This is a genomic window from Cryobacterium sp. N19 (genome assembly GCF_002929595.1).
Lineage (GTDB): Bacteria > Actinomycetota > Actinomycetes > Actinomycetales > Microbacteriaceae > Cryobacterium > Cryobacterium flavum.
On sequence record NZ_PJJR01000049.1, the window covers coordinates 1 to 114,180 of the forward strand.

Genomic DNA, 114,180 nt, shown 5'->3' on the forward strand with positions numbered 1-114,180 from the left:
CCCGTGGCCACCGCCACCCCCGTGGCCACCGCCACCCCCGTGGCCACCGCCACCCCCGTGGCCACCCAGCAAGCACGGGTCGCGCCCGGGGTGACCGGTGAGATCGCCGCCCTGACCGATCTCAGCTTTCAACTGCAAGACACCGACTCCCAGACCGCGGTGACCTACACGACGGCCACGACCTTTACCTCGACGCTCGCCGCGACCCTGGCCGACGTCACCGTGGGCCAGTGCGTGAACGTCTCCAGCGCGGCAGCGGCCGACGGAACGGATGCCGCAACCGTCGCGACCACCGTGTCCATCACCGATGTCGTCGGTGGCGCATGCGACTCGGGGTTCGGCGGAATGGGCGGCGGAGCGGCTGGCGGCGGAATGGACGGCGGCACACCGCCGACCGACATGCCCGCCGGCGCCGACGGAACCGCCTCGACCGGAATGCTGACCGATATGCCCACCGACCTGCCAGCGGATGGCGGCGGCTTCGGCTCCCGCACAAACGGCTCGGTCACGGCGACCGAGATCACGGTCGACTCGACCGACGCTGACAGCGTCGTAACGAGCGAATCGATGACGGTTGCCAGCGCGACCAGCTACACGAAGACATCCGCATCTGATTCGTCGGCCGTCGCGGTGGGACTCTGCGCGACCGCTCAGGGCGAAGCTGACGACAGCGGATCGTTCGCTGCCACCGCTGTGGCCCTCTCGGTGGCCAGCGATGAAGGCTGCGTGAGCGCCATGGCTGGCCCCGGTCGCCGCATGGGAGACGCGGCAAATGAGTAAGGCCGGAGGGGAGGAAGTCGCATCCGCTCCGGACGACGCCGTGCTGGCGCCGGCCGCCGGGCCATCGGCCAAGAACCTGCGGGCGACCAGGCAAAAGCGCCGACGCTTGCTGGCCGTGGGAACGGTCGCCGCGCTGCTCGTCGCCTCGGGCGGCGGCGTGGCCTATGCCATGACCCGCTCGCCGGAAGGTGATTTCGGAATTCTCAACGTGTCGACGTCATCCACGCCGTCGTACACGGTACAGATCGCGCTCGAGGGCGCCGACCCGAACCTTCTAAACGGCGCATCGGCCGCAGTCACCGTTGAGGTGGCGAGCCTCAACGAGGTGCTCGCGGTGCCGACCTCGGCCGTGCACGTGGCCGACTCGTCCTACACGGTCGACCTGCTGAAAGACGGCGTATCGACGAGCACGGTGGTGAAGGTCGGTGCCGTCGGCTCCGAGTTGACCGAGATCGCGTCGGGCGTCAACGCCGGAGACGAGGTGATTCTGGCGGATCTAAACGCGGCAATTGCCAGCACCGATACCCAAACCGACAGCGGGCTCAGCGGCCTCGGCGGCGACACGTCGACCGTGACGCGCACCCCGCCGATCGGCCTGGGTGGACCGCCGGCGGGGTAGCGGATGCGCCTCACTGCGGAAGTCGGCACTCGCTGATTTCTCGGTGAGGCGTTTCGTCTTGTAGTGTTAACCCCGCGTCTCCGGTCAAGTGATTACACCTGGTCGGGAGCGCCTGGCGAGTTACCCAAGCGGCCAAAGGGATCTGACTGTAAATCAGACGGCGTAGCCTTCGTGAGTTCGAACCTCGCACTCGCCACCAGCACCAGAGCAGTTCACCACTGCAAACAGGCAGGCCTTCGGGTCTGCCTGTTTTGGTTGAGGCGCGGCCTGTAGCGTGAGGGCATGACGCATCCTGCCCCGACCGAGCTGCTCGACCTCGCGCGCACCATCGCTCTCACCGCCGGCGCGCTGGCCCATCGTCGCCGCGTCGAGGGCGTCGAGATCGCCGTCTCGAAGTCGTCGCCCGAAGACATTGTCACCGCGGCCGACCGTGAGGTCGAGCTGCTCATTCAAGGCCTACTCGCCGACGCCCGCCCAAACGACGGGTTCTACGGTGAGGAATCCGACGCGACCGGCGGTACCAGCGGACTCACCTGGGTCGTCGATCCCATCGACGGCACCGTCAACTACCTTTACGCTGTTCCGTTCTACGCCGTCAGCATCGCCGTCGTGCAGGGCGAGCCCGACCCGGCCAGCTGGAACGCCCTCGCCGGCGCGGTCGTCAACCCCGCGCTCGGCGAAGTGTTCACAGCGTCCGCCGGCTCCGGCGCCTGGCTGGGCGATGCGCGCCTGCACGTCAACCATGACGTACCACTGTCGCTCGCGCTGGCCGGCACCGGATTCGGCTACGACGCCAGCCGGCGGGTCTGGCAGGCGAAGGTCGTGGGCGGTCTGATCGGCCAGGTGCGGGACATCCGTCGTATTGGTTCGGCCGCACTCGACCTGTGTTCCGTCGCCTGCGGGCGGCTCGACCTCTATTTTGAACGCGGACTCAACCCGTGGGATCACGCCGCCGGCGCCCTGATCGCCCGCGAGGCGGGGGCCAAAGTTGGCGCTCTGCAAGCGGATGCCGAGGGTCACGACCTGCTCATCGCAGCCGCCCCTGACCTCTACGATCAGTTCGAACCCGTGCTCGCCGGACTCTTCGAACGCTTCCCGTTTGGCGCAAAAGCCCGGTGACATTACGCCCCCCTACCCCCGTTTGGGTGTGATTGGTCACTTTCCTCTGGTATTCTCAGGGTTGCGCGCTACCCTTAATCAATTCGTTATATTTGCATGGCGTCATGTGGCGTTATCCAGAACGAGCACGAGATCCCGTCCGCTACGCCGAAAGCTGCACTTTGTCACGTCACACTCCATCCATGGACACCTCCGTGTCCGGCGAGAGTGACGGCACCGTTTTTCCCCCGGCAGAACCGGCTGCTCTGACACGTCGCGAACTGCGTGAGCGCGAGCGAGTGGCCTTCTCTCGAGTCGCGGAATCGACTGCTGCACCGGTCGACGAAGGTGTCGAAGACGTCGTTCGTCTCAGCCCCGCCGCCGACCTGATCGTCGCCGCCGACCTCGGTGAACCCGACATTGAACCGGCGGTCGTGACCGAAACGGACCGGATCGTCGCGGCAGTGCCGGTCGCCGACGCCGAGCCCACCGACTACGAGAAGCTGCTGGCTCCCGGCGTCACCCAGTCGATTCCGACGGTGATTCCCGCCGCCGGCGACCTGCCGCGCCGCCGCCAGCGTATCGAGCAGAAGCCCGGCGAGACGTTTGCTCCCGCGCGCGACTTCGTTCCCGCTGGCGCGCTGCCGCGCCGCACCCCCCGCGCGCGGCCGCTGGGCAGCACCATGCGCAAGCGTGCGGCCAAGGGCGCATCCATTCTTGCCATGTCTTTCGTGGCGTTGATGGCCGTGGCCACCTCGATTCCGGCTGAGGCACTGCTCTCGTCGCAGGACGTACAGGCATCCGTTTTGGAAGCCCAGCGCGTTCTGCCGGCTGATGAGGGGCAGAGCATGGACATGGCCGGTGGTGACACCGTCACCGTCGAGCGCGATGGCTACGAGTCGAGCACCATCGCCGAAGTTGCTGCCGCCAGCGGTATCCGCATGGAAGACACCTTCACCAACAACCCGAATGGCACCATCCAGTGGCCCTTCGCCGTGGGCGTGCACATCGGTGACCAGATCGGCTATCGCAACTGCGCCGGCTGCTCAGTGAACCACGGCGGACAGGACTTCAACCCCGGTCTCGGCGCCCCGATCCAGACCATTGCCGACGGTGTGGTGAGCTACGCCGAAGACGGCGAAGCCAGCCTCGGCGTGCACATGATGATCGACCACATGATCAACGGCGAGCTTGTGACGAGCGTGTACGCGCACATGATTCACGGCTCGATGCTCTTCAAGGAGGGCGATGTGGTCAAGGTCGGTCAGGTCATCGGCAAGACCGGCAGCACCGGCATGTCGACCGGCCCGCACCTGCACTTCGAGATTCGCCAGGGCGGAATCACCGGCACCAAGGTCGACCCTCTCGCCTGGCTCTACGCCAACACGAACTAGCCCAACCGCGGCAGCTCCGCCCCGCGGTCCCGAACGCCGGGCCAGCATAACTCTTGCAATTTGTTGTGCCCGAGAGCTGAAGGCCCGAAAAGACGCGGAGTTTCTCTGTTCGCCCGCGAATTGCAGGAGTCGTGCCGACACGGCAGGCCGCACCCGGCCGAACCGTGGCGTAGAGGGACTATTCGGGCTGCGTGCGGCCGCGCATGAATGAATCGAGCAGGCCCTTCGGCAGCGGAAACGGCGGCAGGCCGTCGAAGCTGAACAGGTCTGCGTCGCCGGCATCGACGGACTCGAGCGCCACAACCTGGTCGTGCAGCAGCTCCATCTTCACGTCGAGGCGATTGGCGGCATCCGCTGCCTGCCGGAGATCTTCGACGAGGGTATCGGGCACGGTACCGTTGTACTTGTAGAAGATCTTGTGCTCGAGGCTCGCCCAAAAGTCCATGGCAATCGTGCGAATCTGAATCTCCACGGTGACCGGCTGCACGCGATCTGACATGAACACCGGAATCGCCACGATGAGGTGCAGGCTCTGGTAGCCGTTGGCCTTCGGCTCCTGAATGTAGTCCTTCTCCAGCAGCACCGTCACGTCCCGCTGCCCGGCCAGAAGGTCGCGGATGCGATAGGTGTCAGAGATGAAGCTGCACGTGATGCGAATGCCCGCGATGTCCTGAATGTTGTCGCGAATACCGTCGAGCTCGAGCGGATACCCCTTGCGGATCGCCTTCTTGAGAATGCCCTCCGGCGACTTCAGCCTTGAACTGACATGCTCGATCGGACTGTAGTCGTGGATCGAGCTGAACTCCTCCTTCAGAATGTTGATCTTCGTCAGCATCTCGTCGCTCGCAAACTTATACGACATCATGAACCGGGTCAGCTCGAGCTTCAGCTCTCGCATGGCCGCGATCGACGCCAGCGAGTTGCTGCCGGCATCGCTCGAACGGTCGACGGCGTCGGTCATGCCTCTACTGAGCGCAACCAGGCCGTCGCATCGCCCGGCAGGGTGCGGCCGACCAGCTCTTCACTCGAAAGCAGCACGTCACCGGCGGGAAGCTGAACGGATGCCGCGCCGGTGTTGGCTACGACCGTCACGTCGCCGTTGCGGTACGCCGCGACCTCCGGCCCGAAGCCGTCGATCCACTCCACGGTTCCGGAGGCGAGGGAGTGCTCCCGGCGCAGGGTCAGCGCGTGCTTGTACAGCTCGAGGGTGGATCCGGCGACGCCGTCTTGCTGGTCGCGAGCCAGGCCGGCCCACTCGGCTGGCTGCGGCAGCCAGCTCTTCGCGCCGGTGCTGAAGCCGAACGATTCGCTGGCGGCTTCCCACGGAATCGGCACGCGGCATCCGTCTCGTCCGTAACGCTCGCCGTTGGTGCGAAACCAGGTGGGGTCTTCGCGGGCGTGGTCGGGCAGGTCGACGGCCTCGGGCAGACCGAGTTCCTCGCCCTGATACAGGTAACTCGAGCCCGGCAGCGACAACATTAAAGCGGATGCCGCCCGCGCGCGTCGAAGCCCCAGCGCCGTGTCGGGCAGGCCCACCGTTTTCGGGCCGATGCCATGCCCCTGCAGGTTCTCGCCGGTGAGGGCGAGCCGGGAGGCGTGGCGCACGACGTCGTGGTTGGAGAGCACCCAGGTGCTCGGAGCTCCCACGTTACCGAAGGCTTCGAGTGACTCGTCGATGACGCTCTTGAGCTGCGCGGCGTTCCACGGGGTTTCAAGATAGGCGAAGTTGAAGGCCTGGTGCATCTCGTCTGGCCGAACCCACTTGGCCATCTGGCTGAGCGGGTCTACCCAGGCTTCGGCCGCGAGAACCCGGTCGCCCGGGTAGGCAGCGAGCACTTTGTGCCAGTCACGATAGATCTCGTGCACGCCATCCTGCGCCCAGTACGGCGCGGTCAGCGGCGTCTCGGCGGTGATGCCGGGTTCCAAAGCGGATGCCGGCGCCCCGCCCATGCTGCCGCCCTCGGCGGGAGGCGTGTAATCGGGGAGGCCGGGAGCCTTGATCATGCCGTGCGCAACATCCACTCGAAAGCCGTCGACGCCGCGGTCGAGCCAGAAGCGCAGCACGGCGCGGAACTGTTCGCGCACCCACTCGCTGTCCCAGTCGAAGTCGGGCTGGCTGCTGTCGAACAAGTGCAGGTACCACTGGCCGGGGGTGCCATCTGAATCGGTCGTTCGGGTCCAGGCCAGGCCGCCGAAGACGGACTCCCAGTTGTTCGGGGGTAGCTCCCCGTTCTCGCCCTTTCCGTCACGGAAGGTGTAGCGGGCGCGTTCGTCGCTGCCGGGGCCAGCGGCGAGGGCGGCCTGAAACCAACCGTGAGCGCTGGATGAGTGGTTGGGCACGATGTCGACGATGACGCGGATGCCGAGATCGTGCGCGGTGCGTTGCAGTACCTCGAAGTCGTCGAGGGTGCCGAACAGAGGGTCGACGTCGCAATAGTCAGAGACGTCGTAGCCGGCGTCGCGTTGCGGAGAGGTATAGAAAGGAGAAAGCCAGATGGCATCGATGCCGAGGTCTTTCAGTTGCGGCAGTCGTGCGCTAATGCCGGCGAGGTCACCCATTCCGTCACCGTTCGCGTCGGCGAACGATCGCGGGTAGATCTGATAGATAACGGCTGTGCGCCACCATTCGGTGCCATGGGTCAGTTCGGTGCCAGTCATCCTAAAATGCTACGGCATCGCTGCTGGACGCCTGTAGCGTGGTGGAAGTGGTCTGGACCTCGCCGTCGGGGTGATAAAGTTTCTAGGTTGCCAAAAACGCGGCAGTGCTACTGTCTTTTGGTTGCTCTGCCCCCTTAGCTCATTGGTAGAGCACTTCCTTGGTAAGGAAGAGGTAGTGGGTCCGATTCCCACAGGGGGCTCAGGCTTGGAAGCGAACAGCCGACAAGTCGCGGCGGGGTAGCTCAGTTGGTTAGAGCACACGGCTCATAATCGTGGTGTCGCGGGTTCAATTCCCGCTCCCGCTACAAAAACCCCGGATTTCTGCGGAAGTCCGGGGTATTTTTTCGTCGATTTTGGGCCTTGCCACCATCAACCCCGCAGATTAAATTAGCGGGTACATTCGATTTGATCGTTTCAACGGTCCAATGGCCAGCGTATTTCTGGTCTCGCCAGACGCCCGATTGAGGCGGAAAATTCGTTCTCGACACGGTGGCCGATGTTCATTCGACGACCCCGCATAAACTCCGCAGAATCAACCTGTCGGCAGCAAAGAATTGATGGTTTAGGAAGATCGACGGTCATCCTGCTGGATCTCGCTGGATCGCTACCCACCCGCGGGGCAGACCTTCGCGTGTTCAATCTGGGCTGAGAATCATGGTCTTTACGACGATGGCCGCGTTGACCGAGACGGAATTGGCCTTCAAACGCGAACGCATCGTGGAAAGTGGGGGCAAACGCCGCGCTGCCGGGATGGATCTTGGCGGGCGACGCCGACGTTACACCGAAGACCAAGTCCTGAATTCACGGCGCTTGGTCAACGCCAGCGAATCCGCGACCCAGGTCGCGTCTGAGCGTGTCGCGCCACTCTGTATCGGAGGAGCTCCGGGCTCGGCAAATGAGTAGGCCGGCCACGTTTCGTGCCTGTGCTGGTGGTGCGAGCTATTCGGATTTTGAGGCGAGGCCTAGTCGGCTGCACACGTCTGGGCCGCCGGGGATGACGGCCGCGGCGCCGTTTTTCATGACGCACTCGGTTAAAGGGCTGGGGACGGGGTGGGAGAAGGTGCGATCTTCGTATCCGGGGCCGGGGGTGTTCCGTTGGGGGAGCTGGCATCGAGTGCGTGCTGGGCCCACAAATCGGAACAGAATGCGACGGCGTCCGTGATGGGAGCCGATCCTCCATCTGTGCCATCGGTTGTGCCGATCAAGGACGAGCCGGTCGTGCCGGGGAAGGCTCCGCGCCAGTCCAACTCAGCCCGGGCAAAGCAGGCGACTGAGTAATCATCGGTCACTGATTGGGTGGCGAAAAACGTGCCTGCTGAGACGCCGACCACGAGGAAGGCGGCCGGGACGATGGTCCAGGCGCGTTGAGCCGCACGGAATCGACGATTCTGAGTGGTGCCGATCTCTGCGACGTCGACGAGCATCGCGCGCAGGGAGGCGCTGCGTGCTTCATCGAAAACAGGGAGGTTTTCATCGTTCGTATTCATTGCGTCTCTCCTGAGGGCACGGTCAAGGAATCGATGGCGAGGGTGTGGCCGAGGCGTTGTTTGGCGCGCATCAGACGTGCCCGGACGGCGCCGGGTGCGATGCCGAGAATCTCGCCGACGTCGGGCGCTGAGAGCTCTTCGAGCACACAGAGCGAGAGGATCTCTTGATCGCGGTGATTCAATCCGTGGAAGGCATCCTGGACGGTTCGGCGAACTGGAGCCGCGGCGAGTTCGTCAAGAACGTGGGTGCTGTGGTCGGGGGCTGGGTCCGGTCGGGGAATCTTGTTGAGCATCCGCTGGTAGCGCACGGCGGAGCGAAGTCGGTTCCGAGCGACGTTGGTAGCTGTGGCCAGCAGCCAGGCGATGATGGAGCCATTGACGAGACGAACACGTGCCTGTCGTCGCCAGGCTTCGAGGAAGACCATCGCGGTGACGTCTTCGGCTTCAAAGTGGGACCGGACCAGTCTGAGGCTGTAGCGGAAGACGCGGTCGCGGTGCCGGTCGAAGAGCGCCCCGAATGATTGACCGTTGCCCGAACGCACCTGCAACCAGAGGTCTGCGTCGCTGATGTGTGCGTCAAAAGCGGTCATACCTAATAATGTCCGGCCGGCGTCAGAGTGTTATACGCTGCGGTCTGTCTGCCGAGGTTGCAGGAGAGCCCGGGCGTGGGATTACCCTCACTGAAACATTGCGATTGACTCCACATCTCAAGTCGCCCGCCGCTGATCGGCCGGACACGGATAACCCAATGCTCCTATCCCCATGCGCGAACTCACCAATCCACGGTCGATGGCTGCGCGCATGTCCGTGCCAGGTCGCAGACTCACCTCACGGTGCTGGGTACTCCGCGCGCGGCGATAGGTCGATTCCCGATAAGGGTTCCCCTTGTGAAGGGCCCGACCAGGACGAGGCTTGGCACGTCGCATGACCGTCAGACGACACACTGGGTGGTGTGTCAGGGATAACCCACCGCCATGAATTCCTTGCTCGATTCGCTGCTGCCAAAGGTTGGAGCGCCCGCAGCGCGAGCACTCCATGCCGCCGGCGGCAGGCATTGTCGGTGCAGGAGCCTAGCGCCGAGGCTGCCAGCAGATCCGTTCCTCGTATTGCATGCGTGCGGCGATGACGCTATCATAGGAGATGAGTTCAATACCCATCGGGATTGAATCTATCGAGGCTTTGGACGCTGAGCCCGCGTATGCGAATCAGCGTCCTTTTCTTTGCCCGCGGAGGAGTCGAAGACATTCAGCTTCGTCCCATTTCGGCCCGTTCCTGATCTTCTCAATGCTGTTGTCTGCGACGTAGCAAGTGACAAAGCTGCCCCGAATGGCTCCTGCCGCCGTCAAACCGAGGCGAATAACCACGACGAAATCGTCAAGGGCTACGCAAACGCAACGGGCATGGTCGTGCCGCCCGCCAGTCTTATCCCATCCGGCGAAACGATCGCTTTCGCCATCCGACAGTGCCTCGGCGATAAAGGGCATGCGACAGGCCCTAGACATTGAGAAATTATCTTTCGTGCCATCCCGCCGCGAGCTCTCATAGAATGCATGATCAAAAGTTCGCCTGTCAAAGAACACGCTCGTCGGACCCGCAGCGGTCGTGAAAGTTGTCGGCCTGCGGCAGAACTCCGCGTAGTAGTGATCCCTGTATTCCTGAGCACCAGAAAAGATTAGTGCTCTTGGGATCACCTTCACTGCGAATCCCCTTGGAGAGAAATCTTGAATATATTAAATTTCCGCTCCGTTTGCCAAGTCGGAGCGATGGGCCGACCGAGACCGGACTCCAAATGCGCAATTAGGGACCGTTTCGCTTCTGATCCACGATTGCTTTCGTTAAACACGGCCTGTGCCATTCCGAGTAGGAGATCACACGTTTGAATCATCACTGACTCCGTGGATTGTACGGCCTGAACGTGTTCAACTCTGCTTGCAGGGTGGCCATTTTGTAAAACACGACCGAGTGTCTGCAATCGTGTCCTGTCTCGATTCACTTTATCGTCGCAGAAAATCCTGTAACTCAGACCGTCATCGATCCAATGGGTGAGCATCTGATAGTAAAACTTGTAGAACCCCAGTTCGCTATCTGAATTGTGAAACCGGCGCATATCAAGTCTGACTGTGTCGATGACGATGCATCGAAATCTCATGCCGGGCGAGGTGAGGAAGAGATCAACTAAGGCCCGGTAGAAATCAATCTTGGCGGGAGAGACCTTGGTCCATTTAATTTCACCCCACACTCCGTATTCCTCTCGGAGGGCGCCGATCGCTGTCTTGAAGGCATCACGCTGGGCTCCCAAAATCCACAAAGAGCCTATCAACGTGTTTGCTGCCGGGGGGAATTCGCTCACAAAAAGCTCTGGTCTGCTCTCATCGCAGTAGATCTCTATAGGCATGGATTCCAATTCACTGGTGCTCACGAAAGACAGAGTGGCGAACTACTACGAGCCGACGGTGTCAATACAACCTATCGTGCACGGCGACGGCGGCTCGCGACTCTGTCCGTTGGAGAGAAATGCACCAGCTTCCGGGAAGCACTCTTCCCTCAAAGACTGCGCGTCAGATAGTGGAAAAGCACCCAGCCAACTTTGCAAATCGATTTTCTCTGCGCGGTTTTGCCGATCGCAAATTAACGTTCGGTCGCGTGCAGTTTGCCAAAAAGTTGTCGCAGATTGCGAACGCGGCGTATTAATTAGACGCGTGGCCGAGGTATGTCGCGGGCGGTGGGCTGAGTAGTGGCTCGGGTGATGCTTGAATGAGTGAGATCACTGCGGAACGATCGCCCACCCAGTTCGCAATTGCCGGGCTGAGGTCGGCGAATAGAGCATCCACGTTCGTCAGCTGCCGCATGAGACCGGTGGTCCTGCTGAATACGGGTTCCCAGTGAGCGAGACGGTTTCTGAAGCTATTGAGCTTTTCCATCCGATCGTGGATGGATCCACGGGTCGCGCCCGGAAAGAGCGGGCTGAGGATGGGAGTCCAGATCGTCGCTTCTCTCTCGGATTGAGTGAGCGCAGTCCAGAAGCCGAAAGTGAGATTCGCGACTGTGTGACCGTGTGTGGAACGGGTCGCCTTAGCGCGAGCTGCATTGAGAGTCTTTTTCGTGTAGCTGTTGCTCTCTGCTTGTTTGATTCTGGTCTTTCGGATCCCTGTTTCTCGTGACTAGATGGGGTCACTTGCAGAAGACCAGTCCGGGCTGGCGACGTTCAGGTTCCGGTCGTAGGAGTTGCGAATGAGCACTTCGAGGTGCCCGAGGTCTTGGAGACACGCCGCTGTTACCTTGGCGTTCCAGTCGTAAAGGCGGAGTGCTCGCTGCAGATCGCGACCCGTTTTGGAAAGGTAGATTTCCAGACGGCCGGAAGACAGCCACAGTTCGGCCTCGTGGGCAGTCAGCTCGACACTCGGCATCCTTAGAGAGTATCGAATTGCGCGGCCAAGAGTGGCAATTGCAATGCGGACGTGAGACCATGAGGGTACTACCGGTGGATCTCAGTCCTCTGGCCCTAACGGGTTAGGCACCATTCGGCTTAAGAATCACACTACGGCCCGTCACCGACGGGCCGTAGTGCGTTAACGATCACGCAGGCGGGGCCGGTGTCGGCAAGGCCACCTGATCGTCGTGGCTCACCGCGCGTATCTTGGCTGTGGGAGCCTTCTGACGACACAACGCTTCAATCTTTCTGCAGAGATGAAAATCGCCCCCTTGAGGCGACGTTCAGAGGGAGGCGATGTCTTCTTTTAAGGTACAGCGTGCGCCCAGCCTTACCAGTAGCTGGGTGGGGACTTGCAGAAGCGCTACGGCGTTGAATCGACGACCGTGGTCATGACCGAGGTCCAGCCGATGACAGAGTTTGCCGGCACGTTAGCGTCGGCCGTGACCTGCACCTGGCGCTCGCCAATCAGAAGTCCCGTAGCTGGGTCGATGATGAGGTCCTGTCTGAAGTCACGCGTCGGGTCCTGCCGGCCGATGGCTACGCCAACCTGCCCGTTGAGCGTGGCGACGCGTTCGACGACTGTGACATAGGGAATCTTCGCGATGGCCCGGTAGAGCGCCGCGCGCAATTCGGCCGGGGCCAGCCCGGAGCGAAGTACATCGGAGATCCTGGATAATGCGTCCTCCTCGGGTGAGTTCGACCCACCAGATGAGGTCGCATAGAAATAGGACAGCAGAGCGGCGGGGTCGCGGGGCATGGCCGCAAGGTCCTCAGTGGTCCAGGGTGAACCATCGAAATTGCCGCTTGCGGCTCGGGCAATCTCCGTACGCTCGTCGGGGCTGAGCTGCGCCCAGCTGTTGAGGGCGTACTCCCTGGCCTTCTCACTGAAGAAGGTGTCGGGCTTGAGGGCGGTGCGCTCCCACACCCACTGGCCCGATCTATCCGCCGGTATATACAGGATGCTCGCGGAGGGGCTCAGAAAGACTGAACGGCTCGCTAGATTCTTGGGATCGTCGTTGGGCCCGACGGCGTAGGTAACGAAGACGGCCTTCGTGCTGATCTGGAGGAATTGACCGGGTGCGACTACGGGGTCCGAGGTCTGAATCGTCGCGACCGCCGTTTGCTCAAGCAAGTTGGAGGCTTCGGCGGATGCGCCCTCGTTTGGTCCCCATCCGAAGGCATTTCCCAGAATCGCCATGGCGACAAGGGCTGCCGCAGCCAGGGATAGGGCGGAGACGCGGCGGCTTCGGGCGGATCGTTTATGCCCCTCCAACGCATTGTGCCGCAGTGCTCGAGGCGCACGGACGAGTTGCTCCGGTGCTTGTGCCCCGAGAAATTGGCGCGGGGCGGCTGCGTGTGCGAGAGTCGGCACCGATTCACCCATTCTGCTCACGACGTCGTCCCGCATCCGCTTGATTTGGGTTTCCGATGGACCGATTGTCGTGTTCATGACAGCGCTTCTTTCTGTGCGGAGAGTTTGTTTCGGAGAGTGATGCGGACTCGAGCGAGCCTGTTTCGAACGGCGCCATGAGACGTGCCCAGCGCGCGTGCCGCCTGCTCATAGCTCAGACCTTCGTCAATGCAGAGGTAGTAGAGGGTTTGGTCCGTCTCGGTGAGTTGGCCGACGGCGTGGTCGATCGCGTCCAACAGCATCCGGTTCTGGACTTCGTCGTGGACCGAACGGTGCTGGGGGTCAGGGAAATTCGAGAGATCACTATCGGTGCGGTGATGATCGTCGCGAGCGCGGCTGCGGATGCGATTGTTTCCGAGGTTGCGGGCGGTCACGAGAAGCCACGGCAAGACGGACTGGTCCACGGGCCTGATGGCATGCCGTTTGCTCCAGGCAATGACGAAAGTGTCCTGAGTTATGTCTTCCGCGTCCGTGATCGACCTGACCATTTTGAGCGCGAACCAGTACACCGCCCGGACGTGGGCGGTGTACAGCGCGACAAACGCCTCGCGATCGCCGCCCTGAGCCTGGGAGAGATTCGCCAGATCCGTAACGACGCTGCTACTGACGTTGGCTGGGGACGGCATCGAAATGAGCAGGTCCGCTGGTTCAGATTTCGAGGTCATATTGAGGAGTGTCCTGAGCGGTGAAATCGTCTCGCCCTTCGCCCTGGGCGTTCGAGGATGTCGTCGACGATGGCGAGCTGCCGACGCCTGCGGCTTGGGGATCGTTGTCTGCAACGACAACGCCCCATTGTCCCGGATTCGGCCAGAGCATAGTCGCATGTTATCTGTCAGTGTTATCTGTCAGGACGGAGAAGCGCTTGCCCACATTCTGCACACACTTCAAAAAATTCGAGGTGATTATTGAAGCGTCACGGTGACCGAAAACCGTTGAATTTACGGGCATCTTGACCTGCCGCCCGGCTATGACTGTGCGGTACTTTGGGTTCAAATCCCACCGGTACGTTCCTTTGGTGCGTGGGACCATCGATGGGTCTGTTTATTGGACTTATGGCTCATAATCATGTGCCTTGCGCTTGACTTTCGTCGCCGCGAATTCGAGTGATCGAAGGCGGCGACGGAACTTCGACTGTGGGTCATCAGCAGTGACAGCGATGGATGGCAGAGCGTTCATTTCCGAAACCCCGCAGAAACCCCGCATTTACCCCGCAGATTGAAATTCGACCGGGGTTGCGAGTGTGATCACTTATCCACTGTTTTACTGGGAACAATGACTGTACGAGACCTCCGTGACCCCGCTGAGGCTGGTTCACGATAATCGTGGTGTCGCGGGTTCAATTCCCGCTCCCGCTACACGGTATTCACTAAATTCGCCCGGGACTTCTGCGGAAGTCCGGGGCGAATTTCGTTATTTTCCACCGATTGCCCCCGCCGACCCGGGGGAATGACCTGAACGCTGGATTCGGCCAAGCGGATGCCGCCAGCGACGCACTCGAGCGGATGCCGCATGCTGGCCGCGCTAGGGTTCACGAATGGGGAATCGTCTGTCGTCGCTGGGTGCGGCATCCGTTCGGGCGTCGAGAGCGTGACGTCACTCGACCTGGCTGTCGATTCTGTGGACAAAATAATCGAGGGCCCCCACGGCTCGATACCGGTGCGCTGGTACTCGCCGCCCGTCGGCACTGCATCAGTCGAATCTGCAACGATCGTGTGGATTCACGGTGGAGGATTTTTCAAGGGCAGCCTCGACCAGCCGGAGTCGGATGACGTTGCGCGAACACTGGCCGCAGCGGGATTCACCGTCGTCACCGTTGCCTACCGGCTCGCGAGGATCTCGACGTGGCGTCGGTCTGCGAGCGGGCTTGTGTGGGCCCCGGGCCTCCACTATCCCGTGCCGGTCGACGATGTCGTGGCCGCGGTGCGGGAGGTGCAGCGCGATTCACCCAACGGAGTCATTCTGGGCGGTGCCAGCGCCGGTGCCTGTCTGTCGGCTGCTGCAGTGCTCCGGCTGGCGGACGGCGGTGCTGATGCTCTCGTCGGCGCGTTCTTCGCGTACGGCTTCTTTCACGCGGCGCTGCCGAAAAGATCGCGCCAATTGCGCGGCCGCCTCCGCGGTCGGCGTCGCTTCGGGCACGCGCCGATGCTGCTGAACCTGATGAATCTCCACTACGCCGGCACGAGAACCGCGCTGGCACAACCACACGCATTTGCCGGCGGCCATCCGCTCCAGGGTTTTCCGCCGACGCTCATGGTCGACGCCGATCGCGACTCCATGCGTTCCTCCGGTGATCAGTTCGCCCAGGAGCTGTCAGCGGCCGGGGTGGCGCTGGATTACAACGTGCTGCCCGGCACCTTTCACGCGTTTCTCAACCGTCCGTATGAGTTGAGTTTTAGCGACGGTATGCGCCTGATCATCGACTGGGCTGTGCAGGCGGGGTTGAGTCGTCGGGCAGGTTGAGTTGGGCGGTGAGCGCCTGGCGGAGCTTGTCCGCCCGCGTGGGTGGAACGTAGTTGCAGGCGTCTCCCGGGCAGAGTTCTGGCTTCTTCGTCGCGAAGATTCGGTAGAGGGAGCAGCCGACACAGATTCCGAAGGCTGTCTCGAGAAATAGGATGCTGAGGCAAATGCCGCAGAGCATGAGCGTAACGGTGCCGCTGACGCCGAAAAAGCCCATCACCATGCAGGAGGTGAAGGCCATGCCTAGCCCGAGCTGCCAGGCGAGTTTCTTCTGGTCGGCACCGACCCATTCCGGGCGCTGTCGGCGCACCACCAGCCCGCCCAGGAGCAGACTCGGTGTGTAACGTGCGCTGACGAATAGCCGCAGCATCATGTCCACCAGGAAGAGAAACGCGAACGCCCGCAGCGGTGCAAAGTTGCCGGTCAGGGCGTCCCGAAACGTCCTCCTAAGGAAGCTGCGCGGGCGGCTCGACGGCCGCACCCCGGGGCGTTTGGTCCTGTGATGATCGAAGCTCGACGACTGCACAAACTCGCGGACCGAATTCTGCGCGAGTGAATCGTTCGTCGATCGGGCAATGATTGTCAGCGCACGCAAGAGCGATGCCGCTCACAGGACTGACTCTTCGCGCGCTCAGCGCTGCGGCGCCCCTGGCGCGAAATCGCCGGTTCGCCGGCTCCAGGCTCGGGAATTGTTCGTGCCCCCGGAGTTAATGGACGCGTACATCGACACGAGCGTGCGAGTCTCTAGAGCGACACTGCTGGCTGCTGTCGGAGACAATATGCGATGACCGGCGAGCATAATGTCGGCATGACCAAACACTGGACCCCGCTCGCTTTCGTCTACCTGGCGCTGAGCCTCGCCGGGCTCGCCGGAACCTGGAGCTACAACGTGATCGCGATAATTCAGCTGCGCGACTTCGTCGGCGACTGGGTGAACAGTGGGCCGGCGGTGTCGTCACTCACGGTCGACCTGCTCATCGCCGCGGTGGCTGGCAGCATCCTGATCATCGTTGAGGCGCGACGCCTCGGCATGAAGCGGGGCTGGCTCTACGTCGTTCTCTCGGGTCTAACGGCCTTCGCCTTCACCTTTCCGCTGTTCCTCGCGATGCGCGAGCGCACCCTGGCGGCGGCGCGTACGCCAGCGGCGCGACCGCCCTTGACCTGACCGCTCAAGCCCTGGCCGGTACAGCGCGCAGCCCGATTCTTGCTTAACGACACGGCAAGTGATTGACTTACCGACATGGAATCTGAAAGTGCAACCACGGCGGTGGCGGCGTCGGCGCGCGCCGCGCTCGCCGGCATCGCGACGGACCGGCGGCGGCTCGGACGATGGCTCAAATCGCAGACCTGGTGGACCGCTCCGGCGCAGGCCCTTGCCATCGCAGCCCTGATCGCGTCGCCGGCTGCGGGTGTCGCCTTCGGAATGATGATGGTGTCGGCCGGTGCTTGCCTCACACTTTTCGGCATTGATCATCTCGTGCGTAAGCAGATGCGCCTGGTGAAGATTCCCGGCCCGGCCGGCCCACTGAGCCTGATGATTCTCATTGTGCTGAGCGTCGTCATGCTCGGAGCATTCGTGCTCTCGATCGTGTTCGAGGTCACTGACCAGCGCGCCTGGATTGTCCTGACCACTGCGGTCGTCTTCGTCGTAGCCCTCGTCAGCTCAGCACTCTATGACCTCGCGAACGCCCGGGAACTGCTCCGTGGCTGCTGACCCCCGATTCGACGACGCAATCCACGCGCCAACCCGTCTGCGGTTGTGCGCGCTTCTTCGGGCGACCGGCGCCGCGGAATTCACCACCATCGCCGCCACATTGGAACTGACCGAGGCGACGCTCTCGAAGACCATCCGCAACCTGATCGAGCTCGACTACGTAGTGACCGTGAAACAAGCCTCGCCAGCACGAGCGGATGCCCGCCGCACCACCAGCGTGGCCCTCACCCGGCGCGGCAGCGCGGCCATCGACGGCCATCTGGCGGCGCTCCGCGAGCTGTCGGCCGAAGCCCCGACTAGCATGACATTATTATGACTAACCGCCGTGGTATCACCATGGTGATATGGAACTCGGACAGTACGTCAACGACCTGCAGCACCAGCTAGCGGATGCCGCCGACAACGGCAGCGCAGACACGCGCGCTGCGACCGAGCGACTTGCTGCCGGGCTCGATGCGGCAACGCGGCTCGTGCTGCTCGACGTGCTGTCGGCGGCGGCCGCCGAGATCACCCGTGACCTCGCCCCCGGACCGGTCGACCTGCGGCTGCGCGGGCGCGAGATCGAATTCGTGGTGACCCAGTCGAGTATCGAGGTAGACGGCGACGAGCGACCCGCGGCATCCGTCGATCTTGACGACACGAGCACCTCGCGCACGACGCTGCGCCTGCCCGACGCCCTCAAAGCGCGGGTGGACGACGCGGCCGCCGCCGACGGACTGTCGGTCAACACTTGGCTGGTGCGTGCGGTCGCCGCCGCCGTGCAACCCCGGCAACGCCGCTCCGCGCAGCGCACGCTGCGCGCCGGCGACAATTTCGCGAGCTGGGCGCGCTAAGGCGCCCACCCGCAGCAACAGCCGGCCCCGCGAACCCGCAGGGCCACACCGACACGCCTCCAGAAAGGCAGCTTCAGCATGCCCACCTACGACACACCGACCCCGATCGACCTGGCCATCAACCTGCCCGTCGGCGCTATCGAGATCTTCGCGAGCGACCACGGTCAGATCCGGGTCGGAACGGTCTCCGGCCACGCCGTACTCAAGGCGTCCCACGGCAGCGTGCAGATCGACGAGGTCGGCGGTGACCTCGACGCGAAACTGTCCTACGGCGATCTGGAAATCACGCGAGCGCAGGCATCCGTTTCGGCCAAAACCGCGTACGGAAGCATCCAGCTCCGCGAGGTTTCACGCGGTTCCGTGCAGGTCGAGAGCGGATTCGGCCAGGTCACCATCGGCGTCAAGCCGGGCGTGCCGGCCTGGCTCGACCTGTCGTCCAAAGACGGTCACGTGCGCAATGAGCTCGACGACGTCGACCTCGCAGTGAGCGCGGGCACCGTGACCGCCCTGCTCGGCCCGAACGGCGCCGGCAAGACGACGGCCGTGCACATCCTCAGCACGCTGCTGCGGCCAGACGGTGGCATGGCGTTCGTGAACGGATGCGACGTTGTGCGCGACCAGGACGGCGTGCGCGCCGTGATTGGCCGCACCGGCCAGTTTTCGGCGGTCGACAAGCTCCTGAACGGCGAGGAAAACCTCTTGTTGATGGCGCGCCTTCGCCACCTCGGAGCGAAGCAGTCGAAGACCCGAGTGGCCGAACTGCTCGAGCAATTCGACCTCGTCGACGCCGCCCGCAAGCCGCACCCTCGTTCTGGTCGTCGGCGTGGCCATCGGCTTTCGCCCCACCGCGACACCGCTCGAGTGGATGGCCGTCGCCGGCGTGATCGCGCTCGTCGCCTACGCGATCAGCTGGCTGGGCGTGGCCATGGGCATCCAGGCGAAGAGCGTCGAGACGGCGAGCAATATGCCCCTCGTTCTCACCGTGCTGCCGCTCTTCGGCAGCGGCTTCGTGCCGACCGACTCGATGCCGGTGTGGCTGCAGTGGTTCGCGCAGTACCAGCCCTTCACTCCGTTCATCGAGACAATTCGCGGGCTGCTGCTCGGCACCCCACTCGGCTGGAACCCCGTGTTCGCCATCGGGTGGTGCGTCGTGATCGTGGCCGCCAGTTACGGCTGGTCACGGGCGCTCTACGAGCGCAAATCGGTGCACTAGATCCGTGTTATCAGGGCAGGCGGTTGCGGCCGCCCGCCCCCTTGTGTACTGACGGCCGGCGCGCGTATAGGCTGGAGTCTTGACACGGGGTGCCGCACATACTGTGCGTGCTGAGATCAATACCCGTTGAACCTGTCTAGTTAGTACTAGCGAAGGAATGTCACGGATGATCGATCGTACCCGGCTTGCCCTGCGGCAGATTCCCCGAGTCCTCAGTATCGCGGGTACCGATCCGACCGGCGGTGCCGGCATCCAGGCCGACCTCAAGAGCATCGCGGCCAACGGCGGCTACGGAATGGCTGTGGTGAGTGCGCTGGTGGCGCAGAATACGCGCGGCGTGCGTTCGGTTCACATCCCGCCGATCGATTTTCTGCGCGAGCAATTGAACGCCGTGAGTGACGATGTAACCATCGACGCCGTGAAGATCGGCATGCTTGCGCAGCTCGATGTGATCACCGAGGTGCGCGACTGGCTCTTCCGGTGCCGTCCGCCGCTGGTCGTACTCGACCCGGTGATGGTGGCAACGAGCGGCGACCGCCTGCTCGACCCGGCAGCCGAGCAGGCGCTGCGCGACCTGATTTGCCACGTTGACCTGGTCACGCCCAACGTTCCCGAGCTGGCCGTTCTGCTCGCTGAGCCGCCGGCCGCCAACTGGGCGGAGGCCCTCGCGCAGGGCAAACGATTGTCGGACAGCACGGGTGCTACCGTACTGGTCAAGGGCGGCCATCTCAACGAAACGAGCTGCCCAGATGCCCTAGTCAACACCCACGGGCTGCTTGCCCAGTGCGTGGTCGAGGTCGCCCTGCCGCGCATCCGCACCACAAACACCCACGGCACCGGATGCTCACTCTCCTCGGCGATGGCCACGGTGCAGGCCAGAACCGGTAACTGGGCGAAGTCCCTGGCCGAAGTGAAAGACTGGCTCCACGACGCCCTGGCCCACGCCGACGAGCTCGAGGTCGGGCAGGGAAACGGGCCGATCCACCACTTTCATCGACTTTTCGACCGTGCGAATTCTGCCCTGATTGCGGGCATGAGATGAACGGGGCGACGACGTGGGCGCGACTAGCCGAGCGGCGGGAGGCTGGCGAGAAGCCGCTCGGCGGCATCCGTCGGGTCATCGGCGTCGGTGATCGCGCGCACCACGACCACCCGGGTGGCGCCGGCTTCGACCACCTGGTCGATGGTACCGAGGTCGATCCCGCCGATCGCAAACCACGGGCGAAGGCTGCCAGCGGATGCGCTCTGCTCGGCCGCATAGCGCAGCAGACCGGTTCCGACCGCTGCCCGACCGGGTTTGGTGGGCGTGGCCCAGACCGGGCCGACGCAAAAATAATCCAGACTGTCAGCGACGAGAGCGGCATCCACTTGTCCGGTGGTATGGGTCGACAAGCCGATGCGGGCCGCGTCGCCGAGCAGCGTACGGGCGGCGGGCAGCGGCAGGTCCGTCTGGCCGACATGAAAAACCGGCGCTCCAGCGAGAACGGCGATATCCGCGCGGTCGTTGACCGCCCAGAGCCGGGCGTGTCGGTCGGCGACCGAACGCAGAATCTCAAGATAGTCGAGCTCCTCGGCGGCATCGATGGTCTTGTCCCGCAGTTGGATGATGTCGACCCCGCCGGCGAACGCGGCCGTCACGAAGTCGGCGAAATCGCCGCGCTCCGTACGGGCATCGGTGCAGAGATACAGCCGGGCGGTGATCGGGTCCATGCGACCAACCCTAAAGGGCTTCAGCCCGGCCTCGGTGCAGACCATGAGTGAGCGGCGCGCACAGCGTACGGTCGACGTAGCCGTCATCGGCGGCGGCGTGATCGGGCTCGGCATCGCCTGGGCTGTAGCGCAGTCCGGCCGCACGGTGGCCGTCATTGACCCGGATCCGGCCGGTGGTGCCACTTTTGCTGCGGCCGGAATGCTCGCCGCGGTCAGCGAACTGCACTACCAGGAGGAGGCGTTGCTCGAGCTCATGCTTGCCTCCTCGAACCTGTATCCCGGCTTCATCGACTCGCTCGCGCCCGACAGCTACCTGACCGGTTACCAGCGTACGAGAACCCTGAATGTGGGCGCAGACGCGGCCGACCGGCAGGCGCTCGCCGACCTGCGCGGCGTGCAGGTAGTCAACGGACTGGGCGTCGAGGCCATCACCGTTCGCGCAGCGCGGGTGCTCGAACCGTTGCTCAGCCCCCAGATTTCTGGCGCCTTTGTGGTGGAGCAAGACCATCAGGTCGACCCGCGCCGGCTCACCGAGTGCATCCAATTGGAGCTCGCGCGCCACGGCCAGGACGCCGTCATACGCGTGCAGGCCAGCGGGTTGCTGCACGAGAATTCAGCGGATGCCTCCTCCCGCGTCACCGGCGTCACCCTTTTCGACGGCTCAACGGTCACAGCCACTGAGGTGGTCGTGGCCAACGGGCTCGGAGCCGCAGCACTGGGCGGGCTGCCCGAACACCTCAACCTGCCGCTTCGCCCGGTCTACGGGGACATCCTTCGGCTGCGGGTGCCCGAGCACCTGCAACCCCTGCTCACCTGCACCGTTCGCGGACTGGTGCACGGTGTGCCGGTGTATCTGGTTCCGCGCACCGACGGAACGCTCGTGATCGGAGCCACCCAGCGCGAAGACGGCTCGGGCGTGGTGTCAGCCGGCGGCGTCTATCAGCTGCTGCGAGACGCCCAGGTGCTGCTGCCCGCGGTCAGTGAACTCGAACTGATCGAAACGACCGCCCGCGCCAGGCCCGGAACCCCCGACAACGCGCCGCTCCTCGGTCGCGTCGGGGGCGCTGACGGTGACATTTCCGGCCTCATTGTCGCCACCGGATTCTTCCGCCACGGCGTACTGCTCACCCCGGTCGCCGCCGAGCGCTGTCTCCAGCTCATCGAGGGAATTGCCGACGATCGGTGGCGGGCCTTTCGACCGGACCGATTTTCGAGCCGCGCTCCCGCATCCGTTTCACTGAAAGGAGGCCACTCGTGACCGTAACCATCGCCGTGAACGGCCAGCGACGATCTGTTCAACCGGGCAGCACCGTGACCGACCTCGTGGCCGAGATCACCGGCCGGGCCATCGCGACCGACGGCCATGCAGTCGACGGAAGCCGCGTCGGGGTGGCCGTGGCCCGCAACGCCGCGGTCGTTTCGCGCAGCCTCTGGTGGTCGACCGCGGTGACAGCGGGCGATGAGATCGAAATCGTGACCGCGGTGCAGGGAGGATGACCGTGCCGACGACCCCGGACAGCCTCGTCATTGACGGCGTTGAGCTGACCTCACGCCTGATCATGGGCACCGGGGGAGCCCCGAGCGTCGATGGTCTCGGGGCTGCACTGCGTTCCTCCGGAACCGAACTGACCACCGTCGCGATGCGGCGCCACAGTGTGGCCGCCACCGGTTCGCTGTTCGAGCTGCTGATGGAGAATTCCATCCGCGTGCTGCCCAACACGGCCGGCTGTTTCACCGCTCGCGAGGCCGTGCTCACCGCCGAGCTGGCGCGGGAGGCGCTTGCGACCGACTGGATCAAGCTCGAGGTCATCGCCGACGAGCAGACCCTGCTGCCCGATGCGGTCGAGCTGGTCGAGGCCACCGAACAGCTCGTCGCGCGGGGCTTCACGGTGTTCGCCTACACGAATGACGACCCCGTGCTCGCGCTGCGGCTCGAACACCTGGGCGCTGCGGCCGTGATGCCGCTCGGGGCGCCGATCGGCACAGGCCTCGGCATTCTCAACCCGCACAATATCGAGCTGATCGTGGCCCGCGCCGGCGTTCCCGTGGTGCTGGACGCCGGAATCGGCACCGCCTCTGACGCGGCCCTCGCGATGGAGCTGGGCTGCGATGCCGTGCTGCTGGCCACCGCGGTGACGCGCGCGCAGAACCCAGTTCTCATGGCTGACGCCTTCCGGCACGCTGTGATCGCTGGCCGTCGTGCCTCCTTGGCCGGCCGCATCCCGCGGCGTGAGCTGGCCCTGGCGTCGTCACCGATGGCCGGGCGGCCCGACCTGTGAAGCGGATGCTCGCACCACTCGTCGAACCCGGCGCGGCCCTCACGGCGGCCGAGCGCGAGCGGTACTCGCGCCACATTCTGCTGCCCGAAATTGGCCCGCTCAACCAACGCAGGCTGAAGAATGCGCGCGTGCTCGTGATCGGCGCCGGCGGTCTCGGCTCGCCGGTGCTGCTCTACCTCGCGGCCGCCGGGGTCGGCACGCTCGGCATCGTCGACCACGACACGGTGGATCTCAGCAACCTGCAACGCCAGATCATCCACGGCACTTCGGCACTCGGCCGCTCGAAACTGGCGTCCGCCGCCGCGGCCGTCGCCGAGCTGAATCCGCTCGTCACCGTGCACCAACACGATGTCTGGCTGTCGGCGGCGAACGCCCTCGACCTGTTCGCCCAGTACGACCTGATCATTGACGGCGCCGACACCTTCGCCACCCGCTACCTGGTGAGTGATGCCGCCGCGCTGCTCGACAAACCGTGTGTCTGGGGGTCCATTCTGCGCTTCGACGGGCAGATCAGCGTGTTCTGGAACACGCACGGCCCGACCTACCGCGACCTGTATCCGGAAGCCCCGCCGGCCGGCTCGGTGCCGAGCTGCAGCGAGGGCGGCGTATTCGGAATGCTGTGCGGAATCATCGGCGCCACGATGGTCGCCGAAGCGGTGAAACTGATCACCGGGGTGGGCCGCACGCTGCTCGGCCGGGTCGTGCTCTTCAACGCCCTCGACGCGACCTGGCGCGAAATCAGCATCGCACGCGACCTGGCCACGCCACCGGTCACCGAGCTGATCGACTATGACCTGTTCTGCGGAACATCCACCACGGATGCGATTTCGGTGCAGCAACTAGCCACCCTGCTCGCTGCCCGGGCGCGCAGCGAGCTCGACTTCGACCTCATCGATGTTCGGGAACCGGCGGAATACGACATCGTGCACATCGAGGGGGCGCTGCTGATTCCGCACGGCGGCATCCTCTCGGAGGAGGCCGTTCTCGACCGCGACCGCGACATCGTGCTGCACTGCAAGGCCGGGCCGCGTTCTGCTGCTGTCCTGGCCGAGCTACAGCGCCGCGGCTATGAGAATGTGCGCCAGGTCGAGGGTGGCATTCTGGCCTGGGTGAGGGAGATCGAGCCCGCGCTGCCGACCTACTGAGCGAGCCGGGCCTCGCGGCACGTGTTTGAGAACGTGGCACTGGTTTGAACCGGGGCCGTCTTCTCAAACACGTGCCACGAGCGTCAGCCGCCGATCAGTGCGTAGCGATGCGCCCACGGGCGCACCTGTTCGACGGCGGCGCCGACGCGAAAGACCGTGCCGTCATCAAACGGATGCCCGACGATCTGCACCCCGGTGGGGATGCCGCAGTCGGCCAGGCCGCTCGGCACCGCGAGCACCGGGCACCGGTTCGCGATATTGAACGGCACCGTCATGTGGCCCTGCCAGTAGTGTTCAAGGCGCTCGCCGCCGGCCGTGATGCCGTCAAGATAATGACCCTCGGCCGTGAGCGCGGCGACGGCCGAGGTCGGGCAGATCAGGGCGTCGAACCCGGTCATCGCCGCGGCTAGTTCGCCCTGCATGCGGGTTTCAGCGGAGAGACCGTCAAGAAAGCGGGTATCGGCGGCCGCAGCCCGGGCATCCGTCATGAACTGCACCGTGTAGGCGGCGAGGGCTCTCTCGGCGCCACGGGTCTCGTCCTCCATCGCTGGGCCCAGAATATGGCCGAAGTGAGTGAAGGACACTCGGTGAATTTCGGCCGTGGTCCAGGGCAGTTCGACCTCGTCGACGATCGCGCCGGCGCTCTGCAAGGCCGCAGCCACGGCGCGGGTGTTGGCCTCTACGTCGGGATCGACCAGGTAGTCGCCGAGGCGAATGCATAGGGCGATGCGCAGGCCCGCGACCGCGGGCCACATCCTCGGCAGCGGCGCAGCGGCGGCGAGCGAGGCATGGTCACCTGGGTGCTGGCCGGCCATCACGTTGGCGAGCAGGGCGGCATCCGCTACCGTGCGGGCCATCGGCCCGTCGCCGCGATAGTGGTCGGCCGACAGCGGCGCGACGCCCGGAATGCGACCGTAGGGTGCTTTGAACCCGACGGTGCCGGTGAAGGCCGCTGGCAGCCGGGTCGATCCGGCGATGTCCGAGGCGGTGGCGAGCGGCGCAAACCCCGCCGCAAGGGCGACGCCGGATCCGCCCGAGGAGCCGCCGGGAGAGAGATCGTGGTTGAACGGATTGCGCGTGACCCCCCAGAGCGGGGAGTGCGTCACCGTGGCGCAGCAGAATTCAGGCGTCGTGGTGCGCGCATGCACGATGCCGCCGGCCGAGCGTATGCGGCTGATCACCGGATGATCCGCGCTCGCAACCACGTCACGCTGGGCGACGAGCCCGTTGCTCAGCACGTGCCCGGCGAGGGAATGCTTCTCCTTCGCCGCGACCGGCAGCCCGAGCAGCGGGGCGAGCTGACCGCCGGACCGGTACTGCCGCTCGGCGTCGCGGGCCGCGATTCGGGCCTCATCGGTCAGCTGTTCGGTGAGCGCGTTGACGCGCGGGTTGACCGCGTCGATACGCTGCAGCACGGCCTCGAGCAGCTCCACCGGTGACAAGTCGCGCGACCGGAACAGGCCGAGCGCCTCGGTTGCGCCCAGATAGGCCAGGTCGGTCATGCTGGTGGTGGTAGCGCTCGACTGGGTGGGAGCGGGTTCGGTGCGGCTGATCACGCCCGGCCCGACTACGCCCGGGCCGTAGAGGCCAGTGCGGGAGCCTCGGCCGGATCGACCAAAGCCCCGTCGACCAGCGCCCCGCTGACCAGAGCCGTGGTCACCTCGGTGAGCAGCGCGAGCCCGAAGACCATGTCGGCATCCGTGGTGAATTCGCGTTCGCAGTGCGAGACACCGTCGACGCTCGGAATGAACAGCATGATCGAGGGCACAATGGTGTTCATCGCGACCGAGTCGTGGCCGGCCATGGTCTGGATTCGGCGGGTGGACAGCCCGGCGCGCGCGGCGGCCGCTTCGGCCAGCTGGAGGCCTCCTTCAGGAAAATACCTGATCGGACGAACATCGAAGTCGGTCACGTTGATCTTGATCTCGTGCTCGATCGCGAGCGCCGCGATCTTCTCGAGCAGGGTGGCGCGGGCCGCCTGCACGATCTGTGGGTCGCCGCTCCGCAGGTCGGCGACCAGGCGTACCCGGCGGGCGACCACGATGGGGGAGTTGGGTTCGAGGGTTAGCTGCCCGACGGACGACACGATGGCCTCGTCGGCGAAGTCGCTGGTGACCTCGCGCACCAAGAGGATGATCTTGGCGGCGGCCACGAGGGCGTCGTGCCGGTCGGCCATGGCGGTCGCCCCGGTGTGGGACTGCTCTCCGAGCACCTCGATGTCGAGTTTCTGGGTGTACCAGCTGCGGTCGACGACGCCGATCGCGATCTGCTCGCGCTCGAGGATGCGACCCTGCTCGATGTGGATCTCGGCGTAGCTCACCGTGACCGGGCGCGGGTCGGTGCCGAGATAGCCGATTTCGGCCAGGGCGGCGCGGGCGGTCACGCCGGCCAGGTCGGTCACGTCCAGCATCTGCTCCTGGTCGAACAGGCCGACAAAGACGCTGCTGCCCATGACGCTCGGAGCGAAACGGCCGCCCTCTTCGTTGAACCAGTTCACGACGGCGAGGTTGAACGGCGGCACGGTACCGCTCGCCTGCACCAGCTCGTCGACGTTGCGGGCCGCGTGCAATGCGGCGAGCACGCCGTAAGCGCCATCGAAGCGCCCGCCGAGCGGCTGGCTGTCGAGGTGTGAACCGACGAGCACGTAGGGGGCGCCTGGCGTCCACTCGATCAGCCCGAACATGTTGCCGATACCGTCGACGCGCAGGGTGTAGCCGGCGTCGGTCACCCAATTCGCGAACCAGGCGCGGCTCTGCGCGTCTTCGGCGGTGGCCGCCTGACGGTCGACGCCGTTGCGGGGCGTGGCCCCGATGGTGGCAACGTGGTGAAAGTCGGTGAGAAAGTCAGCAGATGACATATGGACTCCTTTTATTGGGCGAGTAATGCGTGAACGGATGCTGCAAACGCTCAGCCCAGACGCCCCCGCGTCTCGGGCACCTTGGTGAGGGTCACAAGCAGGAGCACGATCGCGGCCGCGCCGGCCATGTAGAAGCCCGGGGCGAACGAAACGCCCGAGCTGGCGACGAGGGCGGTGCCGACGAGCGGCGCGGTGCCGCCGAAGATGGCGTAGCCGAGGTTGTAGCTCACGGCAGCGCTCGTGAAGCGGGTTCTGGTCGTGAAGATCTCGACGAAGAAGGTGTAGCAGCCGCCGCCGTAGATGCACAGGGGGATCACGAACAGCATCTGGCCGAGCAGAGCGAGCGGCAGGCTGCCGCTCGTGACGAGCATGAAGCTCGGGATGGCCAGCACCGCGATCGCGGCCGACCCGGCGATGAGCATCGGCTTACGCCCGACCTTGTCGCCAATGCGCCCGCCCATTGGCAGCAGCACGGCGTACAGGGCGAGGGCGGCCGCGTTGGCCAGCAGGGACTGTTCGCGGCTGAGGTTTCCGGTGGTCTGTACGTATGCCACGAAGTAGGCCGAGAGAAAGTAGAAACCCATCGCGGTCAGGCCCATTACGAAGATGACCTGCACCATGCGCAACTTGTTCTCTCGGAAGGTCTCCTTGACCGGGCTGAACTCCTTGGTCTTTGTTGCCTGGGCGTCGGTGAACGACTTGCTCTCGCTGGTCTTGCTGCGAATCCAGACGCCGAACAGGGCCAGGGGCAGGGCGATCAGGAACGGCAGGCGCCAACCCCAGGCGGTGAACGAGTCGTCGGACATGCTCTGGCTGAGGATGAGGATCATCGTGCCGGCGAACACCGACGGCAGCGCGGTCGCCGCGATGGTGATGTTCAGCCAGAGACCGCGGCGGCCGATCGGGGCGTGTTCGAACACGAAGGAGGGGGCGCCGACCGATTCGCCGCCGGCCGAGAAACCCTGCACGAGGCGCAGGAGCAGCAGAAGCGCGGGGGCCCAGAAGCCGATCTGGTGAAAAGTGGGGAGCAACCCCATGCAGGCGGTCGCGGTGCCGATGGCGAGCAGGGTGATGGCGAGCACCTTGCGCCGCCCGATCTTGTCGCCGAGGGAGCCGAAGAACAAGCCGCCGAGCGGGCGCACGACAAACGCGACACCGAAGGTGGCGAAGGTGGCCAGCAGGGCGAGGATCGGGTTCGTGCTCGGAAAGAACAGCTGGGAGAAGATCACGGCCGTCAATCCGTACAGGGTGAAGTCGTAGAACTCGATGAATTGGCCGATGCTGCCGCCGAGTAGGACGCGTTTCTGCAGGCCTGTCAACTTCTTCGGGGGAGCGGTCTCGGCTGGCGGACTGATCGGGGCGGTGGCTGCGGTCGTGGTCACGACACCCACCGTACGATCGCGATGATTCCGGCGCTCGCCGCTGCGTTTCTGGCCGGTGAACTCTTGGCGAGCCGTGTGTCGGTCATATTGCGGCGCATCCGTTGGTCTGTAACCGGGACGACACGTGAATTATCTGCTCGAACACTGATCCTTCTTGATCACTGCAGCCGGGATCCCGGTCAAAGACGAGCGCTGCCGGGAGTGCGCGGCCGATTCTGGTCAAGCTTGCGCGCTGCGAAACACCCGTGTCCAATTGATTCTCATGGCCGAGCGCATCGATTTTGGTGATGGGTCAGGGGTGCGCCGCCCCATACAAGCGTCGGCAGGTATCTTCGAAGGCCAGCGCTCGGCGGGTCGGCAGCGCGGTGCTCAGCCGCACGAGCATGACCTCGCTCGGCGGAAATTCGTCAACCAGGCGCAGGGGGACGACCCGACCGCCAGAATACGGCACGTCGTTGTAGACCCGCTGGTTGAGCAGGGCATAGCCGTGGCCCTGGGCCACGAACGACCGCACAGTTTCATAGCCGGCGAACCGGTGGCGCACGTTGGGTGCCACCCCGGCCAGGGCGAACAGACTCTCGTAGTACTCCCGGCTGTGCGGCAGGTCGAGCAGTATGAGCGGCTCTCCGGCAAGGTCGCGCAGGGCAACCTCCTGGCCGGGGATATTCGCGGCCCAGTGGCCCGCGGGAACAATAACGTGCGGAGGAACACGTTCGAGCACCTGGCTGGAAAACCCGGCGCCGAGTCCGTGCCCGTACATCAATGCGAGGTCGCATCGCCCCTCGCGGAGCGCCGTCTGCAGCGAGGCGAGGTCGGCCTCCAGAAAAGTCACGTCGACGCCGGGATGGGTGGCCTCGAACGCCTTGAGAATGGCCGGCAGCCGAAACGAAGCCAGCGGTGAGAACACCCCGACGGTCAGCTCGCCGATGAGCGTTTCGGCCGTTCCGTAGGCCGATTCAAACAGGGAATCGGCGTGGTCGAGGAACCCCTTCAGGTCGAGCGCGAACTTGCGCCCGGTCGGGGTGAGCCTGAGCCCCATCGATGGGTTGCGCAGGAACAGTTGGGCGCCGAGGGTGCGCTCCAGCTGCGCCATCGCCGTAGAGACGGCGGACTGGCTCACCAGTAATCGGGCGGCGGCCTGGGTCATGCTCTGCAGCTCGGCCACGACGGCGAAGTACCGCAACTGGGTGAGGGTGAAGTGTCGCATCGGGCTCCAGACAGGGCGGCAGCCGGGAGCGAAAGCATCCAGCCCCGAGCGTGCGGATTGCTCAATGGTAACGACGAGAGTAATCGGGTGGCTGCTTTTGGTCGTGGTGGGACCACGCGACACGAAGCGGATGCCGCCCGCGGGATCTGCTTGCGGCCCCGTGAGGGGGGTAGTATCTGGGCACTCGGGATTTTCCCGCGCGTGAATGAAAGGTTGGACCATGAATCCGCTGCTCATCATTGTGGCCATTATTGCGGTCGTGCTGCTCATTACTGGCGGCTTGGTGGAGTCGCTTCAGTTTCTACTCTGGGTCGGTATTGTGCTCGCCGTCATTGCCGTCATCATGTTCCTCATGCGATCGATGTCGGGGCGCAAGAGCGTCTAACCCGGCATAACCGCTGACGGCCGGCAGCAGGAGACTGGACTCCTGCTGGCGGCCGTTGCTGTGCCCATACCTGCTGTGCGGGCACCGCTTGGTCGGGGCCGCGCGTGCCGTGAGCTGGGCCTAGCCTAGAGTGCACCGACCGAGCTCATCGTTCGCGCCTTTCGCAGAGATTGGACCCCATGCCTGAACAGAACGCTCCAACCCGCGTCGTTGTCGTCGGCGATGCTCTGATCGACGTGCTGCGTGATTCGGAGGCGAGCCGGGAATTCGCCGGCGGAGCCGCCCTCAACGTCGCGGTCGGACTGGCGGTGCTCGGCCTGCCGACGACCCTGATCGCGATGGTCGGCGACGATGCTGACGGCGCGGTGATTCGCGAATTTCTCGAGAAATACGGCGTGCAGCTGATCGCAACCACCGGCCCGCTCGGGTCGTCGCGGGCCGTGTCCGACCGCACCGACGGCGAGCCGCGCTATTTCTTCAACCCGGCAGCGAAGGCACGCCGCATCGAGTTCGGTGCGGCGGAGCGCGCGGCCCTCGAGAGCGCCGAGCTGGTCGTCGTGAGCTGCTTTCCGTTCGACGACACCGCGCAGACCGAGGCATTCGCGGCCTGCGTGAGTGACCCGGAACGACGCCTCTTCATCGACCCCAATCCGCGGGCCGGCATGCTGCACGACGGCCCCCGATTCGTGCGCAACTTCGAGGCACTCGCCGCGCGCAGCCTGCTCGTGAAGGTCGGCGACGAAGACGCTGACCTTCTCTACGACAGCACGCTCGAGCAGCTGCGACTGCGACTCGTTGCGAGCGGCGCACACACGGTGCTGGCAACAGCCGGGCGCCTCGGCGCCTCGGTGTCCTTCGCCGATAAAGGCCAGATCAGCGTGCCCATCGCCATGCTCGATGGCCCGGTCATCGACACGATGGGTGCCGGGGATGCGACGCTGGCAGCATCCGTTTGCACGATCGTTCACGACGGTGTACCGCAGGATGCCGCCAGCTGGCAGTCGCTGCTGGCCGACGCCATGCTGACCGCAGCGGCGACCTGTCGGCACGAGGGAGCGCTGCTCCGGCGGCCGTAGGCAGGTCGGTCGGCTTGCTTAGGCCTCGGCGTCCGTTGCACGCGCGTTCGTTTCGGGCGCTGTTGTTTCAGACGCGATGGTCTCGGGAACCGCGTCGGTGAACTTGAGCCGGGTGCGAATTGCATCGCGCGCTTGCTGGGCGGCTCGGCGCACCTCCTTGTCGGGGTCGCGCAGGCGCACCTCGATCGTGGCGATGTTGGCGGTGGATCCCTGGTCGGCGAGGGCGTGCAGGGCCGCCGCGCGCACCCGGGGGTGCTCATCGGTAGTGAGGCGCACGAGCTTGGGGACGACCTGCAGGCCGCGCAGCAGCACGACCTTGGCGCACATTTCGCGCACCCGCCAAGCCTGGTTGTTCAGCCCGACGACGATGTACGGTGCAGCCGACTCTCCCCACACGTGCAGCAGCGCGCGAGCGCCCCACAGCTCGGGCCAGTACAGGGCTGGGGCGCCCTCGAGGATGCCGAGGGCGTGGCGCCCGCCGGCGTAGAGCAGAAAGTCCTTTCCGGCATTCTTGGCGCGCAACAGTGCCACGGAATTGTCGATGACGACGGACTCGCCGTAGTGCGCGACGGCGGCGCGGATGCGTTCCTCGGTCGGAAGGTCGATCGGAAGGTCGGGGTGCGGAGTCAATTTGTTTTGCATAGCCCTCTAACGCTACCTCCCCGGCGCCCTTTCCCACCCGCGAAACGGGGTAACAGTGTGCAATAGACGTGGCCGTAATTTGCGGAGGCTCGCGGTAGCCAGAAGACTGGAGCCGTTACGGTGAATGGGTACCGCGCCTCGACCGGGCCGGGCGCCCACTGCACCTGTCAGCTGAGGTCTAGTTCGAAGCCGGAGGCGCGCTCGTAGATGCCGTAGTTGCCGATGTCGGTGAAACCGAGGCTGCGGTACAGGGCGAGCGCTTCGGGCTGGGCGTAGCCGGTTTCCAGGCGCATCCGCTCGTAGCCGAGGGTTCGGGCGAGGGATTCGAGCTCGCGCAGAATCGTTTTCGCGTGACCCTGGCGGCGGTAGTTCGGGTTGGTCCACATGCGCTTGACCTCGGCGGTCGTGTCGTTGAACTGGCGCAGGCCACCGCCGGCCACGGTCACGTCGCCGTCGACGAGCACGAGAAAGCCGCCGCTGGGCGGATCGAACTCGGCCCCGTCGACGTCGTGCACGGAATCGCCGTCGCCGTAGCGCGTTTCGTATTCGCGGTGCAGGTCAAGCAGAAGAGGGGCTACCTCGGGGTCACCGAGGCGCACGGATACACAATTCACGGTTAATAGTGTGCGCCCTGTTGCCGGGTGCTCGTGACCGCGCTTAGTAGACTCGACGGGTGTCAGTGAACCCAGAGTTGCAGGGGCGGGTCTTTCCGCCGGTCGCACCGTATCTTGTCGGCCGTGAAAAGGTGCGCGAATTTTCCCGCGCCGTGTTCGCGACCAGCCCGATCAACCACGATCCCGAGGCGGCCCGCGCGGCCGGCCACACCGACGTCGTCGCTCCGCCCACGTTCGCCGTGGTCGTGCAGGAGGCCATCCTGGCCCAACTTCTGGCCGAACCCGATGGCGGAATCGACTTCACCCGCGTCGTGCACGGCGACCAGCGCTTCAGCTATACCCGCCCGATTGTCGCCGGTGACGAACTCACGGCGACCCTCGCGGTGACGAGCATCAAGAGCCTCGGCGGCCACTCCATGGTCACCGCCGAGTCCACCATTGTGGATGCGAGCGGCGCACACGTCGTGACCGCGGTCTCCACCCTCGTCGTCAGGGGAGACGAATGATCCCCGCCGCACCTATCAGATCAGTGACCGATCTCACGGTCGGCGACGTCGTCGCCGAGGCGAGTTTCGCCCTGACGCGCGATTCCCTCGTGCACTACGCCGGAGCATCCGGTGATTTCAATCCCATTCACTATCGCGACGATATCGCGCAGTCGGTGGGGCTGTCCGGCGTGCTCGCCCACGGCATGCTCACCATGGGCCTGGCCGTGCAACCCGTCGTCGACTGGGCCGGCGACCCCGCCCGGGTCATCGATTACCAGGTGCGATTCACCCGCCCGGTCTTCGTTGACGCAACGGATGGCGCAACCGTCACCGTCGTCGCCAAGGTCGGCGCGCTCGATCTCGAAGCCGGCGTGGCCCGCATCGACCTGACCGTGACGTTCAACGGCTCGACCGTTCTCGGCAAGGCGCAGGCACGCGTCAACCTGGCCTGAACCATGATCGAACCCGTTGCCCTGAGCACACTCACCACCTTTCGGGTCGGCGGACCCCCCGCCGCCCTGGTGGCGCCGGTCACCGAGCAGGACCTCATCACTGAGACGCTCGTGGTCTGGGGCCTGGACGAAAACTGGCTCCTGCTTGGTGGCGGCTCCAACACCGTCGTCGCTGATGAGGGCTTCGACGGCATCGTGATTAGCGTGGTGACCCGCGGCATCGAGGTACTCGCCGCTGCACCTGAGAGCAGCAAAGCGGATGCCGCGGATGCGGCCGTCTCTGACGCCGGCGCCGACGTTGGCGCCCGGGTACGGCTGCGCGTACAGGCCGGCGAACCCTGGGACGACCTCGTGGCATACGCCGTCGATCACGGCTGGGCCGGCATCGAGGCGCTCTCGGGCATTCCCGGATCGTGCGGCGCCGCCCCGGTGCAGAACATTGGCGCCTACGGTCAGGAGCTCTCCGACAGCCTGATCGCGATCGACTTTCTCTCTTACGAGACCGGTGAGGTCGATCGGCTCGAACGCGCAGACCTGGCGCTGGGCTACCGCACCTCGGCGCTCAAGCAGGGCCTGCGCGGCGTGGTGCTCGCAATCGAACTGGAGCTGCACGATACCGCAGCCGAGGCATCCGTTTTGGGGAGCACCCTCGGCCAGCCCCTGAAGTATGCCCAACTCGCCGGAGCGCTCGGCGTGCAGCTCGGTGACCGGGTGCCGCTGTCGATCGTGCGCGCCACCGTTCTCGGCCTGCGGGCCGGCAAGGGCATGGTGCTCGATCCCGACGACCCCGACACCTACAGCGCGGGGTCTTTCTTCACCAACCCGATCGTCACCGAGACCTTTGCGCGCTCACTGCCGACGGATGCGCCGCGCTGGCAGCTCGAGGCGGAGCCGGCCGACCGAGTTATTCCACTCGAGGAATATATGGGCGTCGGACCCATTCCCGGCGAGGAACCCGTGCGCCTGGTCAAGCTCAGTGCGGCCTGGCTGATCGAGCATTCCGGGGTCGGTCGGGGTTTTCGTCTGCCGGGATCGAAGGCAGCGGTGTCGAGCAAGCACACCCTCGCCTTGACGAACACCGGCGGGGCCACCGCCGAGGAAGTTGCCGAACTGGCCCGGTACGTGCTCGGCCGGGTGCAGGCCGAGTTTGGCGTGAACCTGCAGCCCGAGCCGGTGCTCGTGGGGCTGACGCTCTAATCGACAGGCGTGTTGGTCAGTCTGCGCGGCGAGCGGCGGCGGCGATGCCGGCCACGACCAGGCCGAGCCCGACCGCGATCACACCGCCGAGCAGCCAGAGCGTGGGATCCGGCGGTGCCGGAAGCAGCGTGAAGACCACCATGTAGGTGGCGAAGGCCAGGAGCAGGATGCCCCAGAGAATCGTGCCGAAGCGGGGGCGCAGCCGGGGTGTGGCAGTGGCAGCGGTCGGCAGGTCGGTGTTTGGGGCGAAGAAGTCGTTCTCCCGCGGGGCACGGCTCGATTCCGGGTAGGGGATAGTCGGGTTGTCCGACAGGGTCGCGCCGGTCGTCGCGGTACCGGATTCGGCCGAGTAATCGGCGCCGGATTCGCCCCCAACCAGCGGAGTTGCAGAGAAATCTTCGGTGGGGGTGTTGGCCCCGGTGTGATCAGCGTTGGGGCTCGTGGGCGAAAGCGGAGTAGTCATGATGAGGTCCTAGTTGTTGGAGGAATCGAGCGTGACGACGCCAGCGAGGGTCCAGATGCGCACGAGCGGCCCATCACTGCGGCTGTTCGCATTGAACGTGCGCGCATCGACGGCGAACACGCCCGTGTGCTCGCCGTTTTCAGCGGCCACAGCGCGGCCGGAATATTCCACGCCGCCGACCAGGGCGTGCGATTCGACGCGCACCGGGGCATCCGCTGGCAGTTGAATGTCGGTGGCGCCGGCGAGCAGCCAGACGTCGATGACGGCGTCCTCGTCGAGACCGGGGTTGTCGAAATCGCTCAGGTCGAGGGTGGACTGCCCCACGATCATGGCGTAGCTCGTGTCGGGGTTCGCCATGGCCGAATTGGCGCTGAGCACCCAGACGGTGTTGCCGACGGCGGAGAACTGCGTGCCCTGCGGAAACACGCCGAGCACGACTAGGGTCGCCGCCGCCAGAAAGGCGAAACCGCCCATGGCGCCGTCGGTGCGACCGCGAATGCCGGCGATCACGATGCCGAGGGCCAACACTCCGAGTGCAAAGGCGAGGCCGAGAATCACTGCGTCCTGCGACCAGACGCCGCTCGAATTCACCCAGGCAGTCACGGCGCCGATGGCCAAAGCCAGGCCGAGCACAATGGCGCTGTAGCCGGCACCGGGACGGCGGGCGCGCACCCGGGCGCGGTGGGCTTGCTGGCGGGCGCGGTTCTGTTCCTGCCACGCTCGATTCTGTTCCGAGCGGATGCTCCTGGCCGAATCGGCCGCGTACGGATTGGTCGGGGCATAGGGGGTGGCCGTGGCTGTGCTCGTGGCCGCGAAAGCCAGGCTCGGGGCGGCTGTGTCGGTGGCGGTCGCCACTGACATGCTCGTCGGGGCGGAATCCGGCGCCGGGGCCGGAGCATCCGTTTGGGCGTGCACGACCGCGTCGGGGGCGGAATCCGGTCGCGGGTCGTAGACGCTGCCCGGACCGAACGGGCCCGTTGGTCCAGTGGGGCCGGCCGGGGGAGCGAACGGCCCGGAACCGGGCCTCGAATCGGGAGACCTCTTGCTGCGGCGCACCAGATACACGATCAGCCAGACGATACCGGCCGTGATGGCCAGCCCCCACCCGAACGAGAAGATGCCGGAGAGCCAGTCGGGGAGGGCCCAGAAACCGGCCGGGCCGTTCCACCAGAAACCGCGGAACAGGGGCACGACGGTGAACAGGAGCAGCGCTCCGATGGCGATCATGGCCGGTTGGAACCGCCCGCGAATGGCGTCTTCAGCATAGATGCGGCCGGCGCCGCGGGGCATCAGCGCCCAGCCGACGGCGTAGGCGAAGACGACGGGGCCGCCGAGGATGGCGATCACAACGGCAATGCCGCGCACAATCAGGGGGTCGAGCCCGGTGCGGGCGGCAATGCCGCCGCAGACTCCGGCGATCCAGCGGTCGCCGTCACGGTGTAGTCCGCTGCCGCGAATCCAGTCGAAGAAGCGGGTGATTTGGTCAGGGCGAGGTGTTTGCGCCCTCGGTGTGTCGGTCATGATCCGAGTCTGACAGCGCGCTGAGACCGCTGCCATGGGGGATGACCCTGATTGAACCCTGATTGATTCCTGCCGGGTTCCGCCCTGTCGGTGGGGCGTGCTTGGATAAACACGTGAGAACCGAACGGATGACCCGGCCCCGGCTCCGCCTCGTCGGCGGAGTGTGTGCGGGTTTCGCCGAGCACACCGGGGTCCCCCTCTCCACGGTGCGCTTGGTCACGGTGCTGCTCAGCTTCTGCGGAGGCTTCGGCGCCTTGCTCTATGCCTGGCTGTGGGTGACAGTTCCTTCTGGAGCGGCCGCAGTCGACCCGCTGCCCAAGTCGAGCCTCGCCCGGTCGCCGGTCGTGTCCCCCGCTTCCGCTGAGCCGGTTCAGGCCGCTGCGGCACTACCGGGTTCCGACGCCACAAACGGCCGGAGCGGGTTCGCCCGAGCGGATGGCGACTCCGCCCGTGCCGCGCCCGTCACCGAGATTCTGCTCGGCCTGGCCCTGCTGGCTGCCGGTAGCGCCCTCGTAGCGAGCCGCCTTGGCGCCGACATTCCGCTCGCCGTGGTGGTGCCCGCCATTGTCGTACTCGCCGGAACCGCGCTCGCCTGGCGCCAGTTCGCCGACATTCGCAGCGGTGCGGCACAGCAATCCTCGGCGTTGCTCGTGCGCATTCTGGGGGCGCTGGTGTTGGTCGCGGTCGGGATTCTGTTGTTTTTCGTGACCGGCACGAACCCGAACGCATGGACGGTTATTCTGGCGGCGGCATCCGTTCTGCTCGGCGTTGCGGTGGTGACCGCGCCGTGGCTGCTGCGCCTGTGGAGTGACCTCGCCGACGAGCGTGCCGCGCGCGCCCGTGAAGCGGAACGGGCCGACATCGCCGCGCACCTGCATGATTCGGTGTTGCAGACCCTCGCCCTCATTCAGCAGAAGGCCGGGCCGCACAGCGACGCCGCGCGGCTGGCCCGCGCGCAGGAGCACGAACTGCGCGAGTGGCTCTTCACCGGGAGTCGCGCCGCGGGCGCCGAACCGGCGACCGATCTGGCCGCCGCGCTGCGTCGCATCGCCGGGGAGATCGAAGCCGACTTTGCGGTGCACTTCGAGGTGGTGACGGTCGGGGCGGGTGTCGGCGTGCGCTCGGCCGCCAGCACCGATTCCAGCAGCATGGATGCCCCGGAATCACTCGTCGCCGCCGCCCGCGAGGCCATGCTCAACGCGGCTCGGCATGCCGGCGGCGCGGTGTCGGTCTACCTCGAGACGGGGGCTCGCGGCATCGAACTGAGCGTCACCGACCGGGGCCCGGGCTTTCGGCTCGACCAGATCCCCGAAGACCGCCTCGGCGTGCGCGAATCCATTCTCGGGCGCATGCGTCGGGCGGGCGGAACCGCCGCCGTGCGGCCAGGGCCCGGCGGCGCCGGCACCGAGATCCTGCTCACCCTGCCGGCGGCGACCGCGCCCGTCACCGATGAACACCACACCGAAACGAGCGTGCGATGACCGACCAGAATCCGAGCGACCGGGCGGCCACCGAACCGAGCGCGGCATCCGCTGGCCTGCGGGTTCTCATCGTCGACGACCACTCTATTTTTCGGTCGGGACTGCGCGCCGAACTCGAGGCCGACATCACCGTGCTGGGCGAGGCGGCGACAGTTGACGAGGCGATCGCGCGGGTGATCGACCTGCAGCCGCGGGTCGTGCTGCTCGATGTGCATCTGCCCGGGGGTCACGGTGGGGGCGGCGCCGAGGTCATTCGGGAGGCGGCGCCGCGCGCACCGAACACACTGTTCCTGGCGCTCAGCGTCTCCGACGCCGCCGACGACGTCGTGAGCGTCATTCGGGCCGGCGCCCGCGGCTACATCACCAAGAGCGCCTCCGGGGCTGAAGTCTCCGAGGCGGCACGTCGGGTCTCCGAGGGGGACGCCGTGTTCTCGCCCCGCCTGGCCGGATTCGTGCTCGACGCATTCGGCGCCGTCGCCGGGGAGACGGCCGAGACGACCGAGGAACTCGACCGGCTCTCCGCCCGCGAGACCGAGGTGATGCGCCTCATTGCTCGCGGCTATAGCTACAAGGAGGTCGCCAGTACCCTGTTCATCGCGGCCAAGACCGTCGAAACGCACGTCTCGGCCGTGCTGCGTAAACTTCAGCTGTCGAGTCGGCACGAGCTGACCGCCTGGGCGCTCGAGCGCAAGCTGCTTTAGCCCCCGGGCCTCAGGCCAGGCTCACGCGTCGCGTCGAATCCAACGAAACGTCACCCGGCTCAGCACGAGCCCCAGCACCAGCCAGACGCCGAGGGCGCCGGCCACCCAGGGCAAATCCCAGGTGCCGCTCTGCTCGGCAGCAGCGAAGCTTTCCGGAAGAAAGACAGAACGCATGCCCTGCGCCATCCATTTGAGCGGAAAAATGCTCGCCAGGTTCTGCATCCACTCGGGCAGCGTCGTGAACTGCAGGTAGACGCCCGAGATGAACTGCAGCACGAGCACCACGGGAGCCACAACAGCCGTGGCGCTGCGCCCCGACCGAGGCACCGCCGACAGCGCGATGCCGAGAAACGCGCTCGTGATCACGCCGAACACAAACACCCAGGCGAAGGTTGCCCACTTCTCCGGTTCGCTCGGCAGCGCGATATCGAGCACCAGTCGCGCCACGAGAAGCAGGAGGCCGGCCTGAAGAATTGCGGTGACGAACACCTGTCCAATCTTGCCGAGGAAATAGCTCAGCGGGGACAGCGGGGTGCCGCCCAGGCGTTTGAGGGTGCCGTCGCTTTTCTCGCCGGCGATATCAACGGCGAGGTTCTGCACACCGGAGAGAAGCATGCCGGCGGCGAGCATTCCGGGCAGGTAGTAGGCGCCCACGTTGACGCCGCCGGTACCGTCGGGATTGGCACCGATATTTCCGGAGGAGCTGAACGCGGCGGTGAAAATGCCAAGCATGATGAAGGGGAAAAAGAACGTGAACAACAGGGTGTCGGGGGAGCGAAAGTACAGGCGTGTTTCATAGCCTATGCGGGACAGGCCGAGCGCGAGCGTGCTCGGAGCTGTGTGCTGCGGGCGGGTGCCTATCATCGTGGCGCTCATGCTCGCACGTCCTTGTCGGTGAGCCGGCTTGGATCGGGCCGAGCCTCAGGGGCGGACATGGCAGCTTCGTTCCCGGCGGCCGTCGCTTCGTGACCGCGCACGAGGGACAGGTACACGTCTTCGAGGCTTGGTCGGATCACCTCAAGACCTTCGAGTTCGGCGCCCTTGCCGCTGGCGACCAGGTCCGCCACGACCTGCGCCGGGCGGCTCGTGCGCTCCTCGTGCACCAATCCGTTGCCGTCACGCCAGCGCACGACCGGAACGCGAGCATCCGCTCCGCCGATTGTGTCGAGCGGGCCGATGTCGATGAGCCGGCCACCGACGATGATTCCGGCACGGTCGCCGAGTTGCGCGGCCTCGTCGAGGTAGTGGGTCGTCAGCAGGATGGTGGTGCCTTCCGCCTTGAGTCCTCGAATCAGGTTCCAAAACTGATGCCGGGCCTCGGGGTCGAAGCCTGTGGTCGGTTCGTCGAGAAACAGCAGCTCGGGGCGTCCGATAATGCCGAGGGCGACATCCACTCGGCGGCGCTGCCCGCCGGAAAGCTTGCTGATGCGGGTTTTCGCCTTCTCGCGCAGACCCGCCGCGTCGATGACCTCGTCGACGTCGCGGGGATGGGGATAGAACCCGGCGAAGTGGCGCAGCTGCTCGGTCACGGTCGCATTGCCGCTCTCGTTGCTGGTCTGCAGCACAATGCCGATGCGGGCCTTCCAATCCAGGCCGCCGCGGTGCGGATCAACGCCCAGCACTCTCACCTCGCCGCCGGTGCGGTCGCGGTAGCCCTCGAGAATCTCGATGGTCGTGCTCTTGCCGGCACCGTTCGGGCCGAGCAGGGCGAAGGTCTCCCCGGCCTCGATCGAGAAGCTCACGCCGCGCACGGCCTCGACACTGCCATACGATTTCTGCAGGTCGCGCACCTGCACGACCGGGGGTGTGGCTGTCATGGATTCATGATCCCACTTCCGCGCCCCCCGTACCTCCTCCGATGGTTGTCTCCCTCATCCATCAGTCGACGGATGCCGTACTAAGCGAACAGGCGCTGCAGGCGCTGCACACCCTCGAGCAGGGAATCGTCGCCGAGGGCATACGACAGGCGCAGGAATCCGCTAGGACCAAAGGCCTCGCCGGGAACGGCGGCCACCTCGGCCTGGTCGAGAATGAGGTCGGCCAGTTCGAGTGAGGTCGTCGGGGTGACGCCGCCCCACGAACGACCCAGCAGCCCGGTCACATCGGGGTAGACGTAGAAGGCTCCCTGCGGGGTGGGGGTCACGACGCCGGGGATCTTGTTCAACTCGGCGACGATGAGCTTGCGGCGGCGATCGAAGGCTACCCGCATGGCCTCGGCGGCGTCCTGCGGGCCGTTGAGCGCGGCGATTCCGGCGCGCTGCGAGATGTTTGACACGTTCGAGGAAAGGTGCGACTGCAGGTTCGCCGCCGCCTTGATGGCGTCGGCGGGGCCGACCATCCAGCCGAGGCGCCAGCCGGTCATGGCGTAGGTCTTGGCGACACCGTTCACCAGGATCGTGCGGTCGGCCAGCGCTGGAACGGCCTCGACGATGGAGACTGCTCGCACGCCGTCGTAGGTGAGGTTCTGGTAGATCTCGTCGGAGATGACCCAGAGGCCATTGTCTTCGGCCCACTGGCCGATGGCCCGCGTCTGCTCAGGCGAGTAGACCGCCCCGGTGGGGTTCGAGGGTGAGACGAAGAGCAGCACCTTGCTGCGCGGGGTGCGCGCGGCTTCGAGCTGCTCGACCGTCACGAGGTAGCCCTGGTCGCTGCCGGCGAAGACATCGACCTGCACGCCACCGGCCAGCCGGATCGCCTCGGGGTAGGTGGTCCAGTACGGGGTCGGCACGATGACCTCGTCGCCCGGATCGAGCAGGGTGGCGAACGCCTGGTAGACGGCCTGCTTGCCGCCGTTCGTGACGACGACCTGGCTGGGCGAAACCACGAGTCCACTGTCGCGCAGTGTCTTGGCGGCAATCGCATCGCGCAGCTCGGGAAGACCCGCTGCCGGGGTATAGCGGTAGTTCTTCGGATCGCGCACGGCGGCCAAGGCCGCTTCCACGATGTGTTCTGGTGTCTGGAAGTCGGGTTCCCCGGCGGCGAAGCTGATCACCGGCCGCCCGGCCGCCTGCAGGGCCTTGGCTTTTCCGTCGACCTTGAGGGTCGCCGACTCCGCGATAGAGCCGATCCGAGTAGAAATTCGCTTGAGTTCATGAGCCACAGCTTGAGCTTAGCCAGTGCACCCGCGAGTGAACCAGCGCTGCACTCGTCGGGCCGGCGCGCGGGCCGATTTAGAGGGCCTTTGGGGCGCAATTGCGTAGATAGCCAGGCTGCTGATCGCCCGGCGCGAGATCTCAAGCGGCGAGATCTCTCGCCAGGCTAGCTAGAGTGAGAAAATGCTCACCCGCCTGATTCATATCTCCCGTCCGGTGCTCTGGGTGAACACAATCGGCACCACCGTCATCGCCATGTGGCTGATGGGAGACCTGTGGCGCTGGGATGTGTTTCCTCTACTCCTCTGGGTGACCCTGCCCTTCAACCTGCTGATCTACGGTGTGAACGACATCTTCGACCAGGCAACGGATGCCCAGAACACCCGAAAGGGTGGTCTTGAGGGGGCACGCATCCTTGGCTCCGAAGTGCGCCCCATCGTTATCGGGGTACTGCTGACCAACGTGCCCTTCGTGGCTTACTTCCTGCTCACGCTGCCGCCAGCCGCGCTTGCCTGGATTATGGCCTATGCCCTCATCTTCGTCTTCTACTCCGCGCCGCCGTTGCGCTTCAAGGCCCGGCGGTACGTGGATTCGCTCAGTAACGCTGCCTATGCCTTCCCGCTGGTGTTCGTGCCGCTTGCGGTCGGTGAGCGGCCGATCTGGTCGGCGGCGATCGGGCTGATGGCCTGGAGTGTCGCCAAACACACCTATGACGCGGTCCAGGATATCGATGAGGATCGCGCGGCGCGTATTCGCACCACTGCGGTCCATCTCGGCGCGCGCGGCGCAACGGTGTGGAGCGCCATCTGGTGGGCCCTGTCCACCGTAGGTTTCGCCCTTATTAGCTGGCCGGTAGCGCTGGTCAACCTGCTCATCGCCGGCTGGCTCGTGATGTCGTTGGGGCGCGACCCGATACCCGCGACGGCCCGCCGGCTCTATCGGTACTCGATCGTGTTCCCTTACGTCGCCGGTTCCGTCGCCGGCGCCCAGGTCGTGGCCGCCATTCTGTTAGGAACATACCCATGAAGCGATCCGGCACGGCAACGACTCCCCTGCGCATCGTCGTGCTCGGCGCCGGCATCGGCGGGCTGACCGCCGCCGCGCTGCTGGCCCGCGCCGGGCATGCGGTGACCGTGCTGGAGGGATCCGACTGGATCGGGGGCAAGAGCAGGCGCCTCGAGATCGACGGGCAGCGGGTGGATACCGGGCCCGCGCTAGTCACTTTCCCGCCGGTCTGGGAAGAATTACTCGCTCGTTACGACGCCCTCGGTGCCCGCCGGCCCGCTCCCGCCGAGGCTGCGGCGGTCGCCGCGCTGACCCTGAAGAGACTGCCCGAAGTCGGTCGGTATTTCTTTGCGGGGGACAGCGTCACCCTGCCGGTTCCGCAGGGGCATCCGTGGCATGCGGCCTGGACCCGGTTCGAACGTGAACACGGTGGGCTGGGCCCCGAAGTCACGAGCATGCTCACAACCGACCCAGCCAGCCCAGCTTCGCTGCCGGCCGTGCGCCGGGTCTTCCGTCTCTACGGCAGACGGCTGACCACACGGGGCTTTCTCGATGGCTTGACCTGGATGCCCGACGGCCTGCGGGAAATCATCGCCATACACACCCTCAACGCGGGTGTCTCGCCCCGACGGACCCTCGCGCTGTATGCGAGCATGCCAGCAATTATGGCCACGGACGGCGTATGGGTGCCCGAGGGAGGCGTGAACGAGTTGCCGATGGCGCTCTACCGGCTCGCCGTGCACGCCGGCGCGAATCTGCACCTGGGTGAGCCCGTCAAATCAGTCAAACAGGGGAGTGTGACCACCACGTCGGCGACCTACCAAGCTGATGTGATCGTGAGCGGTCTCGACAGCGGCGTTCTCGACGAGCTCCTGGGCGCACCGCGCGCACGGCAGCGGCCACTGTCCTGCTCCGGAGTGGCCATCTACGCGTCCCTGGATACGCCGTTGCCCCGTGGAACGGCTACACACTCGGTGATACTGCCCGACGACCCGGCCGCCCTCCACCGCAGTCTGGACACGGTCGTTGCGCCGGACCAGACCATGGCATTCCTGAACTACTACCGGCCACACGAAATCTATCCCAACGATCGAGCGACGGTGGCCGTTCTCCTCACGGCGCCTGCCGATGGCCGACACTACGATCTCGACACTCCCTGGGTCGCCCACGAGATCGACCGGGTCAGCGCGGCCGTGGGATTGAGCCGGCCCATCACCGAGCTGTTCCGCGATCATGTCGTGCTCGACCCGCACTACTTCGCAGGCTGGGGCTCCGCGGGAGGTGCGCTGTACGGCGCGACCAACCCACTCTGGCAGAGCGGCCCGTTCCACCGGCCGGGCTACACCAGCCTGGCGCGCCCGTGGCTGTGGCGGGTGGGCGCGTCGGTACACCCCGGCGGCGGGATCCCGGCCGTGCTCGGAGGAGCCATGACCGCGATGCAGAAGCTGATCGGGCGACTGGACGGTCGCTGACCAGTCGACGGTCGCAATCCCGTCCGCCGCGATAGTGTGGCAAGCTGGCACTGGAACAGGGATCGCGCTTCTGCGCGAACTCGTCTCAGCTTTACAGTGGCCGGTCCGTGATCTAGACTGGTACAGGTAGTTGAATTCTGCCATGCTTTTTTGCGCCTTTTTCCGAGTGTTCACGCTCGGTCGAAAGTGGCTTCTGCGTGGCGGGTTTGCTTCCATAGGGTGGTGGCTCAATTGGTAGAGCAGCGGTCTCCAAAACCGCAGGTTGCAGGTTCGAGTCCTGTCCGCCCTGCACATCGGTAGAAGTCTGCCGACCATGAGAGGTGTAACAGGTGGCCCGAAAAGTTGTCGACGAACCTAGTGAGGAAGTCGTCGCGAACGCACGAATTGCCCGCGAGTCCAATCGCGGTCCTTTCGCTCGGTTGTCCCTGTTCATCAAGCAGGTTTTCGCGGAACTGCGCAAGGTCGTCACGCCGACTCGTAAAGAGCTGCTGAGCTACACCGGCGTCGTGCTGGTCTTCGTGATCATCATGATGGGCATCGTCTCGGCCATGGACTGGGTCTTCGGCCTCGCGGTTCTCTATGTGTTCGGCACGCCGGGCTAATCCGCAGCGAAGGCATCCGCTCCGGCGGAACGCCCACACCACCGGCACGCAACGTGCCCAGACAACTTGCACACGTACAAAAATTAGGGATTGAGATTTAGTGACTGAGACGAAGCACGACGATGTCGACTGGGCCACTGCCGCCGAGCAGTCCTCCGAGGAAGACGAGGCGCAGGAAGGCAACACCCTCGCCGCCGACGAGACTTCCGCAGAGGCGGCCGAGCAGGTCGCTCTGCACGTCATCGACGAGAACGACGACGTGGAGGTCAACCTCGACGCTGCACTCGACGCCCTCGCCGAGTCATCCGATCCCGAAGCCGACGCCATCGTCGACGACGCACTCGACATCGATTCGGCGCAAGAAGCCGACGCGTCCGTCGAAGCCGTCGAAGACGAAGACGAGGTCGTCACCGCCGAAACTGCAGGCGAGACCGAGCCTTCCGATGAAGAGGTCGACCCGTACGACGCGTTCCGCAAGGAACTGCGTTTTCTGCCAGGCAAGTGGTACGTCATTCACTCCTACGCCGGTTTCGAGCGTCGGGTGAAGTCGAACATTGAGAACCGCAAGCAGTCCATGGCGATGGAAGACTTCATCTACCAGTGCGAAGTTCCGATGGAAGATGTCGTCGAGATCAAAAACGGCCAGCGCAAGATGGTCACCCGCGTGCGCATCCCCGGATACGTGCTCGTTCGTATGGACCTCGACGAGGACAGCTGGTCGGTTGTTCGCCACACCCCGGGCGTCACCGGCTTCGTTGGCAACGCCCACAACCCCACCCCGCTGCGTTTCGAAGAAGCCTTCGGCATGCTCAAGGGACTCGTCGAGATCGTCGAAGCCCCGACCAAGGCTGGCGGTGCCCCCGGAAAGTCGGCGCAGCGCGTCATCGCTGCCGAGGTCGACTACGAGATCGGCGAGACCATCACGATCAAGGAAGGCTCGTTCGCGGGCCTGCCCGGTTCGATCAGCGAGATCAAGCCGGAGAGCGGCAAGCTCATCGTGCTCGTCTCGCTCTTCGAGCGTGAGACTCCGGTTGAGCTCAGCTTCGATCAGGTCACCAAGCTCTAACCAGCACAGCGGATGCCCGACCAAGGCAATCCACGCTGGTTCCCCCAAACCACCGGGGCCCATCCGGGCCACCGGGAGAGCAGCCCCCGGGCTGCTCGCACATCAATACGAAGGACAACACAATGGCACCGAAGAAGAAGGTTACAGGTCTGATCAAACTTCAGATCAAGGCCGGCGCAGCCAACCCCGCACCGCCCATCGGGCCGGCACTGGGTCAGCACGGCGTTAACATCATGGAATTCTGCAAGGCCTACAACGCAGCGACCGAAGCCCAGCGCGGCAACGTCATCCCCGTTGAGATCACCGTCTACGACGACCGTTCGTTCACGTTCATCCTGAAGACCCCGCCCGCAGCGGAGCTCATCAAGAAGGCCGCCGGCGTCGCCAAGGGCAGCGGAACCCCGCACACCGTCAAGGTCGCCAACCTCACCCAGGCTCAGGTCCGCGAGATCGCCGAAGCGAAGATGGTTGACCTCAACGCCAACGACATCGACGCCGCCGCGAAGATCATCGCCGGAACCGCCCGCTCTATGGGCATCACGGTCAGCGCCTAAGCACCCCCCGCATCGGCGCCCCACGGCGCCGGAAGCACCCTCAGCATTTAGTGGAAGAGCCTGCCAGGTTCGCACCACACTCTGAAGTACATACAGGAGATTCAACATGGCAACCAAGTCAAAGGCGTACCGCGCCTCCGCCGCCAAAATCGGCGAAGACAACGTCTTCACCCCGGCCGAGGCCGTAGCCCTCGCCAAGGAGACCGGCTCCGCGAAGTTCAACTCCACGGTTGAGGTCGCTCTCCGCCTCGGAGTCGACCCCCGCAAGGCCGACCAGATGGTTCGTGGAACCGTCATCCTCCCGCACGGCACCGGCCGCACCGCCCGCGTCATCGTCTTCGCAACCGGCCCCGCCGCCGAAGCCGCTATCGCAGCCGGCGCCGACGAGGTCGGTGGCGACGAGCTCATCGAGAAGGTAGCCGCTGGTTACACCTCCTTCGACTCCGCCGTCTCGACCCCCGAGCTCATGGGTAAGGTCGGCCGTCTCGGTAAGGTGCTCGGCCCGCGTGGCCTCATGCCCAACCCGAAGACCGGAACCGTGACGCCCGACGTCGCCAAGGCCGTGTCCGACATCAAGGGCGGAAAGATCGAATTCCGCGTCGACAAGCACTCTAACGTGCACTTCGTCGTCGGCAAGGCGTCCTTCTCGGCCGATCAGCTGAACGAGAACATCTCCGCTGCGCTCGAGGAGATCAACCGCCTCAAGCCGAGCTCGTCCAAGGGCCGCTACATCACGAAGGGTGTCGTCTCGACTACGTTCGGTCCTGGCATCCAGCTCGACGTCAACAGCATCTAAGCAACAGCTTCACCAAGCAAGGCCCGTCCTCGGACGGGCCCTGCTTGCATTAAGCGGATGCCCGCGCCTGCGCCGAGTCCCTGTGGATGGGTGCATCGGGCGCACGCATCCGCTGGGTGATCACCAGCTCGGGCGGGGTCTAGTGGTCGGGGTGCGCCCGCAGGAGCGTTGCGACTTCAATGGCGTCTCCCTCTGGTGCCAGCGATTTGCGGTCGGGCCGAGCCACCAGCAGGTAGATGAGGCCGCTCCCCATGACGACAAACAGACCGATGAGCACGATGTAGTCGCTGAAGAACTCACCGCTTGCGCCCGGCACCGCGAGCAGCACCATGGCAAAGATGCCGTAGGCGAGGGCGAGCACGTTGACCACGAAACCGGCCCGGCCCAGGCTGAACGGACCGGCCGGCTTCCAGCCCTTGATGCGCTGGCGCAACGCAGCGAGCACCACGGATTGGAATGCCACGTAGATGCCGATGACGGCGAACGAGGTGAACTGGGTCAGGACCTGGTCGCTGCCAACGTAGATGATCAGGCACAGCACCACCGGAATCGAGCACGCCACAATCAACGCATTGGTCGGCACCGCGGTGCGCGGCGACACTTTGGCCAGCCATTTCGCCGCACGCCTCAAAACCGTAGAAGAGGAATAGTCCGGTCAGTGCCGCGCCGAGAAATACCGTGGCGTAACTGCCGTTGCCCTGCACGCCCATGGAGTCGAAGAACACGCTGAATTCCTGGTGGCGCTGAAAGATGAGCAGATACAGCCCCACGGCGACGACGCCGATGAGTTCAGCAGCGAGCCCGATCCGGGCCACGCGGGCCAGTGTCTTCGTGCCGGAAAAGTTCAGGCCGAATGCCGCGACCAGGAAAGCGATCGAGAGGCCGAGGGTGACTTCCTTGGTCGCCGGGGCATTGATCAGGCTGGCCAGAAACCCGGTGCCGAATTCGGCGACGGCCGTGATGGTCACGAGCATCGCCCAGATGTAGACCCAGGCCGCCATCCAGGCGTAGCGCTTGCCCCAGAGGCGTCGCGTCCAGGGGTAGATACCGCCCGCGATCGGATACTTCGAGACGACCTCGCCGAACACCAGCGCCACGAGCAGCTGCCCGGTGCCCACGATGAAGAGCCAGAACAGCGAAGGCGGGCCACCCGTGCTCATGGCCAGCGCGAACAGCGAGTAGACACCCACGAGCGGTGACAGGTAGGTGAATCCGAGCGCAAAATTCGCCCACAACGACATGGACCGGTGGAACGAATCGTCGTACCCGAGCACCTTCAGGTGGTCGACGTCGCCGATGCCCTTCTTGAGGAAGCCTCGACGGACATGATGCCCTTTCAATCCAGCCGAAACGCCCCCCACCCGGCGGTACACGTCAATGTGTGAGCCTTAACATAACGGATGCCTGCCCCCAAAGCTATAGAACCGGATGATTGATTTTCGGCAGGCAGGCAGGCAGGCAGGCAGGCAGGCAGGCGGGCGTGCGTCGCGGCGGCAGCCGGTCACTTGCCCCTCAGCTCAAACCTTGAACTCGTCACCCCGCAAGCAACCCGCCGCCGCTTGTCCCGGTCGGGTTCGGTTCGACCCGACGATGCGTGCATCCGCGGAGCGGCTGGAGCTGGGGCTGGGTCAGCCGATGCGGATCATCTTCTTGTTGACGAACTCGTCAGCGCCGAAACGGCCCAGTTCGCGCCCCGAGCCGCTCCTCTTGACGCCACCGAAGGGCAGCTCGGCACCGTCGGCACCGACCAAATTGATGAACACCATGCCAGCCTCAATGCCGTCGGCCACGCGCAGTGCCTGCTCCGGGTCGGTGGTGAAGACGTAGGACCCCAGGCCGAACGGGGTGTTGTTGGCCAGTGCGACTGCGGCGGCCTCGTCGGGAACGCTGAAGATCTGTGCGACCGGGCCGAAGAACTCTTCGTGGAAGGCATCGGAGCCGGGCGATACGTCGGTGAGCACGGTTCCGGCGTAGAAGTTGCCCTCAGAGGTTCCGCCCGTGACGAGGGTGGCACCCTGAGCCACAGCGCGCGCAACCTGCTCGGTGAGAGTTTCGGTGGCCTTTTTCGAGGAAAGTGGCCCGAGTCCGGTGCCGTCCTTGGTCGGGTCGCCCAGCTCGACGGCATTGATTGCCGCCGTGAACTTATCCAAGAAAGGCTGGTACAGCTCCTCGATGACGATAAAGCGCTTGGCCGCGTTGCAGGCCTGGCCGTTGTTGTCGAGGCGAGCAGCCACGGCGGCGCCGACGGTCTCATCGAGGTCGTCGGTGGATAGCAGGATGAACGGGTCTGAGCCGCCGAGCTCGAGCACGACCTTCTTCAAGTTGCGTCCGGCGATCTCCGCAATCGCCGCTCCGGCGCGCTCCGAGCCGGTGAGCGAGACACCCTGCACGCGCTTGTCGGCGATGACCGTGGATATCTGATCATGGGAAGCGTAGAGGTTCGTGTAGGCCCCCACCGGAAAACCGGCGTCGAGCATGATCTGCGCGATCGCGGCGGCCGATTCGGGGCACTGCTCGGCGTGCTTGAGCAGGATGGTGTTGCCGATGATTAGGTTTGGTCCGGCAAAACGGGCAACCTGGTAGTACGGGAAGTTCCACGGCATGATGCCGAGAAGCACGCCAAGCGAGCTGCGGCGGATGAGCGCGGAGCCCTCGCCGGCGAGCAGGCTTATGGTCTCGTCCTTCAGAAGCTCCACCGCGTTGTCGGCGTAGTAGGCGTAGATGTCGGCGCTGAAGTCGACCTCACCGAGGGCCTGCTCCACGGGCTTACCCATTTCGCGCACGATGATGTCGGCAAGCTCCTGGCGGCGTTCGACGTGCAGTTCGGCCACGCGGCGCACGAGGGCCGCGCGCTCTTCGACGCTGATGGAGCGCGACCAGGTGTGGGCGTCGTCTGCCGTGGTGATGGCGGCGGTGAGGTCGGCATCCGAGATTGTGTCGTAGGTCTTGACTGTCTCCCCGGTGGCCGGGTTGATGACTGCGTAGCTGGTCATAGGCTTTATCCTTCACTGGTCGGGCACCTCAAAAACCGGCGCCGATACAAACTCTGGTTTGTCAAAGATATAGCAACGGATGATTAAAAACGAGGCAGCCGGTCCGGACCAACGAGAACTCGAAACGGCAGGCCGGAGCAGGCCACAGAGCCACCGGAATGCGAGGCGAGCTGACCGACCTGTACGGTCGGGTCCGTGGAGATCACCACTCGGTCAACAGCGTTGACGAGGGCGAGTGGCCGGTCGGCCGCGAGAAACAGCGGAAGCACAATGCTCTCGAGACGGCGCACGGAGATGTCCGCTCCGACCACGCCGAGCATCGGGGTGCCTTCGCCGATGCGCACCGGCATGGTCAGGGTGAAAATGTACTCGCAGGTGCAGAGGCGGTCGACGTAGGGCCCGGTGACGTGGGTCTGGTTGGTGGACTGCGGCACCTGGTACCACTCCAGCGTGCGAAAATCGCGCACGTAGTCGGTGTATGCGCGGGTGGCGAGGTCGAGACGGGTGGCCGCGCTGCTGCTGCCGAGCAGCGGGTTGCCGGCCTGCGGGCCCAGCCACCAGGCAAAGTGGATGTCCCGGCCGTGCACGTAGCCGGGCGCGGCAATGAATCCGGCGCCGACGAAGAGCGGGCTGGCACCGGTGAGGGCCGGAATCACGAGCCCCTCCACGTGGGCATCGAGGTCTGTCGGCCGCACCGAGGTTTCGCCGCCAGCGAGTTCGTTTCGCCACCCATCTAGCTCGGCGAAGGCGTCCGCGAACGAGGCAGTCACCGCGGCGGCGCAATCGGAGATCGTCACTTCCGGCAGCTGAGAAATCTCAGGCATCCCAGGCTCCGCCTCGTTCGACTCTGGCTTTCGCGTTCAACAGCCATTCGGCCAGGCTCCGCACCTGCTCGGTCGCGAACTGCCGGGCGGCGGCTGCGTCGTTGGCGCGCACGGCGCCGGCAATGGCCTGGTTGCTCGCAAGCAGCGACCGGCGGGCGCGGGCATCCGTCATGCCTAGAAGCAGCAGAGGGCCGAACTCGGCCTGCAGCCGGATCAGCTCCCGCACCAGTCGGGCGGACTGGCTGAGCACGGCCAACTCCAGGTAGAACCCGCCGGCGTTGGTGCGAGCCCCGGCGACCGTTGCGAAGTCAGCGCCGCGCAGCCACAGATCGAGGCGGTCGGAGTCGGGTTCTGAGGCGCGCAGCGAAGCCCGTTGGGCGCACCCCTCGACAATCGTCGCGAAATGGACGGCCATGTCAGAGAGGTCGACCTGCGCCAGACCGTGGAGCCGGGCCTGCACGAGCGTGCTGTGCGGGGCATCCGCTTTCATCACGAAACTGCCGCCGCCGCGACCGCGCCGAGTCTCGACCAGGCCGGCATCGCGCAGCACCGCAAGGCCCTCACGCACCGTGATCAGGGCCACGCCGAAGCGGCGCGCCAGATCCGATTCGCTCGGCAGGCGTTCATCGGGGGCAAGAACGCCGAGAATGATGGCGTCGGTGAGGCGAATGGTTACCTGCTCGGTGCGGCCGGCGTCGACGAGCTGAGCGAAAATTGCTTCGCGTGCGCCTGGCCGGTTGTGTGCCTCCATGCGCCTAATCTACAAGCCCCGGCTCCCCAGCGACTCATTTTCGGCCGCGTAGATTAGCTCGCGGGTGTACGGATGCTTAGGGGAACCCAACAGGTCGGCGACCGACGCGTATTCGACGATCGCACCGGTGCGAACCACAGCAACACGATTGCAGATCAGTGCCGCGACGCGTACCGAGCGCGTCACGAAGATCATGGTCAGTTTGCGTTCGCGCTGCAATCTGCTCAGCAGCTCAAGAATGTCGGAACTGTCCGACGCGTTCAGGGTGTCGGTCGGGTCGTCGGCCACGAGCAGATTCGGGCTGCCGGCCAACGCATTGGCGATATGCACGCGCTGCGCCAAGGTCGCCGACACGTCGCGCGGGTACGCGGTGAAGGTGTGTTCCGGATTCTCCACGCCGGCCTGGCCCAGCAGATCCAGTGACCGTTCGTAGGCGGCCGGTTTCGACAGGCCGCCGCCGGAACGCAGCGGTGTGGCCAGCTGGGTTCCCACGGTCAGGTTCGGGTCGAGGCCGTCGAGTGGGCTCCGCGGCAGGTAGGCCACCTGGGCGTCGTGCAGCCGGGAGAACGATCGTGGCGGCAGCCCGACCAGTTCGACACCGTTGAACAGTATCGACCCGGATCGGATGGTCGCCGGCGCCGGAAGTACGCCAGCGATGCACTGGGCGACCTCGAGAGCACCGGAAGACGCATCGCCGACCAGCCCGACGACCTCGCCGCAGGTGATGGAGAGCGAGATGCCCTGCACCACACGCGGTGCGTCGGAGTGCGCCGCCGCCGCGACCTGAAGCCCGCGCACATCGAGCAGTGCCGCGGAGCGAAACCAGTGTGACGGCATGGGCGCGGTCGTTTCAGCCGGCGACGGAGTAACGACCTGATCGTGCAGCTCGTTCATGGGCGGTGCCGCCGAGGGAAGTCCCGCCCGCACGGCACGATTGAGACGACGTATCACACTGCGAGCGTCACACATCGTCGGCTCGCATTTCAGTAGGTCGAGACGAGCGGCGACGCGTGGGACAAGCCCAACCGATAATCTCTGGTGCGTGGTACCGCAAAAAGCCACTTGCTCCAGCATTTTCACGTCATAACAATGTTAGCTAAGAGTATTGCCTACAACGTTCCGGTTTGTTTGTTTCAGAGCGGATGCGCATCCATCCCTCCCCCGCGCCCGCCCCTCAGCGCTAGCGCGGCGAGTGGGCTTCGAGAAACTCGTACACCTCGGTCTGGTCGACGCCGGGAAAGGTTCCGGTGGGCAGGGCGGCGAGCAGGCTCGTCGGGGTTCGTGCGGCAGGCCAGGACTGCCCGGCCCAGCGCCCGGCGAGGTTGTCGGGAGCCCGGCGGCAGCAGGACTCATCGGGGCACTTGGAGACGGCGCGGTTTGCCGTCTCGCGGCCGCGGAACCACTTCACGTGTGCGAACGGCACCCCAACGCTCACCGAGTACTCGCCTTCCTTGGCCTTTTCAATGCGGGAGGTGCACCAGAAGCTGCCGGCCGGCATGTCCGTGTACTGGTACCAGGCGCTGAAGCGGTCTTCGACGTCGAACACGGTGCGGGCAGTCCAGCTGCGGCAGACCGTGGTGCCCTCGACCGCACCGAGGGCGTCGCTCGGAAAGCGAACATTGTCATTTTCGTAGGCTTTGATAATCGTGCCGGACTCGTGCACCTTCATGAAGTGCACCGGAATGTCCAGGCGGGCGGTAGCGAGGTTGGTGAATCGGTGCGCGGCCGTCTCATAGGAGACCGCGAAGGCGTCCCGCAGATCTTCCATCGAGATGCGCCGCAGGGTCTTCGCCTCGGTCAGCATGCGCACTGCATCTCGCTCCGGCAGCAGGATCGCCGCGGTGAGATAGTTGGTTTCCACCCGCTGGCGCAGAAATTCGGCATAATTTTTCGGCTCTTCGTGCGCGCACAGATGGCTCGCGAAGGCCTGCACGATCGGCGAGCGGGAATCCCGCGAGGCCGAACGCTCGGTCGGCAGATAGATACGTCCGTTGCGCTTGTCGGTGACCGACCGGGTGGAGTGCGGCAGGTCATTCACATAGTGCAGCGAAAACCCCAGGTGGGTGGCCATGTCGGCGACGAGCTGCTGAGACACCGGGCCACCGGAGTGCCCGACCGCGGTGAGCAACTCGAGGGCCTGTGCTTCGAGTTCGGGAAAGTAGTTGTCCTGCTGGCGCATGATCTGGCGCAGCGCGGAGTTGGCCCGACGGGCTTCCTCCGGAGTCGCTGCTCGCTCCCGGTTGAGCCGGTCGATTTCATTGTGCAGGCTGAGGATGGTCTGCAGGGTGTCGTCGCTCTGGCCTTTGCTCACCCGGATGCGGGGGAGTCCGAGGGCCTGGAACACCGGCCCGCGCTGGGCACGTTCCACCGAGATTTCCAGGGCGGCACGCTCCGAGGGGGCATCCGTTCGCATCAGCTCTTCGACAGTAGTGCCGAGCGCCAGGGCGATCGTGCGCAGCATGGAGAGGCGTGGCTCGCGTTTGCCGTTCTCCATCATCGACACCTGGGAGGGCGCGCGGTCGATCGCGGCGGCGAGGGCATCGAGCGTCATGCGGCGGTTGGTGCGCAGTTCCCGGATACGGCGGCCGAGGGTGAGCGCGTCAAGCTCCGGCTCATCGAGGCTGAGCGAGGACAGCGCGGCGAGGGCTTCTGCGGGGACCATGGCCTTAGTGTCGCAGATCACAAAAGTTTCCACAATTAGAAAAACAGGGTTTCTTCTGTGCATGGATTGTGGTTTGGCCGTGCCTAGACCCGGCAGAGTGGAGGCACAGGCAAGCACCAACTTTCGAATTGCGACCGCTCACCCCTCGCGCTCACCGATTCGACCGAAGCAGAACCGCTCCACCATCCTCCGCCTGAGATCGGGCGAACCGCGCAGCTGCGGCTCGCCCCCTGTCGGTATCACCTACTTTCGCAAGGAGCCAGACCATGAATACCCCCAACCCGACCCTCGATCAGACGGTCAACTCCGAGACGGTGAAAACGACCACCGGCACCTTCGCCACCATTCGCCCGCACCTCGAGGTCACCGGCCCGCTCGGCGATCGGTATGACGAGATCCTCACCCCAGAGGCCCTCGAATTTCTCGCCGAACTGCACGAGCGTTTCGCCGGCACCCGGCACGACCTGCTGGCGGCCCGGCTGCAGACCCGAGTGGATGCCGCCAACGGTCGCGACCCCAAGTTTCTAAGCGTTACCGAGAGCATCCGTCTCGATCCAACCTGGAGCGTTGCGGGAGCCGGACCCGGCCTCGAAGACCGCCGTGTGGAGATCACGGGCCCGACCGACCGCAAGATGGCCATCAACGCGCTCAACTCCAGCGCCAAGGTCTGGCTTGCCGACCAGGAAGACGCCACGAGCCCGACCTGGACCAACGTGATCGAGGGCCAGCTGACCCTGTTCGACCAGGTGCGCGGCCAGCTCAGCTTCACGAGCCCCGAGGGCAAGAAGTACGAGATCACGAACGAGTCGACGCCGACCATCGTGATGCGTCCGCGCGGCTGGCACCTCGTTGAAAAGCACATCACCTTCATCGACCGTGCCAACCGCCGCATGAAGTCCTCTGGCAGCCTCATCGACTTCGGCTTGTACTTCTTTCACAACGCGAAGAAGCTCATTGAGAACGGTACCGGCCCGTATTTCTACCTGGCCAAGCTCGAAAGCCACAAGGAAGCGCGCTTGTGGAACGACATCTTCACCTACGCCGAAGAGCGCCTGGGCATCGACTACGGCACCATTCGCGCCACGGTACTGATCGAGACCATCCAGGCCGGCTTCGAGATGGAAGAAATCCTCTACGAACTGCGCGACCACTGCGCCGGCCTCAACGCCGGACGCTGGGACTACATCTTCAGCATCATCAAGACGTTCCGTGCCCGCGGCAGCCGCTTCGTCTTTCCCGACCGCAAGCAGATCACCATGACGGTGCCGTTCATGCGCGCATACACCGAACTGCTCGTCGCCACCTGCCACCGTCGTGGCGCCTTCGCCATCGGCGGCATGAGCGCCTTCATTCCGAACCGTCGCGACCCGGCCGTCACCGAGCAGGCTCTCTCCCAGGTCGCCGCGGACAAGAAGCGTGAAGCCACCGACGGGTTCGACGGTTCCTGGGTTGCGCACCCCGACCTGATCCCGACCGCTCAGGCCGAATTCGACAAGGTGCTCGGGGACCGCCCGAACCAGCTCGAGCGCACCCGCCCCGCGGTGAACGTGACGGCCGCCCAGCTTCTCGACGTTGCTTCGGTCGGCGGCCAGATCACCGAGGCCGGCGTGCGCGGCAACGTGCTCATAGCGCTCCGCTACATCGAGTCCTGGCTGCGCGGCGTGGGAGCAGCGGCGATCGACAACCTGATGGAAGACGCCGCGACCGCGGAAATCTCCCGCTCGCAGCTCTGGCAGTGGATTCACGAGAACTCGGTCACCGCCGAGGGCCGCCGGATCGACTCCGACTGGGTTGAAGAGGTGCTGGACGAGGTCGTGGACGGCCTCGAGCGCACCCCCACCGACCGCTTCGATGACGCCCTCACAGTGCTGCGCACCTCGGCACTCGAGCCGGAGTTCCCGACCTTCCTCACGGTTGGTGCCTACGCTCGATTCTTCTAGCTAGTTTTCGCAGCTAGCGCTGCGAGTTCGCGAAAGCGGGCAAATGGTTGTCTGGCCCCGGCATCATCACAGGGGCAGCAACTGTTTGCCCGCTTTTTCGTTATTCGTGTTCTGCCGCCGTTCCATCCCCCAGATTAAGGGGACAGCAGTGCCCAATGAAGGGCATACGGGAGTTAATGTCATCTCTACTGTTTTGAATATAGATAATGAAAGAATTTCATTATCTCACTTCGGAACTGACAATTTGAGATGAGACTGACGTGAAACTTTAAACTGCAAGAAAATGATCATCGGGGCCGGAGGCGTTGCCGTTGCATTGACGATGGCCCTCGCCGCCTTGGGACCGACCGGCGCGTACTTCAGCGACACGGCACAGGGCGCAGTGAGCGGAACGATCGGCTCGATCAAGATCGCTGGCGCTGGCCCTGACGGAACCGGCACCGATTCTCTCAACCGGGCCTTCTCGAACCTGCTGCCGGGAACGACCCAGACCGTCTCGTCCCGCTACGTCAACACGGGTCTGAACGCTCAGGACGTCTGGGTTGTGTTCAACAATAAGGACGCCCTGCACGCTTTGAACGACCTCGGCACCTACGGCGAGTTCCATGTGGCTGCCAACGGCACGGCTCTTTTCGACTCCGCGAATCTCAGCGATGATCAGGACGCCACTGCGCACCTGAGCTGCGGGACCCTCGCGCCGACCGGATGCTGGCCCGTTCCGAAGATGATCAAGCTGGCATCGAACCTGGCACCGACAGCTGTCGGGTCGGTCTCGTTCAGCTTCGGTTATGCGGCAAAGATGTCCGGCCAGTCGGAGCTTGGCGGCGGAGTCTGGAACTCCTACCCGGTGAAGACTGTTCAGGCCCCGAACCCGGTCATCGTTGGTAACGGTCTCCCCTACCAAATTGTAGCCACACAGGTCGGCCAGACGCCGGGCCTGTAGAGCCCGATGAAATGGCTCGGACGTCGCTGCTGGTGAGCGACGTCCGAGCAATTCCCCAATTTTTTCCGAGCCGGGAGGCGCACCGTGAAGAGATTCAAAGGCATCGTCGTTCTGCTACTCATTCTGGCGTCCGTGCTCACCCCGATCGCCATCATGGCGACGGGTGTCCTGCCCTACGGGGCTTACGTCGTGCGTACGGGGTCGATGTTCCCCGCTATCCCGCCGGCGAGCGTCGTGATCGTTGAGACTGACCAATACGAGGTCGGGCAAGTCATCACTTTTCGGCGTGCCGGCGATCGCGCCACCCACCGCCTCATGGCCTTCAATGACGATGCAACGCTAACGACCAAGGGTGACGCGAACGACACGAGCGATCCGTTCACGGTGCCACGCGCGGATGTTATTGGCGGCGTGACCGCCTTCGTGCTCAACCTTGGCTATCTCGTTGTGTACTTGCAAAACCCGCTCGCCGTAGGCTCCCTCATCATGTGCGTACTGAGCATCTGGTACGCCGGGTCGTCTGAAGCCGGGCCCGGTGCGAGGTCGACGAAGGAGTCAGCGGGAAAGACCCGAATCTCCGTTCGCGCTGCCTAGCCTGCCGGTTGCGCCTTGACCCGTTCGTAGGCGGCCAGGGCGGCGCGACGCGTCTCGCCGAGGTCGACGAGCGGCGCCGGATAGGCATCCGTGCCGTATTCGGGAACGTTCTGCCGAATGTATTGCTGGTGCGGGTCGAACTTGGCTGCCTGCAGGTCGGGATTGAAAATACGAAAATACGGTGCCGCATCCGCTCCGGAACCGGCCACCCATTGCCAGCCGAACGGGTTGCTCGCCGCGTCGGCGTCCACCAGGGTGTCCCAAAACCAGCGCTCGCCCTCACGCCAATCGACCAACATATTCTTGATCAGGAATGATGCCGTCACCATGCGTACCCGATTGTGCATGCTTCCGGTGCGCCACAGTTCACGCATGCCGGCGTCGACCAGGGCAAAGCCAGTGCGACCCTGCTGCCAGGCCGCCAGGGCATCCCGATCGAGTGGCGGCCACGGAAAAGCGTCGAAGGCGGGGCGCAGGTTCGCGGTCGCGATATCTGGCGCATGATAAAGCACGTGGTACGCGAACTCCCGCCAGCCGACCTCGGTCAGAAAACGGGTCGCGCTGGCCGACTCGCTACCGCTGAGCCCGCGCCGGGCATTGTTTGTCGCCGCCCACACCTGGTGGGGGCTGATCTCGCCCCAGCGCAGGTGCGGAGACAGGCGCGATGTCGCGTTCTGAGCCGGTTCGTCGCGTTCGGTGGCGTAGAGGGCGAGTGACTCGGCCAGAAAGGTGTTGAGCAGGGCGTGAGCGGATGCTTCGCCCGGCGTCCACGCGGCGCGCAGCCCACCCGCCCAATCGGGGCTCGACGGTTCGAGTCCCCAGTCGTCGAGGTCGTCGGAGACGAGGGCTGCCGTGGTGGGGTCGCCCGCCCAGCCGGGAATAGCGGAGGGTGCGGGATAGGGCACGCGGGGCGGCGCACCCGCGGTGCAGGCCCGCCAGAACGGGGTGAAGACGGAGTAGGAGCCGCCCTGCCCGGTCTGAATCGTCCAGGGTTCGAACAGAAGCGAACCGGCGAAACTATGGGCGTCGATTCCGCGCTCACGCAGGTCGCTCTTGATCGCGGTGTCGATCGTGCGTTCGGCGAGGCCGTAGCGGCGGTTCCAGAACACGGCGGAGGCATCCGTCTCGTGCACCAGACGGGCGATGATCGGGCCGGCCGCACCGCGGCGCAGAATCAACCGGCCACCGAGGGCGGCGATGGAGCCGGCGAGGGATCGCAGACTCTGGTGCAGCCACCAACGGGCCGCGCCGCCGAGCGGGCGGACTCCGTCGGATTGCTCGTCGAGCAGGTAAAGGGCCACAATCGGCTGCCCCTGCTTGATCGCCGCGTGCAGGGCTGGATGGTCGGCAACCCGCAGATCGTCGCGAAACCACACTATGACGGGCCCGACGTGGTCGGCTATCTGATCTGAAGTCATGCGGTCTCCTCGTGAAACTCCAGTCTGGACCATGCGACGGGCCAGACCAATTCGGAGGTAGAACGGTCTGTCCCGTCTGATCGACAATGAACTCGTCTCCCCGCCCGTCTGTCGCTTTTTCGTTGCTTTCCTCCTGATTGATCACGAAATACTCTGATTTGTCTGTTGATTTCAACTAATTCAGTACCGAATGGACTTTTATCCTAAACCCCATTCTGGGGGTTACCGACGGACAGACAAATCTGTCTGTCCTACATAGTGTGGTTACCACTCGCCCCTGAGTCGATCTTCCGAAAGGTCTCCACTATGAACAAGCTTCTCGTTAGCGCTATCGCCGGTGCCGCCGGACTGACCCTGCTGCTCGGCGGCGCGGGAACGTTCGCGCTCTGGAATTCGAGTACATCGATTGCCGGCGGAACGATCACCGCCGGCGCCCTGACAGTGGTCGACAATGCCGCCGCCGGTGTTTGGAAGAGCGGTGCCACCGAAATCATCCTGAGCACGTACAAGATCGTGCCCGGTGACGTCCTCACCTACACGAAGAAGGTTGACATCACGGCGACCGGCGACAACATGGTCGCGACTCTGGCCGTTGCTTCAGCGAGCATCACCGCCACGAGCGCAACCAGCACACCTGATGGGAAGCTCGCGGGCTACATCACGAAGAGCGCCCAGGTGTCGATCAGTGGCGTAGGCATCAGCGGTGCCGGCCCGACCTACACGATCACACCGACCGGGACCGGTGTTATCTCTCGCGCTGCCGTGGTCACCGTCATCCTGACGTTCCCCAAGAGCAGCAGTGCAGGAGCCGAGAACGACGCCATGCTTGGCTCGGTCAACCTCGGCGCCCTCGCCGTAACCCTGACGCAGACCACCTAGTCTTCACCACCTCCTGCACTGTCCCTGGCGTGCCCATCACCCGACGATGGGCACCCCGGGCGGTGCGATTCTCCCTCCAGCTCCTCCGTTCGACCAGAAAGCGCGGTGATCACATGAAAACAACCCGTGGCCGCCACACCGCTTCGCCTGCCGAGCGTCGTCGCCACCGTGCCGTGCCGACCCTGCGGCTACGCGCGCGGGCCTTGGTCTTGGCCGCAGCATCCACTCTTCTGGCAGTCGTGCTGGCCACGACCGCTGCCAGCGGCACCTACGCCCTCCTGAACTCGAGTGCCGCCACCTCCTCGGCCACGATAGCGTCGGGAACGGCCACGATGACGGTCTCGGCCCTCGCCCTTCCCGCCGTGCCCCTGTACCCGGGACTGGTTATTGCCGCCCCGGTCACCGTCACGAACACCGGTGACGTGCCACTGGCCGTGACCCGCTCCTCGCTCCTCGCGCCGGCTGTTACTTCGACCCTGTCCGATTCGCTCACCATCGGTCTCGCCGTCGTCGACAGCTCGGCTGCGTGCACGAGCGCGGTCATCCCCAGCACCAGCGGAACATTTGCCAGTGCGCCGTCGACGGCGGTGGGCCTGACGCTCGCGAAGGCCCAGTCCCGAACAGTCTGCGTGCTGATCGCGCTGCCCGCGGGCGCCCCGAGTGTGAGCCAGTCGTCGTCTGCTGCCAACTTTTCCGTCGTTCTCACCGGAGTGCAGGCCTAAACCATGACCCGTTCACGCCGCCAGGCTGTCGCTCGACCTCGCCGGCAGCGCCACACCGCCGCCCTGCTCGGCACCGTGCTCTTTCTCGTGCTCGCAGCCTCCGGCGCCGCCCATGCCGCCTGGACCACCGCGGCATCCCCAGCCACCGGATCCGTGACTTCGGGCAAGGTCAGCATCACACAATCCGGCTACGACCAGCTGAAATTCGATTACACGACGGGCAGCTCCACCACGACCAAGCCCATCACGCTCACCAGCGGATCCGTGCCGTCAACGTACACATTGACGTTCAGCGCCGTGTCGTCGCCCGCGGCGCTCGCCGGAGCTGTCACCGTCACGACGTGGCCGGTCGCCGCCGCCGCCAATTGCACCGCGAGCACGACCCTGCCCGGAAACCAGACCGTCTTTACCTGGGCGAGCGCAACGCCGATGACCGGGTCTTTGGCCGCGAATGGGTTCGTCGTGCTCTGCGTACGCACTGCGATGTCGTCCACGTCGATGTCGACCTACGCCGGAGGCCAGGTCGCGGTTCGACTCGATCCGAGCGCCGCCGTCGGTACCAACTGGAACGCCCAGGCCGAGTCGGTAACCGTGATACAGACTATTCCCGATGTCTCCCGGCCGACCTCACCGACTAATCTGACCGCCACATCGACAACGGATGCCGCCGCCACACTCACCTGGACGGCCGCCAGCGACAACGTCGGTGTCGCCATCTACCGCCTCTATCGCGACGGGGAGCGGGTCGGGCCGGACATCACCGGCAGAACCTACACCGATACCGGACTCAATGTTGGCACGACCTACGTCTACACGGTCGACGCTGTCGACGCGGCCGGCAACTTCTCGACCATGTCATCGGCCGTCACTGCGACCACCAGCCAGTCACCGTCGTCGACCAGCTGGTACCGAGTCAAGAGTGGGGGCCTGTGCGTCACGGGTTCCACCAACGCGAACGGACCCGTGACAGTGCAGGTATGCAACGAGTCGCTGACCACTCAGCTCTGGCAATATGACTTGGTCAACCAGAGCGACTACCTCATCAACTCGCAGGCAGCGGCCGGGCTGGCTTGGCAGCGCACCACCACGGCAGCTGTGGTGATGGCGACACGCAACACGCGTGACTCCAGCCAGCAGTGGGGCGGCACACTGTCGGGAAACGGTTTGTACCAGTTCGTCATGCAAGTGAACAAGAACAAAACGGAATGCATCACGGTGCCTAGTTACACAGCCGGAACCGCGCTGCAGACGCAAGGCTGCAGCGCCGGCAGCGCCCAGCAGTTCACATTGACGGCGGCGAACTGATGGGGCACGGTTCGAAGGGGGCCAGGCCGACTGGACTGCTGCACGCCCTGGGCCTGGCCGTCAGTGGTGCGTTGCTCCTGCTGGTGCTCATGCTGTTCGCTCTGCTGGTCATCGTGCCCAAGATCACCGGCGCGACCCCCCTGACGGTGCTGACGAGCTCAATGGAGCCACACCTGCCGCCCGGCACCCTGATCGTGGTCGGCCCGGTCAACACCGACGACCTCGTAATCGGAGATATCGCGACCTATCAGATTCACTCGGGCGAGCCGGCAATGATCACCCACCGCATCACCGCGATCAGCTCCTCCACGGACGGTACTCGGAGATTTCAGTTTCAGGGAGACAACAACAGCCTTCCCGATCCCGACCTCGTGCTCTCCGCCCAGATTCAGGGACGACTGTGGTATTCCGTTCCGCTGATCGGCTATGCCAATAACTTCGTCAACGGGGCGAGCCGAGCGCTGATCATTCCGGCAGTGGCCGTGGCCCTGCTCGGATACTCGGCTGTGATGCTCGTCGCTGGAGTCCGTGCCGGCCGCCGTCGTCCTCGCGGCGCCCATAGCCACTCGGTGGTCTGATCGATGCAGCCACGTTATACCCAGCCCCCTATTTGCGACTTCAGCGCACGTGCCCTTCGGCGCGGGCGCCTGCTCGGTGCCGTGGCCTCGGCGCTGTTGCTGGCGCTCCCGATACTTGCCGGTGCGGCCGTGCCGGCATCGGCTGCGGCACCCAAATCTCTGTCCAATGCTGCTCAGGCCAGCAACGCCCGGCTCGGCGACGTACAGGTCAGCTCGGACGGTGTGCACTTCGCGAGCAGTCTGCCGGCCGATTTGTTCGACGCTTATGGGACGCTGATTCCGAATGGGTCGATGCGGGCGTCCCTGTGGATCCACAACCCGAGCGACCAGCCCGCGGTCGTGCGGGTGAGTCTGCGTAGTGCGGAGGGGGCATCCGCTGGGCTGAATCAGTACCTCACCCTGGGCGTCACGACCCCTGCCGACCCCACCGCGCCCACCGTGACGTTCGCGGGCGACGCGGATTGTGCGGTGCTTGCGCCGGTTCAGCCGCTCGCCGCCGGCGCGACGCTGAGAGCCGAGGTCAGGATCGACATGACGAACGTGACCGGGCTGACCGGGCAGAACGAGACGGCGAATCTGGGCCTCGTGGTGTCCCTGCGCGACGCGGTCGCTGGGCCGTTTTCGTCATCGGCCTGCGCCGACACGGGTGTGGTCGTCGCAGTTCTGGGGGCTTCGTCAGCGGCGACGCGGCCGGCCGCCCTATCCCGCACCGGGGTTGACCTGCCCGTTCCCGCCATCGTCGGGGGCGTTCTTCTGCTGGGCCTCGGCGTGCTGTTGACGTTCCGCCGTCGCCGCGAACGGAACGAGAACTAGATCCCGCCGGCACTGCCGGCGGGCAGCGGATGCCGATGCCCGCTACGAGACGCGCAGCACGATCTTGCCGCGAGTGTGCCCCTCTTCGATCGCTCGGTGTGCCGCAGCGCCGTCGGCGAGTTCGAACACGGCGTCGACGTGCACGCGCACGGTACCCGCGTCGAGGAGCTTCGAAATCTCGTCGAGGGCTCGGGCGTCGGGGGACACCTTGAAACCGGTCGCGCGGCGGCCGGCGGCAGCGGCATCCGCTGCCATGGAGGGCCAGCTGCCGGTCGGCGCGTTCACGAGCAGGCCGCCTGGGCGCAGCGCGGCGAGGGAACGGGTGCCGGTGTCATCGTGCACATTGCCGATGAGGTCGATGACCGAGTCGAGGTCGTGGGCCTCGTCTTCGAAGCGCGTGGTCGTGTAGTCGATGACCTCGTCGGCACCAAGCTCGCGCAGAAAGTCGAGGTTGCGGGTGGATCCGGTGGCGATGACGTGGGCGCCCAGAACGCGGGCGAACTGTACCGCGAAGTGACCGACGCCGCCGCTGGCGGCGTGCACGAGCATCCGCTGCCCGGGGGCCGCCCCGGCGAGCTTGACCATTCCCCACGCGGTGAGGGCGGCGACCGGCACTGCGGCAGCCTCGGCATGGCTGAGCCTGGCCGGCTTGTGCGCGACGCTCATGCTCGACACCGAGACGTACTCGGCGAAGCTGCCGCCAGTGCGCGGCACGCGGCCCATGCCGTAGACAGCATCCCCGGGCTGCAGCGGAGAGGCCTCGAACGCCGCGCGCACAACCATGCCGCTGAAATCGTTGCCGAGAATGGCCGGGTAGCTTTCGATCGCGGCGGCGACGCCCTTGCCGGAGCGCGTCTTGGCGTCGATCGGGTTCAGCCCGGCGGCGACGACCTTCACGAGAACCTCGTCAGAAATCTGGCGTGGTAGTGGCCTCTCGGCCAGGTGCAAGACGTCGGGGTCGCCGGTCTGGTCGATGACGAGGGCGCGCATGGTCAGCGGAAGTTCGAAGTCAGGAGCCATGTCCTCATTCTGATGCATCCCGCCTCGGTGCATTGCGGACGGGGCCTGGGCCCGAGCCGTGGGCCCAGTTTATAAACTGGGCCCGTGGACGGGGCCTGGGCCCCGTCCACGAAGCGAGAGCAGGCTAGCGGCGGGCCTGCTGGTCGAGATTGTCGATCAGGGCATTGGCCAGGCCCACCAGAATCGCGATCTGGTCTTCGTCACGTTCGATCCAGCGACATTCGGGCACTGCGGCGACCGGCACGAAATCGAGGTGCTCTTCCCAGACCAGCAGCGTGCGATCCGCGCCGAGCACGTACTGCTGCCACCACACCTGCCGCAGATAGCTGCGCGGAACGCTGCGCCACGGCTTGCTCGTGGTCTTGATCTCGGCCAGGTGTAAATCTGCACCGATCAAGCCGACCCCGTCAGGCGTGGCCAGATGCCGCGGATGCCCGAGCGACCGAAACAGGTTCGTACTCGGTTCGATGCCGTAGTTCTCCAGCACCCACGCGGCAATGACCGGTTCCCGGGCCCGTCCATGGTCGGTGTAGCTGTTGCCGGAGAAGCTCGTGCCGTGCATTTTGTCGTGCGCCGCGTTCAGGATCGACTTGGGGGTCGACAGTTTGGCGACATCCGTTGCGGTGATGCCCTGGTTGCGGGCCCGCAGCCACGCGACGCGGTCGTTCGAGTCGGCGACGATGCGCAGCGTGTGCGGTGCGGGCGGCGGTACCAGAGCGGATGCCGCGGGGTGCGCCGAAGGCTGGTCCAGATCGAAGAGGGACAGCGTGGAATTCGGCACTCCTCTATTGTGTGCCCGCGCGCCCGGTCGGCGCGCCACCGCCACGGGGAGCCGCGGGATTGGAGGCCGCCACTCGCCTGCCGGGCCGAGGTCGCGCATCCGCTCGCTGTGAGAATCGTTATCGCGAAGAGACCTGGCTTCGCTAGCCTGAAGGAACGTCAACCAATCGGGGGAACGCATGAAGCAGTACCCAGCTCGATTCGCGCTCGCCGGGGCCGCCACGCTGGCCCTGCTGCTCAGCGGATGCGCCGGCCTACCCGGCTACCCGGCCGCCACCGACACGCCGATGGCACAGTTCGTCGCCGGTGTCGACTGCCAGGCGCCCAACCTCAACAACTGGATCCCCGTTCAGGACGGCGTCCCAGCCCAAACGGATCTGACTGCAACCCACCCGGACGCCCCGGCGCCTGGCATGGTCCCCGACGGCTTCGAACCCGTCGTCGCCTCCCTCTGTACCTTCTCCGGCAGCATCGACGACGACGAGGGCCGCTGGTCGGCCGTGACGATCGAGACCCGCAAGGGCGACTTCAGCGCCCTGCTCGCTGCGCTCGCCCAACCCAACGACCAACCCGGGCTCAACCAGGCCTGCACCGCCGACATGGAGATCGTGCCCGAACTCTGGCTCGAAAACGCCGCAGGCGAAGCCATGCGGGCAGCCTGGCCGCGCACCTCCTGCGGCAAAACCAAGCCGGCCACGAGCAAAGCGCTCGAGAAACTCGAGCTGACCGACACGGTGAAACTGCCGCTCGTGCTGCAGATCGCCCGACCCGCTCTCGACGCCGGCTGCGCCATGAGCACCGGAACCCCCGAACAGTCGCTGCTGTTCGGCACGACCGGCCTGCAGACCTACACCACCCAGATCGGGCAGGACCCTGAACCGATTCCGGTGCCGCCCGCCGAAATCCCCTCCTACGCCGGCGTCGACGGCGCGAGCGTCTGTATCTACACGGTTGACCCGGTTACCGAACCCGACCTCAGCGAACTCGAATCCATCGAGGGTTTCGACGACGGCATGCTCGGCTCGATGCTGACCCTCAGGTCGGGCACCTTCACCAGCGCGACCACCCTTGAAGCGGATGCCGCAGCGCTGCTGCCCTCCGCAGCATCCGCTCTGCAAGCGCCCGCGTGCGCGATTGAGCCCACCCGGTTCGCGGTGCTCTGGCCCGAGCGGGCTGGCACCGAGCTCGACACCCCGATCCAGGTCGAACTGAACGGCTGCCAGCGACTCTTCGTTCCGGCCAGCAACCCGCTCGTGCCCGCGCCGGCCCTACTGGCGGCCCTGATCGGCTAAGGCCGGCCACAGGCATTCGAGGGCGCACTCATAGGGCGTTCATAGACAACTGCCGGATACTCATCAGAATGAGCACACGTGAGAGCACCCGCACCGGCCATGGCCCGCGCCTGACCAAGGCCGACGGCAGCGCCATTAGGGTCCTGGTCGTCGACGACGAACCCACCCTCACCGATCTGCTCTCCATGGCCCTGCGCTACGAGGGCTGGGAGGTGCGCACCGCCGGTGAAGGCCGCCAGGCGCTCACCATCGCCCGCGAATTTCGGCCGGACGCCATCGTGCTCGACATCATGCTGCCCGACATCGACGGCCTGCAGGTGTTGCAGCGGGTGCGCGCCGACGGCTACGAGACACCCGTGCTCTTTCTCACCGCCAAGGACTCGCTGGACGACCGCATCGCCGGGCTCACCGCGGGCGGCGACGACTACGTCACCAAGCCGTTCAGCCTCGAGGAGGTCGTCGCGCGCCTCCGCGGCCTTATCCGCCGCTCCACCCTCGCCGTGGCCGACTCGATCGACCCGCGCATCACCGTGGGAGACCTCACCCTCGACGAAGACAGCTACGAGGTCTTCCGCGACGGAACGGCCATCGAACTGACCGCCACCGAGTTCGAGCTGCTGCGCTTTCTCATGCGCAACCCGCGCCGCGTGCTCAGCAAAGCGCAGATTCTCGACCGGGTCTGGAGCTACGACTTCGGCGGCAAGTCGAGCGTCGTCGAGATCTACATCTCCTATCTGCGCAAGAAGATCGATGCTGGCCGGGAGCCTATGATTCACACGGTGCGCGGCGCCGGCTACATGCTGAAAACTGCCTGATGGCGCATCTCAAGAAGCGCGAACGGATGCCGCGCCGCCGCGGCCGACCCCGCTCGCCCTGGACCCTGCAGCGGCGCCTCGTGCTCACCGTGGTCGGGCTGCTCGCACTCGTCAGCATCACGATCGGCGTGGTGAGCGTGGTCATCCTGCGCGCCTCGTTGCTCGATCGCCTGGACGTGCAACTCGCATCCGCCGCCGACCGCTCCGGCGCCGTGCTCGGCGGCGGAGACAACGACGGGGACCGCCTCGGCGATACCCCCGGCAGCACCTATTTCGGCACCCCCACCGCCAACAGCATTCTCAGCGGCCCTGCCCAACCACCCGGGCTGCTCGCCCTGGTCTATGACGGATCGAGCATCACCACCGGCTACACCGACGACCAGAGCGGCGCCATCGAAGAACTCTCCGCGCAGCAGGTGCAGCAGCTCGCCGACCACGTCAACCAGTCGGCCGCCGTCACGGTAAACCTCGGTGGCGAACTCGGCGAATACCGAGTGCAAGCCGAAACGTCTGGCAGCGGCACCCTGTATCTGGTCGGATTGCCGCTGTCGGGCGTCGAGGCCACGGCGGCTCAGCTGGCCCTGATCATCACGTTCGTCTCACTCGCCGGGCTCATTGTGGTGGCCATTATCGCGGCCTGGGTAGTTCGCCTCGCCCTGCGCCCGCTGCAACGCGTGACCGCGACCGCCACCCGGGTTGCGCAACTTCCCCTCGACCAGGGCGAAGTCTCCCTCGACGATCGGGTTCCGACCGGGGATGCCGACCCGCGCACCGAGGTAGGCCGGGTCGGTGCGGCGCTTAACCGCATGCTCGACCACGTCGACCTCGCCCTCGAAGCGCGACAGCAAAGCGAACGCAAGGTGCGCCAGTTCGTCGCCGACGCGAGCCACGAGCTGCGCACGCCGCTCGCGTCCATCCGGGGCTACTCCGAACTCACCCGGCGCAGCGGCCAGCAGCTGCCGCCCGACGCCATCCACGCGCTTGGCCGCATTGAAAGCGAGTCCGTGCGCATGACCGGGCTGGTGGAAGACCTGCTGCTGCTCGCCCGTCTCGACGAGGGCCGCGAACTCGAAATGGAACCGGTCGACCTCACCATGCTGCTCGTCGACGCCGTGAGTGATGCCCACGCGGCCGGCCGTGATCATATTTGGGACCTCGACCTGCCCGAGGTACCGATCGAGGCGATCGGCGACGAACCGCGTCTGCGCCAGGTCATCACCAACCTGCTCGCCAACGCGCGACTGCACACGGATGCCGGCACCACGGTAGTCGTCGCCCTCGCCGCCGTCGGCGACCGGGCCGTCATCACCGTCACCGACAACGGCCCGGGCGTCCCGGAAGACCTCACCAGCATCCTGTTCGAACGGTTCGCCCGCGGCGACAGCTCACGCTTTCGCGGAACCGGCAGCACCGGCCTGGGGCTGGCGATCGTGGCCGCGGTCGTCGCCGCGCACCACGGCGCTGTGTCGGTCGAGAGCGTCCCCGGCCGCACCCAGTTTCGGGTCGAACTGCCCCTCGCCACGGACTAGGAGTATCGGCCAGGGCGGCGCCGGATCGACCTCGCGCCCCCTCATCCATCGAGCCGTGATTTCTGTTCGCCGAGCTGTGAGTCTCGACTCGTTCCAGGGTGAAAATGGGGGTGAAACTCACGGCACGACGATGAGCCGGGGACGAAACTCGTGGCTCGGCGCGGGGTCAGAAGCGGTAGACCTAGTCGGGCTCGTTCAGCCGTTCCAGCAGGGTGGCGAACTGGTCGAGTTCGGCGGGAGTCCACCGGCTGAGTCGCCGATGCACCAGGGCCGTGCGGTTGCGGCGCACCTCGGCCAGTTTCTCCGTGGCGAGAGGCGTCAGGGCCAGAAATCGTGCCCTCCCATCGAGCGGGTCAACCCGGGTCTCCACGAGCCCAAGCGAGCAGAGCAGCTTGGCCTGGCGGCTGATCATGCTGCGGTCCACCGCGAGCACATCCGCGACAACGCTGGCATGGGATTCGCCCCGCCGCGCGAGTACGCGCAAGAGCGCGAGTCCGAACGGTTCGAGGGTCGGATCGATCACGGCCGCGGTCGACCGTGTGCTGGCTCGAATATTGGCGGCCAGCATGGCCATCTGCGCCTCGACGCGGGCGAGCTCGAGGGTGTCGCCATCCACGCTGGGTCGTTCGACCAGCTCATTCATCACGAGGTCCGCGGGTTGCGGGTGTTTGGGCCAGCCCGGCCGGCGGCAGGCCAGCGGATGCCGCACTCACCTCCACGAGAATCTCCTGCACGTCGTCCCCCTCCCGGTGAAAGGCCAAGTCTGCCGCAACGATAGCCGGCACAGCTGCCGGCACCAGGGCCGTATCGCGGGCCCGGTCGATTCCGGTCTCCGTGCCGAGCGGATGATTCGGCAGCAGCGACACCGTGAGCAGGGTCACAAGGGCCAGCGGCGCGCTGATCAGAAAGATCGTGCCGACACCGGAACCGTAGGCGGCTTCGACGATGATGCGCAGCACGTCGGGCAGTTGGTTGACCTGCGGAATGACGCCGTCACCGAGCAGGCGGCCGGCATCCGCTTGATTGGTCGGGCTGAGCCCGCCCACGCCGGTGGTGATTTGGGCCGCGACAACACTGCCCAGGATGGACCCCATCACCGAGACCCCGACCGCGCCGCCGAGGCTGCGGAAGAAGGTCACCGAGCTCGTGGCGACGCCGAGGTGCCGCACCTCAACGGTGTTCTGCACGACCAGAACGAGGTTCTGCATGACCATGCCCACGCCGGCGCCGAGGATGAACATGTAGACGCCGACGAAGACGAGGCTCGTGTGCACATCGAGGGTACCGAGCAGTGTGGTGCCGACGAGCATGAGCACGGAGCCGGAGACCATGATGGACTTCCACGTGCCGCGCCGGCTGATTACTGTTCCGAACAGGGTCGACGAGATGAGCAGGCCGCCCATCATCGGGATGGTCAGCAGGCCCGACTGGGTGGGCGTGGCGCCGCGGGCGAGCTGCATGTACTGGCTGAGAAAGACCGAGGTGCCAAACAGGGAGACACCCACCGCGAGGCTCGCAATCGCCCCGAGGCCGAAGGTGCGGTTGCGAAACAGGCTGAGCGGAATTATCGGTTCGGCGGCGCGAAATTCCACGATGATCGCCAGAGCCAGCAAAACGACGGCACCTATCACCATGGCCCACGAGGTCAGTGACAGCCACTCGAACTGGGTGCCGGCCAGGGTTACCCAGATCAGCAGCAGCGAGACGCCGCACGTGATCAGCGCGGCCCCGAGGTAGTCGATGCGCACGACCCGCTTCACCCGTGCCGGCAGGTGCAGGGTGCGCTGCAGCAGCACGATGGCCACGATTGCCACCGGAAGCGCGATGAAGAAATTCCAGCGCCAGCCGAAGGCATCCGTCACGACACCGCCGAGCAGCGGGCCGCCGATCGTGCCGAGGGCCATGACCGCGCCGAACAGGCCGGCGTAGCGGCCGCGCTCACGCGGGCTGATGATGTCGGCCATGATGATCTGGCTGAGGGCGACCAGGCCGCCGGCGCCGAGGCCCTGCAGCACCCGGAAGGCGATGAGCGTTCCCGCGTCCTGCGAGAACCCGGCGAGCGCGCTGCCGATCACGAACACGGCCAGGGCGAGCTGAATGAGCAGTTTGCGATTGAACAGGTCGGCGAATTTGCCCCAGATCGGCGTACTCACCGTGGTCGCCAGCAGTGTGGCCGTGACCACCCAGGTGTAGGCCGATTGCGAGCCCTTGAGGTCGCTGAGAATGAGTGGCAGCGACGTGCTCACCACGGTGTTGGCCAGGATCGACACGAACATGCCCAGCAGTAGTCCCGACAGCGCTTCGAGTACCTGGCGGTGGCTCATTGAACCCTCGGTGACCGGTTCGGAAACGGTGCGGCTGGCGCGGCCCATGCGACTCCCTAAGTGATTGACAGCTATCAACGATAGGTGGGTAGTTGACGGATGTCAACCATCTCGATCAGCGGATGTCGCTCCGCCGTCGATTTGCACGCGCCCGAATCGTGCCGTACAGTACATTTCAGCCACAGACCGCCGGTTGCTGCGCTATGTCGAAAGACACAAGTGCAGACGAAGGTTCATTCACGTGAACGGCCCGCGCAGGTGTTCGTAGTTTTGTTACAGTCTTTTGGATTGTTCCCCAAGCTCCGGCGCCCTGCGCTGGAGCTTTTTTCATGTCTGCGCCCCGGGCTACCCGGCACATGATTATTAATGAGGAGCACCATGGCGAACAAGGAAGCAACGGTCGCCGAGCTTACGGAGAAATTCGAAAGCTCGACCGCCGTTCTGCTCACCGAGTACCGCGGTCTCACTGTTGCGCAGCTCAAGAGCCTGCGTAAGTCCATCAGTGAGGACGCCACGTACGCCGTGGTAAAGAACACGCTCACCAAGATTGCGGCCAACAAGGCCGGCATCACCTCGTTCGACGAGGAACTTGTCGGTCCGTCCGCTATCGCCTTCGTGCACGGAGACCCCGTCGCCGTCGCGAAGACCCTGCGTGCCTTTACCAAGGCAAACCCTCTCCTGGTGGTAAAGGGCGGTTACTTTGACGGTAACCCGCTCACCGCAGCGGAGGTTGGCAAGCTTGCCGACCTCGAGTCCCGCGAGGTGCTGCTGGCCAAGCTGGCCGGCGCCTTCAAGGCATCGCTGTTCGGAGCCGCTTATCTCTTCCAGGCACCGCTGTCGAAGGCTGTTCGCACCATCGACGCGCTGCGTGAGAAGCAGGAGTCCGCGAACTAGGCACCTGCCTGATTCACGGTTCACGATTTTTTAGAAACTATAGGAGTACATCATGGCAAAGCTTTCCACTGAAGACCTGCTTGAGCAGTTCAAGGGCCTGACCCTCATCGAGCTCTCCGAGTTCGTCAAGGCGTTCGAGGAGACCTTCGAGGTCACCGCAGCCGCTCCCGTCGCCGCTGCCGGAGCCGCTGGCCCCGCCGCTGCTGCTGAAGAGGTCGAAGAGCAGACCGCGTTCGACGTCATCCTTGACGCCGTTGGCGACAAGAAGATCCAGGTCATCAAGGTCGTGCGCGAGCTCACCAGCCTGGGCCTCGGCGAGGCCAAGGCCGTTGTCGATGGCGCGCCGAAGGCCGTCCTCGAGGGCGTTGCCAAGGACGCTGCCGAGAAGGCCAAGGCTTCCCTCGAAGAGGCCGGCGCAACCGTTACCCTCAAGTAGTCTCTCCCCGCAAGGGGATCTGATTGAGGCGTAGCCGATGCGGTTTTCAAACTCATCCTGCGCAAGGGGCGTCGTTTCCGTAAGGAGACGGCGCCCCTATTGTCGTGCCCGCACGTGTACAACCCCAGTACTGGGGCCTTCGCAAAGCTGAAGCTTTGTCGTGAATTTGGTGTGAACGAAGAGCGACTCTAGGTTTGAAAGAGGAAGTGCTGACCCAGACCACTTAACCGGCCGATTTTTCGGGAGCGCGACCCCTGACTCGACGAAGAGGCTCTCTTGCGCTCCACCACACACCACAGACTGTTCACGCCGCTGGCCGGCGCCGGAATCCTGGCTCTGACCCTCGCCGGGTGCTCGTCAGGCACAACGGATGCCGCCGGTTCCGGCGAATTCACCGGCGACACCCTTGAGGTCTCCGCTGCCTGGTCCGGCGCCGAGCAGGCCAACTTCGAGGCCGTCCTGGCCGCCTTCGAGGAGCAGTCCGGTGCCACGGTGAACTACACCAGCTTCGGCGACAATGCCGCGACCACGCTCGGCACCCAGATCGAGGGTGGCAGCCCGCCCAACGTCGCGATGCTCGCGCAGCCCGCCCTGATGGACCAGCTCGCCGCCGATGGCAACCTGCAGCCGCTGTCCGAGGCGGCCAGTGCCGCCGTCGCCGAGAACTACTCCCAGAGCTGGGTCGACCTCGGCACGAGCGACGGCACCCAGTACGGCGTCTGGTTCAAGGCCTCGAACAAATCGACCATGTGGTACAACGCCGATCTCTATGACTCCGCCGGAGCGGCCGCTCCCGCAGACTGGGACGACTTTCTGGCGCAACTGCAGCTCGTGGCCGACTCCGGCTATGCCGGAATCTCCATCGGAGCGGATGTCGGCTGGCCGTTGACCGACTGGTTCGAGAACGTCTACCTGCAGACCGCCGGCGGCGAGATGTACGACCAGCTCACCAACCACGAAATTCCCTGGACCGACCCCTCCGTCACAGTGGCGCTGGACGCCCTCGCGACCCTGTGGGGCAACGACGCACTCGTGCAGTCCGGAGCCGCGCAGCGCACCTTCCCGGAGTCGGTCACCGAGGTCTTCGGTGCCGCCCCGCAGGCCGCCACCATCTACGAGGGTGACTTCGTGGCCGGCAACATCACCGATGACGGCAACTCGGTCGTCGGCGAGAACGCCCTGTTCTTCGACTTCCCCTCCGTGAACGGCTCGGCACCCGCCGTCGTCGGCGGCGGCGACGTGGCCGTCTCCTTCACCGATGACGCCGCCACCGACGCTCTCATGCAGTTCCTCGCCTCGCCCGAAGCGGCCGAGGTTTGGGTGCCAGAGGGCGGCCTCACATCGCCGAACAACAACGTCGACACCGCGCTCTATCCCGACGAGACCAGCCGTCAGATCGCCGAAGCCCTCACCGGTGCTGAAACGTTCCGCTTCGACATGTCCGACCTCACCCCGAGTGCATTCGGCGGCACTCCCGGCCAGGGCTTCTGGCAGATCATGATCCAATTCCTGCAGGACCCGAGCGACGTCGCCGGTACCCAGCAGGCCCTCGAGGACGCCGCCGCCGCGGCCTACGTCGACTAACCCCAATAAGTCGAATCACCACCGTCACCGTGACCAGCACCATGAGTTCCAAGGCCGTACCCGCACGCCGTAACGCACCATCCGGGAGTCGCCGTCCCCGGATGGGTGCGAGCCGCCGACGCATGTTCCTGATCGCCCTCGGTTTTCTCGCGCCGGCGCTCGTGCTGCTGGCCGGGCTGGTGCTGTACCCCATTCTGTACACGGTGGTGCGCTCGTTCTTCAGCGCCGACGGCGGGGCGTTCGTGGGCTGGGACAACTACGTCACCATGTTCACGAACGACTCAACCTTCACGGCGATTCGCAACAACGTCATCTGGGTACTCGTGGCCCCGGTCGCCTGCACCGTGCTCGGCCTGTTGTTCGCGGTGCTGCTCGAAAAAATCAAGTGGTCAACGGCGTTCAAGCTCATCATCTTCATGCCCATGGCCATCTCGATGCTCGCCGCGGGCGTCATCTTTCGCGGCATGTTCCAGGAGAGCCCGAACCTCGGGGTTGTGAACGCGGCCGTTGTGGCTGTGAACAGCGCGTTCGGCGGCGGTGACGCGGCCTATCCGGGAGCGAATCCGCGCACCGACGTCGGTCTGATCAACGACGGCGGTGTCATCGCGAGCGAAGCCGCCGTTGGGGCTGGCACCGAGGTGAACTTCCCCCTCGTCGGCGTGCGCGCCGACAACGTTCCGGCCAGTGCCGCGCAGGCCGAGAGCGCCGACACCGCGTCTGCCGACCAGATCACCGGCACGGTCTGGCTCGACGTGGTCATCGGCGGCGGTGGTACGAACGGGCAGATAGACGACGGCAAAACGGGGCTCCCCGGCATCCGTGTCGACGCGGTCGACGCCTCCGGCACGATCGCCGCCACGACCGAAACGGATGCCGCCGGCCGCTACGTTCTCGCCGGCCTCGGCACCGAGACCTACCGCATAGCCCTGCCGGCGTCGAACTTCGACGAGGGCTACCAGGGGGTGTCGTGGCTGAGCTCGGGCCTGATCACCGCCGTGATCATCCTCTCCTATATCTGGATCTGGGCCGGCTTCGCCATGATCATGATCGCCTCCGGTCTGAGCGCGATCGACCGCTCCCTGCAGGAAGCCGCCCGGATGGACGGCGCCAACGAGTGGAAGGTGTTCTCCCGCATCACGGCGCCCCTGTTGTCTCCGGTGCTGATCGTCGTGTTCGTCACCCTCATCATCAACGTGCTGAAGATCTTCGACCTGGTCTACGTGATTCCTCCCGGCGCCTCGAAGCCCGCGGCGAACGTGATCGCGGTGGAGATGTGGACCGTGTCGTTTGGCGGCGGCAGCAATCAGGGCCTCGGCAGCGCTCTGGCCATTCTGCTGCTGATCCTCGTGCTGCCCTCGATGATCATCAACGTGCGCAAGTTCCGTCAGGAGAGAAAATCGTGAGCGGCGCCGCAACGCACGTGCGCGGCAAGAAAACCCTCGCCCGCACCATCCTCGGCTTTGTCGACAAGGGCGTGGTCAACGCTGTTCTCGTGATCGTCGCGATTTTCTGGCTGGTGCCGACCCTCGGCCTGTTCCTGTCGAGCCTGCGCACGGTCGGCGACAGCGCGTCGAGCGGCTGGTGGACAATATTCACCACCCCGGCGCAGCTGACCATTGAGAACTACGCGAACCTGCTCGCCAACCCGACCATCACCGGGTCGTTCTGGAACACCATTTTGATCGCCGTTCCCACGACGATCTTCGTGGTCATCTTCGGTGCCCTGGCCGGCTACGCTTTCGCCTGGCTCACGTTTCCGGGCCGGGACTGGCTGCTCATCGTGGTGATCGTGCTGCTCGCCGTGCCCCTGCAGGTCGCGCTGATTCCGTTGGCCCGCATGTTCGGAACCCTGGGAATTTTCGGTTCTATCTTTGGCGTGATCCTGTTCCACGTGGCCTTCGGGCTGCCGTTCGCCATTTTTCTGTTGCGCAACTTCTTCACCCAGATTCCGGCCGAACTGCTCGAAGCCGCTCGCATCGACGGTGCGAGTGACTGGCGAATCTTCGTGCAGGTCATTCTGCCGCTCGGCGGCCCGGCTATCGCCTCGCTGGCCATCTTCCAGTTTCTGTGGACCTGGAACGACATGCTCGTAGCCCTCATTTTCACTGACTCCGGATCGCAACCTCTGACCGTGGCGATTCAGAGTCAATTGCGCCAGTTCGGATCGAACATCGACGTGCTGTCGGCCGGAGCCTTTCTATCGATGATCGTGCCGCTCATTGTGTTCTTCGCGTTCCAGCGCTTCTTCGTGCAGGCCCTTCTGGCCGGCTCGCAAAAGTAATACTCCACCGCCGGGTGGATGCCGCCGCCCGGCCTAGGACCCGTGCGTCACCCTGGCCCGCGGCGCGCTCGTGCTGGATCGAATCACCAGGTTGGTCGCCAGAACGATGGAGTCGCTCGTACCGTCGGTGTCAGTCTGGTCGGGGGCTGTGCTCTCTCGGCGGGTATGGAGTTTCGTGCCGTCCTTGGTGGCGAGTTCGGCGAGGAGGGTGCGCACGGCGAGTCCACCCTGGGCGCGCGGATGCTGCGCGAGGGTGGTCAGGCGGAACATCTCGGCATACGGGTGGCCGTCGATCCCGATGACGCTGAGCTCGGTGGGCACCCGGATGCCCAACTCGCGCGCCGCCAGAATGAGCCCGAACGCAATCTCGTCACTCGCCGCGAAGATCGCGGTGGGGCGACGGCGCGGATCGCCGAGAATGGCCAGGCCGCGCTCGTAGCCGCCCGGCATGGTGAACTCGGCCGAGTAGAAGCATCCGCTCACCGATAGCCCGGCGGCCATCATCGCCGCCTGGAATCCGCGCAGGCGATTGCTGTGCACGTGAAAGTCCATCTCATCGACCTGGCTGCCGCCCACGTGCACGATGTCACGGTGGCCCAGGCTGAGCAGGTGTTCGGTGGCCAGACGGGCAGCCGCAACGTCGTCGATCTCGATCGTGGTGGTGCCGCGGATCGGCCCGCCGATGCCGACCAGCGGCCGGCCGAGCCGGTGCAGGTGCTCAACCTCGCGCTCGCTGAGGGCGACGCCGACCGAGATGATGCCATCGAAGCGCTTGCGGGCCAGAAAGAAGTCGAATACTCGGTCGCGCTCGAGGGACTCGGGCGGCAGGTTGTACAGCGTCATGTCGTAGCCCTGGTCGAGCAGAGCCTGCTCCACGCTTTCGAGCACCTCGCCGAAGAACCACCGGCTGATGAAGGGGATGATCACGCCGACGCTTTGAGTGCGGCCGGTTACCAGGCTGGCCGCGTTGGGTGAAGCGACGTAACCAATCTCCTGCGCGGCCGCAACGACCTTGGCGCGGGTCTCGGTCGACACGTAACCCCGGCCGCTGAGCGCTCGGCTGGCCGTGGCTTTGGCCACGCCGGCGAGGCGCGCTACATCGCCGATTGCACTCATGGGGCCTCCATCCTTGGGGACTATGCGTTCAGACTAGCCTGCTCTGGAGCAACATGGAACCGGTTCCATGAAGCCTCTTGATTTTGTGGTCAATTCGTCATTAGAATCTCGTACCCGGTGACGGAGGCTTCGATATCTTTGCCATTCCGTTACATTTGCGGGCTTGCTATCCCCAAACGGGTGACGTACTTTATGGTCTGGAACCGGTTCCCGATCTGTGGCTACGGGAACGTTACGGGTAGCTGATCCACCGAGTTCACCACCGTTTAGCACCACACGACCCGGCACCACTCAATGAGGAGAAACAAGATGCGGCCTTCCCTGCACCGTCGATTTACAGCACCGATCGCCATGGCGGCGATTGCTGGTCTAGCCCTGGCCGGTTGTTCCGGCGGTCCCGGTACTACCGCCTCCACGTCGGGAGCTAAGGGCGATGGCGTCGTCACCGTCTACGGCACGATCGCCGACACCGAAGCCCAGCTCCTGGAAAAGTCCTGGGCCGGGTGGGAGAAAGACAATAACATCGACATTCAATACGAATCGTCGAAGGAATTCGAATCGCAGATCTCCATTCGCGCCCAGGGCGGTAACGCTCCCGACATTGCGATCTTCCCGCAGCCCGGGCTCATGAAAGACCTCGCGTCGCGCAAATTCCTCAAGGCGGCACCCGACGCGGTTGCGGCCAACGTTGACAAGAACTGGTCCGCTGACTGGAAGGCCTACGGCACGTCGGACGGCACCCTCTATGGGGCTCCGCTCATGGCGAGCGTCAAGGGCTTCATCTGGTATTCACCGGCGAAATTCAAGGAGTGGGGCGTTGAAGTTCCCACCACCTGGGACGAACTGCTCGCTCTCACCAAGACCATCCAGGAAAAGACCGGTACGACTCCCTGGTGCGCCGGCTTCGGCTCCGGTGACGCCACCGGCTGGCCCGGCACCGACTGGGTCGAAGACCTCGTGCTGCGCCAGGCCGGCGCCGAGACCTACGACAAATGGGTCGCCAACAAGATCCCCTTCACCGACCCGGCCATCAAAAAGGCCTTTGACTCCGTCGGTGAAATTCTGCTCAACCCCAAGTACGTCAACGCCGCCTTTGGCGACGTCAAGTCGATCAACAGCACCCCGTTCGGAGATGTGGCCACCCCCATCTCCAACGGCACCTGTGCACTGACCCACCAGGCCTCTTTCTTCGATGGATTCATCAAGGATGCCGGCGGAACAGTCGGACCGGACGCCGACGTCTGGGCCTTCATCACTCCCTCGGTCAAGGCCGGTGGCCAGGCAGTCACCGGTGGCGGCGAGATTGTCGGCGCTTTCTCGGATGACGCTGACACTCAGAAGGTGCTGGAATACCTCTCGAGCGCTGACTGGGCTAACAGCCGGGTCGGTCTCGGCGGCGTGATCAGCGCGAACAAGGGCCTCGACGCTTCCAAGGCAACGAGCCCCATTCTGCAAGAAGCCATCACTATCCTGCAGGACCCGAAAACCACCTTCCGCTTCGACGGTTCCGACCTGATGCCGGGCGCTGTGGGATCGGGAACCTTCTGGAAGGGCATAGTCAGTTGGATCAACGGCACACCGACCGACGAGGTGCTCACGAGCATCGAAGCGGGCTGGCCGTCTAAATAACTGAGGCAGCCATCACTCAGGCATGAAAACGGTGTGCCGTCCGCTTCGAATACCGGGCGGCACATCGTGCGTGGCAGGTGTGCGTTATCGATACGTTTTCATCGGTTGCCAGCGAATACCAGGGTTTACTGTCGTACTCGAAAGGTTTCAGATGTCCGCTTTCTTCTCCTGGCTGGCGCAGTTACCCGCACTGGCGCAAGTCCCCATCGTCATCCTGGCTTTCGGCGTCGTGGTCGGCGCCATCCTCTTCTTCGTCGAGATTGCCCCACGCTCCGGCCGCCTGTACACGATCATCCGCCTCGCCGTCTGCGTGCTCGCACCATTGCTGATCCTGCTCATTGCCAACTCGTATACCTGGGCGATCATCGGCGCCGGTGTGCTCGGCCTCGGCTTCTTCTACATCGACTACCGCGCGCGCAAGGGTGCTGGCTACCTGTTTCAGCTGGTCGGTTTTCTCGCCCCGGCCGTTATCCTGCTCGGCATCGGCCTGGTCATTCCGACCATTCAGACCACGGTGCAGGCCTTCATGAGCGCTCGCGGTGACCGGTTTGTTGGCCTCGACAACTTCGCCTGGATCTTCACCCAGCCCGAGAACGTGCGCATCGTGCTCAACACCATTGTCTGGGTGTTGATCGTTCCGACCATCTCGACCATCGCCGGCCTCGCGTACGCGGTGTTCATCGACAAGAGCCGCGGTGAGAAGTACTTCAAGATTCTGGTCTTCATGCCGATGGCCATCTCCCTGGTGGGAGCATCCATTATTTGGCGTTTCGTCTACACGGCCCGCCCGGCCGACCAGGAGCAGATCGGCCTGCTGAACCAGCTCGTGGTCATGTTCGGCGGGCAGCCGGTCGACTTTCTCTCGGTATCCCCGTTCAATACCCTGTTTCTCATCGTGATTCTGATCTGGGTGCAGACCGGGTTCGCCATGGTGGTGCTGTCTGCCGCCATCAAAGGCGTGCCGACCGAGCAGATGGAGGCGGCCGAACTCGACGGCACCAACGCCTGGGAGCAGTTCGTGAACGTGACCGTCCCCGGCATCCGCAGCGCCCTCGTGGTCGTTCTGACGACTATCTCCATCGTGTCGCTCAAGGTCTTCGACATTGTGCGCACCACCACCGCCGGGTCCAACGAGACCAGCGTCGTCGCCAACGAAATGTACACCCAGTTCAAGAATTTCGAGCAGGGCCGCTCAGCCGCCTTCGCCCTGGTGCTGTTCCTGCTGGTACTGCCGATCGTCGTCTACAACGCCCGCCAGATCAAGAAGCAGAGGGAAATCCGATGAGCTCCGTCATGCCCGTAAGACTTCCCGTAGACGCCCAGACCACACGGCGACTCCGACGCGGCGTTCGCCGGATGGAGTCGCCCATCGCCCGCAACACCAAGAAACGGCTGACCAGCCGCGGAGCGACCATTGGGGCGCTCATCATCGCGGTGCTGTGGTCGATCCCCACCCTGGGCCTGCTGGTGTCGTCCTTCCGGCCGGCGCAGCAGGTGCGCACCACCGGTTGGTGGACCATTTTCACCAACACCGGGGTCACCTTCGACAACTACACGACGGCTCTGGCCGCGGGCAACAGCCAGCTGAACCTGGCCGGGGCATTCATTAACTCGATCGCGATCACCCTGCCGGCCACGCTCATCCCGTTGATGATTGCCAGCCTCGCCGCCTACGCCTTCGCCTGGATTGACTTTCGGGGCAAGAATGCCATGTTCATTGGTGTTTTTGCGTTGCAGATCGTGCCGATTCAGATGGCCCTCGTGCCGCTGCTGCAATTCTTCTCCGGCGGCACTGTTTTTGGCTTCCCGGTCGTCGCGGCACTCAACCCCGGCAGCGGCTATTCGCAGGTATGGATCGCGCACACCATGTTCGCTCTTCCCCTGGCCATCTACCTGCTGCACAACTTCGTCTCGGAGATACCGAGCGAGGTCATTGAAGCGGCCAGGGTTGACGGCGCCGGCCACGGGCAGATCTTCTTTCGCATCGTGTTGCCGCTGACCATGCCCGCCATCGCGTCGATCGCCATCTTCCAGTTTCTCTGGGTCTGGAACGACCTCCTGGTGGCGCTGATCTTCGCCGACGGCGCGGTCGCTCCCATGACCAAGCTGCTCGCCGAACTCTCCGGTGCCCGCGGGCAGGACTGGCATCTGCTCACGGCCGGCGCGTTCCTCTCGATTCTGGTGCCGCTGATCGTGTTCTTCTCGCTGCAACGCTTCTTCGTGCGCGGCCTGCTCGCCGGTTCTACCAAGGGTTAGCAGGCGGATTTTCGAGAGAACGGATGCTCGTGGCCGGCCCGACCACGGGCATCCGTTCTGCCGGGTCAGCGGCGACGTTTAGAGTGAATGCATGAGTGGAATGCACGGCGCCCCTGGCCACGGCCCGCGGCAGCAGGCGGGCGTCGAACGCCCGCGCAAACGGGTCAGCGGAGCGGATGCTGCGGCGCAGCGCGCAGAGAACGCGCTCGCCCCGCGCATCCCGCACCTGCTCGCTCGAATCGGCGCACTGTTCGCCCCGCACCGCAGCACGCTCATCGTCACCGTCGTGCTGGTTCTGGTCAGTGCCGCGCTGTCGGTCGTGCCGCCGCTGCTCACGCAGCGCGCCTTCGACGACGGGCTGTTTCCGCCCGCCGGCCCCCCCAACCTATCGGTGCTCGGGGTTCTCGTGGCCCTCATGCTCGGTGTTTTTCTGGTCAATGCGCTGCTTGGCGTCTGGCAGACCTGGCTCACCGCGAGCGTCGGCAACAAGGTCATGGGCGCCCTGCGCGTGCGGCTGTTCACGCACCTGCAGGCGATGGAGCTGAGCTTCTTCACGAAGACCAAGACCGGCGTGATTCAGTCTCGGCTGCAGAACGATGTCGGCGGTGTCGCGACGGTACTGACCAACACAATTTCCAGCATCCTGGGTAACACAGTCACGGTTATCGCGGCCTTCGTGGCGATGCTGCTGCTCAACTGGCAGCTGACCATCGTGGCCGTCGTGCTCATGCCGATTCTGGTATTCGCCCAGCGCCGCGTCGGCCAGGTGCGCGCGCGCATCGCCGGCAAGACGCAGGAATCGCTGTCGGACATGACCGCCATCACGCAGGAGACCCTGAGCGTGTCGGGCATTTTGCTGTCGAAAAGTTTCACCCGGCAGCAGAACGAGATCGATCGGTATGCCGTAGAGAACCGCAACCAGGTGCGGCTGCAGGTGAGCCAGCAGATGAGCGGCCAGTGGTTCTTCGCCACGGTGAGCGTGTTCCTGTCGGCTATTCCGGCGATCGTGTACCTTGTGGCCGGTGCCCTCATGTTCAACGGCACCACGGACGTCACGCCGGGCACGATCGTGGCGTTCACCACCGTGCAGGCTCGGCTCATTTTTCCGCTACTCGGCCTGATGCGCGTTGCGCTCGACCTGCAGACCTCGTCGGCGCTGTTCGCGCGCATCTTTGAATACCTCGACCTGAAGCCGGCGATCAGCGACAAGCCGGATGCAGCACTGGTGCCGTCTGTCGGTTCTGAGCGCGGGCGGGTCGAGTTCGACCGGGTGCGCTTCAACTATCCGGATGCCGGTCGTGACGCCCGCCCGACCCTCGACGACGTGTCCCTCACGATCGAGCCGGGGCAGTTCGCCGCCTTCGTCGGACCGTCCGGCGCCGGCAAGACCACGGTGTCCTACCTAATTCCGCGCTTCTATGAGGTGTCGGCCGGCCGAGTGCTGTTCTCCGGCCTCGACGTGCGTGACCTGCAGCAGCAATCGCTCGTCTCGCACATTGGCATCGTGAGCCAGGAGACCTACCTGTTCCACGCGACGATCGCCGAGAACCTGCGCTACGCCAAGCCGGAGGCGACGGATGCCGAGCTGGTCGCGGCCGCGCGCGCCGCGAACATCCACGACACGATCGACTCGTTCCCCGAGAAGTACGACACCATGGTGGGGGAGCGCGGCTACCGACTCTCCGGCGGTGAGAAACAGCGCATCGCTATTGCCCGGGTGCTGCTGAAGGACCCGCCCGTGCTCATCCTCGACGAGGCCACGAGCGCGCTCGACTCCATCTCCGAGAGCGTGGTGCAGGCCGCCCTCGACACGGCCAGCCACGGCCGCACGACCATCGCGATCGCCCACCGCCTGTCGACCATCGTCGATGCCGACGTGATCTTCGTCGTCGATGCCGGCCGAATCGTGGAGCGCGGCACCCACGCCGAACTCCTCGCCCAAGGCGCGGTCTACGCCTCCCTCTACGCCCGCCAAATCACGTCGAGCCCCGTCCTCTAACCGGACGGGGCCCAGGCCCCGTCCGCGGGCCCAGTTTATAAACTGGGCCCGTGGCCATAGGGTGGGCCCGGCGCGAAAATGCCCAGCGGACAGGCTACGAGCGGGCGGCGAGCATGCTGGTCATGAGGTCGATCTCGGACTTCTGGCTCAGCACGACGGCGGTCGCGAAGGCCCGCACGGTCGCGTTGGTGCTTCGGTCGAGCACCGCGTCGGCCATCTCGATGGCACCACGGTGGTGAGCGATCATGATGACCAGAAACTGTCGTTCCGCTTCCACACCGGATGCCGCGGTGAGCGCCGCAATCTGCGCCGGCGTCGCCAGCCCCGGCATCGGTTCTCCCGCCACGTGCGCGGCGTCGGATCCAGCAGTATGGGATCCGTCGTGCGACTCCCCAGCCAGGGTCGGCCGTGTCATCCAGGTCATCGAGGGTTCGGGGGAGAACTGCGGCAGGCCCCAGACAGCGAGCCACCCGGCCATCTGCCCGCTCTGCTTGGCCTGCGTCGTGGCGATGTCGTAGGCGAGCAGCCGCACCGGTGCATCCTCGGTGCGATCGCGAATGATCAGGGCGAGTTCGACGCCCTGGTCGTGATGCACCTGCATGTCCCGGGCGAAGCCCGCCTCGGCGCTCGTCGTGTCCGGCGTGGCGTCCGCGATTGTGCTGAGCCGCCCCGCCGAGAAGGCTGCGGCGCCCACGACGAGCGCTGTGACGACCACCGTGACGACCATGAAAAGTGTGCGACGCCGGCGTGAGGGATGAACATCCGCTGTGCTGGCGGACGGCGGATTGTCAGCGGTCACGGGGTCGTGCGTTCTAGGAGACCTTGCCGGGGGCGTCGATCGCGCCCGAGCACGGAGCGCCGTCTTCGGGCACGTTGACGCTCTTCCAGAATTCGCTGAAGAAGTCGGCAATACGGGCATCGCCGGCGCTGTCCACCTGAAGCTGCGCGTTCCAGCCGCTGAGCACGATCGGTGCCGGAATTCCTTCGAAGGGAGAGAGCACGACGTAGGTCGAGGGCAGTTCGGCCTTCAGCGTGGCGAGCTCGGCATCGGAGATCGACGGGTCGTAGGTGACCCAAATGGCGCCGTGCTCGAGCGAGTGCACGGCGTTCTCGTTGGGAACGACCTGATCGTAGACTCCGCAGTTGAGCCAGGCCGAGGCGTGCTCGCCGCCGGCGGGGGGTGTCTGCTCGTAGGTGACGGCAGTTTCCACGTGACCGGCCGTGTTGGTGAAGGTTTCAACGCCCTCGATCGTCGACGCATCGCCGGCGCCGCCGCCCGCATAGTTGGCCGCTTTCGGGGTGAGCACGAAGGCCGTGACGATGAGTGCGATGATCGCGACCACGGCCACCGCGCCGCCGACGATGCCAATCAGACGGTTACGCTTGCCGCGCTTTTGCTGGCGGTGATACTCCTCCAGCTTTTTCGTGCGCTTTGCGGCGCGTTCCTGCTTGAGCGACGCTTGGTTTACGGGGGAACCGGGCTGGGGGGTCACGAGGGCCTCTCTGTTGGAGCTACTTCCATTCGAACGTAACAGTCGCCCCTGTGGCTTCCCCCGATGCCGCTCTCACAGTTCTTTGTCAGGCTGGTCGGCGGCTCTCGGCGCCCGATAGACTGGGAGGGTGCCCGTTCATTCGCCGTGTTGCTGCTGTCGCTAGCCGACCCTCCACGAACCCGTTCGGCCGCCGTTCGGTGTGCATCCCCGAGGCCGCGCCTGTTTGAACGCGCGCGGCTCGACCCTGCTGCTTGACCAAAGGAATTCCCCATGAAAATCGCAGACACCGTCCTTGACCTCATCGGTGACACCCCGTTGGTTAAACTCCACAAGGTCACCGCCGGACTGACCGCGACGGTGCTCGTGAAACTCGAATACCTGAACCCGGGCGGCTCGGCCAAAGACCGCATCGCCGTGCGCATCATCGACGCCGCCGAGCGCGAGGGCCTTCTGAAACCCGGCGGCACGATCGTCGAACCCACGTCGGGCAACACCGGAGTGGGCCTGGCCCTGGTGGCTCAGCAGCGCGGCTACAAGTGCGTGTTCGTGCTGCCCGACAAGGTCGGCGAGGACAAACGCAACGTGCTCACGGCGTACGGCGCCGAGATCGTGGTGACGCCGACATCCGTTGCCCCCGAAGACCCCGAGTCGTACTACAGCGTCTCCGACCGGCTGGCCCGGGATATTCCGGGCGCGTTCAAGCCCAATCAGTACTTCAACCCGAACGGCCCGCTCAGTCACTACGAGACGACCGGCCCTGAGATCTGGCGTGACACCGACGGCACGGTCACCCACTTCGTTGCCGGCGTCGGCACCGGCGGCACCATCACCGGAACCGGTCGCTACCTGCGCGAGGTGTCGAATGACGCCGTACGCATCATCGGCGCCGACCCTGAGGGCTCGGTTTACTCCGGCGGCACCGGCCGCCCCTACCTGGTCGAGGGTGTCGGTGAAGACTTCTGGCCGGGCGCCTACGACCCCACGGTCGTGCATGAGGTGATCGCCGTCTCCGACGCCGACTCCTTCGCCATGACCCGCAGGCTCGCCCTCGAAGAGGGAATCCTCGTCGGCGGTTCAAGCGGCATGGCCGTCGTGGCCGCCCTACGCGCCGCCGAGAAGCTCGGCCAAGGCGACACGATCGTGGTGCTGCTGCCCGACGGCGGTCGCGGCTACCTCGGCAAAATCTTCAACGACGGGTGGATGCGCAGCTACGGTTTCAGCAACGCCCCCGCCGGTCACACCGTCGCCAATTTGCTCGAATCGAAGACCGGGAGCCTGCCGGACCTGGTCTATGTGCACCCGAGCGACACCGTGCACGACGCGATCGAAACCATGACCAGTCAGGGTGTGTCGCAGCTGCTCGTGCTGAGCGCCAAGCCGCCCGTCGTGATGGGCGAGGTACTCGGAGCGGTCGACGAACGCGCCCTGATGGGCCTGGTCTTCTCCGGCGACGCGAAACTCACCGATCGGGTTGGCTCCATCGTCGGCGACGCGCTGCCGCTGATCGGCGTCAACGAGCCGGTCGCCGCCGCGCGCGCCGCCTTCGCCGAGCACGATGCGCTGCTCGTCACCGACGGCGGCAAGCCGCTCGGCGTCATCACCCGGCACGACCTGCTCAGCTACCTGAGCGTCTAATTTCTACAGAGGGAGTAATCATGAACTTCGACACGATCGCCATCCACGCCGGTCAGGAATTCGACCCGACCACCGGCGCCGTCATTCCGCCGATCTACCAGACCTCCACCTACGTGCAGGACGGCATCGGCAACCTGCGCGGCGGCTACGAGTACAGCCGCGGCGGCAACCCCACGCGCACCGTGCTCGAATCGCTCCTCGCAGCGCTGGAAGGCGGCAAGCACGGACTATCCTTTGCCAGCGGACTCGCCGCCGAAGACACCATCCTGCGCGCCATCCTGGCACCTGGCGACCACGTCGTGCTCGGCAATGATGTCTACGGCGGAACCCACCGCCTCATCAGCAAGGTGCACGGTGCCTGGGGGGTGCTCAACACCACCGTCGAGATGAGCGACCTCGCGGCGGTCGAGGCGGCCATCCGCCCCGAAACAAAGATCCTCTGGGTGGAGACGCCGAGCAACCCGCTCATGAAGATCAGCGACATTGCGGCGCTCGCCGAGATCGCGCACCGACACGGCGTGGTCGCGATCGTCGACAACACCTTTGCGTCACCGGCGCTGCAGCATCCGCTTGAATTCGGCGCTGACGTGGTGGTGCACTCGACCACGAAATATCTCGGCGGTCACTCCGACGTGCTCGGCGGCGCCCTCATCATCAACGACGACGAGCTCTACGCGAAAGCCCAGTTTCTGCAGTTCGCGGCCGGTCCCGTCTCAGCACCGCTCGACTCCTGGCTCACCGTGCGCGGCATCAAGACGCTCTCGGTGCGCATGGAACGGCACTGCAAGAACGCCCAGACCATCGCCGAATACCTCGACGGCCACCCCGCGATCGCTGCCGTCTATTACCCGGGACTGCCCGGCCACCCCGGCCACGACCTCGCCAAGAAGCAGATGTCCGGCTTCGGCGGTATGATCTCCGTCGCGTTCGTCGGTGGCGCGGCCGCCGCGCGCCTGTTCGCCGAGTCGATGCACCTGTTCCAGCTGGCCGAATCGCTCGGCGGCGTCGAGTCGCTCGTGAACTATCCCTCGGAAATGACGCACGCCTCGGTGCGCGGCACCGAGCTGGAGGTGCCCGACAACATCGTGCGCCTGTCCGTCGGCATCGAGGACGTCGCCGACCTCATAGCCGACCTCGAGGCCGCCCTGCCGCGCGCCTGACCCCGCCTGCTCTTGGGACGGGGCCCGGGCCCGTCCCGAAAACGGGGGTCAGGGTTGGCGGGAGAAGGCGGAGGCTCGACGCACCTGGTCGGGGGTGGGGCGGATGCCGGTGTACAGGTAAAACTGCTCCTCGGCCTGCAACGCCACCACCTCGGCGCCGGTGATGACCGGTTTGCCGAGCTTTCGCGCCCCCACGATGAGTGGCGTTTCAGCGGGGGAGGCCACCACGTCGAAGACCACGCTCGCCGCGTCGATCGCCGCGGCTGGGAAGGACGTGTGGTCGGCGTCGGCGCCGCCGGCCATACCGACCGGCGTCACATTGACGATCAGGTCGGCGGTGAGCGCGCCCACCTCGGATGCCCACTCATAGCTGTACAGCGCGGCTAGGGCGCGGCCGGTGACCTCGTTGCGCGCCACGATGGTTCCCCGGTCGAAGCCGGCATCGTGCAATGCCGCTGCGACGGCCTTCGCCATGCCGCCGCTTCCGCGCAGAATGACGGAGTATTCGCGCGGCACCTCGTGCTCGGCCAGCAGCCGCTGCACGGCGGAATAGTCGGTGTTGTATGCGGTCAGGTGGCCGCCATCGTTCACGATGGTGTTGACCGAGTTGATGGCTGACGCCGAGGCATCCATGTCGTCGACGAGGGCGATGACATCTTCCTTGTAGGGCATCGACACCGCACAGCCCCGAATGCCGAGCCCCCGCACACCAGCGATAGCATCGGCCAGGTTGGTTGGAGCGAAGGCCTTGTAGATGAAGTTCAGGCCCAGCTCCTCATAGAGGTAGTTGTGAAACCGGGTGCCCAGGTTGCTCGGCCGGGCCGACAGCGAGATGCACAGGGTCGTGTCCTTGTTCAGAATTGGCATGACTCCAGTGTGACCTGTTTGCGGACCGCGCCGGATCGGTGTCCTTGCCCGGTCGCAACAATCCAACGGCCTGGCAGCCAGGCTTCAGGGGCTACTTAAAGGGCGGGCGTCAGCAGAAGCCGGCCCCGTGAGAAAACTCCCCGCTGGGCGCAACCACGTCAGGAAAGTGTGTGTTGCGGTTGCAACACGGCGAGGCCGGCCTCACGAAAAGGCGCGAGCGCAGCGCTGTCCGCCGCGGTATCCGTGATCAGGGTGTCAAAGGAACGAAGTGGCCCGACCTGGCCGAGGTGTACCTGGCCGAGCTTGGACGCGTCGGCCACGATGATGGAGCGGGTCGTCGCCGCGAGCATGAGCTTCTTGGTGCCCGCCTCGGGCAGGTTGATGTTCGTGACGCCGTGCTCGGCATCTACACCGTTGCAGCCGATGAAGGCTAGGTCGGCGTGTACCTGGCTGAGCACGGAGGAGGCGAGTGGTTCCACGAGCGAGTGCTGACGCGGGCGCAAGGAACCGCCGGTCACGATCACGGTGAAGCGGGGGATGGCTGGCTCCAGCTCGAGTGCGATGCTCAGCCCGTTCGTGATAATCACTACGTCGGTCAATTCTTGGCGGGCCACGAGGGCACGGGCGATCGCGAGGGTGGTCGAGCCAACGTCGAGGATGACGCTCTGCCCGGTTGAGACGAGGCCGGCCGCGAGCGAGCCAATTTGTTGTTTGGGTATGACGGACGAAGCGAGCGCCTGTTCGAAGGAGGACTCGATCATTGGCTGCCCGGAAGAGCCTCGGGCGAGCACTGCCCCGCCGTGTACGCGTTGGACCGCTCCTGCAGTTTCGAGCGCATCGAGATCCGCTCTGGCCGTGACACCGGACACGCCAAAGGTCTCCCGCAATTCGCGAACCTGCACGAAACCGCGTTCGTCGATGAGCCTGTGGATCTGCTCGCGCCTGACGGGCCCCGGTAGCCCGTCGCGGTCGGGTGACGTCGACGGTGCGGTCGTCGGGCTCTGCAAGGGGTCGAGGGAAGCCATGCCTCCATCTTTACTTACTTCGTCATTTCTTTCAATTCGAAAGTCTCTGGTTTCGGAAAGTAAAATCAGATACTGTAGAAACTGCTATGAGACACGCAGACTTCATCGCCGACGCCGGCATCGCTCGACAGCAGCACACCCTGGCCGACGGTCGAGACCTCTTCTACTTCGACGATCCTGACACCACGCTGTCGCCGGATCGGGCCGCCGATGTGCGCGAACTTGATCAGCGCCCCGCCACTGCCAACATGCGGCAGGACCCACTGAGCGCGGAATGGGTGTCGATCGCTGCCGCCCGGCAAAACCGGGTGTTCCTGCCGCCGGCGCACCTTGATCCGCTGGCACCGTCAACCCCGGACAATCCGTCCGAGGTGCCGAGCAACTATGACGTGGCAGTCTTCGAGAACAAGACCCCGTCTTTCGGCCCGCTACTAACGGATGCCGACGCCCCGGCCGGTCTCGCGGATCTCGCCACGATCGGTCTGGGGCGCACCCGCACGTCCGTTGGACGTTGTGAGGTCGTCTGCTTCAGCCCGGAAAACGAGGGATCGTTCGCGAGCCTCTCGGCCACTCGTGCTCGCACGGTGATTGAGGCGTGGGCTGAGCGCACGTATGCACTGTCGAGCCTGCCCGGCATCGAGCAGGTCTTTCCGTTCGAGAATCGCGGCGAGGCGATCGGCGTGACGCTACGGCATCCGCACGGCCAGATCTATGCATATCCCTACGTGACCCCGCGCACGCGGCAGCTGATCGAGTCGCTCGACGTCTATGGGCCGACGTTGTTCGCGGATATCCTGACTCTTGAGCAGGCCGGTGACCGTGTCGTTCTGCAGGGGGCGTATTGGACTGCTTTTGTTCCCTTCGCGGCTCGTTGGCCGATCGAAGTGCATATGCTCCCGAACCGGCACGTGCCTGACTTCGCCGCCACCACCCTCGCAGAGCGCGACGAACTGGCGGTGCTCTACCGGCGCCTCCTGCGTGGAATCGACGCCATCTACTCGACGCCGACCCCGTACATCGGGGCCTGGCACCAGGCACCCGTGCACGTCCGACGCTCGGAGATTCGATTGATGCTGCAGGTGACGAGCCCGCGTCGAGCCGAGGACAAGCTCAAGTACCTCGCCGGGTCGGAAGCCGCGATGGGGGCCTGGATCGGCGACGTCACCCCCGAACAGGCCGCGACCACGATTCGCGAGGCGATCGAGCGGGCCGACGCAGCGGATGCCGCGGCATCCGCTGCCGCTACTCCGCCCGCCCGCACAGCGACCCCGGAGAAGCCCCACCATGACTAACCTGTGCAGCAGTGCGAGAGCAGGATTTGCAGCCCGGTTCGGGCGTGCGCCTGATGGACTCTGGTCGGCCCCCGGTCGGGTCAACCTGATCGGCGAGCACACCGACTACAACGAGGGATTCGTGCTGCCTCTTGCGATCGACCGGCGCACGATTGTTGCTCTCGCTCCGCGCGACGACCGGCTGATGCGAGTCGCAAGTTCCTTCGCTGAACGGACCGTCGAGCTTGGACTGGACGACCTCATCCCGGAGAATCTGGCCGACTGGTCGGCGTACCCGCTCGGCATCGCCTGGGCGCTCGGGCAATTCGGCGCCGATCTCGGCGCGGTGACCGGCTTCGACGCGTACATCGTCTCCGACGTACCGGTCGGTGCCGGCCTGTCATCGTCCGCCGCGATCGAGTGTGCCGTGGCGGTTGCCCTGAATGACCTCTGGCAGCTCGGTCTCGAGCTGCGCACCCTCGCACTGGCCGGGCAGCTCGCCGAAAACCAGGTAGTTGGCGCACCCACGGGCATCATGGACCAGTCTGCGTCGCTGCTCGGCCGCGTCGACGCCGTCGTGTTTTTGGACTGTCGGAGTCTGCACGCCGAGGTCATTCCGTTGGGTTGTGACCCGGCCGGTCTCGACCTGCTGATCATCGACAGCCAGGTGAGCCACGCCCACTCAACCGGCGGCTATGCCTCACGCCGAGCATCCTGCGAGCTGGGCGCGCGACTGATGGGCGTGCCGGCCCTTCGTGATTTGGGGGTCAGTGACCTCGCCAGGGCGGCCGAGTTGCTCGATGACGAGACCTTTCGCCGGGTGCGTCACATCGTGACCGAGAATCAGCGCGTTCTGGAAACAGTGCAGACGCTCCGTGAGCAGGGGCCGACCGCGATCGGTGCGTTGCTGGATGCCTCGCACTTGTCGATGCGGGACGACTTTGAAATCTCGGTTCCCGAACTCGACCTCGCCGTGGAGACCGCGCGCGCGGCCGGTGCGATCGGCGCCCGAATGACCGGCGGCGGGTTTGGCGGGGCCGCGATCGCGCTCATTCCCAGCGGACTGCGCCCCGTCATCGAAGCCGCGGTCGGCGCCGCGTTCACCGCGCGGGGCTACGTCGCCCCGGTCATGTTCGTGGTTCGGGCAGCGGATGGAGCGCACAAAGTGGAGTAGCTGGCGGATCGAGCCACCTTCTGGATAGAGACGTCGGCCGCCAGCTGGCCAGCATGTGACTGTCACATCTGTCGTGCGCCGGGGCATAATAGGGTGGGTCGCAATTGTGACCGTGCACATTCCAACGGGGGTGATGGTGTCCGAGAACCCGCCCACGGGACGCGCCCCGAGCATTCGCGACGTGGCACGCCTAGCCGGGGTCTCGCACCAGACTGTGTCACGCGTACTCAACGCCCACCCCAGCATCCGGGAATCGACCAAACTGCGCGTTCAGCAGGTCATCGACGACCTGCAATACCGACCGAACAGCGCCGCACGGGCTCTGGTCAAGGGGCAGTCCCGCACGATCGGCGTGCTGTCGGCAATGAGCGCGGAATACGGTCCGGCGAGCAGTATTGCGGCGATCCAGGATGCTGCCAGGGAAGCTGGATATTTCGTGAACACAGCCAATATCTCTCGAGGGGAACCCTCGTCGATCCAGGCTGCCGTTGACCACCTGATGGACCAGTCGGTGGAGGGCATCGTCGTCATCGCACCCCAGGTACGGGTCATTGAAGCCATCGAAAAGCTGTCCATCGCCGTGCCGTATGTGACGCTGCAGTCCACCGGTGTTGCAGACAAGCACGCCCTCTCTGTTGACCAGATAGCTGGCGCCCGCCTCGCCACTCGACATCTCATCAACCTCGGACACCGCAACATCTATCACCTCGCTGGACCGCAGGACTGGATCGAGGCGGAGGCGCGCATGCGCGGATTCCTCGAGGAAATGGGGGCGAATGACGTCCCAACCACCGCGCCAATCCTGGGCGACTGGACCGCCGGCTTCGGATACCATGCCGGGCGCGAGCTGCTCCGGGTGCGCGATTTCACTGCCATTTTCTCGTCCAACGACCAGATGGCGCTCGGGCTCATGCACGCCATCCGCGACGCCGGGCTCGATATTCCGCGCGACGTCAGCATCGTCGGATTCGACGACATTCCTGAGGCCGCACACTTCTGGCCGCCACTGACCACCGTGCGCCAGGACTTCGCCGAGCTCGGACGTCGCTGCATCGCCCTGCTCCTGGCCAACATCACCGGTGGCGCGAACGAAGCTTCGTCGAGCCCGCTCATCCCCGAGCTCGTGGTGCGGTCGTCTACGGCCCCGCCCGCGTGGTAGCGGCCAGTCGGACTTCCCTGCGCTAACCAGCCTCGTTTCGGCGTCGTTATCCAAACGAGATAAAAGGGCATTGACAGGCGAATCGAGTCTGGGCCAAAGTGAACTCATCAATGTGACCGTTCACATTTTGATGATGACCTGTGGCAATCCATCGCGACGGGACGTCGCCTTGCGTTCGCACCAGAATCGACAAAGGAGTCAATTTCGTGACCACCGCGCCCCGCCCATCTGCCGGAGAATCGGTCAACCCTGCAGCAAGCGCTGCGGCGGTGGCTGACGCCGAGTCTTACGTCATCGGCGTCGACTTCGGAACTCTCTCCGGCCGGGCCGTGGTCGTACGCGTCTCCGATGGCGTCGAGATTGGCTCCGCCGTCCTGGATTATCCCCACGCGGTCATGGACACGACCCTCGCCGCGACTGGTGAGGCGCTTCCTCCCGAGTGGGCACTTCAAGTACCCGCGGACTACGTGGCCGTGTTGCAGAGTGCCGTTCCGGCCGCCGTCGCAAGCGCTGGCATTGACCCATCTCGCGTCATCGGAATCGGGACCGACTTCACTGCATGCACGATGGTTCCCGTACTCGCCGACGGTACGCCGCTCAACGAGCTCGCCGAATACGCGGGCCGCCCGCACGCGTATGTGAAGCTCTGGCGCCACCACGCGGCACAGGGCCAGGCCGACCGCATCAATGACCTCGCGACCTCGCGCGGTGAGAGCTGGCTGCCGCGTTACGGCGGGCTGATCTCGAGCGAATGGGAATTCGCCAAGGGACTCCAGCTTCTCGAGGAAGACCCCGAGCTCTACAACCGTATGGACCACTGGGTCGAGGCCGCCGACTGGATCGTCTGGCAGCTGACCGGGCGTTACCTGCGCAATGCCTGCACTGCTGGCTACAAAGGCATCCTGCAGGACGGCGAGTACCCGAGCGAGGCCTTCCTCGGCACGCTCAATCCGGCCTTTTCCCGCTTTGCCCTCGACAAAGTGGCGCACGAGATCGGTCAGCTCGGCGCATCCGCTGGCTCGCTGTCGGCCGAGGCCGCAGCCTGGACGGGGCTCCCCGAAGGCATTCACGTGGCAGTCGGCAACGTGGACGCCCACGTGACAGCCCCGGCCGCGCAGGCTGTGAATCCCGGCCAAATGGTGGCCATCATGGGTACCAGCACCTGTCAAGTGATGAACTCCGACCGTCTCGCCGAGGTGCCGGGGATGTGCGGCGTCGTCGACGGCGGCATCATCTCCGGGCTTTACGGCTACGAGGCCGGCCAATCCGGCGTTGGCGACATTTTCGCATGGTACGTCAATAACCAGGTACCGGCGGCATACGTGGAAGAGGCCCGCGCGCTCGGCCGCAGCGTGCATGAGTACCTCACCGAGCTCATCAAAGACCAACCCGTTGGCGGGCACGGGCTCGTGGCGCTCGACTGGCACAGCGGCAACCGCTCAGTACTCGTCGACCACGAACTCTCCGGGCTAGTCATCGGCATGACCCTCACTACCCGGCCCGAAGAGATCTATCGTGCACTGCTGGAAGCAACGGCCTTTGGCACCCGCGCCATCGTGGAAACATTCAACGACAGCCACGTGCCGGTGACCGAGTTCATCGTGGCCGGCGGCCTGTTGAAAAACGCGTTCCTAATGCAGATTTACAGCGATATCCTTCGCATGCCCATCAGCACTATCGCGAGCGATCAGGGCCCCGCGCTTGGCGCGGCTATTCACGCCGCCGTTGCTGCCGGCGCTTACCCCGACGTGCGCGCGGCCGGCGAGAAGATGGGCAAGCTCAACAAAAACGTCTATGTGCCCAACGAGGCGTCTTCGGCGGCGTATGACGAGCTATTCGCGGAATACACGCGGCTGCACGATTATTTTGGTCGCGGCGAAAACGACGTTATGCACCGCCTCAAGGCCCTCAAACGTCGGGCTGCGGTCACCGCACGGGAAGCGCTGGTGTCGGTATGAGTACCTACGGACCCCAGATCGAAGTAGCGATCGCCCGCGTTCGCGCCGAGATCACCCGCCTGCACGCCGAGCTGTTCCGCAATGGACTCGTGGTCTGGACCGGTGGCAACGTTTCCGGCCGTGTGCCGGGCGCGGAGCTCTTCGTGATCAAGCCCAGCGGAGTCGACTATGCCGACCTGGCTCCCGAGAACATGATTCTCTGCGACCTCCAGGGAAATGTCATACCGGGCACGCCCGGCGCCGACCGTTCGCCGTCGAGTGACACCGCGGCGCACGCGTACGTCTATCGGAACATGCCTGACGTTGGGGGCGTCGTGCACACGCATTCCACTTACGCCACGGCCTGGGCCGCCCGTAACGAAGCCATCCCGTGTGTGATCACGGCCATGGCCGATGAATTCGGTGGCCCGATTCCGGTGGGACCGTTCGCGATTATCGGTGATGATTCGATCGGCCGCGGCATCGTGGAGACCCTCGCCGGCCACCGTTCGCGGGCCGTGTTGATGGCTAACCACGGGCCGTTCACGATTGGTAAGGACGCCCGGGACGCAGTGAAGGCCGCCGTGATGGTGGAAGACGTGGCCCGCACGGTGCAGCTCGCCCGAGCGGGCGGCGACCTCGTTCCCATTTCGCAGGATTCCATCGATTCCCTATTTGCCCGATACCAGAACGTCTACGGACAAGCACCGCAGGGAGCACTGAAGTAATGGCATCTCTCACCACGACCCTCGACCAATACGAGGTTTGGTTCCTCACCGGAAGCCAGAACCTGTACGGCGAAGAGACCCTACGCCAGGTGGCCGAGCAATCCCAGCAAATCGCTCGGGCGCTCCACTCATCGACCGCCGTCCCGGTCAATGTGGTCTGGAAGCCGGTGCTAAAAGACTCCGAGTCCATCCGCCGTGCCGCCCTTGATGCCAATGCCGACGACCGCGTTATCGGCCTGATCGCCTGGATGCATACGTTTTCCCCGGCCAAGATGTGGATCGCCGGCCTCGACGCGCTCACCAAGCCCCTGCTGCACCTGCACACGCAGGCGAATGTCGAGTTGCCCTGGGCCGAGATCGATTTTGATTTCATGAACCTCAACCAGGCCGCGCACGGCGACCGTGAGTTCGGCTACATCCAGACTCGTCTCGGCGTGACCCGCAAGACCGTGGTCGGCCACGTGTCCAACCCGGCCGTGTCCGGCAGCATCGGCTCTTGGACCCGCGCCGCGGCTGGCTGGGCAGCCAGCCGCAGCATGAAGCTCGCCCGCTTCGGAGACAACATGCGCTACGTGGCCGTGACCGAGGGCGACAAAACCGAGGCCGAACTGCGCTTCGGCGTGCAGGTCAACACCTGGCCTGTGAACGAGTTGGCCGAGGCCGTGCACTCCGCAACGGATGCCGCCATCGACGTCTTGGTCGCCGAATATGACGACCTGTACGACGTGGTTCCCGAACTGCGCAAGGGCGGCGAACGGCACGAGTCGCTGCGCTACGGCGCCGCGATCGAGCTGGGGCTGAAGAGCTTCCTCGAGGCTGGCGACTTCGCCGCGTTCACCACGAGTTTCGAAGACTTAGGCGCCCTGCGCCAACTGCCCGGCCTTGCCGTTCAGCGCCTGATGGCCCAGGGCTACGGCTTCGGCGCAGAGGGCGACTGGAAGACATCCGTTTTGGTGCGTGTTGCCAATGTGATGGGTTCCGGCCTTCCGGGCGGCGCGAGCCTGATGGAGGACTACACCTACGACCTCACCCCCGGCGCCGAGTTGATTCTCGGTGCTCACATGCTCGAGGTGAGCCCCTCGCTCACCAGCGAACGGCCGACGCTCGAGATCCATCCGCTCGGTATCGGCGGCCGCGAAGACCCCGTGCGCCTGGTCTTCAACACCGACCCCGGCCCCGCCGTGGTTGTGGCGATGAGCGACATTCGCGATCGGTTCCGCCTGGTGGCGAATGTGGTCGAGGTTGTCGAGCCGACAGCCGCGCTGCCGAACCTGCCGGTGGGACGCGCCGTCTGGCGCCCCGAACCCGACTTCGCAACCTCGGCCGCTGCCTGGCTCACCGCCGGCGCCGCCCACCACACCGTGATGTCGACCGCCGTCGGCATCGAGGTTTTCCACGATTTCGCCGAGATAGCTCGAACCGAGCTTCTTGTGATCGATAAGACCACCACCCAGCGGGATTTCACGCGTGAGGTGCGTTGGAACCAAGCCTACTACCGACTGGCGCAAGGCCTGTAGCGGGACCAGCACTACCAGCAATATCTCAATCGCCGCCTTGACATCATCGTCGAAAATATAGAAATTCGAAGGGAAACACAGTGAAGACACGAAAGGTCCTTATCGGCATTGCTGCCATTGGACTCGCACTCACGCTCGCGGCCTGCTCGGGAACCCGTGGTGGTTCGACCACCACGACTGACGCTGCGGGAGCCAACAAGGGTGCGCTCATCGGGGTGGCCATGCCAACCAAGACCTCCGAGCGGTGGATCAAAGACGGCGACGCCGTCAAAGCCGACCTGGAGGCGCTCGGTTACAAGGTCGACCTTGAGTACGCGGATGACAAGATCCCCACGCAGGTGCAGCAGATCAGCAACATGCTCACTAAGGGCGCGAAGATCCTCATTATCGCCTCAATCGATGGAACAGCGCTGAGCGACCAGCTTGACCAGGCCGGCAAGTCGGGCGTCAAGGTCATCGCATACGACCGCCTGATTAACGGCAACAAAAACGTCGACTACTACACCACGTTCGACAACTTCAAGGTTGGTGTCGACCAGGCATCCAGCCTGCTCACCGGCCTGGGCATCCTCGATGCTTCCGGTAAGGACACCAGCGAGGCCGGCCCGTTCAATGTTGAGCTGTTCGCCGGAAGCCCCGACGACAACAACGCGACGTTCTTCTTCAACGGCGCGATGGAGACCCTGCAGCCTTACATCGACAAGGGCGTTCTCAACGTCAAGAGTGGCCAGACTGGTTTCACGCAGGTCGCCACGTTGCGTTGGGACCCCTCGACAGCACAGAAACGGATGCAGAACCTCATCGCCAGCACATACTCGGACGGCAGCAAGGTTGACGGTGTGCTGTCCCCGTATGACGGCCTCTCCATCGGCATCATCTCGGCGCTGACAAGCTCGGGTTACTCCGCGGACGCCCTGCCGGTCATCACCGGCCAGGACGCTGAAGCTGCGTCGGTCAAGTCGATCATCTCGGGCCAGCAGTATTCAACGATCTACAAGGACACTCGCCAACTGGGCAAGGAAGCCGTGAAGATGGCCGATGACATCCTGAACGGCAAGATCCCGGAGGTCAACGACACGAAGAGTTATAACAACAAGGTCAAGGACGTCCCGACCTTCCTGTTCCAGCCCACCGTGGTCACCATCGACAACTACAAGGAGGTTCTCGTCGATAGCGGGTACTACACCGAAGCCGACCTGAAGTAAGTCCCCCTCCTCAACAGGTCGTGGCGGTGGGGAACCGCCGCCACGACTACCCCTCAGGCATGAAAGAAGGAGCAACGGTGACAACCAACATTCTCGAGATGCGCGGCATCACGAAGACCTTCCCAGGTGTCAAGGCACTCCAGGATGTCTCCCTCGCGGTCGAACGCGGCCAGATTCATGCTATTTGTGGTGAGAACGGTGCGGGAAAGTCCACCTTGATGAAGGTGCTGAGTGGCGTTTACGCGCACGGCAGTTACGACGGCGAGATCGTTTTCGAGAACGAGACCGTCGAGTTCAAGACCATCAACGAGTCCGAGGCCACGGGCATCGTTATCATCCACCAGGAGCTCGCGCTGAGTCCCTACCTGTCGATCGCCGAGAACATCTACCTCGGCAACGAGCAGCAGACGAATGGCTGGATCGACTGGAATAAGACCAACCGCGAGGCGGCCAAACTCCTCGCCAGAGTGGGGCTGAAAGACAACCCCATCACGAAAGTAACCGACATCGGCGTCGGCAAGCAGCAACTCGTGGAGATCGCGAAGGCGCTCTCCAAGGAGGTGAAGCTGCTCATCCTGGATGAGCCGACCGCCGCTCTCAATGACGAGGACTCAGCGCACCTGCTTGATCTGATCAAGCACCTGAAAGGCCAAGGGATCACCTCGATCATGATCAGCCACAAGCTGAATGAGATTAAGGCAATCGCCGACAAGGTCACGATCATCCGAGATGGCAAGACCATTGAGACCCTCGACATGCACAAGGATGAGATTTCGGAGGAGCGCATCATCAAGGGGATGGTTGGCCGAGACCTGGGGAGTCGGTATCCGGACCACACGCCGCACATCGGCGAAGAGATCCTGCGCGTAGAGGACTGGACTGTCTACCATCCACTGCACCATGATCGTATGGTCGTCAAGGACGCCAATATCCACGTGAAAGCGGGCGAGATTGTAGGCATCGCTGGCCTCATGGGGGCCGGGCGCACCGAGCTGGCGATGAGCGTCTTCGGCCACAGTTACGGGGCCAAAATCTCGGGGCGAGTGTTCAAGAATGGGGTGCTGATCAAGACCAACACGGTCTCGGCGGCCATCGGCCACGGCCTTGCCTATGCCACTGAGGACCGCAAACACTTCGGTCTCAACCTGATCGAAAACATCCAGCGCAATATCTCGCTGGCCGCGCTGCAGAAGCTGGCACGGAGCGGCTGGGTCGATGCGAACCGCGAGTCCACCGTCGCGGAAGGCTTTCTCAAAAGTATGAACATCAAGGCACCGAGCGTGGAAGCAATTACCGGCAAGCTCTCTGGCGGGAATCAGCAAAAGGTCGTGCTCTCGAAGTGGATGTTCTCAGACCCCGACGTGCTCATCCTGGACGAGCCCACCCGTGGTATCGACGTGGGTGCTAAGTACGAAATCTATGGAATCATCAATCGGCTCGCCGATGAGGGGAAGGGGGTCATCGTCATTTCTTCCGAGCTGCCGGAGCTACTCGGTATCTGCGATCGTATTTACACTCTGGCGGAGGGGCGTATCACCGCGGATGTGCCACGCAGCCAGGCCACAGCCGAATATCTCATGCAACGAATGACCCAGGAAAGGGACAAGGAAAGCTGATGACTGTCTTCAGATCCTCACTCGACTATCTCGCCGGACAGCTCCGCCAGATCGGCCTGTTCATCGCTCTGATTGCCATCATCATTTTCTTCCAAGTGGCGACTTCAGGAATTACGCTGAAGCCGATCAACGTGTCGAACCTGATCGTGCAGAACAGCTACATCCTTATCCTCGCGGTCGGTATGGTCATGGTGATCATCGCGGGCCATATCGATTTGTCGGTGGGCTCGGTTGTGGCCTTCGTTGGCGCGATGTCGGGGGTCATGATCACCCAATGGCATATTCCGTGGTGGGGGGCCATCATTCTCTGCCTGATCCTGGGTGCGCTCGTGGGAATGTGGCAGGGGTTCTGGATCGCCTACTTTGGCATACCGGCCTTCATCGTCACCTTGGCCGGCATGCTCACATTCCGTGGTCTCACTCAGATCGCTCTGCAAAACCAGCAAATCTCGCCGTTCCCTGACGAGTTCCGTGCGCTTGGCAGTGGGTTCCTGCCGGACCTCGGGGGCGGAACGAGTCTGCTGGAACCGCTGACAGTGGGGCTGGGATTACTCGCAACCGTCCTGCTGGTGGCTCAGGGCGTGAGATCTCGCATGGCGCGCAGGAAGTACGACGTGGAAGATGAACCGCTAGCGTGGTTCCTGGTCAAGCTCGTGTTCACCGCTGGACTGATCCTATTGATAACGTTCCTGCTCGCCAGCTACCGTGGCACTCCGATCGTGCTCGTCGTGCTCGGCATTCTCACCGTGGGATATTCCGCAGTGATGTCTCGAAGCGTCTTCGGGCGACATGTGTACGCGCTTGGCGGGAACAGGCTCGCGGCGGCCCTCTCGGGTGTAAAGACCAAGCGGGTCACGTTCTTGCTCTTCGTTAACATGGGCGTTATCGCGGCCCTCGCCGGCCTGGTCTTCACCGCACAGCTGAACCTCGCCAATCCCAAGGCCGGTGATGGCTTCGAACTTGATGCAATTGCGGCCGTATTCATCGGTGGCGCGGCGGTTACGGGCGGTATCGGCACGGTGACCGGTGCCATCATCGGTGGCCTGATCATTGGGATCCTGAACAACGGTATGTCGATTCTCGGTGTGGGAACAGAGTTCCAACAGCTCATCAAGGGGCTCGTGCTGTTGGGCGCCGTGGCTTTCGACGTCTACAACAAGCGTCGTTCCGGCAGTCACTGACCGAATTCGACTCACGATAGAGCCCCGACTGTCTTCGGACGTCGGGGCTCTCGTGTGCCTGGGGCCAGCCGATACGACACGCCGCCCGAGATTCCACAGGCAAAATAATGTTCCGGGCGGTGCCTGTGGATAACCCGGTGCAGTTCCGCGGAATGTCGGCGGTTTTGCGCCGGGGGACTGTGGGCAACGTGTGGAATGTCGGTGGATAACTACACAAATGTAATTACTGCATGTAGTGGCTATTGAGCGTAGCGATCACTAGATGTAGTATTGAAACTCTAGTCAGGCACTACAGCCCGACAGTACGCTTGCTCACTTTGAACGACGATTTCTGACGAATACTCGCCGGAAATCGAAGAGTTTCATCGAACATACTTGCGAAGTATATCGAACAGTTTTAGACTTGACCTGCCAAGAAGAAAGGCCATAATCATGGCAATCACCGTTTACACGAAGCCCTCCTGCGTGCAGTGCACGGCCACCTACCGTGCCCTCGACAACAAGGGCATCGAGTATGAGGTGCTCGACCTCTCGGTCGACGAAAACGCCCTCGAAGCTGTCAAGGCATTGGGCTACCTGCAGGCGCCCGTCGTGATCACCGACGAAGAGCACTGGTCGGGCTTTCGTCCAGACAAGATCAACGCACTCGCTGCTCGCCTCGCGTAGCCACCACCAGCACACCCCCGCCTCAACGCGCCGCCCGATCAGAATCGCCAGACTAGATGACTGACATCGTGTACTTCTCGAGCACCTCGGGCAACACTGCCCGGTTTGTCGAGAAACTTGGTCGAACGGCAGCGCGAATCCCGCTTCATGCGCGTGAGGAGCCGCTCGTCGCCCAGGAGCCGTTCGTGCTCTGCGTGCCCACCTATGGTGGTGGCAGTGTGGGCGGGGCGGTGCCCAAGCAGGTCATCAAGTTTTTGAACAACGAGACCAATCGGTCGTTGATTCGCGGCGTCATCGGCGCCGGCAACATGAATTTCGGTACGGCATACTGCCTGGCTGGCGACATCATCGCCGCCAAGTGCAAGGTGCCCCACCTCTATCGCTTCGAAGTATTTGGAACACCGGATGATGTGCGCATCGTTCACGACGGATTGGAAGAATTTTGGAAACAACAGCCGTGAAGATCACGCCCATCGATGCACCGTCGGGCATGGACTACCACTCGCTCAACGCGATGCTCAACCTGTACGGCCCGAACGGGGAGATCCAGTTCGACAAGGACCGCGAGGCTGCCCGCGAGTTCTTCCTGCAGCACGTCAACCAGAACACCGTGTTCTTTCACTCGCTGCGCGAGCGCCTCGACTACCTGGTCGAGAAGGAATACTACGAACAGGCCGTACTCGACCAGTACTCGTTCGAGTTCATCACGAGCCTGAACGACCTCGCGTACTCGAAGAAGTTCCGTTTTCAGAGCTTCCTCGGTGCCTTCAAGTACTACACCTCGTACACGCTGAAGACCTTCGACGGCAAGCGTTACCTCGAGCGTTTCGAAGACCGCGTCGTCATGACCGCGCTGGGTCTCGCCTCCGGTGATGAGAAGCTCGCCGTCGCCCTGGTCGAAGAGATCATCGCCGGACGCTTCCAGCCCGCGACCCCCACGTTTTTGAACTCTGGCAAGGCTCAGCGCGGCGAGCTCGTCTCGTGCTTCCTGCTGCGCATCGAAGACAACATGGAGTCGATCTCCCGCGGCATCAACTCCTCGTTGCAGCTCTCCAAGCGTGGCGGCGGCGTGGCGCTGCTGCTGAGCAACATTCGTGAGGCCGGCGCGCCGATCAAGCAGATCGAGAACCAGTCCAGCGGCATCATTCCCGTGATGAAGCTGCTCGAAGACTCCTTCAGCTACGCCAACCAGCTCGGTGCCCGCCAGGGCGCGGGAGCGGTCTACCTGCAGGCGCACCACCCAGACATCATGCGTTTTCTCGACACCAAGCGTGAGAACGCCGACGAGAAGATTCGCATTAAGACCCTCTCGCTCGGCGTCGTCATTCCCGACATCACCTTCGAGCTCGCCAAGAACGACGAGTGGATGTACCTCTTCTCGCCGTACGACGTGGAAAAGGTCTACGGCGTGCCCTTCGCCGACATCTCCGTGACCGAGAAATATCACGAGATGGTCGACAACCCCCGCATCAAGAAGTCCAAGATGAAGGCGCGCGAGTTCTTCCAGACCCTCGCGGAGATCCAGTTCGAGTCCGGCTACCCGTACATCATGTTCGAGGACACCGTCAACAAGGCGAACCCGATCGAGGGTCGTATCAACATGTCGAACCTCTGCTCCGAGATTCTGCAGGTGAACACCCCGACCACGTACAACGAGGACCTCTCGTACAACGAGATCGGCAAGGACATCTCCTGCAACCTCGGCTCGATGAACATCGCCCTGGCGATGGACTCCGGCAACCTCGGTCGCACCGTGAACGCGGCCATCCGTGGCCTGAACGCGGTGTCCGAGCAGAGCCACATCAGCTCGGTTCGCTCCATCGAAGACGGTAACGACCGTTCGCACGCCATCGGCCTTGGCCAGATGAACCTGCACGGCTACCTGGCCCGCGAGCGCATCTACTATGGCAGCGAAGAAAGCATCGACTTCACCAACATCTACTTCTACACGGTGTTGTTCCACGCGTTGACGGCCTCCAACGCCATCGCCATCGAGCGCGGTGGCACCTTCGAGGGCTTCGAGAACTCCACCTACGCCTCCGGTGCGTTCTTCGACAAGTACACCGACCAGGTCTGGGAGCCGACCACCGCCCGCGGCGCCGAGCTGTTCAGCCAGGCCGGGGTGTCGATTCCCACACAGGCGGATTGGGCCGAGCTCAAGGCATCCGTTGTGAAGCACGGTATCTACAACCAGAACCTGCAGGCCGTGCCGCCCACCGGGTCGATCTCGTACATCAACAACTCCACCGCGTCGATCCACCCGATCGCAGCGAAGATCGAGATCCGCAAGGAAGGCAAGCTGGGCCGCGTGTACTACCCGGCGCCGTTCATGACGAACGACAACCTGGACTACTACCAGGACGCCTACGAGATCGGCTACGAGAAGGTCATCGACGTGTACGCGGCGGCGACGCAGCACGTGGACCAGGGCCTCTCGCTGACGCTGTTCTTCAAGGACACCGCCACCACCCGCGACATCAACCGCGCCCAGATCTACGCGTGGAAAAAGGGCATCAAGACCATCTACTACATCCGTCTGCGTCAAATGGCCCTTGAGGGCACTGAGGTTGAGGGTTGCGTCTCGTGCGCGCTGTAACTTTTCTGAACACCGGAATGTCTATGAAGGACGAATCATGAGTAGCCCCAAGGTCAAGTTGGTGTCGCATGTTGATGCGATCAACTGGAACAAGATCGAAGATGAGAAAGATGTCGAGGTGTGGAACCGCCTCACCAACAACTTCTGGCTGCCCGAGAAGATCCCGCTGAGCAACGACATCCAGTCGTGGAACCAGCTCACCCCGGTGGAGCAGCAGCTCACCCTGCGCGTGTTCACCGGGCTGACCCTGCTCGACACGATCCAGGGCACCGTCGGCGCCGTCTCGCTCATCCCCGATGCGATCACGCCGCACGAGGAAGCCGTGTACACGAACATCGCGTTCATGGAATCCGTGCATGCCAAAAGCTACTCGTCGATCTTCTCGACCCTGAGCAACACCAAGGACATCGACGAGGCGTTCCGCTGGTCGACCGAGAACGAGAACCTGCAGCGCAAGGCCTCGATCGTGATGGACTACTACCAGGGCGACGACCCGCTGAAGCGCAAGGTGGCCTCGGTTCTGCTCGAGTCCTTCCTGTTCTACTCGGGCTTTTACCTGCCCATGTATTTCTCCAGCCGGGCCCGCCTCACCAACACGGCCGACCTCATCCGCTTGATTATTCGTGACGAAGCGGTGCACGGCTACTACATCGGCTACAAGTTCCAGAAGGGCCTTGAGAAGGCCACTCAGGAACGTCGCGACGAGATCAAGGACTACGCCTTCAACCTCGTGTTCGAGCTGTACGAGAACGAGGTGCAGTACACGCAGGACCTGTACGACGAGGTCGGCTTGACCGAAGACGTGAAGATGTTTCTGCACTACAACGCCAACAAGGCGCTGATGAACCTCGGCTACGAGGCGATCTTCCCGAAGGACGTCTGCGACGTGAACCCGGCGATTCTCTCGGCGCTCTCACCCAACGGCGACGAGAACCACGACTTCTTCTCGGGTTCGGGTTCGTCGTATGTCATCGGCAAGGCTGTTGTGACCGAGGACGACGACTGGGACTTCTAGAGGAGCGTCTGGTGCGGGAAGGGCGGAGGCTTGGGCCACCGCTCTTATTGCTCGCCTAGTGAATTACCGGTCGCGGCGGATGCCGCATGGGACTAACGTGATGGTGTGCCCGCTGCTGTGGTCAACGCCCAGAGCGCTCACGCCGCAGGCGTGCAGCGCCTTCTGCAGCGCTATCGGGCCGTCCCGGCAACGGCCCCGATTCGACTGGCCAAGCGCACCTCGAATCTGTTCCGAACCCGATCGAAGACCGGGGCGACAGGCCTCGACACGTCCGGCCTGACCGGCGTCATCTCAGTGGATGCTGCGGCGCAAACGGCGGACGTGGCCGGCATGTGCACCTACGACGACCTCGTCGCCGAGACGCTGCGCTACGGGCTGGTGCCGTTGGTCGTGCCACAGCTCAAGACCATCACCCTTGGCGGCGCGGTCACCGGCCTCGGCATCGAGTCGACGTCGTTCCGCAACGGCCTGCCCCACGAGTCGGTGCTCGAACTGGACGTCCTGACCGGCGCCGGAGAAGTGCTGACCGTATCATCGAGCGAGAACACCGCGCTGTACCGCGCCTTCCCCAACTCCTACGGAACTCTGGGCTACGCGGTGCGCCTGCGCATCGAACTCGAACCCGTCAAACCCTTCGTCGCTCTCGCGCACGTGCGGTTCCACTCGCCCGTCGATTTGGTCGCCGCTATAGACGGCATCATGGCCACCGGCAGCCTCGACGGCGTCGCGGTTGACTATCTCGACGGCGTGGTGTTCAGCGCCGACGAAAGCTACCTCTGCGTGGGTAGACAGACTGGCGCGCCCGGCCCGGTCAGCGACTACACCGGCCAACAGATCTACTATCGCTCCATGCGGCACGAGCGCGGCGTGACAACCGACCGCCTCACGATCTACGACTACCTGTGGCGCTGGGACACGGACTGGTTCTGGTGCTCTGAGGCGTTTGGCGCGCAGCATCCGCTTATTCGTCGGTTCTGGCCCGCGCGCTACCGCCGCAGCAGCTTCTACGCCACGCTGATGCGGATCGAACAGCGGTTCCACCTTGGCGATCGCCTTGAGAAACTGCACGGCAAGCCGCCCCGTGAGCGGGTGGTGCAAGACGTCGAGCTGCCCCTGGAGCGGTGCACGGAATTTCTGGATTGGTTCCTCGAGACCGTACCGATCGCTCCGATTTGGCTGTGCCCGCTGCGCTTGAGAGCCGACGATCGCTGGCCGCTCTACCCGATTCGACCGCGACAGAGTTACGTGAACGTCGGGTTCTGGTCGACGGTGCCGGTTGGGCAGGTCGAGGGCGAGACGAACCGGCTGATCGAACGCAAGATCGGCGACCTTCACGGGCACAAATCGCTCTACTCCGACTCCTACTACTCACGGGAGGAGTTCGACGAACTCTACGGCGGGGACGTCTATCGGGCCGCGAAGAAGCGGTACGACCCCGATTCCCGCCTCCTCGACCTCTATGCGAAGGCGGTGCAACGACAGTGACCACGTTCAAGGATCAGTCGATACAGACGACGGATGCCCCGGCGGGCAAGTTCACCCTCGCGCAGGTTCTGGAGATTCTGGCCGGCGGTCGCCTCCCGGTGAGCTTCACCGCTTACGACGGGAGCACGGCGGGACCACCGGATGCGCCGTTCGGGCTGGACCTTCTGGTCCCGCGCGGCACGACCTACCTCGCTACCGGCCGCGGTGACCTCGGACTGGCCCGCGCCTATATCGCCGGCGACCTCGACATCCACGGTGTGCACCCCGGTGACCCCTATGAGCTGCTCAAGGCGCTCGCCAACAGCCTCGAGTTCACCCGGCCACGCGCGCGGATGATGGTGGACATCATCCGCTCTATCGGTGTGAGGCAGTTGCGCCCGATCAGTCCGCCGCCGGAAGAAGCGCAGGCTCGATGGCGCCGCGTCGCCAGCGGGCTGCGGCACAGCAAGACACGTGACGCCGAAGCGATCCACCACCACTACGACGTGTCGAACCGGTTTTACGAGTGGGTGCTCGGGCCATCGATGACGTACACCTGCGCCTGCTACCCAGACAGCGACGCCCCCCTCGACCAGGCGCAGGAGAACAAGTACCGGCTCGTGTTCGAGAAGTTGCGGTTGAACCCCGGCGACCGGTTGCTCGATGTCGGCTGCGGCTGGGGCAGTATGGTGCGCTACGCCGCCCGCCGCGGCATCCGCTCCACCGGTGTGACGTTGTCGAGAGAGCAGGCTGAGTGGGCGCAGCGGGCCATCGCCGACGAGGGCCTGAGCGATCTGGCGGAGGTTCGATTCGGTGACTACCGCGACATCACCGAAACCGGCTTTGACGCCGTGTCATCCATTGGGCTGCTCGAGCACATCGGCGTGCGCAACTATTCGTCGTACTTTCGTTTTCTGCAGGACAGACTGCGCCCCGGAGGCTTGTTGCTCAACCACTGCATCACCCGGCCAGAGAACCGCACCGAGCCGGCGACCCGAGGCTTCATCGATCGCTATGTCTTTCCCGACGGAGAGCTCACCGGCTCGGGCCGGATCATCAGCGAGGCGCAGGATGTGGGTCTGGAGGTGCTGCACGAGGAGAACCTGCGCCAGCACTACGCGCTGACGCTGCGCGATTGGTGCGCCAACCTGGTCGAGCATTGGGACGAGGCGGTCGAGGAGGTCGGGCTGCCCACGGCAAAGGTGTGGGGGCTGTACATGGCGGGCTCGAGGCTCGGGTTCGAGAGCAATGGGATCCAACTGCACCAGGTGCTGATGACCAGGCCCGACGAACGTGGCGGTGTCGGCGAACTGCCGTTGCGGTCGTGGTGGACGCCGTAACCGTAGCCCGGCTCGGTGAGAAAACGGTTCAACGTGCGGCGGCCGGAACCCCTCAGGTTCCGCCGCGCAGGGCCGTGATCGGCTCGATGTTGGAGGCGCGCACCGCCGGGTAAGCGCCGGCGGCGAGGCCGACGACGGTTCCGAGCAGGGCCGCGCCGATGGCGACTACGGGATCGAGGATGGGCGTCCAACCCTGCAGCAGCGACACGACGACCACCGCGAACACCCCGAGAGCCGAGCCGATCAGGCCGCCGAGCAGCCCGATCACCGCCGACTCCACGATGAACTGCCGGGCGATGTCGCGTTTGGTAGCACCGAGGGCCCGGCGCAGACCGATCTCACCGACCCGTTCCATCACCGAGAGCAGGGTGACGTTGGCGATGCCGAGACCGCCAGCGAGCAGGGCGAGAATGCCGAGCGTGAGAAAGACAACGTTGATGTCGGCCTGAATGTTGTCTTGCAGTGACGAGGCGGTGGCTGGTGCCTGCACCGTGAAGTTCTCGGGAGCATTCGGGTCGAGCGCGATCGGTGCCTGCCGCGCTACGAGTGTGCCGGCGCCGACAGCGATCTGCACGTGCAGTTCGGCCGGAGCGGTCAGGGCGAAGTCGGCGCGGGCGGTGCCCATCGGCAGAATCACAGCGTCGAGCAGGTTGGCGCGGCGTTCGACGCCGTCGATGATGCCGATGACGGTGTAGGGAACGTCGCCGATGAAGATCGACGGCTGCGAGTCGACCCGGTTTATGCCGAGCGTCTCGGCCGCCCGCGCGCCGAGCACGACCACCCGATCGGCACGCTCGTCATGGCCGGCATCGAAGTAGCGCCCGGTGACGATGTTGCCGCGCACTGCCGCGAGCAGGCCCGGCGAGGTGGCGATGACGGCGGGACTCAGAGTCTGCGCGGCCGAGGGATCGTTCACCGGAACAGACGTGATGAGCTGGCCGGCCACGTCGATATCGGCCACGAGACCCGCGCGTTCCACCCCCGCCAGGCGATCGAGCCGCTCCGGGGCATCCCACGGCAGCCGACTGGTGGCCTGCTCGGCGCCGCTCGAGTTGCGGGTCGTGGCCGGTTCGATCATGACCTGGGTCGCCGAAACGGCGTCGAACTGGCTGGAAATCTGCCCGGCGGCGGTCTGCGCGAACCCGATCGTGACGACGAGCGAGGCGATGCCGAGCACGGTTCCGAGGGTTGTCATGATGAGTCGGCTGGGACGTGCCCCGACGCCGTAGCTCGCCTCCACCAGCAGGTCCTGAACCGAGAACCGGTCGGCACGGCGAATGACCGGAACGATGCTGGCGGCGCCAGGTGCCAGTTCAGTGGATGCCGTCAGATCGTCCCCCGAGACAGTCTCGGGGACGGCGGCGGCGCGGGAACGGCGGCGCAGCATCCGCTTGAAGGAAAACGTCACGACAACTCGCTCAGGCGACCGTCGGTGATGCGCACGCGCCGCTCGGCCCGATCGCTCACCGCCTGGTCGTGGGTGATGACGATGAGGGTGAGGCCGTCGGCGTGCAGTTCCTCGAAGAGATCCATGACCTCGCCGCCGGTGGTCTCGTCGAGGTTTCCGGTGGGTTCGTCGGCGAGCAATAGCTCGGGCGAGGCGACGACGGCGCGGGCCACCGCCACGCGCTGGCGTTCACCGCCGGAGAGGGGGCCGGGCAGAAAGTCGAGGCGGTGGTTGAGCTTCACCCGGTCAAGGGCGGCGCGGGCGCGGTCCTCGCGTTCGGCGCGCGGCACGCCGCTGTACAGGGTGGCGAGCAGCACGTTGTCGAGCACGGTGCGGTGCGGCAGCAGGTGAAAGGCCTGAAAGACGAAGCCGATGGTGCCGCCGCGCACGATGGCGCGCTGCTTCTCGTCGAGCAGGCTCGTGTCCCGGCCGTCGAGGTGGTATTCGCCCACGCTCGGCCGGTCGAGCAGGCCGAGCAGGTTGAGCATGGTCGACTTACCCGAGCCGCTGGGGCCGACGATCGACAGGTAGTCGCCGCGCTCCACCCGCAGGTTGACCGATTTGAGCGCCTGCACCTCGGGCGGACCGGGGAACGACCGCGTGACGTTGACCAGTTCGACGACCGGGGCTGTCAGCACCGGCCCATCACCGGCCCACCACGACGAGGTCGCCGGCCGTGAGTGAGCCATCGACGGCGGTGATCTCGACGAACCCTTCGGCGGCGAGCCCGGTCGTCACCTCGACCAGCACGGTCTCGGCGTTGTCGCCGGGGTCGAACTCGACCCGGGATTCACCGCCAGGCCCGGCGGTCAGCGCGGCGAGCGGAACGGCGAGCACTTCGCCCTCGGTCGAGCTGACCGGGATGCGCACGCGCACGTTGCTGCCCTGCACGGCCTGGATCTGTTCGTCGGTGAGCGCGTCGGGCGCGAACAGCACGGTGAACCGGCCGCTAGCCGTCTCGCCGCTGGCCGGTTCGGCCGGCAGGATCGAGCTGATCGTGGCGGGCTGGTCGCCGTCGGGCATGGCGAGCATGGCCGGGGCGCCGACTTCGAGCAGTGCGGCGTCGCTCGCCGTGGCCGAGCCGGAGATGACCAAGGTCGCGCCGGAGACGCGCATGACCGGTCCGGTGATGCTCGATCCGCGTTTCACGCTAATCTCGTCGACGCGGCGGGGCAGGCCGGGCAGGTAGAGCACTTCGCCGGCCGGCAGGTAGGCGAGCGCGCCGTCACGGGCGTCGCTCAGGGTTTCGCCGGCGCGGGTCAACTCGGCCTTGGCCGCGGTGACGGCGGCCTTCTCGGCGCTCGCGTCGCGGGGAGCGAGGGCCTGGGCCTGCCGTGCGAGGGCCAGGGTGACGGCGTCCTCGGCATCCGCTATCTGGGTCGGAGTGCCCGCGGCCTGCAGGTCGGCGAGGGCGCGCTGAGCGCTGCGCACCAGGTTGCCCTGTTCGACCACGTCAACGTTCGCGCTCGTGCCCTGCACGATGGTCAGCGCGCCGTTGGCACTGTCAACGGATGCCTGCGCGCTCGTCACCCCGGCTTCGGCACTGCTCACCGCGCTCGCGACGTCGGCGCCGCCGGTAGGTGCCGGATAGCCGACCTTGGCGTAGAGGGCAGTGACCGCGCTCGCCGTCTTCGCGTCGAACACGTCGGAGTCGAGCGCGCCGGCATCGATTCCGGCCGCGTTCAAACCCTGCTTGAACTGCAGAACGTCGGGGCCGGAAACGCCGACCCGCAGGGTGCGATAGACCGGCAGGTCGCCCGGCAAGACGATCACTGGGCGCCCGGTGACCTCGAGCGCGATCGACGCGGTATCGAATATGGCGGCGACCTCCGGAACCTGCCCGGTGACGATCGGCGCGCCGGCGAGTTCGCCGGTTTCAATGCTGACCTCCACCGAATCGGCATAGGTCGCGTCGCCGCGCATGGTGACGTCGTTGGCCAGTGTGCGGTTTTCGATGGGCACGGTGATGAGACCGCCGGCGGGAGCATCGGCATCCGCTGCCGCCTGCCCGGGTGAGACGATCAACTGGCCGAGCCCGAGGCCGGCCACGAGCGCGATGATGGCCACCGTGGCCATGACCCAGATCACCCGGTTACCGGCGAACAGGCGTCGCCAGCCCTGGCTGCGCGACCGGGCCGGCGAGGTGCCGGGGTCGATCGCGTCGATCACCTCGGTCGCGTCTTGCTCTGTAGCTGCTCGTCGCCAGAACAGGCGCGACACCTACTTGCCTTGCTCGTAGTCCGCGATGAGCGCGTCGAGCTCGGACTTGTGATCGGTGATGAACTGCTCTTCCAACTCGAACTGTACCTTGGTCGTTGCTTCGGTGTAGCCAAGGTCTTCCGCGCAGGTGAAGTCGGCCATGGCCAGTGCGAGTTCCTTCTCTCGCAGATCAGCGAGGATCGTCTCGTCGGGGGCAGCGCCCGTCTGGTCTTCGTAGAGCGCGTTTTGCTCATTCATGATCGACTCCTGGGCGTCCGCCTTCTTCGCGAAGGTCGCATACCCGGCATCGGCCATGCAGGCCGCCCATTCGGCGTCGAGCTTCACGATCGCGGGGGACGCCTGCAGGTCTTCATACATGAGGCTCATCGCGTCGTAGACCGCCGCGTGTTCTTCCTGCGATGGCTGGTCGCCGTTGACTTCCTGACTGGCGGAGCCGTAGCAGCCCGCCATCTCGTAGCTGTCGACGTAGGAGCCGTCGGCGAGCTCCTCTTCGGTGGGCTGCGGACCGTAGAGTGCTTCGCTGTACGCGGTTTGCTCGCTCTCGGACAGCGACGCCAGGTAGTCCTGGTTCGGGTCGACGAATTCCGCGCTCTGCGCCTCCTGCTCGGCGATCTGCTCCGGGGACTGGCTCATGCCGTAGCCGTTTTCGGCTACCCATTTCTCGGTTCCGTATTCGTCGGTGTCGGTCATCATGCCGCTGTACTGCGAGGCGTCGACGGGAGAGTAGTCGAAGCCCTCGTCGGACATGCAGGCAGCTACGAGTTCTTCCTGCTCGTTCTGCCCCGCGATCGCCGAGTCTTCGTCGAAGCCTTCGTAGATTCCCGACATGTACTTCTGCAGAGGGCCTTCGGCCGGGTCGAGCTTCTCGGCGGCCTTCTCGGCGCTGCAGCCCGCGAGCGTCAACGACAGCAGAGCGGCGGCGGCGATGGTCGTGAGTAGTGAGCGATGGCGCATGAAGTTCCCCTTTGAGCATGGTCTGGGCTGCGCCGGGTATCGATCGCCGCCCCCGATCTCCCCATAAGCTAGCGCATCGCGACGGCGAATAGGGGTGAACGCCAAGTTGCAGCGCTACAGTAACCATACCGTTCGGTCTGTTTCGGATGCAAGGCGGCCCTGGGTAACGCCTCGAAGCGGCAGATTGCGGGGGACGTCTGAGGCTTCCCGCATAACTCCTGCAATTTCTGGACCTTGACGATTAGACCCGCGTAATGACGGGAGAACTGAAAACCAACGAGACAGATTGCAGGAGTTATGACGTGGAGGGATGAGCGAGGCGCCGACGAACGTCACATAGGCGCCGTCGGCGTCGGGCGGATAGGGTTCAACCAGGAGTCATCTCCCGTTTTCACGTGATTGGAGAATGCACCATGGCCCAAAACCCCAAACAGAGCAACAAGGTTGCCCGCGCAGCCAGCTCAGGGGGCAGAAATGCCCGATTTAGCGCTGCAGCGGACACTGCCGCTGCGCGGGCGCGCGCCCTGACGGCCCGGACCCTCGAGGCCCGGGCACGTGCGGCTCGGACTACTGACGACAAAAAGCCCGACCAGTAGGCTCGCGAGCTCAGTCAGCGCTCGGCGCGCAGGTAGGCCAGCTGCGCTGTGACGGAGGCCTCGGCTGCGAACCGCACCGCGGCATCCGTTTGGACGTAAACGAGATCGGTGACCTGTGCCACCGTCGCTGTGGAACCGAGTTCGCCAAGCGCGGCCCGCACCTGATCGAGACGCTCGTGGCGGTGCGCCAGGTAGACCGTGCAGATGGCCGCTAGGTCGGGCAATACGGGGCCGTGCGCGGGCAGAACGGTGG

The 114,180-nt window shown here is 64.8% G+C and carries 107 protein-coding genes, 4 tRNA genes, 2 pseudogenes and 1 riboswitch (1 of these 114 only partly in view); of the genes and pseudogenes, 70 read left to right on the forward strand and 43 right to left on the reverse strand.

Features of this window, described 5'->3' with window-relative positions; genetic code table 11:
• From CXY78_RS21000 to CXY78_RS21890, 5 genes and pseudogenes are all read left to right on the forward strand, one after another.
• Positions 1-780, forward strand: a pseudogene (locus CXY78_RS21000) (hypothetical protein); the annotation flags it as partial.
• Positions 773-1,399 carry a hypothetical protein gene (locus tag CXY78_RS07875; RefSeq protein WP_104088906.1) on the forward strand — a complete coding sequence of 209 codons (627 nt, stop codon included), beginning with the start codon at positions 773-775 and terminating at the stop codon, positions 1,397-1,399. The pseudogene CXY78_RS21000 and the gene CXY78_RS07875, both read left to right, overlap by 8 nt.
• Before the next feature lie 114 nt (positions 1,400-1,513).
• Positions 1,514-1,598 (forward strand) — tRNA-Tyr (locus CXY78_RS07880).
• A gap of 83 nt (positions 1,599-1,681) precedes the next feature.
• Positions 1,682-2,518: an inositol monophosphatase family protein gene (locus tag CXY78_RS07885; protein ID WP_104088907.1), complete on the forward strand. Its 837-nt coding sequence runs from the start codon at positions 1,682-1,684 to the stop codon at positions 2,516-2,518.
• 182 nt (positions 2,519-2,700) lie between these two features.
• Entirely contained in the window at positions 2,701-3,891 is a 1,191-nt protein-coding gene (locus CXY78_RS21890; RefSeq protein ID WP_158252786.1) for a M23 family metallopeptidase, read from the forward strand.
• Positions 3,892-4,069: 178 nt separating this feature from the next.
• On the opposite strand, the gene CXY78_RS07895 is transcribed toward CXY78_RS21890, so the two are convergent.
• Positions 4,070-4,852 (reverse strand): GTP pyrophosphokinase family protein, encoded by a 783-nt coding sequence (locus CXY78_RS07895; protein WP_199182601.1) that lies wholly within the window; start codon positions 4,850-4,852, stop codon positions 4,070-4,072.
• The gene (locus tag CXY78_RS07900; RefSeq protein WP_092340459.1) at positions 4,849-6,549 is read right to left on the reverse strand and encodes a glycoside hydrolase family 13 protein; all 1,701 of its coding nucleotides are present in this window, start codon (positions 6,547-6,549) and stop codon (positions 4,849-4,851) included. Before CXY78_RS07900 ends, CXY78_RS07895 begins: the two co-directional genes overlap by 4 nt.
• A 128-nt stretch (positions 6,550-6,677) precedes the next feature.
• On the opposite strand from CXY78_RS07900, the gene CXY78_RS07905 reads away from it, so the two are divergent.
• Both CXY78_RS07905 and CXY78_RS07910 read left to right on the forward strand, forming a co-directional pair.
• Positions 6,678-6,749 (forward strand) — tRNA-Thr (locus CXY78_RS07905).
• Positions 6,750-6,780: 31 nt separating this feature from the next.
• A tRNA-Met gene (locus CXY78_RS07910) sits at positions 6,781-6,854 on the forward strand.
• Between the two features lie 726 nt (positions 6,855-7,580).
• On the opposite strand, the gene CXY78_RS07915 is transcribed toward CXY78_RS07910, so the two are convergent.
• The 6 genes from CXY78_RS07915 to CXY78_RS07945 all read right to left on the reverse strand — a co-directional run bounded on the left by CXY78_RS07915 (position 7,581) and on the right by CXY78_RS07945 (position 13,545).
• A complete protein-coding gene (locus tag CXY78_RS07915; RefSeq protein WP_104088909.1) occupies positions 7,581-8,036 on the reverse strand; it encodes a hypothetical protein in 456 nt (151 codons plus the stop codon).
• Positions 8,033-8,626 carry an RNA polymerase sigma factor gene (locus CXY78_RS07920; RefSeq protein WP_104088910.1) on the reverse strand — a complete coding sequence of 198 codons (594 nt, stop codon included), beginning with the start codon at positions 8,624-8,626 and terminating at the stop codon, positions 8,033-8,035. The genes CXY78_RS07915 and CXY78_RS07920 overlap by 4 nt, the downstream gene beginning before the upstream one ends.
• A gap of 1,103 nt (positions 8,627-9,729) precedes the next feature.
• On the reverse strand, positions 9,730-10,455 hold the full coding sequence (locus tag CXY78_RS07930) for a DUF3800 domain-containing protein (RefSeq protein ID WP_199182602.1): 726 nt from the start codon (positions 10,453-10,455) through the stop codon (positions 9,730-9,732).
• 742 nt (positions 10,456-11,197) lie between these two features.
• Positions 11,198-11,443 carry a hypothetical protein gene (locus CXY78_RS07935; RefSeq protein WP_104088913.1) on the reverse strand — a complete coding sequence of 82 codons (246 nt, stop codon included), beginning with the start codon at positions 11,441-11,443 and terminating at the stop codon, positions 11,198-11,200.
• A 387-nt stretch (positions 11,444-11,830) separates the two neighbouring features.
• Positions 11,831-12,919 carry a CU044_5270 family protein gene (locus tag CXY78_RS07940; protein ID WP_104088915.1) on the reverse strand — a complete coding sequence of 363 codons (1,089 nt, stop codon included), beginning with the start codon at positions 12,917-12,919 and terminating at the stop codon, positions 11,831-11,833.
• The gene (locus CXY78_RS07945) at positions 12,916-13,545 is read right to left on the reverse strand and encodes an RNA polymerase sigma factor (protein ID WP_199182603.1); all 630 of its coding nucleotides are present in this window, start codon (positions 13,543-13,545) and stop codon (positions 12,916-12,918) included. The genes CXY78_RS07940 and CXY78_RS07945 overlap by 4 nt, the downstream gene beginning before the upstream one ends.
• Positions 13,546-14,389: 844 nt before the next feature.
• Between CXY78_RS07945 and CXY78_RS07950 the strand changes: the two genes are divergently transcribed.
• Positions 14,390-15,340, forward strand: coding sequence for an alpha/beta hydrolase (locus CXY78_RS07950; protein WP_158252787.1), 951 nt, complete (start codon positions 14,390-14,392; stop codon positions 15,338-15,340).
• On the opposite strand, the gene CXY78_RS07955 is transcribed toward CXY78_RS07950, so the two are convergent.
• Positions 15,294-15,932 carry a DUF4395 domain-containing protein gene (locus CXY78_RS07955; protein ID WP_104088916.1) on the reverse strand — a complete coding sequence of 213 codons (639 nt, stop codon included), beginning with the start codon at positions 15,930-15,932 and terminating at the stop codon, positions 15,294-15,296. The two genes, CXY78_RS07950 and CXY78_RS07955, sit on opposite strands and share 47 nt — an antisense overlap.
• Before the next feature lie 213 nt (positions 15,933-16,145).
• Here CXY78_RS07955 and CXY78_RS07960 point away from each other — a divergent pair, with 213 nt between their 5' ends.
• The 7 genes and pseudogenes from CXY78_RS07960 to thiD all read left to right on the forward strand — a co-directional run bounded on the left by CXY78_RS07960 (position 16,146) and on the right by thiD (position 20,139).
• Positions 16,146-16,502 (forward strand): DUF2834 domain-containing protein, encoded by a 357-nt coding sequence (locus tag CXY78_RS07960; protein WP_104089178.1) that lies wholly within the window; start codon positions 16,146-16,148, stop codon positions 16,500-16,502.
• Between the two features lie 75 nt (positions 16,503-16,577).
• Positions 16,578-17,051: a hypothetical protein gene (locus tag CXY78_RS07965; protein WP_104088918.1), complete on the forward strand. Its 474-nt coding sequence runs from the start codon at positions 16,578-16,580 to the stop codon at positions 17,049-17,051.
• Positions 17,041-17,367 (forward strand): transcriptional regulator, encoded by a 327-nt coding sequence (locus tag CXY78_RS07970; protein WP_092340455.1) that lies wholly within the window; start codon positions 17,041-17,043, stop codon positions 17,365-17,367. The genes CXY78_RS07965 and CXY78_RS07970 overlap by 11 nt, the downstream gene beginning before the upstream one ends.
• A 28-nt stretch (positions 17,368-17,395) precedes the next feature.
• Positions 17,396-17,884, forward strand: coding sequence for a histidine kinase (locus tag CXY78_RS07975; RefSeq protein WP_092340454.1), 489 nt, complete (start codon positions 17,396-17,398; stop codon positions 17,882-17,884).
• A 78-nt stretch (positions 17,885-17,962) separates the two neighbouring features.
• A pseudogene (locus CXY78_RS21620) lies at positions 17,963-18,625 on the forward strand (ATP-binding cassette domain-containing protein); the annotation flags it as partial.
• Positions 18,626-18,707: 82 nt separating this feature from the next.
• Positions 18,708-19,097, forward strand: a complete 390-nt coding sequence (locus tag CXY78_RS07985) for an ABC transporter permease (protein ID WP_233206124.1) — start codon at positions 18,708-18,710, stop codon at positions 19,095-19,097.
• Between the two features lie 75 nt (positions 19,098-19,172).
• Positions 19,173-19,272, forward strand: a riboswitch (TPP riboswitch).
• Entirely contained in the window at positions 19,264-20,139 is an 876-nt protein-coding gene (gene thiD / locus CXY78_RS07990; RefSeq protein ID WP_092340452.1) for a bifunctional hydroxymethylpyrimidine kinase/phosphomethylpyrimidine kinase, read from the forward strand. It overlaps the preceding riboswitch by 9 nt.
• Before the next feature lie 23 nt (positions 20,140-20,162).
• Here thiD and thiE read toward each other — a convergent pair whose 3' ends face one another.
• Positions 20,163-20,807, reverse strand: coding sequence for a thiamine phosphate synthase (gene thiE / locus CXY78_RS07995; RefSeq protein WP_233206125.1), 645 nt, complete (start codon positions 20,805-20,807; stop codon positions 20,163-20,165).
• 43 nt (positions 20,808-20,850) lie between these two features.
• Here thiE and thiO point away from each other — a divergent pair, with 43 nt between their 5' ends.
• The 4 genes from thiO to moeB are packed head-to-tail and all read left to right on the forward strand — an operon-like array spanning position 20,851 to position 24,231.
• Complete coding sequence (gene thiO, locus CXY78_RS08000) at positions 20,851-22,065, forward strand: glycine oxidase ThiO (RefSeq protein ID WP_104088921.1); 1,215 nt, start codon at positions 20,851-20,853, stop codon at positions 22,063-22,065.
• The gene (gene thiS / locus CXY78_RS08005) at positions 22,062-22,304 is read left to right on the forward strand and encodes a sulfur carrier protein ThiS (RefSeq protein WP_104088922.1); all 243 of its coding nucleotides are present in this window, start codon (positions 22,062-22,064) and stop codon (positions 22,302-22,304) included. The genes thiO and thiS overlap by 4 nt, the downstream gene beginning before the upstream one ends.
• Complete coding sequence (locus tag CXY78_RS08010) at positions 22,301-23,086, forward strand: thiazole synthase (RefSeq protein WP_092340448.1); 786 nt, start codon at positions 22,301-22,303, stop codon at positions 23,084-23,086. The genes thiS and CXY78_RS08010 overlap by 4 nt, the downstream gene beginning before the upstream one ends.
• A gap of 5 nt (positions 23,087-23,091) precedes the next feature.
• Positions 23,092-24,231 (forward strand): molybdopterin-synthase adenylyltransferase MoeB, encoded by a 1,140-nt coding sequence (gene moeB / locus CXY78_RS08015; RefSeq protein ID WP_104088924.1) that lies wholly within the window; start codon positions 23,092-23,094, stop codon positions 24,229-24,231.
• Between the two features lie 83 nt (positions 24,232-24,314).
• On the opposite strand, the gene CXY78_RS08020 is transcribed toward moeB, so the two are convergent.
• The 4 genes from CXY78_RS08020 to CXY78_RS08035 form a co-directional block, all read right to left on the reverse strand.
• Complete coding sequence (locus tag CXY78_RS08020; protein ID WP_369827281.1) at positions 24,315-25,787, reverse strand: amidase; 1,473 nt, start codon at positions 25,785-25,787, stop codon at positions 24,315-24,317.
• Positions 25,788-25,798: 11 nt separating this feature from the next.
• Positions 25,799-27,088: a M20 family metallo-hydrolase gene (locus CXY78_RS08025; RefSeq protein ID WP_104088925.1), complete on the reverse strand. Its 1,290-nt coding sequence runs from the start codon at positions 27,086-27,088 to the stop codon at positions 25,799-25,801.
• A 50-nt stretch (positions 27,089-27,138) separates the two neighbouring features.
• On the reverse strand, positions 27,139-28,470 hold the full coding sequence (locus CXY78_RS08030) for an MFS transporter (RefSeq protein ID WP_233206126.1): 1,332 nt from the start codon (positions 28,468-28,470) through the stop codon (positions 27,139-27,141).
• A 292-nt stretch (positions 28,471-28,762) separates the two neighbouring features.
• On the reverse strand, positions 28,763-29,677 hold the full coding sequence (locus CXY78_RS08035) for a LysR family transcriptional regulator (RefSeq protein ID WP_092340445.1): 915 nt from the start codon (positions 29,675-29,677) through the stop codon (positions 28,763-28,765).
• Positions 29,678-29,897: 220 nt separating this feature from the next.
• On the opposite strand from CXY78_RS08035, the gene CXY78_RS21235 reads away from it, so the two are divergent.
• A complete protein-coding gene (locus CXY78_RS21235; protein WP_139165815.1) occupies positions 29,898-30,062 on the forward strand; it encodes a DUF2207 domain-containing protein in 165 nt (54 codons plus the stop codon).
• Between the two features lie 179 nt (positions 30,063-30,241).
• Entirely contained in the window at positions 30,242-31,138 is an 897-nt protein-coding gene (locus CXY78_RS08040; protein WP_104088927.1) for a PfkB family carbohydrate kinase, read from the forward strand.
• A gap of 18 nt (positions 31,139-31,156) precedes the next feature.
• Here CXY78_RS08040 and CXY78_RS08045 read toward each other — a convergent pair whose 3' ends face one another.
• Positions 31,157-31,780: a HEAT repeat domain-containing protein gene (locus CXY78_RS08045; protein WP_092340443.1), complete on the reverse strand. Its 624-nt coding sequence runs from the start codon at positions 31,778-31,780 to the stop codon at positions 31,157-31,159.
• 167 nt (positions 31,781-31,947) lie between these two features.
• A complete protein-coding gene (locus tag CXY78_RS08050) occupies positions 31,948-32,394 on the reverse strand; it encodes a GNAT family N-acetyltransferase (RefSeq protein ID WP_158252789.1) in 447 nt (148 codons plus the stop codon).
• Positions 32,395-32,453: 59 nt separating this feature from the next.
• Between CXY78_RS08050 and CXY78_RS08055 the strand changes: the two genes are divergently transcribed.
• Genes CXY78_RS08055 through CXY78_RS08065 form a run of 3 tightly spaced genes read left to right on the forward strand, consistent with a single transcriptional unit; the run spans position 32,454 to position 34,531 of the window.
• Positions 32,454-32,900 (forward strand): MaoC family dehydratase N-terminal domain-containing protein, encoded by a 447-nt coding sequence (locus CXY78_RS08055; RefSeq protein WP_104088929.1) that lies wholly within the window; start codon positions 32,454-32,456, stop codon positions 32,898-32,900.
• The gene (locus CXY78_RS08060; RefSeq protein ID WP_092340441.1) at positions 32,897-33,334 is read left to right on the forward strand and encodes a MaoC family dehydratase; all 438 of its coding nucleotides are present in this window, start codon (positions 32,897-32,899) and stop codon (positions 33,332-33,334) included. The genes CXY78_RS08055 and CXY78_RS08060 overlap by 4 nt, the downstream gene beginning before the upstream one ends.
• Before the next feature lie 3 nt (positions 33,335-33,337).
• Positions 33,338-34,531: a UDP-N-acetylmuramate dehydrogenase gene (locus CXY78_RS08065; protein ID WP_092340440.1), complete on the forward strand. Its 1,194-nt coding sequence runs from the start codon at positions 33,338-33,340 to the stop codon at positions 34,529-34,531.
• 16 nt (positions 34,532-34,547) lie between these two features.
• Here CXY78_RS08065 and CXY78_RS08070 read toward each other — a convergent pair whose 3' ends face one another.
• Both CXY78_RS08070 and CXY78_RS08075 read right to left on the reverse strand, forming a co-directional pair.
• Complete coding sequence (locus CXY78_RS08070; protein ID WP_092340439.1) at positions 34,548-34,994, reverse strand: hypothetical protein; 447 nt, start codon at positions 34,992-34,994, stop codon at positions 34,548-34,550.
• Between the two features lie 9 nt (positions 34,995-35,003).
• Entirely contained in the window at positions 35,004-36,515 is a 1,512-nt protein-coding gene (locus CXY78_RS08075) for a PspC domain-containing protein (RefSeq protein WP_158252790.1), read from the reverse strand.
• Between the two features lie 113 nt (positions 36,516-36,628).
• On the opposite strand from CXY78_RS08075, the gene CXY78_RS08080 reads away from it, so the two are divergent.
• Together CXY78_RS08080 and CXY78_RS08085 are read left to right on the forward strand one after the other, a co-directional pair.
• The gene (locus CXY78_RS08080) at positions 36,629-37,996 is read left to right on the forward strand and encodes an ATP-binding protein (RefSeq protein ID WP_104088932.1); all 1,368 of its coding nucleotides are present in this window, start codon (positions 36,629-36,631) and stop codon (positions 37,994-37,996) included.
• Positions 37,993-38,697: a response regulator transcription factor gene (locus CXY78_RS08085; RefSeq protein ID WP_104088934.1), complete on the forward strand. Its 705-nt coding sequence runs from the start codon at positions 37,993-37,995 to the stop codon at positions 38,695-38,697. The genes CXY78_RS08080 and CXY78_RS08085 overlap by 4 nt, the downstream gene beginning before the upstream one ends.
• 21 nt (positions 38,698-38,718) lie before the next feature.
• Here the strand turns inward: CXY78_RS08085 and CXY78_RS08090 are convergent, their stop codons facing one another.
• The 3 genes from CXY78_RS08090 to CXY78_RS08100 all read right to left on the reverse strand — a co-directional run bounded on the left by CXY78_RS08090 (position 38,719) and on the right by CXY78_RS08100 (position 41,797).
• Positions 38,719-39,573, reverse strand: coding sequence for an ABC transporter permease (locus CXY78_RS08090; RefSeq protein WP_104088935.1), 855 nt, complete (start codon positions 39,571-39,573; stop codon positions 38,719-38,721).
• Positions 39,570-40,514: an ABC transporter ATP-binding protein gene (locus CXY78_RS08095; protein ID WP_104088937.1), complete on the reverse strand. Its 945-nt coding sequence runs from the start codon at positions 40,512-40,514 to the stop codon at positions 39,570-39,572. The genes CXY78_RS08090 and CXY78_RS08095 overlap by 4 nt, the downstream gene beginning before the upstream one ends.
• A gap of 80 nt (positions 40,515-40,594) precedes the next feature.
• Entirely contained in the window at positions 40,595-41,797 is a 1,203-nt protein-coding gene (locus CXY78_RS08100) for a pyridoxal phosphate-dependent aminotransferase (RefSeq protein WP_104088938.1), read from the reverse strand.
• A gap of 175 nt (positions 41,798-41,972) precedes the next feature.
• On the opposite strand from CXY78_RS08100, the gene CXY78_RS08105 reads away from it, so the two are divergent.
• The 7 genes from CXY78_RS08105 to rplA all read left to right on the forward strand — a co-directional run bounded on the left by CXY78_RS08105 (position 41,973) and on the right by rplA (position 47,284).
• Positions 41,973-42,815, forward strand: a complete 843-nt coding sequence (locus CXY78_RS08105) for a UbiA family prenyltransferase (protein ID WP_104088940.1) — start codon at positions 41,973-41,975, stop codon at positions 42,813-42,815.
• On the forward strand, positions 42,812-44,266 hold the full coding sequence (locus CXY78_RS08110; protein WP_104088941.1) for an NAD(P)/FAD-dependent oxidoreductase: 1,455 nt from the start codon (positions 42,812-42,814) through the stop codon (positions 44,264-44,266). The genes CXY78_RS08105 and CXY78_RS08110 overlap by 4 nt, the downstream gene beginning before the upstream one ends.
• Positions 44,267-44,482: 216 nt before the next feature.
• Positions 44,483-44,555: transfer RNA gene (locus CXY78_RS08115), tRNA-Trp, on the forward strand.
• Positions 44,556-44,595: 40 nt separating this feature from the next.
• Positions 44,596-44,868: a preprotein translocase subunit SecE gene (gene secE / locus CXY78_RS08120; protein WP_092340430.1), complete on the forward strand. Its 273-nt coding sequence runs from the start codon at positions 44,596-44,598 to the stop codon at positions 44,866-44,868.
• A gap of 100 nt (positions 44,869-44,968) precedes the next feature.
• Positions 44,969-45,934 (forward strand): transcription termination/antitermination protein NusG, encoded by a 966-nt coding sequence (gene nusG / locus CXY78_RS08125; protein ID WP_092340429.1) that lies wholly within the window; start codon positions 44,969-44,971, stop codon positions 45,932-45,934.
• Positions 45,935-46,056: 122 nt separating this feature from the next.
• The gene (gene rplK / locus CXY78_RS08130) at positions 46,057-46,488 is read left to right on the forward strand and encodes a 50S ribosomal protein L11 (protein WP_092106326.1); all 432 of its coding nucleotides are present in this window, start codon (positions 46,057-46,059) and stop codon (positions 46,486-46,488) included.
• Between the two features lie 106 nt (positions 46,489-46,594).
• A complete protein-coding gene (rplA, locus tag CXY78_RS08135) occupies positions 46,595-47,284 on the forward strand; it encodes a 50S ribosomal protein L1 (protein ID WP_092106323.1) in 690 nt (229 codons plus the stop codon).
• Between the two features lie 139 nt (positions 47,285-47,423).
• Here the strand turns inward: rplA and CXY78_RS22095 are convergent, their stop codons facing one another.
• From CXY78_RS22095 to CXY78_RS08165, 7 genes are all read right to left on the reverse strand, one after another.
• The gene (locus CXY78_RS22095; protein WP_338069431.1) at positions 47,424-47,645 is read right to left on the reverse strand and encodes a hypothetical protein; all 222 of its coding nucleotides are present in this window, start codon (positions 47,643-47,645) and stop codon (positions 47,424-47,426) included.
• Positions 47,581-48,657: an amino acid permease gene (locus tag CXY78_RS22100; protein WP_338069432.1), complete on the reverse strand. Its 1,077-nt coding sequence runs from the start codon at positions 48,655-48,657 to the stop codon at positions 47,581-47,583. The genes CXY78_RS22095 and CXY78_RS22100 overlap by 65 nt, the downstream gene beginning before the upstream one ends.
• Before the next feature lie 255 nt (positions 48,658-48,912).
• A complete protein-coding gene (locus tag CXY78_RS08145) occupies positions 48,913-50,277 on the reverse strand; it encodes an NAD-dependent succinate-semialdehyde dehydrogenase (protein ID WP_104088943.1) in 1,365 nt (454 codons plus the stop codon).
• Positions 50,278-50,360: 83 nt separating this feature from the next.
• Entirely contained in the window at positions 50,361-51,101 is a 741-nt protein-coding gene (locus CXY78_RS08150) for a cache domain-containing protein (protein ID WP_104088944.1), read from the reverse strand.
• Positions 51,094-51,852: a FadR/GntR family transcriptional regulator gene (locus CXY78_RS08155; RefSeq protein WP_104088946.1), complete on the reverse strand. Its 759-nt coding sequence runs from the start codon at positions 51,850-51,852 to the stop codon at positions 51,094-51,096. The genes CXY78_RS08150 and CXY78_RS08155 overlap by 8 nt, the downstream gene beginning before the upstream one ends.
• A gap of 9 nt (positions 51,853-51,861) precedes the next feature.
• Positions 51,862-52,746 carry an ATP-binding cassette domain-containing protein gene (locus CXY78_RS08160; RefSeq protein ID WP_158252864.1) on the reverse strand — a complete coding sequence of 295 codons (885 nt, stop codon included), beginning with the start codon at positions 52,744-52,746 and terminating at the stop codon, positions 51,862-51,864.
• Positions 52,747-53,032: 286 nt separating this feature from the next.
• Entirely contained in the window at positions 53,033-54,514 is a 1,482-nt protein-coding gene (locus CXY78_RS08165) for a helix-turn-helix transcriptional regulator (RefSeq protein WP_092340424.1), read from the reverse strand.
• 266 nt (positions 54,515-54,780) lie between these two features.
• Between CXY78_RS08165 and aceB the strand changes: the two genes are divergently transcribed.
• The 3 genes from aceB to CXY78_RS08180 all read left to right on the forward strand — a co-directional run bounded on the left by aceB (position 54,781) and on the right by CXY78_RS08180 (position 57,991).
• Positions 54,781-56,454 (forward strand): malate synthase A, encoded by a 1,674-nt coding sequence (gene aceB / locus CXY78_RS08170; RefSeq protein ID WP_104088949.1) that lies wholly within the window; start codon positions 54,781-54,783, stop codon positions 56,452-56,454.
• Positions 56,455-56,737: 283 nt separating this feature from the next.
• Positions 56,738-57,397 (forward strand): hypothetical protein, encoded by a 660-nt coding sequence (locus tag CXY78_RS08175; protein ID WP_104088950.1) that lies wholly within the window; start codon positions 56,738-56,740, stop codon positions 57,395-57,397.
• An 84-nt stretch (positions 57,398-57,481) separates the two neighbouring features.
• Positions 57,482-57,991: a signal peptidase I gene (locus tag CXY78_RS08180; protein WP_104088952.1), complete on the forward strand. Its 510-nt coding sequence runs from the start codon at positions 57,482-57,484 to the stop codon at positions 57,989-57,991.
• Here CXY78_RS08180 and CXY78_RS08185 read toward each other — a convergent pair.
• The gene (locus tag CXY78_RS08185) at positions 57,988-59,409 is read right to left on the reverse strand and encodes a deoxyribodipyrimidine photo-lyase (RefSeq protein ID WP_104088953.1); all 1,422 of its coding nucleotides are present in this window, start codon (positions 59,407-59,409) and stop codon (positions 57,988-57,990) included. The two genes, CXY78_RS08180 and CXY78_RS08185, sit on opposite strands and share 4 nt — an antisense overlap.
• 306 nt (positions 59,410-59,715) lie before the next feature.
• On the opposite strand from CXY78_RS08185, the gene CXY78_RS08190 reads away from it, so the two are divergent.
• From CXY78_RS08190 to CXY78_RS08210, 5 genes are all read left to right on the forward strand, one after another.
• Positions 59,716-60,288 (forward strand): alternate-type signal peptide domain-containing protein, encoded by a 573-nt coding sequence (locus tag CXY78_RS08190; protein WP_092340419.1) that lies wholly within the window; start codon positions 59,716-59,718, stop codon positions 60,286-60,288.
• Between the two features lie 113 nt (positions 60,289-60,401).
• Positions 60,402-61,010: a hypothetical protein gene (locus CXY78_RS08195; protein ID WP_104088955.1), complete on the forward strand. Its 609-nt coding sequence runs from the start codon at positions 60,402-60,404 to the stop codon at positions 61,008-61,010.
• Positions 61,011-61,013: 3 nt separating this feature from the next.
• On the forward strand, positions 61,014-62,315 hold the full coding sequence (locus CXY78_RS08200) for a hypothetical protein (RefSeq protein ID WP_104088956.1): 1,302 nt from the start codon (positions 61,014-61,016) through the stop codon (positions 62,313-62,315).
• Complete coding sequence (locus tag CXY78_RS08205; protein ID WP_104088958.1) at positions 62,315-62,893, forward strand: signal peptidase I; 579 nt, start codon at positions 62,315-62,317, stop codon at positions 62,891-62,893. Before CXY78_RS08200 ends, CXY78_RS08205 begins: the two co-directional genes overlap by 1 nt.
• 3 nt (positions 62,894-62,896) lie before the next feature.
• Entirely contained in the window at positions 62,897-63,706 is an 810-nt protein-coding gene (locus tag CXY78_RS08210; RefSeq protein ID WP_140425676.1) for an LPXTG cell wall anchor domain-containing protein, read from the forward strand.
• 42 nt (positions 63,707-63,748) lie between these two features.
• On the opposite strand, the gene CXY78_RS08215 is transcribed toward CXY78_RS08210, so the two are convergent.
• Both CXY78_RS08215 and CXY78_RS08220 read right to left on the reverse strand, forming a co-directional pair.
• A complete protein-coding gene (locus CXY78_RS08215) occupies positions 63,749-64,726 on the reverse strand; it encodes an NADP-dependent oxidoreductase (protein WP_233197470.1) in 978 nt (325 codons plus the stop codon).
• A 124-nt stretch (positions 64,727-64,850) separates the two neighbouring features.
• Positions 64,851-65,507, reverse strand: coding sequence for a YqaJ viral recombinase family protein (locus CXY78_RS08220; RefSeq protein WP_369827282.1), 657 nt, complete (start codon positions 65,505-65,507; stop codon positions 64,851-64,853).
• Between the two features lie 178 nt (positions 65,508-65,685).
• Here CXY78_RS08220 and CXY78_RS08225 point away from each other — a divergent pair, with 178 nt between their 5' ends.
• The 3 genes from CXY78_RS08225 (at position 65,686) to CXY78_RS08235 (ending at position 69,142) form a co-directional block, all read left to right on the forward strand.
• Entirely contained in the window at positions 65,686-66,798 is a 1,113-nt protein-coding gene (locus CXY78_RS08225; protein WP_104088962.1) for a hypothetical protein, read from the forward strand.
• 68 nt (positions 66,799-66,866) lie between these two features.
• Positions 66,867-67,613: a response regulator transcription factor gene (locus CXY78_RS08230; RefSeq protein ID WP_092340412.1), complete on the forward strand. Its 747-nt coding sequence runs from the start codon at positions 66,867-66,869 to the stop codon at positions 67,611-67,613.
• The gene (locus CXY78_RS08235) at positions 67,613-69,142 is read left to right on the forward strand and encodes a HAMP domain-containing sensor histidine kinase (RefSeq protein ID WP_233206127.1); all 1,530 of its coding nucleotides are present in this window, start codon (positions 67,613-67,615) and stop codon (positions 69,140-69,142) included. The genes CXY78_RS08230 and CXY78_RS08235 overlap by 1 nt, the downstream gene beginning before the upstream one ends.
• Before the next feature lie 181 nt (positions 69,143-69,323).
• Here CXY78_RS08235 and CXY78_RS08240 read toward each other — a convergent pair whose 3' ends face one another.
• The gene (locus CXY78_RS08240; RefSeq protein ID WP_104088964.1) at positions 69,324-69,785 is read right to left on the reverse strand and encodes a MarR family winged helix-turn-helix transcriptional regulator; all 462 of its coding nucleotides are present in this window, start codon (positions 69,783-69,785) and stop codon (positions 69,324-69,326) included.
• Positions 69,778-71,514, reverse strand: a complete 1,737-nt coding sequence (locus CXY78_RS08245; RefSeq protein ID WP_233197468.1) for an MDR family MFS transporter — start codon at positions 71,512-71,514, stop codon at positions 69,778-69,780. The genes CXY78_RS08240 and CXY78_RS08245 overlap by 8 nt, the downstream gene beginning before the upstream one ends.
• A gap of 330 nt (positions 71,515-71,844) precedes the next feature.
• Here CXY78_RS08245 and rplJ point away from each other — a divergent pair, with 330 nt between their 5' ends.
• From rplJ to CXY78_RS08270, 5 genes are all read left to right on the forward strand, one after another.
• A complete protein-coding gene (gene rplJ, locus CXY78_RS08250) occupies positions 71,845-72,360 on the forward strand; it encodes a 50S ribosomal protein L10 (protein ID WP_092340410.1) in 516 nt (171 codons plus the stop codon).
• A 52-nt stretch (positions 72,361-72,412) separates the two neighbouring features.
• The gene (gene rplL / locus CXY78_RS08255; protein WP_092340409.1) at positions 72,413-72,796 is read left to right on the forward strand and encodes a 50S ribosomal protein L7/L12; all 384 of its coding nucleotides are present in this window, start codon (positions 72,413-72,415) and stop codon (positions 72,794-72,796) included.
• 276 nt (positions 72,797-73,072) lie between these two features.
• On the forward strand, positions 73,073-74,380 hold the full coding sequence (locus tag CXY78_RS08260; RefSeq protein ID WP_092340408.1) for an ABC transporter substrate-binding protein: 1,308 nt from the start codon (positions 73,073-73,075) through the stop codon (positions 74,378-74,380).
• Between the two features lie 29 nt (positions 74,381-74,409).
• Positions 74,410-75,783, forward strand: a complete 1,374-nt coding sequence (locus CXY78_RS08265) for an ABC transporter permease subunit (RefSeq protein WP_233206128.1) — start codon at positions 74,410-74,412, stop codon at positions 75,781-75,783.
• A 17-nt stretch (positions 75,784-75,800) separates the two neighbouring features.
• On the forward strand, positions 75,801-76,661 hold the full coding sequence (locus CXY78_RS08270; protein WP_276326798.1) for a carbohydrate ABC transporter permease: 861 nt from the start codon (positions 75,801-75,803) through the stop codon (positions 76,659-76,661).
• Positions 76,662-76,694: 33 nt separating this feature from the next.
• Here CXY78_RS08270 and CXY78_RS08275 read toward each other — a convergent pair whose 3' ends face one another.
• Entirely contained in the window at positions 76,695-77,777 is a 1,083-nt protein-coding gene (locus CXY78_RS08275) for a LacI family DNA-binding transcriptional regulator (RefSeq protein ID WP_092340407.1), read from the reverse strand.
• 309 nt (positions 77,778-78,086) lie between these two features.
• On the opposite strand from CXY78_RS08275, the gene CXY78_RS08280 reads away from it, so the two are divergent.
• From CXY78_RS08280 to CXY78_RS08295, 4 genes are all read left to right on the forward strand, one after another.
• Positions 78,087-79,406, forward strand: coding sequence for an ABC transporter substrate-binding protein (locus CXY78_RS08280; protein WP_104088965.1), 1,320 nt, complete (start codon positions 78,087-78,089; stop codon positions 79,404-79,406).
• Positions 79,407-79,557: 151 nt separating this feature from the next.
• Complete coding sequence (locus CXY78_RS08285; RefSeq protein ID WP_104088966.1) at positions 79,558-80,691, forward strand: carbohydrate ABC transporter permease; 1,134 nt, start codon at positions 79,558-79,560, stop codon at positions 80,689-80,691.
• Positions 80,688-81,662, forward strand: coding sequence for a carbohydrate ABC transporter permease (locus CXY78_RS08290; RefSeq protein WP_092340405.1), 975 nt, complete (start codon positions 80,688-80,690; stop codon positions 81,660-81,662). The genes CXY78_RS08285 and CXY78_RS08290 overlap by 4 nt, the downstream gene beginning before the upstream one ends.
• 91 nt (positions 81,663-81,753) lie before the next feature.
• A complete protein-coding gene (locus tag CXY78_RS08295; RefSeq protein ID WP_369827285.1) occupies positions 81,754-83,661 on the forward strand; it encodes an ABC transporter ATP-binding protein in 1,908 nt (635 codons plus the stop codon).
• 94 nt (positions 83,662-83,755) lie between these two features.
• Here the strand turns inward: CXY78_RS08295 and CXY78_RS08300 are convergent, their stop codons facing one another.
• Positions 83,756-84,460 (reverse strand): DUF305 domain-containing protein, encoded by a 705-nt coding sequence (locus CXY78_RS08300; RefSeq protein WP_233206129.1) that lies wholly within the window; start codon positions 84,458-84,460, stop codon positions 83,756-83,758.
• A gap of 13 nt (positions 84,461-84,473) precedes the next feature.
• Positions 84,474-85,154, reverse strand: a complete 681-nt coding sequence (locus tag CXY78_RS08305; protein ID WP_092340402.1) for a DUF3105 domain-containing protein — start codon at positions 85,152-85,154, stop codon at positions 84,474-84,476.
• 270 nt (positions 85,155-85,424) lie between these two features.
• On the opposite strand from CXY78_RS08305, the gene CXY78_RS08310 reads away from it, so the two are divergent.
• Together CXY78_RS08310 and CXY78_RS08315 are read left to right on the forward strand one after the other, a co-directional pair.
• Positions 85,425-86,789 carry a cystathionine beta-synthase gene (locus CXY78_RS08310; protein WP_104088971.1) on the forward strand — a complete coding sequence of 455 codons (1,365 nt, stop codon included), beginning with the start codon at positions 85,425-85,427 and terminating at the stop codon, positions 86,787-86,789.
• A gap of 20 nt (positions 86,790-86,809) precedes the next feature.
• Positions 86,810-87,949, forward strand: coding sequence for a cystathionine gamma-synthase (locus tag CXY78_RS08315; protein WP_104088973.1), 1,140 nt, complete (start codon positions 86,810-86,812; stop codon positions 87,947-87,949).
• Positions 87,950-87,997: 48 nt separating this feature from the next.
• Here the strand turns inward: CXY78_RS08315 and CXY78_RS08320 are convergent, their stop codons facing one another.
• A complete protein-coding gene (locus tag CXY78_RS08320; protein WP_104088974.1) occupies positions 87,998-88,816 on the reverse strand; it encodes a shikimate 5-dehydrogenase in 819 nt (272 codons plus the stop codon).
• A gap of 158 nt (positions 88,817-88,974) precedes the next feature.
• Positions 88,975-89,841, reverse strand: coding sequence for a DeoR/GlpR family DNA-binding transcription regulator (locus tag CXY78_RS08325; protein ID WP_092340398.1), 867 nt, complete (start codon positions 89,839-89,841; stop codon positions 88,975-88,977).
• 86 nt (positions 89,842-89,927) lie between these two features.
• Here CXY78_RS08325 and galT point away from each other — a divergent pair, with 86 nt between their 5' ends.
• From galT to CXY78_RS08400, 15 genes are all read left to right on the forward strand, one after another.
• Positions 89,928-91,133: a galactose-1-phosphate uridylyltransferase gene (galT, locus tag CXY78_RS08330; protein ID WP_092340397.1), complete on the forward strand. Its 1,206-nt coding sequence runs from the start codon at positions 89,928-89,930 to the stop codon at positions 91,131-91,133.
• Positions 91,126-92,286, forward strand: coding sequence for a galactokinase (galK, locus tag CXY78_RS08335; protein ID WP_092340396.1), 1,161 nt, complete (start codon positions 91,126-91,128; stop codon positions 92,284-92,286). Before galT ends, galK begins: the two co-directional genes overlap by 8 nt.
• A gap of 133 nt (positions 92,287-92,419) precedes the next feature.
• Complete coding sequence (locus CXY78_RS08340) at positions 92,420-93,445, forward strand: LacI family DNA-binding transcriptional regulator (protein ID WP_104088976.1); 1,026 nt, start codon at positions 92,420-92,422, stop codon at positions 93,443-93,445.
• A 269-nt stretch (positions 93,446-93,714) separates the two neighbouring features.
• Positions 93,715-95,403, forward strand: a complete 1,689-nt coding sequence (araB, locus tag CXY78_RS08345) for a ribulokinase (protein WP_092340394.1) — start codon at positions 93,715-93,717, stop codon at positions 95,401-95,403.
• On the forward strand, positions 95,400-96,110 hold the full coding sequence (locus tag CXY78_RS08350) for an L-ribulose-5-phosphate 4-epimerase (protein WP_092340393.1): 711 nt from the start codon (positions 95,400-95,402) through the stop codon (positions 96,108-96,110). Before araB ends, CXY78_RS08350 begins: the two co-directional genes overlap by 4 nt.
• Positions 96,110-97,627, forward strand: coding sequence for an L-arabinose isomerase (gene araA / locus CXY78_RS08355; protein ID WP_104088977.1), 1,518 nt, complete (start codon positions 96,110-96,112; stop codon positions 97,625-97,627). Before CXY78_RS08350 ends, araA begins: the two co-directional genes overlap by 1 nt.
• A gap of 80 nt (positions 97,628-97,707) precedes the next feature.
• Positions 97,708-98,832, forward strand: a complete 1,125-nt coding sequence (gene chvE / locus CXY78_RS08360) for a multiple monosaccharide ABC transporter substrate-binding protein (RefSeq protein WP_092340391.1) — start codon at positions 97,708-97,710, stop codon at positions 98,830-98,832.
• A gap of 77 nt (positions 98,833-98,909) precedes the next feature.
• Complete coding sequence (gene mmsA, locus CXY78_RS08365; RefSeq protein ID WP_092340390.1) at positions 98,910-100,448, forward strand: multiple monosaccharide ABC transporter ATP-binding protein; 1,539 nt, start codon at positions 98,910-98,912, stop codon at positions 100,446-100,448.
• Positions 100,448-101,629: a multiple monosaccharide ABC transporter permease gene (gene mmsB, locus CXY78_RS08370; protein WP_092340389.1), complete on the forward strand. Its 1,182-nt coding sequence runs from the start codon at positions 100,448-100,450 to the stop codon at positions 101,627-101,629. Before mmsA ends, mmsB begins: the two co-directional genes overlap by 1 nt.
• 432 nt (positions 101,630-102,061) lie before the next feature.
• Positions 102,062-102,295 carry a glutaredoxin-like protein NrdH gene (gene nrdH / locus CXY78_RS08375; protein WP_035880942.1) on the forward strand — a complete coding sequence of 78 codons (234 nt, stop codon included), beginning with the start codon at positions 102,062-102,064 and terminating at the stop codon, positions 102,293-102,295.
• 56 nt (positions 102,296-102,351) lie between these two features.
• Positions 102,352-102,756 (forward strand): class Ib ribonucleoside-diphosphate reductase assembly flavoprotein NrdI, encoded by a 405-nt coding sequence (nrdI, locus tag CXY78_RS08380; protein ID WP_092340388.1) that lies wholly within the window; start codon positions 102,352-102,354, stop codon positions 102,754-102,756.
• Positions 102,757-102,785: 29 nt separating this feature from the next.
• Positions 102,786-104,891: a class 1b ribonucleoside-diphosphate reductase subunit alpha gene (nrdE, locus tag CXY78_RS08385; RefSeq protein WP_104089188.1), complete on the forward strand. Its 2,106-nt coding sequence runs from the start codon at positions 102,786-102,788 to the stop codon at positions 104,889-104,891.
• Positions 104,892-104,928: 37 nt separating this feature from the next.
• Positions 104,929-105,906: a class 1b ribonucleoside-diphosphate reductase subunit beta gene (gene nrdF, locus CXY78_RS08390; RefSeq protein WP_092340387.1), complete on the forward strand. Its 978-nt coding sequence runs from the start codon at positions 104,929-104,931 to the stop codon at positions 105,904-105,906.
• Between the two features lie 105 nt (positions 105,907-106,011).
• Complete coding sequence (locus CXY78_RS08395; RefSeq protein ID WP_104088979.1) at positions 106,012-107,391, forward strand: FAD-binding oxidoreductase; 1,380 nt, start codon at positions 106,012-106,014, stop codon at positions 107,389-107,391.
• The gene (locus CXY78_RS08400) at positions 107,388-108,710 is read left to right on the forward strand and encodes a class I SAM-dependent methyltransferase (protein WP_104088981.1); all 1,323 of its coding nucleotides are present in this window, start codon (positions 107,388-107,390) and stop codon (positions 108,708-108,710) included. The genes CXY78_RS08395 and CXY78_RS08400 overlap by 4 nt, the downstream gene beginning before the upstream one ends.
• Positions 108,711-108,762: 52 nt before the next feature.
• Here the strand turns inward: CXY78_RS08400 and CXY78_RS08405 are convergent, their stop codons facing one another.
• The 5 genes from CXY78_RS08405 to CXY78_RS08425 form a co-directional block, all read right to left on the reverse strand.
• A complete protein-coding gene (locus CXY78_RS08405; protein WP_233206130.1) occupies positions 108,763-110,118 on the reverse strand; it encodes an ABC transporter permease in 1,356 nt (451 codons plus the stop codon).
• Positions 110,115-110,846: an ABC transporter ATP-binding protein gene (locus CXY78_RS08410; RefSeq protein ID WP_092340384.1), complete on the reverse strand. Its 732-nt coding sequence runs from the start codon at positions 110,844-110,846 to the stop codon at positions 110,115-110,117. The genes CXY78_RS08405 and CXY78_RS08410 overlap by 4 nt, the downstream gene beginning before the upstream one ends.
• Positions 110,803-112,377, reverse strand: a complete 1,575-nt coding sequence (locus tag CXY78_RS08415) for a hypothetical protein (RefSeq protein ID WP_233206131.1) — start codon at positions 112,375-112,377, stop codon at positions 110,803-110,805. The genes CXY78_RS08410 and CXY78_RS08415 overlap by 44 nt, the downstream gene beginning before the upstream one ends.
• On the reverse strand, positions 112,378-113,331 hold the full coding sequence (locus CXY78_RS08420) for a hypothetical protein (RefSeq protein ID WP_104088982.1): 954 nt from the start codon (positions 113,329-113,331) through the stop codon (positions 112,378-112,380).
• A 610-nt stretch (positions 113,332-113,941) separates the two neighbouring features.
• Positions 113,942-114,180, reverse strand: partial view of an MBL fold metallo-hydrolase gene (locus CXY78_RS08425; RefSeq protein ID WP_092340382.1) — the 3' portion only. The gene runs 526 nt beyond the window's last position; the window shows 239 of its 765 coding nt (coding positions 527-765); its start codon lies off the right edge, out of view; its stop codon occupies positions 113,942-113,944.

What these genes read in the sequence shown, in the direction of transcription:
- CXY78_RS07965 (WP_104088918.1), top strand. Translation starts at nt 16,578, where the DNA reads ATGGAATCTGAAAGTGCAACCACGGCGGTGGCGGCGTCGGCGCGCGCC.
- CXY78_RS08210 (WP_140425676.1), top strand. Translation starts at nt 62,897, where the DNA reads ATGCAGCCACGTTATACCCAGCCCCCTATTTGCGACTTCAGCGCACGT.
- araA (WP_104088977.1), top strand. Translation starts at nt 96,110, where the DNA reads ATGGCATCTCTCACCACGACCCTCGACCAATACGAGGTTTGGTTCCTC.
- moeB (WP_104088924.1), top strand. Translation starts at nt 23,092, where the DNA reads ATGCTCGCACCACTCGTCGAACCCGGCGCGGCCCTCACGGCGGCCGAG.
- CXY78_RS07875 (WP_104088906.1), top strand. Translation starts at nt 773, where the DNA reads ATGAGTAAGGCCGGAGGGGAGGAAGTCGCATCCGCTCCGGACGACGCC.
- CXY78_RS08070 (WP_092340439.1), bottom strand. Translation starts at nt 34,994, where the DNA reads ATGACTACTCCGCTTTCGCCCACGAGCCCCAACGCTGATCACACCGGG.
- CXY78_RS08165 (WP_092340424.1), bottom strand. Translation starts at nt 54,514, where the DNA reads ATGGTCCCCGCAGAAGCCCTCGCCGCGCTGTCCTCGCTCAGCCTCGAT.
- CXY78_RS08110 (WP_104088941.1), top strand. Translation starts at nt 42,812, where the DNA reads ATGAAGCGATCCGGCACGGCAACGACTCCCCTGCGCATCGTCGTGCTC.
- CXY78_RS08090 (WP_104088935.1), bottom strand. Translation starts at nt 39,573, where the DNA reads ATGAGCGCCACGATGATAGGCACCCGCCCGCAGCACACAGCTCCGAGC.
- CXY78_RS08040 (WP_104088927.1), top strand. Translation starts at nt 30,242, where the DNA reads ATGCCTGAACAGAACGCTCCAACCCGCGTCGTTGTCGTCGGCGATGCT.
- CXY78_RS08145 (WP_104088943.1), bottom strand. Translation starts at nt 50,277, where the DNA reads ATGACCAGCTACGCAGTCATCAACCCGGCCACCGGGGAGACAGTCAAG.
- CXY78_RS08285 (WP_104088966.1), top strand. Translation starts at nt 79,558, where the DNA reads ATGTCCGCTTTCTTCTCCTGGCTGGCGCAGTTACCCGCACTGGCGCAA.
- aceB (WP_104088949.1), top strand. Translation starts at nt 54,781, where the DNA reads ATGAATACCCCCAACCCGACCCTCGATCAGACGGTCAACTCCGAGACG.
- CXY78_RS07975 (WP_092340454.1), top strand. Translation starts at nt 17,396, where the DNA reads ATGGAACTCGGACAGTACGTCAACGACCTGCAGCACCAGCTAGCGGAT.
- CXY78_RS08310 (WP_104088971.1), top strand. Translation starts at nt 85,425, where the DNA reads ATGAAAATCGCAGACACCGTCCTTGACCTCATCGGTGACACCCCGTTG.
- CXY78_RS08325 (WP_092340398.1), bottom strand. Translation starts at nt 89,841, where the DNA reads ATGGCTTCCCTCGACCCCTTGCAGAGCCCGACGACCGCACCGTCGACG.
- galK (WP_092340396.1), top strand. Translation starts at nt 91,126, where the DNA reads ATGACTAACCTGTGCAGCAGTGCGAGAGCAGGATTTGCAGCCCGGTTC.
- thiD (WP_092340452.1), top strand. Translation starts at nt 19,264, where the DNA reads ATGATCGATCGTACCCGGCTTGCCCTGCGGCAGATTCCCCGAGTCCTC.
- CXY78_RS08075 (WP_158252790.1), bottom strand. Translation starts at nt 36,515, where the DNA reads ATGACCGACACACCGAGGGCGCAAACACCTCGCCCTGACCAAATCACC.
- CXY78_RS07950 (WP_158252787.1), top strand. Translation starts at nt 14,390, where the DNA reads ATGCTGGCCGCGCTAGGGTTCACGAATGGGGAATCGTCTGTCGTCGCT.
- CXY78_RS07915 (WP_104088909.1), bottom strand. Translation starts at nt 8,036, where the DNA reads ATGAATACGAACGATGAAAACCTCCCTGTTTTCGATGAAGCACGCAGC.
- CXY78_RS08295 (WP_369827285.1), top strand. Translation starts at nt 81,754, where the DNA reads ATGAGTGGAATGCACGGCGCCCCTGGCCACGGCCCGCGGCAGCAGGCG.
- CXY78_RS08290 (WP_092340405.1), top strand. Translation starts at nt 80,688, where the DNA reads ATGAGCTCCGTCATGCCCGTAAGACTTCCCGTAGACGCCCAGACCACA.
- nrdF (WP_092340387.1), top strand. Translation starts at nt 104,929, where the DNA reads ATGAGTAGCCCCAAGGTCAAGTTGGTGTCGCATGTTGATGCGATCAAC.
- CXY78_RS21890 (WP_158252786.1), top strand. Translation starts at nt 2,701, where the DNA reads ATGGACACCTCCGTGTCCGGCGAGAGTGACGGCACCGTTTTTCCCCCG.
- mmsB (WP_092340389.1), top strand. Translation starts at nt 100,448, where the DNA reads ATGACTGTCTTCAGATCCTCACTCGACTATCTCGCCGGACAGCTCCGC.
- CXY78_RS08065 (WP_092340440.1), top strand. Translation starts at nt 33,338, where the DNA reads ATGATCGAACCCGTTGCCCTGAGCACACTCACCACCTTTCGGGTCGGC.
- nrdH (WP_035880942.1), top strand. Translation starts at nt 102,062, where the DNA reads ATGGCAATCACCGTTTACACGAAGCCCTCCTGCGTGCAGTGCACGGCC.
- CXY78_RS08175 (WP_104088950.1), top strand. Translation starts at nt 56,738, where the DNA reads ATGATCATCGGGGCCGGAGGCGTTGCCGTTGCATTGACGATGGCCCTC.
- rplA (WP_092106323.1), top strand. Translation starts at nt 46,595, where the DNA reads ATGGCAACCAAGTCAAAGGCGTACCGCGCCTCCGCCGCCAAAATCGGC.
- CXY78_RS08190 (WP_092340419.1), top strand. Translation starts at nt 59,716, where the DNA reads ATGAACAAGCTTCTCGTTAGCGCTATCGCCGGTGCCGCCGGACTGACC.
- nrdE (WP_104089188.1), top strand. Translation starts at nt 102,786, where the DNA reads ATGGACTACCACTCGCTCAACGCGATGCTCAACCTGTACGGCCCGAAC.
- CXY78_RS07895 (WP_199182601.1), bottom strand. Translation starts at nt 4,852, where the DNA reads ATGACCGACGCCGTCGACCGTTCGAGCGATGCCGGCAGCAACTCGCTG.
- CXY78_RS08230 (WP_092340412.1), top strand. Translation starts at nt 66,867, where the DNA reads ATGAGCACACGTGAGAGCACCCGCACCGGCCATGGCCCGCGCCTGACC.
- galT (WP_092340397.1), top strand. Translation starts at nt 89,928, where the DNA reads ATGAGACACGCAGACTTCATCGCCGACGCCGGCATCGCTCGACAGCAG.
- CXY78_RS07935 (WP_104088913.1), bottom strand. Translation starts at nt 11,443, where the DNA reads ATGCCGAGTGTCGAGCTGACTGCCCACGAGGCCGAACTGTGGCTGTCT.
- CXY78_RS08010 (WP_092340448.1), top strand. Translation starts at nt 22,301, where the DNA reads ATGACCGTGCCGACGACCCCGGACAGCCTCGTCATTGACGGCGTTGAG.
- CXY78_RS08105 (WP_104088940.1), top strand. Translation starts at nt 41,973, where the DNA reads ATGCTCACCCGCCTGATTCATATCTCCCGTCCGGTGCTCTGGGTGAAC.
- CXY78_RS08225 (WP_104088962.1), top strand. Translation starts at nt 65,686, where the DNA reads ATGAAGCAGTACCCAGCTCGATTCGCGCTCGCCGGGGCCGCCACGCTG.
- CXY78_RS08280 (WP_104088965.1), top strand. Translation starts at nt 78,087, where the DNA reads ATGCGGCCTTCCCTGCACCGTCGATTTACAGCACCGATCGCCATGGCG.
- CXY78_RS08195 (WP_104088955.1), top strand. Translation starts at nt 60,402, where the DNA reads ATGAAAACAACCCGTGGCCGCCACACCGCTTCGCCTGCCGAGCGTCGT.
- CXY78_RS08035 (WP_092340445.1), bottom strand. Translation starts at nt 29,677, where the DNA reads ATGCGACACTTCACCCTCACCCAGTTGCGGTACTTCGCCGTCGTGGCC.
- CXY78_RS07885 (WP_104088907.1), top strand. Translation starts at nt 1,682, where the DNA reads ATGACGCATCCTGCCCCGACCGAGCTGCTCGACCTCGCGCGCACCATC.
- thiO (WP_104088921.1), top strand. Translation starts at nt 20,851, where the DNA reads ATGAGTGAGCGGCGCGCACAGCGTACGGTCGACGTAGCCGTCATCGGC.
- CXY78_RS08095 (WP_104088937.1), bottom strand. Translation starts at nt 40,514, where the DNA reads ATGACAGCCACACCCCCGGTCGTGCAGGTGCGCGACCTGCAGAAATCG.
- CXY78_RS07940 (WP_104088915.1), bottom strand. Translation starts at nt 12,919, where the DNA reads ATGAACACGACAATCGGTCCATCGGAAACCCAAATCAAGCGGATGCGG.
- CXY78_RS07920 (WP_104088910.1), bottom strand. Translation starts at nt 8,626, where the DNA reads ATGACCGCTTTTGACGCACACATCAGCGACGCAGACCTCTGGTTGCAG.
- rplL (WP_092340409.1), top strand. Translation starts at nt 72,413, where the DNA reads ATGGCAAAGCTTTCCACTGAAGACCTGCTTGAGCAGTTCAAGGGCCTG.
- CXY78_RS08060 (WP_092340441.1), top strand. Translation starts at nt 32,897, where the DNA reads ATGATCCCCGCCGCACCTATCAGATCAGTGACCGATCTCACGGTCGGC.
- CXY78_RS08410 (WP_092340384.1), bottom strand. Translation starts at nt 110,846, where the DNA reads ATGGCTCACTCACGGCCGGCGACCTCGTCGTGGTGGGCCGGTGATGGG.
- CXY78_RS08215 (WP_233197470.1), bottom strand. Translation starts at nt 64,726, where the DNA reads ATGGCTCCTGACTTCGAACTTCCGCTGACCATGCGCGCCCTCGTCATC.
- CXY78_RS07960 (WP_104089178.1), top strand. Translation starts at nt 16,146, where the DNA reads ATGACCAAACACTGGACCCCGCTCGCTTTCGTCTACCTGGCGCTGAGC.
- CXY78_RS08420 (WP_104088982.1), bottom strand. Translation starts at nt 113,331, where the DNA reads ATGCGCCATCGCTCACTACTCACGACCATCGCCGCCGCCGCTCTGCTG.
- rplJ (WP_092340410.1), top strand. Translation starts at nt 71,845, where the DNA reads ATGGCGAACAAGGAAGCAACGGTCGCCGAGCTTACGGAGAAATTCGAA.
- CXY78_RS08350 (WP_092340393.1), top strand. Translation starts at nt 95,400, where the DNA reads ATGAGTACCTACGGACCCCAGATCGAAGTAGCGATCGCCCGCGTTCGC.
- nrdI (WP_092340388.1), top strand. Translation starts at nt 102,352, where the DNA reads ATGACTGACATCGTGTACTTCTCGAGCACCTCGGGCAACACTGCCCGG.
- CXY78_RS08320 (WP_104088974.1), bottom strand. Translation starts at nt 88,816, where the DNA reads ATGCCAATTCTGAACAAGGACACGACCCTGTGCATCTCGCTGTCGGCC.
- CXY78_RS08045 (WP_092340443.1), bottom strand. Translation starts at nt 31,780, where the DNA reads ATGCAAAACAAATTGACTCCGCACCCCGACCTTCCGATCGACCTTCCG.
- CXY78_RS08160 (WP_158252864.1), bottom strand. Translation starts at nt 52,746, where the DNA reads ATGAACGAGCTGCACGATCAGGTCGTTACTCCGTCGCCGGCTGAAACG.
- CXY78_RS07945 (WP_199182603.1), bottom strand. Translation starts at nt 13,545, where the DNA reads ATGACCTCGAAATCTGAACCAGCGGACCTGCTCATTTCGATGCCGTCC.
- rplK (WP_092106326.1), top strand. Translation starts at nt 46,057, where the DNA reads ATGGCACCGAAGAAGAAGGTTACAGGTCTGATCAAACTTCAGATCAAG.
- thiE (WP_233206125.1), bottom strand. Translation starts at nt 20,807, where the DNA reads ATGGACCCGATCACCGCCCGGCTGTATCTCTGCACCGATGCCCGTACG.
- CXY78_RS08340 (WP_104088976.1), top strand. Translation starts at nt 92,420, where the DNA reads ATGGTGTCCGAGAACCCGCCCACGGGACGCGCCCCGAGCATTCGCGAC.
- CXY78_RS08150 (WP_104088944.1), bottom strand. Translation starts at nt 51,101, where the DNA reads ATGCCTGAGATTTCTCAGCTGCCGGAAGTGACGATCTCCGATTGCGCC.
- CXY78_RS08240 (WP_104088964.1), bottom strand. Translation starts at nt 69,785, where the DNA reads ATGAATGAGCTGGTCGAACGACCCAGCGTGGATGGCGACACCCTCGAG.
- CXY78_RS08315 (WP_104088973.1), top strand. Translation starts at nt 86,810, where the DNA reads ATGAACTTCGACACGATCGCCATCCACGCCGGTCAGGAATTCGACCCG.
- CXY78_RS08085 (WP_104088934.1), top strand. Translation starts at nt 37,993, where the DNA reads ATGACCGACCAGAATCCGAGCGACCGGGCGGCCACCGAACCGAGCGCG.
- CXY78_RS21235 (WP_139165815.1), top strand. Translation starts at nt 29,898, where the DNA reads ATGAATCCGCTGCTCATCATTGTGGCCATTATTGCGGTCGTGCTGCTC.
- CXY78_RS08155 (WP_104088946.1), bottom strand. Translation starts at nt 51,852, where the DNA reads ATGGAGGCACACAACCGGCCAGGCGCACGCGAAGCAATTTTCGCTCAG.
- CXY78_RS08185 (WP_104088953.1), bottom strand. Translation starts at nt 59,409, where the DNA reads ATGACTTCAGATCAGATAGCCGACCACGTCGGGCCCGTCATAGTGTGG.
- CXY78_RS08235 (WP_233206127.1), top strand. Translation starts at nt 67,613, where the DNA reads ATGGCGCATCTCAAGAAGCGCGAACGGATGCCGCGCCGCCGCGGCCGA.
- CXY78_RS08200 (WP_104088956.1), top strand. Translation starts at nt 61,014, where the DNA reads ATGACCCGTTCACGCCGCCAGGCTGTCGCTCGACCTCGCCGGCAGCGC.
- CXY78_RS08025 (WP_104088925.1), bottom strand. Translation starts at nt 27,088, where the DNA reads ATGTCATCTGCTGACTTTCTCACCGACTTTCACCACGTTGCCACCATC.
- CXY78_RS08275 (WP_092340407.1), bottom strand. Translation starts at nt 77,777, where the DNA reads ATGAGTGCAATCGGCGATGTAGCGCGCCTCGCCGGCGTGGCCAAAGCC.
- CXY78_RS08205 (WP_104088958.1), top strand. Translation starts at nt 62,315, where the DNA reads ATGGGGCACGGTTCGAAGGGGGCCAGGCCGACTGGACTGCTGCACGCC.
- CXY78_RS07900 (WP_092340459.1), bottom strand. Translation starts at nt 6,549, where the DNA reads ATGACTGGCACCGAACTGACCCATGGCACCGAATGGTGGCGCACAGCC.
- CXY78_RS08245 (WP_233197468.1), bottom strand. Translation starts at nt 71,514, where the DNA reads ATGGGCCGCGCCAGCCGCACCGTTTCCGAACCGGTCACCGAGGGTTCA.